We start from the raw sequence: 115,343 nt of genomic DNA, 5'->3' as shown, positions 1-115,343 counted from the left end.
AATCGCATCTCCCCAAGCGTTGTTTCCCTGAGCTTTCCAGTAGGCGGAAGAGCGATCCAGAATGCCTATGCTTTTGCCGTCGATCAGCACCGGCGTCGCATTCTTGATCACCGCCCACGGCGCTTCGACAAAAACAGCCATCAACAGATTGAAGCTGTAACCCAGGCTGTAACCGACCTTGACGATATCCTTGCCGCTGAAGTCGCCATCGCGGGTCAGGTCTTCATAGAGGAATGCGGTGTTGATGAAGTTGAGCAGGATGACGCCCCAGGTGATCCCGGCTCCGAAACCACCTAAACGCTCGCTCCAGGCTTTGGCGCGGGTATGCCAGTCCTTGGCGACGTCCAGGCCGGACTTGAAGAAGGCGCGGATTTCGTCCTGCAGCAGTTGGGCGTACTGGTTGTTCTGAAAGTCCAGCAGGCCCGGGATTTTCAGTTCGTGCAGGCGCAACGCTTCCAGTTGTGATTGCAGCAGGCGGACCAGGTTTCGGCGTTCGCGAGGATGGTGCGGGTAGAGCCAGTTAAAGCGGGTGTCGTCGATCTGTTTGGTGAGCAGCCACCATTCGCGTTTCCACTGCTTGAGTCGGGAGGCGATTTGTTCGTTGATGCGGATCATTTCCGGCGTATTGGCCAGAATCTGGCCAATCATGAAGTTGCGGATCAAGGCCGCGAGGTTCTGGCCCTTGCCCAGCGCCAGACGGCTGTCGACCGGCACCCAGGCCAGCAGCATGTTTTCGGATATCGTTTTGCCTGCCCCGCTCGCCAGTTCGCGCAGGGCCTTGAAGGTGTCCTGCACCGGCTGTTTCAGCTTTTTCATCCAGGCCGCGTCGGCGAAACCCTGATGGTTGAGCGCGGCGTTGAGTTCGCCAGCGCGGGTGGCCAGGTTGGTGAAGTCGCCAATGCCGTTGAGCAGGGCGTTGGCTTCCTGATGCAGGGCTTCCTTGAGGGCGGGAGAGAATCCATAACGCATGGTCCCGAACAGGCTACCGCCTCTGGCTTCCTGCTTGGCCAGCCAGGCACTGGCCTGTTGATCCTGGCCATAGACCATCAGCAAGTCGGTCATGACGGTTTGCAGGTACAGCAGGGTTTTCGGGTTGGCTGTGTCGATGAACAGCCTGAGCGAGAGCTGACGCAAGGTGTAGCTGCGGGTCTTGAGTCGTGGCAGTGGGCTCCACTAGCCACGGGCGGGCAAGGGCTTGAGCTGTGCGGGTTCGACATCGTAGCGCGAACGGTCCAGGGCATAACGCACCGGGACAATCGCGATGTCCGCCGTCTTGAGCGAACAGGCACAGGTGGCAGAAGACGGAGACTTGTCGAAGCGCGCCCCACGCCGTTCTTGCAGGGTGCCGTGTTTCTTAGTCATGGGACGCACCGTTGCGTGCGTCTTCAGCGGATACCTGGAGGTGAAGAGTGATGAAGCGAGGAGCCTGGTAAACGAGCATGAACATCCCTTGTTCCCTGATGGTTGCCGAGCGACTTCGCTCGGACGTGGGAACGGTCTGTATCAAGAGTCATGCCTGTTAATTTTTCTAAATATAAATCAATAGTTTAAATTTAAAACCCATAAAAACTGGTTATTTTTCATACAAAACTCCCGAAAAAGTGCGCAAGCCCGTGCGCACCTGCGCAATATCTTGCGCAGCTGGTCGAAAAGCCCTGTTCATAAGGCTTGGCGGCGGTTACAGGGGTGTTTTATCAAGGATGGGGTGCGCAGATATTTGCGCATCAAGGCTTAATGCCTGCGCTCATCAAAAAGCTCGATGCCTGGAGCATCGAGCTTTTTGAGCGTGCGTTAGAAAACCAGCTTGAACAGCGCAATGACCACGATCAAACCAATCAGGAAAATGATGCCGACGGTGCCACCCAAAAACTTGAGCATTTGGTATCTCCATAAATGAATGCCTCAAATTAGGGACCTCGGTGTTCGGCAGTCGTTTCTTATATTTTTTACATATCAGGCCAACGGCGGGTTATCCAAAATCCGATAAAACTTTCTCCGCATTCATTACTCACACCTATTGATGATCTCGCCGAGCCCTTCACCAAGAGCGGGACGCATACCTGATGAACCATGGAGATAAATCATGATTTCTGCACCCCAGCTATCCGATGTCAGCAGCCTGCGTGAACGTGCCCGCCACAACGTTGAGAACGGTGCCGTCACCGAAGGGTATAGCGCGGACCGGGAAACCATCCTGCGTTTGCTCAATGAGTCGCTAGCGACCGAGCTGGTCTGCGTACTGCGCTACAAACGTCACTACTTCATGGCGAACGGGCTGAAGGCGAGCCTGGCGGCAGACGAGTTTCTGGAGCATGCGCAGCAGGAAGCCGAGCACGCCGACAAACTGGCTGAGCGTATTGTGCAGCTGGGCGGCGAGCCGGAGTTCAACCCGGACACCCTGTCGAAGAACTCTCATGCCCAATACGTTGCAGGCAAGACCCTCAAGGAAATGGTCTATGAGGATCTGGTTGCCGAGCGCATTGCCATCGACAGCTACCGTGAAATCATTCAATACATCGGCGAATCGGACCCGACTACCCGTCGCATCTTCGAAGACATCCTGGCCCAGGAAGAAGAGCATGCGGATGACATGGCCGATATCCTGAACGACCTGTAAATCTTCAAAACACCGTCGCGAGCAAGTTCCCTCCCACGATCTGTGGGAGGGAGCTTGCTCGCGACAGGTCAGGTGAAGTATCAGTTTCACTTCACGGTCTTGGGTGCCTTGCCCGCCCTCATCTGCTCCAGCAATGGCCCGCACTGATTCGGTGTGCTGTCGCCAGTGGCGACCAGTGCCAGCAGCCCCGCCGCAGGACCGACCGTAGCGCCCAGCAACACCATGCCCGCTCCGCGCAACAGCAATGGGCCTGATTGCACGCCGGCATTGGGGCTGGCGAACGGGCCATTCACATAGAGTGGCGAACGCAGCGAGAACACCCTGAAGCCCTTGGACTCGGGGTTGATCTTCAGGTCCAGTTGTTCGGTCTTGAAGTTTGCGGTGCCGTCGATGTAGATGATTGCGTTCTCGGTATCGAACACGAACAGGCGGCTGGTGGCCAGACCGTCCTTGATGCCGAAGTCTGACGCGGCGCAGTTGATCTTCACGTCCTTGTCGCCGAACAGTTTGCCGACCACGTAGTTACCTACATTGAGCCCCGCGATTTCCATCAGGCCCTGGCTGATGGCTCCGTCGTTGACCAACATCTTCAAGTCGCCATTGGCCGTGCCCAACAGAGCCGCAACCGAGTTGCCACGGCCGCTGATATCGGCATCACCATTGAGCTCGCCGAAGCTGGTTTTCATGGGCTCGAAAGTCGGAAACAACTGCTTGAGCTTGAAGTTACGCGCCGACAGCCTGGCCCGGCCCTGCAACGGCTGGGTGCGGCCATCAAGACGGATTTCGGCATCCAGCTTGCCACCCGCCACACCAAAGCGCAGCGGCTGAAGGCTCAACTGGCCGTCATTGAGTAACAGATGCGTATACAGGTCTGTAAAGGGCAAGTCCGGGCTCTGTACGATGCGCTTGCCGGTGAACTCCACATCGGCATCCATCGCCCGCCAGCGGTCGGTCTGAAACTCTTCCACGGGCAGGACCTTGCCCTTGGGCTGTTTGCTCTCGCCACCGCGTTTTTTCTGCGCGGCATTGGAGTCAGCGCCAATCAGAGGCGCAAGGTCGCTGAACAGCAACTGGTTGGAAACCAATACCCCACTGAGCCTGGGCCGTGGCTGACTGGCCACAAAACTCAGGTCGCCATGAATATCGCTGCTGCCGATCTTGCCGTTGAAGCCTTCGTAGCGGAAATTCGCTCCGGCAGCGTCGTGCAGTTTGGCGATCAAACGGCCATCCGTGGAATAGGGTGGAGAGTCCGGCAAGGCAACACCGGTCAATGGATAGAGGTGGCTCAGGCTTGTGCCGGACAGTTTCAGACGCAGGTCAAGCGCGCCAAGATTCTGTGGATCGGTCAGGGTGCCGGCAATTGCAATCTGCGTATCGCCGATCTTCAAGTCAGCCTGCACCGGGAAAGGTTGCGTGGCGTCCTTCAAGGCCAGCAAACCGCCGACCTTGCCCGTACCGCTCAACTTCTGCTCGTGATACTGCCCCTTGACCGACAGACCAAAGGCATAATCCTGCGGGACAGCACCCTTCTCCTGAGCCTTCTTCACCTCTTTGCTGCCGACGATGTCACCGAAAGGGATCGGCTTGCCCAGCATGTCGATCACCAGATCCAGCTGGGTCTTCAAGGTCTGGTCATTGAAGCTGACCAGCCCTTTGTCGAACTTGATCGCGCCGATATCCAGTACCCAGCTGGAGGGCTCAGCATCGGGGTCGGACTTGGGCAGATCGAATACCCAGTTGGCGCGACCATCGGCCAGACGCTCAAGCTTCGCTTCGGGACCGGTCAGGTCGATACGCGGAATCACAACCTCCTGCACCAGCAAAGGCAGCAGGGCAAGACGAAACTCGACTTGCTTGAGCGTGACCATGTGCGGGGTTTTCGACCACTCGGGGTTGCCCAGGCTCAAGTCCTGAGCCACGAAATGCGGCCATGGAATCCAGGCGCGCCAGCCACCGGACTCCGGCTCTCGCTGCCAGAGGACAGCAAGATCCCCGTTGATGGCGAACGGTCGATGCAGCGCTTCGCTGACTTTTTCGTTGAGTGTTGGCTTGATGCGGTTCCAATCGAAGGTGGCGATCACAATGACCAGTACGGCAAGCACCAATAACAACGTGGCACCTGTCCAGGCGAAAATCTTGCGGCTGCGCGTCATTGCACGACACTCCAAAAACCAGCGCCCCGGCCATGGTGCGCTGAATACGACATGTTCCTTCGACTGACAAAAGCGCCGAGGGTTTGCTCTGATAGGTAAATGGCCCAACAGGTTCCATTAAAGAAAAAGGTAGCTGCCTCGTACCATCCCATCAAAAGCCTTTCGACGCATGCAAAGCTCATTTGCTAGAGTGCAGCACAGTCTAACCGCAGAAATGTTTACCTCATGCTGCCCCGCGCCGAACAGAAACAACTGACCCGAAGAGCCTTGCTGGACGCCGCACACCAGTTGATGGAAAGCGGGCGCGGTTTCGCCAGTCTGAGCCTGCGGGAAGTCGCGCGCACGGCAGGCATCGTGCCGACCGGTTTCTATCGTCATTTCGAAGACATGGACCAGTTGGGGTTGGCGCTGGTCAGTGAAGTGGGCCAGACCTTTCGTGAAACCATTCGCTTGGTGCGCCATAACGAACTGGTCATGGGCGGTCTGATTCATGCGTCGGTGCAGATCTTTCTCGATCAGGTGGCGGCCAACCGTTCACAGTTCCTGTTTCTGGCCCGCGAGCAATATGGCGGCTCCCTCAAGGTGCGTCAGGCTCTGGGTGCCTTGCGCGAAGGCATCAGCGCCGACCTGACGACCGATCTGGCAAAAATGCCCAAGTGGAAGCACCTCGATGTCAAAGCTCTATCGGTGATCGCCGACCTGGTTGTCAAAAGCGTATTCGCCATGCTGCCAGAGCTGATCGACCCGCCTTCGGCCACGCTCGCGGCCCACCTCACGCCCCAGGCCAAGATTACCCAGCAACTGCGATTCATCTTCATGGGCGCCAAGCACTGGAAAGGCCTTGGCAGCCATGACTGATGTTTCCGTCAGAAAAATCGCACCAGCGTGATACACAAACAAACCGCCGCACCATAATTGCGCACTTAATTGACGCTTTTCTGGTCAGCCCTCCAATAGCTCCCGTCTTTTTTCGATTTCTGCACTGTTGGCAAGCCCCTTGCTCTGATTTGAAGCATCGCAATTAGCTGGAAGCTTTCTGATGCTGGTGATTCATAAACGAATCGAGCCCCAACCCGAATGGGCCGCAGAACTGCATTTGAATTTCGAGGCACGTAGCAAAAGTCGCCTGCGCTGCTTCAGTGCCGAGAACGAAGACGTAGGATTATTCTTGCAACGCGGACAGCCGCCTCTTCATGACGGCGAATTCCTGCAAGCCGAAGATGGTCGCATCGTGCGTGTCTGCGCACGCCCGGAGCAGTTGTTGCACGTCACCTGCAACAGCACCTTTGAACTGACCCGCGCGGCCTATCACCTGGGCAACCGCCACGTTGCTCTGCAAGTGGGCGACGGCTGGCTGCGCCTGCTCGACGACTACGTGCTCAAGGCCATGCTCGACCAGCTCGGAGCAACGACAGAAACCATCGAGGCGCCCTTCCAGCCGGAGCACGGAGCTTATGGAGGCGGTCATCACCATTCACGCGCCGGTGAAGAAGACTTCAATTACGCGCCGCGCCTGCACCAGTTCGGCGTGCGCAAGTGAACCGCGCCTGGGCGCTTTTGCGTCTGGCCAGCCCTCAGCTTCCGATTGGCGGCTACAGCTATTCGCAAGGGCTGGAAATGGCCGTGGAGCAATCCATCGTGGTCGATCCGCAAACCGCTGCCCGCTGGATCGGCGATCAGTTGCTGTTCAACCTCGCCCGCTTCGAGGCTCCCTTGATGCTCGCCCACTGTACGGCGGCCGCCGAGGAAGATTGGGGCCAGTTGCTGCAACTGAGCGAACAGCATCGCGCCAGCCGGGAAACCCGTGAGCTGCATCTGGAAAGCCGTCAGATGGGCTACTCCCTGCAACAGTTGCTCAACGGGCTGCCGGAGCTGGATCGCCCTGCCCGCCGTTTTCTGGAACAGACCGGCGAACCGCATCTGGCCCTCGGCTGGGCGCTCGCGGCACGGGCCTGGCAGATCAACCCACAGGACGCGCTGGCAGCCTGGCTGTGGAGCTGGCTGGAAAACCAGCTGGCGGTACTGATGAAAACCTTGCCACTGGGCCAGCAAGCCGCACAACGCCTGACCAGTGAACTGCTGCCCTTGTTGCAGCAGGCCCAACAAAACGCCACGGCTCAAGACATCCAGCACATCGGCAGCGCCGCCTTCGGCCTGTCACTGGCGAGCATGGCCCATGAACGTCAATACAGCCGGTTGTTCCGGTCCTAGCATCCATGGAGAACTCAATGAACAGCCAACCTCTGCGTGTCGGTATCGGTGGCCCGGTCGGTTCCGGCAAGACCGCACTGACTCTGGCTCTGTGCCTTGCCTTGCGTGAGCGCTACAACCTGGCAGTCGTGACCAACGACATCTATACCCGTGAAGATGCCGACTTTCTGGTGCGTAACGAAGCTCTGGCCCCGGAACGCATCATTGGCGTGGAAACCGGCGGCTGCCCGCACACGGCGATTCGCGAAGACGCCTCCATCAACCTGGAAGCCGTTGACCAGCTCAACCGCCGCTTCGAGGGGCTGGACCTGATCATTGTCGAGTCCGGTGGCGACAACCTGTCGGCGACCTTCAGCCCGGAGCTGTCGGACCTGACGATTTATGTGATCGACGTTTCGGCTGGCGACAAGCTGCCGCGCAAGGGTGGCCCCGGCATCTGCAAATCCGACCTGCTGGTGATCAACAAGATCGACCTGGCACCACTGGTGGGTGCCTCGCTGGAAATGATGGATCGCGATACCAGGAAGATGCGTGGCGATAAGCCTTTCGTGTTCAGCAATCAGAAAACCGGCCAGGGTCTGGAAGAGATCATTGCCATTATCGAGCGCCAGGGTCTGCTGACGATCAACGCCTGAATTCAAACCTCCAAGGAAACCTGTTCATGAACTACAAAAAAGCCCTCGGTGCCCTCGCCTTGCTGCTAACCCCGACCCTCGCTCTGGCGCACCCAGGCCATGGCGATAACGGCCTGATCGCGGGCCTCGGCCATCCGGTCGGTGGCCTGGATCACCTGCTGGCCATGCTGGCGGTCGGTTTGTGGGCCGCGCAACAACAAGGCGCCGCCCGCTGGGCACTGCCTTGCACCTTCGTGGGCACCATGCTGATCGGTGGCCTGCTGGGCTTCGCTGGCCTGGAACTGCCTGCGCTGGAAAGCGGCATCTCGGCTTCAGTACTGGCGCTGGGCCTGGCCGTAGCGCTGGCTGTACGTCCGCCGCTGGCCCTGGCCGTTGTGGCCACGGCAGTGTTTGCGATGTTCCATGGCGTGGCCCATGGTCTTGAGCTGCCGGACATGTCTAGCCCATGGGCTTATGCGGCCGGTTTCGTGGTAGCAACGGCTGCATTGCATGCGGCTGGCTATGCAGTGGTGCGCGTACTGCCTCGGGCTGCTGCGCCGCTGGTAAGGATTGCAGGTGCGGCTTCGGCGGCAACCGGTGTCTGGTTGCTGGCAGGCTGACAGGGGTTCTGTGGGAGCGAATTCATTCGCGAAAGGACAATTCGCGAATAAATTCGCTCCTACATCAATGCACCGTTAGCATGACGACTTGTTTTCTGTGGAAACGGTCATGCCTGATATCCAGCGACTTGTGCTGCCCAATGGCTTGAACGTGGTGCTGTGTCATGCGCCACGGCTCAAGCGTTGTGCGGCGTCGCTTCGGGTTGCGGCCGGTAGCCATGATGTTCCCCAGGCGTGGCCTGGGCTGGCGCACTTTCTGGAGCATCTGTTTTTTCTGGGCACCGAGCGATTCGCTGCCGATCAGAACCTCATGGCATTCGTGCAGCGCCATGGCGGGCAGATCAATGCCAGCACTCGCGAACGCACCACTGACTTCTTCTTTGAACTGCCCCCAACAGCATTCGCCCAAGGTCTGGAACGTCTTTGCGATATGCTCGCTCACCCGCGTATGGCCATGCCCGATCAGTTGCGCGAGCGTGAGGTGCTGCATGCCGAGTTCATCGCCTGGGTTCAGGATGCCAAGGCCCGTCAGCAGATCCACCTGCTGGAGCCCATCAACCCGCAGCACCCGCTGCGTGGTTTTCATGCAGGCAATCGTTACAGCCTTTCAGTGCCCAACCCGGCCTTTCAGCAGGCGCTTCAGGGGTTTTATCAGTGTTTCTATCAAGCCGGGCAGATGACCTTATGCCTGAGCGGCCCTCAATCGCTGGCTGAACTGACGGCACTGGCAACAGAGCACGGCGCAAGCTTTCGGGCAGGTCGCAAAGTCATGCAGCAAAAGCCGCCGCCCTTGATCGACAAACAACCTGATTGTCAGGCGCCAAGCGTGCATCTGCTGTTTGCCTGCGAAGGCTTACCCGAACATGCAGAAGAGGCTGTCGCATTTTTCTGCCACTGGCTGATGGCGCCACAAACTGGCGGGCTGGTTGCCGAGCTGGCCGGGCAAGGACTTATCGAGTCGCTCAAGGCTGCGCCTCTTTATCAGTTCGCGGGGCAATTGCTGCTCGATATCGACTGCACGGGAGCAGATCCTCATTCGTCCAGCACGATAGCCACGCTGTTTTTCGACTGGCTTGCCTTCTTCAAGGTCCACGGGCCTGCCTTGGCTGATGAATACCGCAACCTGCAACAACGGCGTCTGCAAACCTGTGGTGCGCTGGATCTGGCGCATCATTTCTGCCGCAATGCGCCCGGGCAAGACCTCCTGGCACTGAACGCCGTGCTCGATCAGTTAACGCCGGAAACCCTACTCACTGCGCGACCTGTGGATAACCAGCCCTGTGGACAAGTCGAGTGGTGCCTGCCTTCAAGCAACCCTTTCCTGCTGCCCGTAAGCACTGGCAGCGGTGAAGCGGCATTTTTTCTGCGATGGCAATTGCAGACAGCTCAGCCCCAATTGTGGCGAATACTCAATGGCGGCCTGCAGAACCTGATCGAACAAGCCAGGCAAGCCGGTGTGGCACTGTCTTTCAGCGCTTACGGCAATTACTGGGAACTCAAACTGACCGGTATTCATGAACCGATGGCGGCCATCGTCGAGCACGCCCGGCAGTTATTGCAGCACACGGCCCCACGCCATGTTCAGGCGACTAGTGAGCCCGCGCTGATTCCGATTCGTCAGCTACTCAAAGTGCTTCCCGATCATTTCCTGAATAAGGCTCGGGGGCAAATCAGCGATGATATTCAAGCGGTCTGGGCCAGTTCACGCTGGATCAGCTTTGCCAGCGGCCTGCCAGCACACAGCCAGTCGCTTTTAAATGCGGCCTTGCTGAATATGCCCGGCACCGCGGATGAGCCATTGCCTGACGCGCCGTCGGCCACACCCGGCAAGCGCTGGCAAACGCAATCATCTGGCTCATCGGAAGACGCGGTACTGGTGTTCTGCACCGCACCCGGCTTATCCACCGAAGATGACGCCGTGTGGCGCATGCTCGCACACTTGATACAGGCACCTTTCTATCAACGCCTGCGGGTCGACCTGCAACTGGGTTATGCGGTCTTCAGCGGGCTACGCCAGATTGCGGGGCGCAGCGGACTGCTGTTCGGGGTTCAATCACCGACATGCAGCGCCGGGCAACTTGTTCAGCACATCGAGACACTCATCAATGCGCTGCCAAGCCTGATCCAGAACGCCGATATTCCAGCGCTGCGTCAGACTCTGGCCGAGCAGTTCGATATGACGGCAATGCCTCATGAACAAACAGCAGAGTTGCTCTGGCAGGCCCGCCTTGCCGGACGTGATGGCGACTGCCTTGAAGCCTTGCGGAAAACGCTGTTACATCTGGAAAAACACTCGTTACTCACTGCCGCCGATCAGTTGAAGGATGCCCGCGCAGGGTGGCTCATCCTGTCCAACCGCCCGGTTCCTGAGGCCTGGCCGGGTAACAGCACTTCATGACAGGCATCTTTCATGTAATTCCCGCCCTGCCAAATGGCTAAATTGAGTAAGATAGCTTCCTAAGCATCTGAACGTATGCACATGCGAACGCACTAAGATGTAGTCACCAACCGCTGCAATCATTCTGAAGGAGCTCTCCCATGTGGACCAAACCTGCTTACACTGATCTGCGTATCGGCTTTGAAGTCACCATGTACTTCGCAAGCCGTTGATAGTCATGCGGTGCAAAGCCTCGGTTCGCCGGGGCTTTTTTTATTGGCCGGGCCATTTTTATTTCAGCGTTTCAGGTCACGCGGTATGGAGCTGATATGTACATCCAGATTCTAGGTTCAGCTGCTGGCGGTGGTTTCCCCCAGTGGAACTGCAATTGCGTCAATTGCGCAGGTTTTCGTGATGGCAGCCTTAACGCCAAGGCGCGCACCCAATCTTCCATCGCGGTCTCCGACGATGGCGTCAACTGGGTCCTGTGCAACGCATCGCCGGACATTCGGGCACAACTTCAAGGTTTCGCGCCGATGCAACCGGGCCGGGCACTGCGCGATACCGGCATCAGCGCCATCGTGTTGATGGACAGCCAGATCGATCACACGACCGGCCTGCTCAGCCTGCGCGAAGGTTGTCCGCATCAGGTCTGGTGTACCGATATGGTCCATGAAGACCTGAGCACCGGCTTCCCGCTATTTGAAATGCTCAAGCACTGGAATGGCGGCCTGACCTGGAACCGTATCGAGTTGCAAGGCAGCTTCGTCATTCCGGCCTGCCCGAACCTGCGTTTCACGCCGTTCCCGCTGCGCAGCGCTGCACCGCCGTACTCGCCGCACCGCTTCGACCCGCATCCTGGCGACAACATCGGCCTGATCGTCGAAGACCTGAGGACCAGCGGCAAACTGTTCTACGCACCCGGTCTGGGCAAGGTCGATGAGTCGCTGCTGGAAAAGATGCACGCGGCCGATTGCCTGCTGGTAGACGGTACATTGTGGGACGACGATGAAATGCAGCGCCGCGGCGTCGGCACCCGTACCGGCCGGGAAATGGGCCATCTGGCCCAGAACGGTCCCGGCGGCATGCTGGAAGTACTTGAAGGTTTTCCCGGCCAGCGAAAGGTGCTTATCCACATCAACAACACCAACCCAATCCTCGACGAAGACTCACCGGAACGCGCCGAACTGGTTCGCCGCAATGTCGAAGTAGCCTATGACGGCATGAGTATCGAACTTTAGGAGCCAAGATGAGCGAAGCTGCGCTGTCCCGTGCCGAATTTGAACAAGCCCTGCGCGCCAAAGGCGCCTACTACCATATTCATCACCCGTTCCACGTGGCGATGTATGAAGGCCGGGCGACTCGCGAACAGATTCAGGGCTGGGTCGCCAACCGCTTCTACTATCAGGTGAATATCCCGCTCAAGGATGCCGCGATTCTGGCCAACTGCCCGGACCGCGAGATCCGCCGCGAGTGGATTCAGCGCCTGCTCGACCACGACGGCGCGCCCGGTGAAGATGGCGGTATCGAAGCCTGGCTGCGTCTGGGCGAGGCCGTGGGGCTGGACCCGGACCAGTTGCGCTCGCAGGAGCTGGTGCTGCCGGGGGTTCGCTTCGCGGTGGATGCCTACGTGAACTTCGCCCGCCGCGCCAATTGGCAGGAAGCGGCCAGCAGTTCATTGACCGAACTTTTCGCGCCGCAGATCCACCAGTCGCGCCTGGACACCTGGCCGCAGCATTATCCGTGGATCGATCCGGCAGGCTATGAGTACTTTCGCACTCGCCTCGGTCAGGCACGTCGCGATGTGGAACATGGATTGGCGATTACACTTGAGTACTACACCACCCATGAAGGCCAGCAACGCATGCTGGAAATTCTACAGTTCAAACTCGACATTTTGTGGAGCATGCTGGACGCCATGAGCATGGCGTACGAGTTGCACCGCCCGCCTTATCACAGCGTCACCAACAAGAACGTATGGCATAAGGGAATCAGCCTATGAGATTCGATCGAGAATTAGTCCCCACCTGGCGTCAGGGTTATCGCTTCCAGTACGAAGAGGCGCAGAAGTGCCATGTGCTGCTGTATCCCGAAGGCATGATCCAGTTGAATGAAAGTGCGGGCTTGATAGGCGCTTTGGTGGACGGGCAGCGCAATGTGGCGCAGATCATCGCATCGCTGCAGGAACGCTTCCCGAACATTCCAGAGCTGGGCACCGATGTCGAAGACTTCATGAGCGTCGCTCATAAAGAAAGTTGGATCGACCTTGGCTGAGACAGAACAGAGCGTGATCATTCCGCCAACGCCACCTGTCGGGCTACCGCTGTGGCTGCTGGCGGAGTTGACCTATCGCTGCCCGTTGCAATGCCCGTATTGCTCCAACCCGCTGGATTTTGCCAAACAAGGCCAGGAGTTGAGCACCGAGCAGTGGTTCACGGTGATGCAACAGGCACGACAGATGGGCGCGGCACAGATCGGCTTTTCCGGCGGAGAGCCGCTGGTGCGCCAGGATCTGGCCGTGCTTATCGCCGAAGCCCGACGGTTGGGCTATTACACCAACCTGATTACCTCGGGGATCGGCCTCACCGAACAGAAGATCATCGATTTCAAGAAAGCGGGCCTGGACCATATCCAGATCAGCTTCCAGGCCAGCGACGAGCAGGTGAACAACATGCTCGCCGGCTCGAAAAAGGCCTTCGCACAAAAACTGGAAATGGCCCGTGCGGTGAAAAAACACGGCTACCCCATGGTGCTGAACTTCGTCACCCACCGGCACAATATCGACCGGATCGACAAGATCATCGAGCTTTGCCTGGCGCTGGAAGCCGACTTCGTGGAGCTGGCGACCTGTCAGTTCTATGGCTGGGCGCACCTGAACCGCGTAGGCCTGCTGCCGACCAAGGATCAACTGGTTCGCGCAGAAGCCATCACCAACCAGTACCGGGAAAAGCTGGCAGCCGAAAAACATCCGTGCAAGCTCATCTTCGTCACGCCTGACTACTACGAAGAACGCCCCAAGGCCTGCATGAACGGTTGGGGCAAGCTGTTCCTGACCGTGACCCCGGACGGCACCGCACTGCCCTGCCATGGCGCGCGTCAATTGCCGGTCCAGTTTCCCAACGTGCGCGACCACAGCATGCAACACATCTGGTACGACTCGTTCGGCTTCAATCGCTTTCGCGGTTACGAGTGGATGCCCGAGCCTTGCCGGTCCTGCGACGAGAAGGAAAAGGACTTCGGCGGCTGCCGTTGCCAGGCTTTCATGCTGACGGGCGATGCAGCCAATGCCGATCCGGTATGCAGTAAATCCCCGCATCACAAGCTGATTACCCAGGCTCGCGACGAAGCTGAAACAGCGACAAAAACCATCGAGCAGTTGGCCTTTCGCAATGAACGAAACTCACGCCTCATCGCAAAATCCTGATCTGTTCAGCGCCTCCCAGGCCGTTGCTGCAGGTGTCGACTTCGCCGAACTGGCCGCAAGCGCGGCCGGCCTGTTCTGGAGCGAATTTCGCCCACAGGATGCGGCCAGTCGTATCTGGCACTGGTCCGAAGGCCATGCCCGCTGCCTGACGCCCGACGGTTTCAGCGTCCGCAGTCGGGTGTACGAATACGGTGGAGGGGCATTCTGTATTGCCGACGATGCCGTCGTATTCGTCAATGAACGCGACCAACAGCTCTACCGGCAAGCACTGGACGCCAGCGCGCCCTTGCAGTTGACCCATGGCGACAAACGCTATGGAGCGGTGCGTTTCGCTGCCGGACAGATTCTTGCGGTCGAGGAAGATCATGCGATCCATCGTCTGGTGGCGATTGATCTGGCTGACGGAAAGCGCCATCTGCTGGCCGAAGGTGCGGACTTCTACTCATCACCCACTCTCGGCCCGGACGGGCAGCGACTGGCCTGGATTGAATGGCAACGCCCACATCAGCCCTGGACCAGTACGATGTTGATGTGTGCCGAACGGTTGAGCGATGGCTCCTGGTCGGCGGCGCGCTGCGTGGCAGGCGATAGTCCTGAGCAGGAATCGCTGCAACAACCTCAGTTCGATGCCCTGGGGCGTTTGTGCTGTCTGACGGATCGTGATGGTTTCTGGCAACCATGGGGCGAAACGCCTTCAGGCTTTGCGCCTTTTCCGGCCGCTGCTGCCGACCACTCACCAGCCCCCTGGCAACTGGGCGGTTGTACCTGGCTGCCAGTAGACAGCGGCTACCTTGCCAGTTGGTCCCAAGACGGCTTTGGCGTACTGGGCCTGCGTCACCCGAACGGTTCGGTCGAAGACTTCAGCGGTAATTACACCCGGTTTCGCAGCCTGGCCATTGATGAGCAATTCATCTATTGCATCGCGGCATCGGCAATCAGCCCCTCAGCGATACTGGCCATTTCGCGCCAGGACCGCAGCATGAAGGTGCTGGCAGGCGGTGTATCGCCATTGCCGCCCGAACACATCAGCTTGCCGCAATCCTTGTGCTACGCCAGTGGCGGGGCCGAAGCGTATGGCTACTTCTATCCGGCCATGGACGACACCGAAAAGCCGCCACTGGTGGTATTTATCCATGGCGGCCCCACCTCGGCCTGCTATCCGGTGCTGGACCCGCGCATACAGTACTGGACCCAACGCGGTTTCGCCGTCGCCGACCTCAACTATCGAGGCAGCACGGGCTATGGCCGCGACTATCGACAAAGCCTGCATTTGAACTGGGGTGTCGCGGATGTGGAGGACGCCTGCGCAGTCGTTGCGCATCTGGCGCAGCGAGGCTTGATCGACAAGGATCGGGCATTCATTCGTGGAGGAAGTTCGGGCGGCTATACGACGCTCTGCGCGCTGGCCTTCCACAAGGTCTTCCGTGCCGGGGCAAGCCTTTATGGCGTAAGCGACCCTATCGCCCTGGGCAAGGCGACTCACAAGTTCGAGGGTGATTATCTGGACTGGCTGATTGGCGACCCGGTCGAGGATATCGAACGCTATCAGGCCAGAACCCCTGTTCTACATGCCCAGCGCATCAGTGTGCCGGTCATTTTCTTTCAGGGAGAACTGGATGCGGTCGTGGTGCCTGAACAGACCCGCTCCATGCTCAAGGCCTTGCTGGACAATGGCATCCCGGCCAAGGCGCATTTCTACCCCGACGAACGCCATGGCTTTCGCAAAGCCGAGAACCTGGCTGATGCGCTGGAGGCTGAATGGCTGTTCTATCGGGATGTACTCCGCGAATGAATCCACTGCTATGGGAGCGAATTCATTCGCGAAGGCTCGTACACCTGAAGAAAATCTATCGCCTTGGATGACGCCTCGCGAATGAATTCGCTCCTACGAAAACTCCATTTAACGAATGGAAATCACTTACGAGTGGCGATGATGTACACCGCATGCACGATGCCCGGAATATAACCCAGCAGCGTCAACAGGATGTTCAGCCAGAAGGCACCACCGAAACCGACTTGCAGGAACACGCCCAGTGGTGGCAGCAGAATAGCGAAGATGATGCGAATGATGTCCATGGGCAAGCTCCTGATTAGATGACCTTTTACAGGCCTGGTAGCTAATCGACCCTGGGCATCGACAAGGGTTCCACGGGATCTGGCACACAGCCATTATAAAAATCGCAGGAACAAAGAAAACCCCGCCTAAGCGGGGCTTTCCAGACTGTTTCCCTGATATCCCTTTCGCCCCGCCATCCTGGCAGGAATCCCTTCGTGTCCCTGTTATGTCTTGTTGCGCATCCTGCGCTACGTCCATGGATTTAGAGTAACTTTGGATCCATTCTTATGGAAGAGGCAAAAAGCCAACACAACACGTAAGCAAATGCTTACAGACTACGACTTCAAAATTGTGACGCATCCATCAGGAACAATGATTCGCTGCCTGCGCGCACGCTGGCATTGAGGGAGTGGATACGCGGCAGCAAGCGAGCGAAGTAGAAACGTGCGGTGCCTAGCTTGCTGGCGTAGAAGTCTTCCTGCCCTTCCTTGCCCAGAGCAGCCTTGGCCATTCTGGCCCACATGTAGGCATAGGCGGTGTAACCGAACAGGTGCAGATACTCCACCGAAGCTGCGCCGATCTCGTTGGGGTTGGCTCGCGAGCGGTCAAGCACCCAGCGAGTGAGTTCATTCAGCATATCCAGCGCAGCACCCAGAGGCTTGGTGAATTCAGCCAGCGAGCTATCGGCTTCGTTGATGAACGCCTGCACTTCGTCGGCGAACAACTGATAGAACGCGCCGTTCGACCCGACAATCTTGCGGCCCACCAGATCCAGAGCCTGAATGCCATTGGTGCCTTCGTAGATCTGTGTGATGCGCACATCACGCACCAACTGCTCCTGGCCCCATTCACGGATGTAACCATGGCCACCGAATACTTGCTGGCCGTGAACCGTGGTTTCCAGGCCGATATCGGTCAGGAAGGCCTTGGCGACCGGAGTAAGCAGCGCGACCAGATCATCGGCGCGCTGACGAGCGGTATCGTCTTCGCTGAACTTGGCGATATCCAGTTGCAGGGCGACATAGCTGGAGAAAGCCCGGCCACCTTCGTTGAAGGCTTTCATCGTCAGCAGCATGCGGCGCACGTCCGGGTGAACAATGATCGGGTCAGCCACCTTGTCCTTGTTCTGCGCACCGGTGGGCGCACGGCTTTGCAGACGATCACGGGCATATTCCACAGCGTTCTGATAAGAACGTACGCCGGAAGCAAGCCCCTGAATACCGACACCCAGACGCTCGTAGTTCATCATGGTGAACATGGCCGCCAGGCCTTTATTGGGCTCGCCGATCAGATAGCCGACGGCATCATCGAAGTTCATCACGCAGGTGGCCGAAGCCTGGATACCCATCTTGTGCTCGATGGAGCCGCAACTGACCGTATTGCGCTCACCCAGGCTGCCATCCTCGTTGACCATGAACTTGGGCACCAGGAACAGCGAAATACCTTTAGGGCCTGCTGGCGCATCGGGCAGCTTGGCGAGGACCAGATGGATGATGTTCTCGGTCAGGTCGTGCTCGCCACCGGTGATGAACACTTTGCTGCCGGTAATCTTGTAGGAATTGTCTGCTTGAGGAACGGCCTTGGTGCGGATGATGCCAAGGTCGGTACCGGCATGGGCTTCGGTCAGGCACATCGAGCCGCACCAGATACCTGCATACATGTTCGGCAGGTAAATCGCCTTGAGCTCTTCGGTCGCGTGGGTATTGATCGATACACAGGCGCCTGTGGTCAGCATCGGGTACAGGCCGAACGCCAGGCTGCCGGAGTTGAGCATTTCCTCGACCTGCGCCGACACCACCTTGGGCATGCCCATGCCGCCAAAATCCGGGTTACCGCCAACGCCCACCCAACCGCCTTCGGCGTAGGTCCGATAGGCTTCAGGGAAACCTGCAGGCGTGGTGACGACAGTGTCCTTCCAGTGGCAGCCCTCTTCGTCGCCATTACGGCTGAGCGGGGCGATAGTTTTGCTGCAGACCTTGCTCGCTTCTTCGAGGATCGCATCGACCGTCTCGACATCGACAGTTTCTGCAAGCGCCGGCAATTGAGCCCAGAGTCTGGAAACCTCGAACACTTCATTGAGGACGAAACGCATATCGCGCAACGGCGCTTTGTAGTCAGCCATGGCAAACCTCACAAGCAGGGAGCAAGAAAACCTGAAAGAAGATCCAGACACGCTACGTGCCCGAATCAGGTGGCAATGTCCAAGAGTCTAACCGAACAACGTTTCAGAGACATAGGGTCATGGTGTGACCAAAATACAAATTAAAGTCACAAACATATTCGACAGACGAAACGACACGGCGCTGCATGACAGGCAGCGCCGTTCAATGACAGCAATTCCACTTTAGCTGACAGCTTCAGCGGTACGCACCGCTCCGCGCCTGTTCTGCTGACCATGGGCAATGACACAGTTGCGCCCTGCCCCTTTGGCGGCATACAGCGCCTGGTCAGCAGCCTTGAGGACTTCTTCGGGGGTCCGATGCTCCGGCTGGCGTTCGGCAACACCAATACTCACCGTCACCGAGACACTGTTCGACGCTGTAGCACCCCGTTTTTGCCGGCCTTGCTGGTCGTCCTTCGGGCGACTGTCCTTGTTGCGCAACAGGATTTCGTAATTGGCGATGCTCTCGCGGATGGCTTCCAGATGAGGCAGGCACTCTTCAAGCGTCTTGCCAGCAAAGACGATGGCAAACTCTTCACCGCCATAACGATAGGCCCTGCCACCGCCGTTGGTGATTTTCGACAGCTTGCTGGCCACCAGACGCAGCACCTGGTCGCCGACATCGTGGCCATGGGTGTCGTTGAATTTCTTGAAGTGATCGACGTCACTCATCGCCAGCACGTAATTGCGCCCCAGCCGCTGCATGCGCTCATTGAGTGCCCGACGCCCCGGCAACCCGGTGAGCTCGTCGCGGAACGCCATTTGATAGGCTTCATGGGCAACCGCTGCGGCAATCATCAGCATCACCTGGCTGCACATGATATTCAGGGTGAACGGCAGGATGAAGGTCTTGGGCAATGCCCAGAAAAGCCCCAGCAACCCGACGATCTGTGCCGCATGCAAGGGCCGTGGCTTTTCCAGGTATTGCCAGATCAACAGGCCGAACGAGCCCAGAAACATCGCATACGACAGCTGTATCAGGCTCATCCAGGAGCCATGCAATGCAGGCCAGCGGATATCCGCCAGCCAGGTCTGCACTTCGGCGGGATAGCTTTGCTCAAGCCCGAACGCAACGCTGCCCACGGCGACCAGTACCGCAATACGTGCCACCAGGTCCTGGAACAGATGGGTACGCTCTTCCCATGCCGCATACAGCCCGAACAATACCGGCAGTAGCAGGCACACAAGATGGAAAACCACGGCAGCATCCTCGCGGACCTTGCCATGATCGCGGTAGTAATCGGTCTGAGTATCGAGCAGGAAGTAGGCGATATAGACGGTGATCATCAGAAACAGCTCACGCTGACGTCGATAAACACCGCAATAGGCACCGCCCAGCAACAGGACCAACGTCGGCAGCACGTTGAACAGGGAGGTGAAGAATACGTTCAGGTCCTTGACGTAAGCAGCCGCAAGTCCTGCAAACAACAACGCTGCAGAAGGAAGAAAATGACTCAATCGTGCAGCAGATGGACGCAACAAGGGAAATGTCTCCTACTCGGCATCGGAGTGAATATCTGGAGTAATGGCATTGTGCCTTTATCCAGTGAGCAATGCATACAGCAGGATTGATAGCTGGCTACTTTTCTGTAACGGCAGGAGATCGAAAAGGTTTATTGATTGCCTGGGCAAAGAAAGCGGTTTCTCGATCTTTTCATTTATCCAAGAAAAAGCCGCCTGACCCGCAGGGCCAGACGGCTTTGAGAAACGAGCAGGCTTATCAGTAAGCCAGACCGAAATCCTCTTCCTTCATATCCATCAGGTTGCCAGCACCGGAAAGGATAGCGGCGACATGAGTACGGGTACGCGGCAGGATGCGCTGGAAGTAGAAACGCGCAGTCTGCAATTTGGCGGTGTAGAACGCTTGCTCGGATGTACCGGCTGCCAGCTTCTCGGCCGCCAGACGCGCCATGTCCGCCCAGAAGTAAGCCAGGCAGGCATAGCCGGAATACATCAGGTAATCCACCGAAGCAGCACCGACTTCTTCACGGTCCTTCATGGCCGCCATACCCACTTTCATGGTCAGCTCGCCCCATTCCTTGTTCAGCGCAGCCAATGGCGTCACGAACTCCTGAACACTTTCGCTGCCTTCGTTGGCCTGGCAGAACTTGTGGACGATCTTGGTGAAGCCCTTGAGCGCTTCGCCCTGTGTCATCAAGACCTTGCGGCCCAGCAGGTCCAGCGCCTGGATACCGGTGGTGCCTTCGTACAGCATCGAGATACGGCTGTCGCGAACGTTCTGCTCCATGCCCCACTCGGCGATGAAACCGTGACCGCCATAGATCTGCACGCCATGGTTAGCGGCCTCGAAGCCCACTTCTGTCATGAAAGCCTTGGCAATCGGCGTCATGAACGCCAGCAGTGCGTCGGCGGCTTTCTTCTGGTCTTCGTCTTCGCTGTATTTGACGATATCGACCTGCTTGGCCGTGAAGTACACCATGGCCCGCGTGCCTTCGGCGAAAGCCTTCATGGTCAGCAGCATGCGGCGTACGTCAGGGTGAACGATGATCGGGTCAGCGGCCTTGTCCGGTGCTTTCGGGCCGGTCAGCGAGCGCATCTGCAGACGATCGCGAGCGTATTTCAAGCCACCCTGGAACGCGACTTCGGCGTGGGCCAGACCTTGCAGTGCAGTCCCCAGGCGAGCGGTGTTCATGAAGGTGAACATGCAGTTCAGGCCTTTGTTCGGCGGCCCGATCAGGAAACCCTTGGCAGAATCGAAGTTCATCACGCAGGTAGCGTTGCCGTGGATACCCATCTTGTGTTCGATCGAACCACAGGTCACCGCGTTGCGCTCACCGATGCTGCCGTCGGCGGCAGGCAGGAACTTGGGCACGATGAACAGCGAAATACCTTTGGTGCCTGCCGGAGCATCCGGCAGACGCGCCAGCACGATATGAACGATGTTATCGGCCATGTCGTGTTCGCCAGCGGAAATGAAAATCTTGGTGCCGGTGACGTTATAGGAACCATCGGCCTGAGGCTCGGCCTTGGTGCGCAGCATGCCAAGGTCAGTACCACAATGAGGTTCGGTCAGACACATGGTTCCGGTCCATTCGCCGGACACCAGCTTGGTCATGTAGGCCTCTTGCTGCTCAGGCGTACCGTGTTCGGAAATGGTGTTCATCGCGCCATGAGACAAGCCTGGGTACATGCCCCATGACCAGTTGGCCTCGCCAACCATTTCGCTGACGGCCAGACCAAGCGACTCGGGCAGACCCTGACCGCCGTGCTCGACGTCATGGGCCAGGCTTGGCCAGCCACCTTCGACGAATTGCTTGTATGCCTGTTTGAAGCCGGTCGGGGTTTTCACGCCCGATTCACTCCAGGTGCAGCCTTCGGTATCGCCGACCCGATTCAGGGGAGCCAGTACCTGCTCGCAGAACTTGGCACCTTCCTCAAGAATGGCATCGACCATGTCTGGCGTTGCGTCCTGGCATGCCGGCAGACTTTGGTAGTGCGCTTCATAACCGAGCAGCTCATCACGAACGAAACGAATATCACGCAAGGGGGCCTTGTATTCAGGCATAGCGATAAACCTCTGCTGATGAATCCTGGAACGAATGACCGGGCGGTCGCCGGGAGCATACTCCCAGGCACCAGACAATCTCGTATGCCTTACGGTCAAACAGGTGTTTGAAACATACGTTTACGCCTAAACCTTGTCAATAGCACTTCACACACCGTTTATCATCGATGCGCTACAGACCGCGCACGCGAAGGCATGCAGCGTTGATGAAACGATGCCGTGAGTCTAGTTGAGGGAAGGAAGGTTGCGGGGGTGATACAGGCAAGTGATAGCGTGAAATTCAGAGAATGACGCCGTGCGCAGAAGGCACGGCGTAGACGGGGATCAAGCGTAAGTATCGATCAGCGTACCCAGCGCTTCGTCGCTGGCTTTCTGCGCAGCCAGACCCGCCTGGATCTGCTCTTTTCCGGCAGCCAGTTCAACGATGTTGGCAGGCAGATCGGAACGCTGGCTACGGTCGACCGAGCGCAGGTTCTCTAGCTGGAAATCCGAAGACTGGCTTCTTCCGGAGACTTCGATGCCGGTGCTGGCGATCTGGGTGGCTGCCTGATCGACACGCTCCTGCCCAACCTGAATCGCGCTCAGGCCTGGATAGAGTGTATTGTTCATGGTGATTTGCATAAGCCGGTCCTCAGTTCAAATAGCGAACAGGTGCTATTGAACCAGTAAATGCAGCGGAATACTCGACAAAAAGACTAATGGCACATGGCCGGACAATAGGTTCTGCCTTGAACCGGACAAAAGCGCCTTGTGTATCAGCAACATAGTGAATGTGTTTCAAAATCCGTCGAGCAGTTCCAGATGCAGGTGTTCCGCCACAGCATCGGCACTCGCTTTCTTCAGACGCGGCAAACGCCCGATACAAGGCGCAGGCAGACGCTCGGAGAGGGTCGCAAGGTTTTCTTCCAGCCGAGAGGTCTTGGGTTCGATGATGTTGGCGACCCAGCCAGCCAGTTGCAGCCCGTCCCGAGCGATGGCTTCAGCCGTCAGCAATGCATGATTGATACAGCCCAGACGCACGCCCACCACCAGAATGACCGGCAATCCCAAACCCATGGCCAGATCGGACAGATTGCTCTGATCCGCCAGAGGAACACGCCAGCCGCCCGCCCCCTCGATCAGAGTGAAATCGGCGTTTCTGTCCAGCAGGCGGCGCATGGGTTGCAGCAACGAATTGACCGTCAGTGACACACCGGCTTCGCGGGCGGCCAGGTGCGGCGCGATGGCCGGCTCGAAGGCAAAGGGGTTGACGTCGTCATAGCCAACATCCAGCGAGCACTCGGCCAGCAAGGCCAGGGCATCGGAATTACGCAGCCCTTGCGATGTGATGACACTGCCGGAGGCGACAGGCTTGCCCGCTGCCGTGCTCAGCCCGGCCAGTCGAGCCGCATGCAGCAGGCCCGCTGCGACAGTGGTCTTGCCTGCGTCCGTATCGGTTCCCGTGATGAAATACGCAACACTCATCTTGGCGGCCTTCCCTTGTCTCGCAAGCCCATCAGTTTTTTTCAAGCACCGCATAGACCACTTGATAGGTGGCGGGTAGCCCAGCGTTCTGGCGAAACGTCTCGTAGGCCTCAACCAGGCCACGAATCCGCTCCCTTCCCGTCAAGCCACCTGGGCGTCCGGGATTGAGATTATGCGCACCCAATGCTTTCAGTTCATGGGTCAGGCTGCGCACATCCGGGTAATACAGCACATGCGGCCGGACCTCAAGGCTACGCACGCGCAAACCACTGGCAGCACACAACTGGCGATAGTCATCCAGCTCGCGAAAACGATTGACGTGTACCAGACCATCGACTGTCTGCCAACTGTCCCGCAGTTCCTGCAAAGTCCCGACACACAAACTGGAAAACGCAAATACACCACCGGGCTGCAAAACCCGGCTGGCCTCACTGAGCACTGCGGCAAAGTCCGCACACCACTGCACCGCGAGGCTGGAGAAAACCAGCTCGCAACTTTGCGCCTGTAGCGGCATACGCTCGGCATCGCCCGCCACAAAGTAACGGGCACCGCCCAATGGCCGGGCATGACGCAACATGCCCTGAGCGATATCCAGTGCAACGCCTTCGCTGTCCTTGAAAGCCTGCCCCAGCAGCCGGCTGAAATAGCCGGTGCCGCACCCCAGATCCAGCCAGCGCGACGGGCTCAACTCTTCGGGCAAACGTGTAAACAGCTCATGGCCGACAGCCCGCTGCAAATCCGCCACGCTGTCGTAGCTGCCAGCGGCGCGGGAAAATGACTCGGCGACCTGACGCTTGTCAGGCAAGCCTCCGGGTAATTTGACGTGGGAAAGATCAGTCATCGCCCGACTCATGCAAAAAGGCCTGGATCGCCGCTGCCACTCCATGAGGGTTTTCCAGGATGAACGCATGGCTGGCCTGTTCAATCAGACCAACTTCAATATCCGGCAGCAGTGCCAGGAGATCACCTGCGGCCTCGGCGGGCACGAAAGCATCGTGCCCCGCGAACAGATGCAATTGCGGGCCGCGATAGGTCTGCAAGGCACTGCGGGTATCGAGCTGCCCCAGTACTTTCAGGCCATCGACCAGCGTGTTCGTCGACGTCTGGGGCGCCCCGGCCTTGAGCAGACGCGACAGACCGCGAGGGTCTTCAGCGCCCTGGGTACACAGCAGGCTGAAGCGCTTCAAAGTGGCATCGGAATCCGCCGAGCAACCGGCCAGAAAAGCCGAGAACTCGCCTTCCGCCATTGCATTGGGCCACGCGCCACGGGTCACGAAACTGGCATTGCTCGCCAGAGTCAGCAACCCGCAGCAATCGTCGCCGCGTCGCGCTGCCAGTTCCGCAGCCAGCATGCCGCCCAGCGACCAGCCGCCCAGCCAGGCACCGGCCGGGATGTTGGCGTCCAGCTCATCGAGCCAATCCTGAACGTCGCTGCTGTCGAGTACCGGTAACGGCTCGATCTCGACCCGCAAATGCTCATCCAGCCCGCGCAATGCAGCGGCCAGCGGCTCAAGTGGCGAGACACCAAGGCCCCAGCCGGGTAGCAGGATCAAGCGATCACGCATGCTCGGACTCCATCGATTCACTTGCACCCAGCAGCGGGTAACACTGCTCCAGTGCATTCAACAATAGCTGCACTTGGTCGGCACTGTGCGCCGCAGACAACGTCACCCGCAAACGGGCGCTGCCAGCGGGCACGGTCGGTGGACGAATCGCCGTCACCAGCAAGCCTCGCTCACGCAACATCTGCGACAAGCGCAAGGCACGGCCGGCATCGCCGATCATGATCGGCTGGATTGGCGTGAAGCTGTCCATCAGTTGCAGACCGATCTGCTCGGCGCCACTGCGAAACTGCTGAATCAAACGTGCCAGATGTTCGCGACGCCAATGCTCGGTGCGCAGCAGCTCCAGGCTCTTGAGCGTGGCGCAGGCCAGTGCGGGCGGCTGGCTGGTCGTATAAATGTAGGGCCGGGCGAACTGGATCAGGGTTTCGATCAACTCCTCGCTGCCCGTCACAAAAGCACCCGACGTACCGAATGACTTGCCCAGCGTGCCGACCAGCACCGGCACATCTTCCATGCTCAGCCCAAAGTGCTCGACGATACCGGCACCGTTAGCCCCCAGCGGGCCGAAGCCATGGGCATCGTCCACCATCAGCCAGGCACCCTTGGCTTTTGCAGCTTGCGCCAGCGCGGGCAGGTCGGCGATATCGCCATCCATGCTGAACACGCCATCGGTGACCACCAGCGTATCGCCGACGGCTTTTTCCAGCCGGGCATTCAGGCTGGCCACGTCGTTGTGCAGGTAACGGGAAAAGCGCGCGCCGCTGAGCAGACCGGCATCCAGCAGCGAAGCATGATTGAGCCGGTCTTCCAGCACCGTATCGCCCTGCCCCACCAGCGCCGTCACGGCACCGAGGTTGGCCATATAGCCATTGGAGAACAACAACGCTCGCGGGCGGCCGGTGAGTTCGGCCAAGGCTTCTTCAAGCTCGTGATGCGGACCGCTGTGACCGATCACCAGATGTGAAGCGCCACCACCCACGCCCCAACGCTCTGCGCCCGCCTGCCAGGCGGCGATCACTTCAGGATGGTTGGCCAGGCCCATGTAATCGTTGTTGCAGAACGCCACAAGCGGCTGGCCATCGACCGTCACCTGCGGGCCTTGCGGGCTTTGCAGCAGTGGACGCTGGCGATAGAGATGTTCGGCACGCCGCGCTTCAAGGCGCGTGCGGAGATCGAAAGACATGCAGGCCCCGGTCTTCAGAAAAGATGATTCAAACCGGGCCGCTCGCAAGCGGCCCGGTCACGAGGATCAGGCAGACGCCGCGTCGTAGAACATGGCGCTGCTCTTCTGCTCGACCAGCGCCTGTTCGATGGCGGCCTGGTGAACTTCATCGGCGTGCTCTTCGCGGGCTTCGGGCTTGATCCCCAGACGCGAGAACAACAGCATGTCCTTGTCGGCCTGCGGGTTGGCGGTAGTCAGCAATTTCTCGCCGTAGAAAATCGAATTGGCACCGGCGAAGAACGCCAGAGCCTGCATCTGCTCGTTCATCGCCTCGCGACCGGCCGACAGGCGGACATGGGACTGCGGCATCAGAATACGAGCCACGGCCAGCATGCGGATGAAGTCGAATGGATCGACTTCCTCAGCGTTCTCCAGCGGCGTGCCTGCGACTTTCACCAGCATGTTGATCGGCACCGACTCCGGGTGCTCAGGCAGGTTCGCCAACTGAATCAACAGCCCGGCGCGGTCGTCCAGCGACTCGCCCATGCCCAGAATGCCACCGGAGCAGATCTTCATTCCCGCATCGCGCACATACGCCAGGGTCTGCAAACGCTCGCTGTATGTGCGGGTGGTAATGATGTTGCCGTAGAACTCCGGCGAGGTGTCCAGGTTGTGGTTGTAGTAATCCAGACCCGCCTGGGCAAGCGCTTCAGTCTGGTCCTGATCCAGACGACCCAGGGTCATGCAGGTTTCCAGGCCCATGGCTTTGACACCTTTGACCATTTCCAGCACGTAGGGCATGTCTTTGGCCGATGGATGTTTCCAGGCCGCACCCATGCAGAAACGGGTCGAACCGATGGCCTTCGCGCGAGCGGCTTCTTCCAGAACCTTCTGCACTTCCAGCAGCTTTTCTTTCTCAAGACCGGTGTTGTAGTGACCGGATTGCGGACAGTACTTGCAGTCTTCAGGGCAGGCGCCGGTCTTGATCGACAGCAGGGTCGAAACCTGGACGCGGTTGGCGTCGAAGTGAGCGCGGTGCACAGTCTGCGCCTGAAACAGCAGGTCATTGAATGGCTGTACGAACAACGCCTTGACCTCGGCTAAAGTCCAGTCGTGACGCAGAGTGGCGGTGGTGCTGGCGCTCATTGGGCGGCTCCTTGGTTTTTTCAGGCAATGCGCCAAGGCGAAGAAAGCCCACAAGCGCTACACGGATGTTCGGCATATTTAAGGAAGAGCCATGCGCTGTCAACCCGATTACACACACAAGGTTTACATCTGGTTAAAAAACAAACAAATCTGTTTATTATGCGATGAACTCAGCGATGCACCTTTTCCTGTCTGCGTGGCCTGTGAAACCGATTTGCCCTGGCTTGGCGACCAATGCCTGAATTGCGCCCTGCCGCTGCCGGTCTGCGGTCTGACTTGCGGACAATGCCTCAAAAAGCCACCGGCGTTCACGGAGGTCATCGCTCCCTGGCTGTACGATTTTCCGGTCGACAGCCTGATCACTCGCTTTAAACACCAGAGCCGGTGGCCCATGGGGCAATTGCTGGCCGAACTGGCCGGGCAATTCCTGCAACACCGCTTCGACGAGGGCCTTGCCCGCCCCGATTGTCTGCTGCCCGTTCCCTTGGCCAACAAACGTCTGCGCCAGCGCGGCTACAACCAGGCGGGCATGCTGGCCGACTGGCTCGGCAAAACTCTGAGCCTGCCAGTGGATGAACGCCAGTTGCTTCGCATCCGCGAGACAACGGCCCAGCAAGGGCTGGACGCAAAAACCCGCAAACGTAACCTGAACGGCGCCTTCAAGGTGGTCGATGCGGCCTGGATACAAGGCAAGCATCTGGCCTTGGTAGACGATGTGCTGACCACAGGTTCTACAGCCGATGTGATTGCCCGTGCCCTGCTCAGGAACGGAGCGCTGCGGGTGGATGTTTACTGCCTGGCCAGAACACCCAAGCCCGAGGGTTGATCGTTTCGCTCGCCGACTTGCCTTACACTTCGCTCTTCCCATCAGCCACACAATCCGTCGCCATGCCCTTACCGACTCTGCTGACGCAACATATGATCCGTCGCCCACAGCGCATCGAGTTGCTGCAACACATCGCTGAGCAAGGCTCCATCACCCGGGCGGCCAAAAGTGCGGGGTTGAGTTACAAGGCAACCTGGGACGCCATCGATGAACTGAACAATCTGGCGCAAAAGCCCTTGGTCGAGCGCAGTGTCGGCGGACGAGGTGGCGGTGGCGCAAAACTGTCCGCCGAAGGTGAGCGCGTGCTGCGTCTCTATCAACGACTGCAGGCATTACAGGCCCAGGTGCTGGAAGCCACCGAAGAAAGCGCGGACCTGGACCTGCTCAGTCGCCTGACCCTGCGCACCAGCGCCCGCAACCAGTTGCTGGGCCGTATCGTGAGCATCATGCGACATGGGCACAACGACCATATTCGCCTGAAAATGGCGGACGAGGTGTTCATTGAGGCGCAGATCACCCATGACAGCACCCTGCGTCTGGATCTGGGCCTCGATACCGATGTCGTCGCTCTCATCAAGGCAGGCTGGCTTGAGTTGTTTCCCCACGACCACGAAGAAACAAATGGAAACAATTGCCTGCTCGGGCTGATCGATACCATTCTCGAAGCCGAAGACGGCCCTTGCGAAGTACGCATCAGCCTGCCTGGAGGCCAGACGCTGTGCGCCTTGACGCCTTCTGAACAGCTTCAGGCCCTGCAACTGGAAACGGGCAGTCGGGTGCAGGTTCAGTTCGCGCCGTCTCTGGTCTTGCTGGGCACATCTTTGTAAGCGCCTGTGTCGTCATCCCCTCGACACAATTTCGTCATATGCGGCAATTATCGTGGCTGCCACCTCTGTGGGAGCCGTGATGATGAAACTATTAGAAGAAAATCAATCAACCGACCTCGAAAAGATGGTCGGCCTCACTCGTCGTGGATTCATTGGCGCAGGCGCACTGTGCGGTGCTGCGATGTTTCTGGGCGGCAACCTGCTGACCCGCAGCGCACTGGCCACCAGTGTCAGCTCCGCATCGGGCAAGCTGCTGGGCTTTGACAGCATTCCAGCCGCCACGGCAGATACCATCAGCCTGCCGCCAGGCTATAAATCCTCGGTTCTCATCAGTTGGGGCCAGCCCTTGCAGGCAGGCGGTCCGGCTTTCGACCCGAGCGGTAAAGGCACCGCCAAGGCGCAGGAAGTGCAGTTCGGCGACAACAACGACGGCATGAGCCTGTTCCCGATGCCCGGCCATAAAGACCGGGCGCTGATGGCGATCAACAACGAATACACCAACTACCGCTACCTCTTCGATCACGGCAAGGAGCCGCAATCGGCTGAAGAAGTGCAGAAGGCACTGGCCGCCGAGGGCGTATCGGTCATCGAAGTCCAGCAGAAGAACGGCCAGTGGCAGTTCGTGCAGGACTCAAAGTACAACCGTCGCATTCATGGCAACACGCCCATCGACCTCAGCGGCCCGGCTGCCGGTCATGAATGGCTCAAGACCGATGCCGACAAGGCGGGCAAGCATGCCTTGGGCACGTTCCAGAACTGCGCCAACGGCAAGACGCCATGGGGCACTTACCTGACCTGCGAAGAGAACTTCACCGACTGTTTCGGCAGCAGCAATCCAGAGCAGAAGTTCGATGCGGGCCTCAAGCGTTACGGCGTCGTGGCCGCCAGCAAGGACATCAACTGGCATCAACACGATCCACGCTTCGACGTCGCCAAGAACCCCAACGAGGTCAATCGTCACGGCTGGGTGGTCGAGATCGATCCATTCGACCCGAAATCCACACCTCTCAAACGTACCGCGCTGGGCCGCTTCAAGCATGAAAACGCCGCACTGACCGAAACCAAGGGCGGTCGCGTCGTGGTGTACATGGGCGACGACGAGCGTGGCGAGTTCATCTACAAGTTCATCAGCCGCGACAAGATCGACCACCAGGACCCCAAGGCCAACCGCAACCTGCTGGATCACGGCACGCTGTATGTGGCGCAGTTCGACGGCGGCGACAACAACCCGGATCGTCCGAAAGGCAAAGGCCAGTGGATCGAACTGACACACGGCAAGAACGGCCTGGATGCCGCTGCCGGCTTCAACAGCCAGGCCGAAGTGCTGATTCATGCACGTCTGGCCGCCAGCGTGGTGAAAGCCACACGCATGGACCGCCCGGAATGGATCGTGGTCAGCCCCAAGGATGGCCAGGTCTATTGCACCCTGACCAACAACGCCAAGCGCGGCGATGACGGCCAGCCTGTTGGCGGACCTAACCCGAGAGCCAAGAACCAGTACGGACAGATCCTGCGTTGGAGGGAAGCCGAAGATAATGCATCGGCCATGGAGTTCGAGTGGGATCTGTTCGTGGTCGCGGGCAACCCGGTCGTACATGCCGGCAAGCCACAAGGCGGGTCGAGCAACGTCAATGCCCAGAACATGTTCAACAGCCCGGACGGCCTGAGCTTCGACGAAGCGGGTCGCCTGTGGATACAGACCGACGGCGATTCCAGCAACAAGGGTGACTTCGCGGGCATGGGCAATAACCAGATGCTCTGCGCCGACCCGCACAGCGGTGAAATCCGCCGCTTCCTGGTCGGGCCGATCGGTTGCGAAGTGACCGGCATCAGCTTCGCGCCGGACTACAAGACGATGTTCGTGGGGATTCAGCACCCTGGCGAAAACGGCGGATCCACCTTCCCCGAGCACCTGCCCGACGGCAAACCACGGTCCTCGGTGATGGTGATTACCCGCGAAGATGGCGGCATCATCGGCGCCTGATCCAATCGCCTCCACACGGGTATTTATCCCGTAGGAGCGAATTCATTCGCGAATGAATTCGCTCCTACGCCTGTCGGGATATCAGTCAATCAACCCGTTGGCATCATAAAAAGGGTACGGCCCTTCGTAATCGCCAAACACTGCGTTGTGAGTCACCAGCCCGTCTTGTGGATGCCAGCGATGCAACAGGTAGCCCGCGGGTTCCAGATTGAAATGCGCCGGTGCCGCCTCTTCAAGGTCGAGCACGATCTGATGTGAAGTACCGGGGCAAACACACGCCATGCTGCCGCCAAACCGACGCTGCATCGGTCGGTGCAGATGCCCGCACAGCAAACGCTCGACTTGAGGGTGCAAGGCAATCAACTGCTCCAGGGCCGCCGCATTGCCAAAAGGCTGAAGGTCCATATGGCCGATGCCGCTGATAAACGGCGGATGGTGCAGGATCAACACTGTCGGAACATCGGGTCGTCGGGATAACTGGGTGTGCAGCCAATCGAGCTGGCAGTAATCCAGCCGCCCGCCATGCTCACCTGGAATGGTCGAATCCATGCCGATCAAACGCACGGGATACTGCTCGACCACCCAGTCCAGCGGCGCGCTTGCCGATAGCGGCAAATACATGTGATCGGCAAAAGCGGCCAGCAGATGCTCACGGTCATCATGATTGCCGGGCACCAGATAGAACGGCATATGCAAACGCTCCAGCTCCGGCTTGAGCACGGCATATTCGTCAGCGCGACCGAAATCCACCAGGTCCCCGCTGACAACCACGATATCGGGGCGCGGTGTACTGGCGTTGATGTGTTCAACCGCACGACGCAAAGCACCCAGAGTATCCACGACACCATAGGTCAGACGCCCACCGGCTTTGAGGTGCAGGTCGCTGATTTGAGCGATGAGAAAGGGACGATTCAAAATGATCTCTCGGTTAGAACGGCGTCACGAAGACAGGGTAAACAGCGCTTGAGGCTCGACGCTCAAGGCAATAGAGGCACCGGCGGCATGGATGACATTGTCTGAACTGTCCACCAACAGCGGCTGCGCACCACCAACATCCACCAGCAAGCGGCTTTGCGCGCCCTGGAAAAACTGCCCTACCAATCGACCTTGCAGATGCCCACTGGCGGACGTCACGCGCAGGTGCTCCGGGCGGCAATAGACGATGGTCGGTGCCTGAGCAGCATTCCAGGGCAACTCGCCGCCACTGACTTTCAAACCAAGTGGCGTACGCTCAAGCACGCTGAAAGCGTTGAGGTTGCCGACGAAACCGGCCACGAAGGCATTGGCAGGTTGTTGATAGATTTCCCGCGGGCTGGCCAGTTGTGCGACGCGGCCTTTTTCCATGACCAGAATGCGATCACCCAGCGCCATGGCTTCGCCCTGATCGTGGGTGACAAACACGGATGTGATCCCCAGGCCACGCAGCAGTTGATCAAGTTCACTGCGCAAACGCTCACGCAACTGGGCATCCAGCGCAGCAAGCGGCTCATCCAGCAACAGCACGCGAGGACGAGGCGCCAGGGCGCGAGCCAATGCCACGCGCTGACGCTGCCCGCCGGACAGTTCGTGAATGCTGCGCTTGCCATGATCGTGCAGGCCCACCAGCTCCAGCAGTTCGGTGCAGCGCTTGTTGCGCTCGGCGGGCGACATGCCGCGAATCTTCAGGCCATAAACGATATTGCCCGCCACATCGAGATTGGGAAACAGCGCATAGTTCTGGAACACCATCCCCACATCGCGCCGCTCGATAGGCAAGCGCGTGACATCCTGATCGTCGAACAGCACTTGCCCGACATCCGGGCGCTCAAGCCCGGCAATCAAGCGCAAGGTGGTGGTCTTGCCGCACCCGGAAGGCCCGAGAATGGCCAGGGTTTCGCCCGGTTCTATGGTCAGGTGCAAATCATGTACAGCGACCGTGCCGTCAGGAAACGCCTTGCGGCAACCCTGCAGGCGTATGGTGGTTCCGCTCATCGGCTCTCTCCACGGGCAAGACGGGCACTGATGGCCTGCAATGCAATAAGCAGCGGCACGATCAGCAACAGAAATAGAAGGGTGTAGGCGCTGGCAACTTCCAGGCGCGCCGAGGCATAGCTGTCGGCCAGCCCGACAGGCAGGGTTTTGGTCATGGGGGTGTGGAGCATCCAGGTCAGGTTGAACTCGCCCAGCGACAAGGTCACGACCATCAACACGCCCGCAAGAATCCCGGCCCGGCAGTTGGGCACTACCACGCTGAAAAAACGCTTGAGCGGCCCTGCCCCCAGGCTGGCAGCGGCCTCTTCGAGAACCGGCAGTTGCTGACGCTGCATCACGGCCATGACCGGACGAACCAGAAACGGCAAGGTGAACAGCACATGGCCCACCAGAATGAACAACCAACTGCCGCGAAAATCACCGAACTGCCCATAAGTCAGCAGCAACGCCAAGGCGCTGGCCAGGCCCGGCATGGCAACGGGCAAGACCATCAGCTCCTCGAAAGCGCGACTGAAACGGTTATTCATCCGCACCAGCGCATACGCCGCAGGCACACCGATCAGACACACACAAAAGGCACAGGCCAACGCCAGTTGCAGCGACAGCCAGACCGTCGGCGAATAGGCCTGCCAGACTTGCAACAGCCAATCGAAGGTCAGGCCACTGGACAGGCCCTGAAAGTAATTGCGCGTCAGGCCGGCCAGCAGTGACAACACCACCGGGACCAACATGAACGCGCAGACCAACAGGGTAAAAAGCAGTTGTGCAGCAAACAGTGCAGGACGTTTCACAGAGCGGCTCCTGAAGTCTTGGCCAGACGACGAGCCACCAGCAGGACCGCCCAGGTCACCGCACCGAGAATCACGGACAATGCCGCAGCCACGATGAAGTTGGCGTAGTTGGTGAACACGTTATAGATCGCGACCGGCGTGACGTTCAGTCGGGTCCCGAGTGTGAACGCCGTACCGAAAGCGCCCATGGAAGTCGCGAAACAGATTGCGCCACAAGACACCAGAGCCGGGGCCAGGCCGGGCACGATCACGTCACAGACCACCCGCCAGTGACCGGCACCCAATGAATGCGCGGCCTCCTCCTGGCTGCGGTCCAGACTTTCGCAGGCCGCCATCACCGTGAGGATCACCCGCGGGATCGAGAAATACAGATAGCCAATGAACAAGCCTGTCAGCGAATAGGCGAAAACCCAGCGCTCACCCGCCAGCTCAAGCCCGAGCGCGGCAAAGATGCCCTGACGCCCGGCCAGCAGGATCACCAGAAAGCCCACGACCACGCCGGGAAACGCCAGCGGAAAAGTCAGCAAGGCCACCAGTGCCGAGCGGCCGAAAAAGCGCTGCCGCGCAAGAAACACACCGCTGATACCGCCCACCAGCAAAGCGGCGAGCGTAACCACGACGGCCAGCAGACAGGTCTGTGCAAGACTGCCCAGATATTGAGCACTGCTCAGCACCTGCCAATAACCACTGTCGCTGCCTTCAGGGCTCTGCCCGCCCAGGACAATCAAGTGCGCAAGCGGCAGCAACCAGAAAGCCAGCAACACCGCCATTGCCGGGGCAAGCGCCACGGCAGCGGTCGGGCGCAGGCACAGCCTGGGGAATCTGCCCGGCCGCACAGTGCCCGCATGCTCCAGCGAGGCTGACATTACTTCACCTCACGCAGATAGCGGGCGGCGAAGGCTTCCTGCACTGTGGCCATTTGCTGGTAATCCACAACGCCAGCACGGGCGTAATCGCTGTCCGGCAGGAACTGAGCCGCCACCTCGGCCGGGACTTTCGAGCGAACAGGGCGCAGATACGCCTTGGCCCAGAGCGCCTGACCTTCATCGGACAGCACAAAATCCAGCACCTTCTCGGCGTTGGCGCGATGCGGCGCCTTGTTGATCATGCTCATGACATACGGCACGCCGATGGTGCCTTCCTGAGGGATCACGAAAGCGACGTTGGCCTTGTCCTTGTAACGAGCGCGATAAGCGTTGAAGTCGTAGTCGATCAGGATCGGCAACTCACCGGACAACACCCGTGCATAAGCAGTCTGCTTGGGCACGATGGGTGAGTTTTTCGCCAGCTTCTGGAAGTAATCGATGGCCGGAGCGAAGTTATCCAGCGTGCCGCCCATGGCCTGGTTGATGGCAACTGCCGACACATAACCGACGAACGCACTGGACGGATCGAGGTAGCCAACCATGCCCTTGTACTCGGGCTTGAGCAGATCCGCCCAGCTCTGAGGCACCGGCAGACCGCCCAGAGCATCGACGTTGACCATGATGCCGAGGGTGCCGGAATGAATCGCAAACCAGTGGCCAGCCGGGTCTTTCAGGCCCGCCGGAATATCATCCCAGTGCCTGGGCTTGTAGGTATCGACGACACCGGCTTTCTGCGCCTGCAAGCCGAAGGTCACGCCGTAATACACCACGTCGGCCACGGGAGCCGCCTGTTCGGCAACGATCTGCGCCAGCGCCTGACCGGAGTTCTTGTTGTCCAGCGGGACCTGTACGCCGGTCTTGTCGGCAATGGCCTTGAGCTGCGTCCCCCAATCAGCCCACTCAGGCGGGCAGTTGTAACAGATGGCGGTTTCAGCGGCCTGAGCCAGACTGGCCACACCACAGAGCAGCAAAGCCGACAGGGTTTTACTGAGACTGAACATGAAGCATCTCCTCATGGGGCTGGGTACTTTCACCGTGCCGGATATGGCACGGCAGGCAATGAGAAACCGGTGCAGCGCCGCAGATCTGGGCCAGCAACTGATCGATAACGATCTGTGCCAGCGCCGCAATCGGCTGAACAACGCTGCACAGCGTCGGATGCATCTGGGTGCCGAGGGCGATGCCGTCGAAACCGATGACTGAAAAGCGCTCAGGCACGCCGAGACCGTTACGGCGCAACTCGGCAATCAGGCTGATCGCCAGCAAATCGTTGGAGCAGACCAGTGCCGTAGGCGCTTGCGGGCCATGCAGCAAAGGCATCAGAGCGGCAAAGTCGGCGCGGGTGTGGGCGGGCATTTCAATGACCGGCAACACATCAAGGCCGCGTTCGGTCATGGCATCGCAATAGCCGGCATAACGCAGCCGCGCACGGTCGGACTGCATGGCAGGGCCTGCAACCATGCCGACACGCCGATGCCCGGCATCCAGCAAATAGCGGGTCGCCAGCGCCATGCCCGCTCGGTTATCCACAGACACAGCGCTGTAGTCGGGGTTATCGGTCTGGTGATAGGCCAGTACGAAAGGCGTGTCTTCACTGGCAAGGCTTTGCAACACGAGATTGCGCTCGGCATCGGTCACGGTCAGCACCAACCCGTCCACCCGCTGGCGCAGCAGCTCTTCCACCACTTCGCTTTCGCGCTCGCTGGCGTAATCGGTGGTCGCCAGCAGCAGGTTGTAACCTCGGGAGCGGGCCACACGCTCCATCGCCTGAAACTGCTCGGCAAACACTGGATTGAGCAGGTTAGGCACCACCACTCCAATCAGGTTGGTGGTTTGCAGACGCAACTGGCGACCAAGGCGGTTGGGGCGAAAACCCAACTCACGGGCAGCCGCAAATACCTGGTCACGAGTGGCCGGACGCACGACATCGGGGGTAGCGAAGGCTCGCGCAGCCGTGGCTCGCGATACACCAGCCAGGCGTGCAACTTCTTTCAGGTCAGTCATTGTCACTCGCTTGAGATCGATCTCATTGGCGGCGACACTAATCGACGAACATGGCTATCCGACGAACAAACCATGACCGTTTCGTGACGTTGGCGAAAACCTGAAATTAGATTCAAGTGGTTTGGCTGATGGGCACCACTCTGCGTTAACATCACTGGCCCAACGCGGCGACCTGCTGCGCGCAGGAGTCAGCATGACCCACCCATTCGCAACACTCACTCCCGACCTCGTGCTTGATGCAGTAGAAAGCATCGGCTTTCTCAGCGACGCCCGAGTCCTGGCCCTCAACAGCTATGAAAACCGGGTCTATCAAGTCGGCATCGAAGACGAGCAGCCCCTGATCGCCAAGTTCTATCGTCCACAGCGCTGGAGCAACGAGGCGATTCTCGAAGAGCACAGCTTCACCTTCGAGCTGGCGGAGGTCGAAGTGCCAGTAGTCGCGCCTCTGGTGCATGACGGGAAAACCCTTTTCGAGCATGGCGACTTTCGCTTCACGCTGTTCCCGCGTCGTGGCGGACGAGCCCCCGAGCCGGGCAACCTCGATCAGCTCTATCGTCTGGGCCAGTTGCTGGGGCGCATCCATGCCGTGGGCGCGACCCGGCCGTTCGAGCATCGCGAAGCCCTGGCCGTGAAAAACTTCGGCCATGATTCCCTCGACTACCTGCTGACCAACGACTGCATTCCGCGCAGTCTGCTCCCGGCTTACGAGTCCGTCGCCCGCGACCTGCTCAAGCGGGTCGAGGATGTCTACGCCGCAACGCCACACAGCAATATCCGCATCCATGGCGACTGTCATCCCGGCAACATGATGTGCCGCGATGAGATGTTCCACATTGTCGATCTGGACGACTGCCGTATGGGACCCGCCGTACAGGACATCTGGATGATGCTGGCAGGCGATCGTCAGGAATGTCTGGGACAATTGTCGGAACTGATGGACGGCTACAACGAGTTTCACGACTTCGATCCCGCCGAACTGGCACTCATAGAGCCGTTGCGCGCCCTGCGCCTGATGCATTACAGCGCATGGCTGGCAAAGCGCTGGGACGACCCGGCCTTCCCGCGCAGCTTTCCGTGGTTCGGCACCGAGCGTTATTGGGGCGACCACATCCTTGCCTTGCGCGAGCAGTTGTCAGCTCTGAACGAAGAGCCCCTGAAACTGTTCTGACCCCCGCCTTGTGCGTCGCAAGCCCACAACCTGCGACGCATGCGCTGCCACGATAAAAACCAGAAACCTGCTGTTGAGAACAAGGACACCACATGCAAGCTGCCAACCCACGCCGTGGATACATTCTTGGCCTGAGTGCTTACATCATCTGGGGCCTGTTCCCGATGTACTTCAAACTCCTGGCCGCTGTTCCCGCCCTTGAGATCATCATTCACCGGGCGATCTGGTCAGCGTTGTTCGGCTCCCTGCTGCTTCTGGTCTGGAAACATCCCGGCTGGTGGCGCGAGCTGCGCGAGAATCCCGGACGACTGGCAGTACTGGCGCTCAGCGGCAGCCTGATCGCCTGCAACTGGATGGTGTATGTCTGGGCCGTGAACAACGGACGTATGGTCGAGGCCAGCCTGGGGTATTACATCAACCCGCTGGTCAACGTACTGCTTGGGATGTTGCTGCTGGGTGAACGCCTGCGGCGGCTGCAATGGCTGGCGGTGCTGCTGGCAGCGGCCGGTGTTGCCCAGCAGGTCTGGCATGTAGGCAATCTGCCGTGGGTGTCGCTGTTATTACCGCTGACATTCGGCTTCTACGGCCTGATCCGCAAGAAAGCCCCGGTAGCGGCCCTGCCCGGCCTGGTCGTGGAAACCTGGATGCTGGTCCCGCTGGCCCTCGCCTGGCTGCTGCTCACCCCAATGGCACAAACCGCACAGCCTGAGTTCTGGACCACCAGCCAGGCGATATGGCTGGCAGCGGCCGGTCCAGTGACGCTGATCCCGCTGGTATGCTTCAACGCCGCCGCCCGCCACTTGCCCTACACCACCCTGGGCTTCCTGCAATACATCGCGCCGACACTGGTGCTGGCACTTGCGGTCCTGCTGTACGGCGAACACCTGAACACCAGCACCATCATCACTTTCGTCTGCATCTGGATAGGCCTGGCGATCTACAGCATCGATGCCTGGCTGAATCTGCGCCGTCGCGCCTGATCAAAAAACATACAATCCTTTGCAAGCCACGTTCTACGTGGCCTGCAAAGGGTTCTCCAACGGTTATCCACAGGCAGGTTCACCTTATTTGTGTACAAGCCATTGAAACTGTTGAATTTTTGATCAATTCCCGCAAAGCCTTGCCCGTCATGGCGCACAAGGCAATCTCCCCAGGTTATCCACAGGCGGATGCACGATTAACTTGGATAACCTGCGAACAGTGCGATAGCAGCCACTCAAATATCCGTCTTCAACACCAATTCCACCATCAGATCATCCGCGAGGGTTTCGAGCCGGGCCTGCAGATCGTCCAGTGAAAGCGTGAGAGGCACGCCCAGTACCGCGTCGGCGTGGAACAGCAGTTCGCTGCTCATGGGTGCCGGGGTGATGTCGGTGATCAGGCTTTCGACGTTGACGCCCTGCCCGGTCAGCAAGCGGGTGATATCACGAACGATGCCGGGGCGGTCATTGCCGACAAGCTGCATGCTGATGGTTTTCCAGGAGCCGAGGGTTTCGGCTGTGCTTTCGGCAAGTTGCACATGAATGCCATGAACCGTCAGCACCCGCAGGGCCTGGATCAGTTCATCCTGGCTTTCAGGCGAGACGCCAACCCGCAGGATACCGGCGAATTGCCCGGCCATGCGCGACATGCGGCTCTCCAGCCAGTTGCCGCCATGATCGGCGATGCATTGGGCGATACGCTCGACCTGCCCGGGCTTGTCGGGTGCAACCACAGTGACTACGAGATGATTCACAGGTGACTACCTCTGCTTTCAAAAAGACTCCGCCAGACCTCGGCGGGTGTCGCGAAAGTATAGGCAAGGTTCACACAAGCACGGCAAAGCGAAGAACGTGTACCGTTTTGATAATTATCTGGAACAATCGTCGTCATTTTTGAGAACATCCGGGTCGGCAGCGTGACTGGTCGTGAAACTTCAGTCGTTTGATGACATATTCATTCCCCATCGCTGCTCCTCATGTAGTATTCCGCGGCGCGCACTACATAACACCGAAACCAATAACAGAGCGCTCCTTGAGTGAGCTCGACCTGCTGAGCAGAGTGAGGCAAGTGCAATGACTGAGTACGTTCAAGTCGGTGACCTGCAGGTCGCCAAAGTCCTGTTCGACTTCGTGCAGAACGAAGCCACCCCGGGAACCGGCGTCGATGCCGCAGCGTTCTGGGCCGGGGCGGACAAACTGATCCATGAGCTTGCGCCCAAGAACAGAGCCCTGCTCGCCAAACGTGATGACTTGCAGGCAAGAATCGATGCCTGGCACCAGTCCAACGCCGCACAGGCCCACGACGCCTCGGCTTACAAAGCTTTCCTTCAGGAAATCGGTTATCTGCTGCCAGAAGCGGCAGATTTCCGGATCACGACACAAAACGTCGATGAAGAAATTGCCACCATGGCCGGCCCGCAACTGGTCGTGCCGGTGATGAATGCCCGCTTCGCCCTCAATGCCTCCAATGCACGCTGGGGCTCGCTGTACGACGCGCTCTATGGCACCGATGCCATCAGCGAAGAAGGCGGGGCCGAAAAGGGCAAGGGCTACAACAAGGTTCGCGGTGACAAGGTGATTGCCTTCGCCCGCGCCTTCCTCGACGAGGCCGCCCCTCTGGCGGCTGGCTCACACGTGGATTCAACCGCTTATAAACTGATCGATGGCAAACTGGTCATCAGCCTCAAGGGCGGCAGCAATACCGGCCTCAAGGACGACGCGCAACTGATCGGTTTCCAGGGCGATCCTTCTGCACCGCTGGCCATTCTGCTCAAGCACAACGGCCTGCACTTCGAGATCCAGATCGATGCTTCCAGCCCGGTCGGCCTGACAGACCCGGCAGGTGTGAAAGACATCCTGATGGAAGCCGCGCTGACCACCATCATGGACTGCGAAGACTCCATCGCCGCAGTCGATGCCGACGACAAGGTCGTGGTGTATCGCAACTGGCTGGGCCTGATGAAAGGTGACCTGGCCGAAGAAGTGGCCAAGGGCGGTGAAACCTTTACCCGCACCATGAACCCCGACCGTGTCTACACCACGCCCGAAGGCAACGAAGTCACGCTGCATGGCCGCTCGTTACTGTTCATCCGCAACGTGGGTCACCTGATGACCATCGATGCGATTCTGGACAAGCAAGGCAACGAAGTGCCCGAAGGCATTCTCGACGGCCTGCTGACCAGCCTCGCTGCGATCCATAACCTCAATGGCAATACGTCGCGCAGCAATAGCCGCAGCGGCTCCGTGTACATCGTCAAACCCAAGATGCATGGCCCGGAAGAAGCCGCATTCACCAATGAGCTGTTCGGCCGCATCGAACAAGTCCTGGGCTTGCCGCGCAACACGCTGAAAGTCGGCATCATGGACGAAGAACGCCGCACCACGGTCAACCTCAAGGCCTGTATCCAGGCGGCGAGCGAGCGCGTGGTGTTCATCAACACCGGTTTCCTGGACCGCACGGGCGACGAAATCCACACCTCCATGGAAGCAGGCCCGGTCGTTCGCAAGGCGCAGATGAAGGCCGAGAAATGGATCGGTGCCTACGAGAACTCCAACGTCGATATCGGCCTGAAGTGCGGCCTGCAAGGCCGGGCACAGATCGGCAAGGGCATGTGGGCCATGCCGGACCTGATGGCGGCGATGCTGGAACAGAAAATCGCGCACCCTCTGGCTGGCGCAAACACCGCCTGGGTGCCTTCGCCTACAGCGGCAGCCCTGCACGCCTTGCACTATCACAAGGTCGACGTGTTCGCCCGTCAGGCCGAGCTGGCGCAACGAGTGCCCGCTTCGGTGGATGACATCCTCACCATTCCGCTGGCGCCACAGGTCAACTGGACACCGGAAGAGATTCAGAACGAACTGGACAACAATGCCCAGGGCATTCTTGGCTATGTCGTACGCTGGATCGATCAGGGTGTGGGTTGCTCGAAAGTGCCGGATATCAATGACATCGGCCTGATGGAAGACCGCGCAACGCTGCGCATCTCCAGCCAGCACATGGCCAACTGGCTGCGTCATGGCGTGGTCAACGAAGCCCAGGTACTGGAAAGCCTCAAGCGCATGGCGCCGGTGGTGGATCGGCAGAACGCCAACGACCCTCTATATCGCCCGCTGGCTCCGGACTTCGATAGCAATATCGCGTTCCAGGCCGCCGTCGAACTGGTGGTAGAAGGCACTAAACAGCCTAACGGTTACACCGAGCCGGTGCTGCATCGCCGTCGTCGGGAGTTCAAGGCTCAAAACCGGTAGCGGTTTTCGCGACTGAAGTCGCGAAAGCTCTAAGCCTCAAGCTACAAGCGGCAAGTTAAGAGCACAGCGCGTACACCACCCGCTTTTTCTTGCAGCTTGAAGCTTAGAGCTTGCAGCTCAATCTCTCCTACGCGCAGGGAGCGACTTCAGGCTCAGGTCATCCCCAGCTCACGCTTCACCAACCGCACAAGCTGCTTGGTATTGAGCGGCTTGAGCAGGAAGTCCACCACGCTCAAGTGCATGGCATCGATGGCATCGCGCACGTTGGCATCGCCTGAAACGATGATGATCGGCAAGGCGGCGCGTTCGGAATCGCGGACCTGGCGGATCAGGTCAAGCCCGTCGCAAGGCGCCATGCGCAGATCGGTGATCAACAGGCCTATGGACTGCTTGGTTTCAAGCAGCTCCATGGCGCTATTGCCACCACCGGCCGTCATGCAACTGATGTCATTGAGACTAAGAATCTCGGCCAGCAACTCGCGAGCATCGCTGTCGTCGTCGACGATCAGCACACGCTGCGGCAAATCACGATTGGGCTGGAGCATGACCTCTGTAAGGGCATCACGCTCTTCATCGCTCAAGATGTCGTGGTCACTCATTACCGTCTCATCATTCCCTGGACTAATTCTGACAGCAGATCAGGTTAAACCTGCGGCGCACTTCAAAGGCTTCCCAGCCGGATATTCGAGCGCGATCCCATGCGTTCGTCAAAACTGTTCTACAAGAACCCCGGCACCGGAGCACTACCCACAGCGTAAGACTTACGTCCAATGGGCACTGCGACGGAAGCGGCCGACCATGACCACCAATAACAAAAACGCGGTAGACGGTCATGAGCAAAGCCGACGCTTTCACCCAGGCAGGCAAGACAGCGGTGTTGCAGAACATTCACGGCACCATGCAGTTCCTGCAAAAATTCCCGCCGTTCAATCAGATGGAAAACGCCCATCTTGCGTACCTGGTTGAACAGTGTCAGCTACGTTTTTACGCCAGCGACGAGAGCATCATCAAGCCAGCCGATGGTCCAGTAGAGCACTTTTATATCGTTAAGCAAGGGCGAGTGGTAGGGGAACGACCACATTCGGCCAAAGGCGGCACCGAAACCACCTTTGAAATCACCACCGGAGAATGCTTCCCGCTGGCGGCTCTGTTGGGCGAACGGGCAACACGTACCGAACATCTGGCAGCCGAAGATACTTTTTGCCTGCAACTGAACAAACAGGCATTCATCAAGCTGTTTGCACTGTCCACCACCTTCCGGGACTTCGCCTTGCGCGGGGTCAGCAGCCTGCTGGATCAGGTCAACCATCAAGTCCAGCAACGCGCCGTGGAAACCCTGGGCACTCAATATTCCCTGAATACCCGCCTTGGCGAATTGGCCATGCGCCATCCGGTGATGTGCAGCCCAGAAACACCGATGCGCGAAGCTGTGAAAATGATGCACGAGCAGCAAGTGGGCAGCATCGTGATAGTCGATGAGCAGCAGGCACCACTGGGCATCTTCACGCTACGCGATTTGCGCGAAGCCGTGGCCGACGTCAATGTCGACTTCAGCCAGGCGATCAAGCACACCATGAGCCCGGCGCCGTTTCACCTGAGCCCCGACGCCAGCGCCTTCGATGCCGCCATCGCCATGACCGGCCGCCACATAGCCCATGTCTGCCTGGTCAAGAGTGGACGCTTGTGCGGCGTAGTGTCAGAGCGCGATCTGTTTTCCCTGCAACGTGTGGACCTGGTGCATCTGGCGCGTACCATCCGTAATGCACCACGGATCGAGGCTCTGACCAATCTGCGCGGCGATATTGTGCAACTGGTCGACCGGATGCTGGCTCACGGCGCCTCTTCAACCCAGATCACCCAGATCATTACCCTGCTCAACGACCACACCGTATGCCGGGTCATCGAACTGACCCTGGAAGAGAAAGGCGATCCCGGCGTGCCTTTCAGTTGGCTGTGCTTCGGCAGCGAAGGACGGCGTGAACAGACGCTGCACACCGATCAGGACAACGGAATCCTGTTTGAAGCCAGTGATGCCGCGCAGGCAGCGGAAATACGCGCGCTGTTGCTGCCCATCGCCGAGCGTATCAACCAGAGCCTTGCCCAGTGCGGCTTCAGCCTGTGTAAAGGCAATATCATGGCCAGTAATCCCGAGCTGTGCCTGTCACGCAGCGAATGGTCCAGACGCTTCTCGGCCTTCATTCGCGAAGCCACACCGGAAAACCTGCTGGCATCGAGCATCTACTTCGATCTGCGGGTGGTCTGGGGCGACGAAGCCGGGTGTGAACAATTGCGTCGCGGCATCCTCGATCAGGTTGCGGACAACCGCCTGTTCCAGCGCATGATGGCCGACAATGCCCTGCGACAGCGCCCGCCGGTCGGGCGTTTCAAGGACTTCGTGCTGGCACGCAAGGGCAGCGACAAGGACACTCTGGACCTCAAGACTGAAGGCCTGACGCCGTTTGTCGATGGTGCCAGACTGCTCGCGCTGGCCAATGGCATCGGTGCCAACAACACGCTGGAGCGACTGCGCCAACTGGTGGAACGCGAGGTCATCGACCCGCTGGACGGTGCCGCCTATGAAGAGGCTTACCACTTCATTCAACAGACCCGCATGCTGCAACATCAACTGCAAAGCCGCCAGAATCTGCCGTACTCCAACCGCATCGACCCTGACACCCTGAACCATCTGGACCGTCGCATTCTGCGCGAGTCATTCCGACAGGCTCAACGCCTGCAAACCAGCCTGACCATGCGTTATCAACTATGAATCTGTTTGAGTGGTTACGACCGCGCCCGAAAAAGACACCTCTGGACAGCCATCAATTGCAGCGTCTGGCAGAACTGCCCGCCTTCGCTAAGCTCAGTGATCAACCGTTGCGCAAACAGCGCTGGGTTGTGCTTGATCTGGAAACCAGCGGCCTGAACATGAACCGCGATCAGGTTCTGTCCATCGGCGCTGTGGTGATCGAGGATGGCGCCATCGACCTTGGCCAGCAGTTCGAGCGCACGATTCTGCGCGTCGATCACAAAGTCAGCCCGGCTGTGCTTATTCATGGCCTGGCGCCCAGTACCATTGCGGCCGGTAGCGAGCCGGTCGAGGCTTTTCTGGACTTTCTGGAGTTCGCGGGCTCAAGCCCGGTGCTGGCTTTCCACGCACCGTTCGACCAGCACATGCTGTCCCGCGCCCTGAGAGACAGCCTGGACTATCGCTTACAGCACCCGTTCTTCGATGTCGCAGATATCGCCCCGATGCTCTGCCCGGACGCAAACCTGCGTCAGGCCGGGCTGGACGACTGGACGAACTTTTTCGGACTGCACGCCGAAGAGCGCCACCATGCCAGCGCCGACGCACTGGTCACGGCTGAACTGGCCTTGATCCTGTTCAGCCATGCACGCCGCCAGGGCATCGACAGCCCCGCCCGCCTGGAGGAATCCCTGGGTCAATGGCGCAGGCGCAAGCAGAACCATTCGTTTTAATTCCTCGCATCACCCCTTCCTTCAGCACCTGAAATTCTGTCGTCGCGGGCAAGCCCCCTCCCACACATCATCATTCCAATGTGGGGGGAGGGCTTGCCCGCGACGCTTTTTCGATGTGAACTTTTGTTAAAAACAAAAAATACTTCACATTATTCACTCACTGATCCACTATCAGATTCACAGATCAGAACAATATCGTCCGTTTGCTGGCTCAACAGGCATCGGCACAGACTTGAGGATTGCTTCATGACTACGAAGAATGTTGGCGTTATCGGCCTGGGTGCCATGGGTCTGGGCATTGCCCGCTCGCTGCTGCGCAATGGCTTCAATGTGCATGCCTGCGATGTGCGCACCAGCGTGACCGAAGCGTTCGCCCAGGAAGGTGGTGTTGCCTGCGACTCGCCTGCCAGCATGGCTGCCGCCTGCGATGTGATCATCACTGTCGTGGTCAACGCCGAACAGACTGAAACAGTCCTCTTTGGCGAGAACGGCGCCATCGGCGCACTGCGCCCCGGCAGCCTGGTCATCGGCTGTGCCACCGTTGCTCCAACCTTCGCCGTCGAACTGGGCCAGCGTCTGGTCGATCAAGGCCTACTGTACCTCGATGCTCCGATCTCCGGCGGCGCAGCCAAGGCGGCTGCCGGCCAGATGACCATGATGACCTCAGGCCCGGCAGAGTCCTACGCCAAGGCAGAAGCCGTGCTCAACGGCATGGCGGGCAAGGTCTACCGTCTGGGCGACGTGCATGGCCTGGGCTCGAAAGTCAAAATCATCAACCAGTTGCTGGCTGGCGTACACATCGCGGCAAGTGCCGAAGCCATGGCCCTGGGCCTGCGCGAAGGTGTCGATGCAGACGCCCTGTACGAAGTGATCACCAACAGCGCCGGTAACTCGTGGATGTTCGAGAACCGTGTGCCACACATCCTCAAGGCGGATTACACACCGCTCTCGGCGGTGGACATTTTCGTCAAGGATCTGGGCCTGGTCCTGGATACCGCACGCACCAGCAAATTCCCGCTGCCACTGTCGGCCACTGCTCATCAAATGTTCATGCAGGCTTCCAGCGCCGGTTTCGGTCGCGAGGATGACTCGGCAGTGATCAAGATCTTCCCGGGCATCGAACTGCCAAAAGCCAAACCAGAACAAGCCTGAGGAGCGCCCCATGACTCTGACCTCCTCCCGCCCGTTGCTGGGCTGCATCGCCGATGACTTCACCGGCGCCACGGACCTGGCCAACATGCTGGTCCGCGGCGGTATGCGCACTGTGCAAAGCATCGGTATCCCGAGCGCTGAAATGGCTGCCGGTCTTGATGCCGACGCCATCGTGATTGCCCTCAAATCACGTACCACGCCAACAGCCGAAGCCGTGGAAGAATCCCTGGCCGCTCTGGAGTGGCTGCGCGAGCGCGGCTGCGAACAAATTTTCTTCAAGTACTGCTCGACCTTCGACTCGACTGCCGCTGGCAATATCGGCCAGGTCAGCGAAGCTCTGCTGGCAAAGCTCAACAGCGATTTCACCCTGGCCTGCCCGGCCTTCCCGGAAAACGGTCGCACCATCTTCCGTGGCCATCTGTTCGTGCAGGATCAACTGCTCAACGAATCGGGCATGCAGAACCACCCGCTGACCCCAATGACCGACGCCAATCTGGTGCGTGTCCTGCAAGAGCAGACCAGCAAGAAAGTCGGCCTGTTGCGCTACGACACCGTCGCCAAGGGCGTGGACGCCGTACGCAGCAAGATCGCCGAACTGCGCGCCGACGGCGTGGGCATGGCAATTGCCGATGCCGTCTCCGATGCCGATCTGTATGTGCTGGGCGAAGCCTGTGCCGACCTGCCGTTGCTGACCGGTGGCTCAGGCCTGGCGCTGGGCCTGCCGGGCAACTTCCGCAAGGCAGGCAAGCTGCGCGATATCGATGCTGCAAAACAGGCCGCAGTCAGCGGTGGCGAAGTCGTCCTGGCAGGCAGCGCTTCGGTGGCCACCAATGGTCAGGTCGCGGCCTGGCTGGAAGGCAACCGTCCTGCCCTGCGCATCAATCCGCTGGACCTCGCGGCTGGCAAGCCGGTGGTCGAGCAGGCACTGGCGTTCGCCCGTAATGCCGGGCAAACCGTTCTGATCTACGCCACCAGCACGCCGGACGAAGTCAAGGCCGTGCAAAAGGAACTGGGCGTCGAGCGCTCCGGTGCCATGGTCGAGGAGGCGCTGGGCCAGATCGCCAAAGGCTTGCTGGAGTCGGGTGTACGTCGCTTTGTCGTCGCCGGTGGCGAAACCTCCGGCGCAGTCGTCCAGGCACTGGGCGTGCAATTGTTGCAGATCGGCGCACAGATCGATCCGGGCGTTCCGGCGACAGTCAGCAACGGCGCACAACCGCTGGCGCTGGCACTCAAGTCCGGCAACTTCGGTGCCCGTGACTTCTTCGCCAAAGCCCTCAAGCAACTGGCAGGAGAAGCTTGATGAGCAGCGAAAAAGCCCTGCGCGAAGAAATCTGCGATGTCGGCAGGCTGCTTTATGGCCGTGGCTACACGGTCGGCAGCGCCGGCAACATCAGCGCCCGCCTTGATGACGGTTGGCTGATCACCCCGACCGACGCCTGCCTGGGCCGTCTGGACCCGGCGGATATCGCCAAGGTCAATCTGGCGGGTGAATGGGTGTCCGGCAACAAGCCGTCCAAGACCCTGGCCCTGCATCGCGAGGTCTATGACCGCAACCCTGAAGTGGGCGGCGTGGTGCATACCCACTCGACGCATCTGGTCGCTCTGACACTGGCTGGCGTCTGGAAAGAAGACGACATCCTGCCGCCATTGACGCCGTATCAGGTGATGAAAGTCGGGCATATCCCGCTGATTGGCTACGAACGTCCAGGCTCCCCGAAAGTCGCCGAGCGCGTCGCGCAACTGGCCAACAGTGTGCGCGGCGTGATGCTGGAACGACTGGGCCCGGTGGTCTGGGAAAGCTCGGTCGCAAAGGCCTGCTATGCCCTGGAAGAACTCGAAGAAACCGCTCGCCTGTGGCTGATGACCAACCCCAAGCCTGCGCCACTGGAACCCGCCGCCCTTGAAGAGCTGCGTCAGGTTTTCGGCGCGAAGTGGTAATTCGCAAGCATTGATCGGGAGTCGTTCCTCGACTCTCGATCGACTACGGCACCACCAAAGACAATAACAACAGGACTCAAGAGCATGAATCACCCCTATCTCGCTTTTGTCAGCTATTGCTCAGCGTTTGTCTCGCTCACTCCTTGCGGGAGTACACGGGCATGACTCCCTTCATGTTGATGGCCATCGCGGGCGCAGGTATCGCGCTGCTGCTGTTCCTGGTTCTCAAATACAAATTCCAGCCTTTCGTTGCCCTGATGCTGGTCAGCATCATCGTGGCGCTGGTCGCCGGGGTTAAACCGGCCGATCTGGTCGCGACCATCGAAGGCGGCATGGGCAAGACCCTTGGTCATATCGCGATCATCATTGCCCTGGGCGCGATGATCGGGCGCATCATCGAACTGTCGGGAGGTGCCGAAGCACTGGCCAAGACGCTGATCGAGCGCTTCGGTAACAAGCGCACACCACTGGCGCTGACGGTTGCCGGTTTCATGGTCGGCATTCCAGTGTTCTTCGAGGTTGGCGTGATCATCCTTATGCCACTGGCCTACGGCGTGGCACGGGCCGCACGTAAGCCGTTGCTGATCTTCGCCTTGCCGATGTGCGCCGCATTGCTGGCCGTGCATGCATTCCTGCCACCACATCCGGGTGCCGTCGCCGCTGCCAGCCAGTTGGGCGCAGACCTGGGTCGTGTACTGATGCTGGGCATTCCGATGGTCGCGGTGCTGTGCATCATCGGCTACTTCGTCGCCGGGCGCATGACCCGCAAGACCTACCCGATGACCGACGATATCCGCAGCGAAGTCTACGGCCCGCACGTCACCAACGAAGACCTCGAAGCCTGGGCGCGCAACGACTATTCCACCGTTCGCGAAGCGACTCAGGCCAGGACACTGGGTGGCGAAGAAAGCGCCAGCAGCCTTGCAAGCAAACTGCCGCCAGCGCCTGCACCGGGTTTCGGCCTGATCATTGCCCTGATTCTGCTGCCTATCATCCTGATCCTGCTGGGTACGCTGGCCACCACCATGTTGCCTGTGACCTCAACCCTGCGCAGCGTGCTGACCGTATTGGGCGCGCCTCTGGTTGCCCTGTTGATCGATACCCTGCTGTGCGCCTGGCTGCTGGGTTCGCGTCGTGGCTGGAGCCGTTCCCAGGTATCGGATGTGATCGGTTCGGCATTGCCGGGCGTAGCCATGGTGATCCTGATCGCCGGTGCCGGTGGTGTGTTCGGTAAAGTGCTGGTCGATACCGGGATTGGCGCGGTGGTTTCCGAAGCCCTGCGCAATACCGGCCTGCCGGTTCTGGCTCTGGGCTTTCTGCTGACCTTGCTGTTGCGTGCCGTTCAAGGCTCCACCACTGTGGCGCTGGTGACTACTGCCGGTATTCTCAGCCCGCTGATCGCTACGCTCGACCTGAGCGCCAACCACCTGGCCCTGCTTTGCCTGGCCATGGGCGGTGGCGGTCTTGCCATGTCGCACATCAACGATGCGGGCTACTGGATGTTCACCAAGCTGGCGGGCCTGAACGTTGCCGACGGCTTGCGCACCTGGACCGTACTGGTCACGCTGCTGGGTACATTGGGCTTCGTCCTGACCCTGCTGCTTTGGCCATTCGTCTGACCTTTAAAGACTGGAGTTAACATGCCTCGTTTTGCCGCCAACCTCAGCATGCTGTACCCACAGCATGACTTCCTTGAGCGCTTCGCCGCAGCCGCTGCCGATGGTTTCGGCGCGGTCGAGTATCTGTTCCCCTACGACTACAGTCCGCAGGAGCTCAAGCAACGCCTGAGCGACAACGGTCTGGTGCAGGCGCTGTTCAATGCTCCACCCGGAGACTGGGCTGCCGGTGAACGAGGCATCGCCACCTTGCCGGGCCGTGAAGCGGAGTTTCGCAGCGGCATCGAACGTGCGCTGGAATATGCCCAGGTCCTGGGCAATGACCGGATTCACGTCATGGCAGGCCTGCTGCCAGACGAGAACCTGCGTCAACGCCATCAGGCGGTGTATCTGGAGAACCTGGCATTCGCGGCTGAACAGGCCAGAACTGCCGGAGTGACCGTGCTGATCGAGCCGATCAACACCCGCGACATGCCTGGCTTCTTCCTCAACCGCCAGGATCAGGCGCAGGAGATTTGCCGCCAGGTGGGCGCCGACAATCTCAAGGTTCAGTTCGACTGCTACCACTGCCAGATCGTCGAAGGTGATCTGACAGCCAAGCTGCGCCGCGATTTTGCAGGGATTGGCCACATCCAGATCGCAGGTGTGCCGGATCGTCATGAACCGGACCTTGGCGAGCTGAACTACGCGCACCTGTTCGAGGTGATCGACCAGTTGGGCTATAAAGGCTGGATCGGTTGCGAATATCGTCCGAAGGGCGATACCAGCGAAGGCCTGGCGTGGCTACGCCAATTGCAGGGCTGATCGCTTGCCGTCCTGCCTCAGCGTTTGAGGCAGGACGCTTCCTTATTACTCTTCTGCTATGTCGAACTGGTCCTTGATATAGCGGATTTCAGTACGGCCATGGGGCGCAGGCAATCCATCGTCGCCCAGATTGACGAACACCATCTTCTCTACCGTCAGAATGCTCTTGCGGGTGATCTTGTTACGGACTTCACAGGTCAGGGTAATCGACGTCCGCCCGAACTCGGTGGCGGTAATCCCCAATTCAATGATGTCGCCCTGGCGCGAAGCGCTGACAAAGTTGATTTCAGAAATGTACTTGGTCACTACACGCTGATTGCCCAACTGGACGATGGCATAGATTGCAGCCTCTTCATCGATCCAGCGCAACAGGCTACCGCCGAATAACGTACCGTTGGGGTTGAGGTCTTCGGGCTTGACCCACTTGCGGGTGTGGAAATTCATATTCACTCCTGAGCGACTGCCAATGGATGCCTTCATGGCAGCATACCTAAAAACCCGAAGCCTGGGATTTCACTGATAGAAAACCTTGGGAAGAATCGCCAGCACAGCTATACTGCCACCCGTTTCAAAACGGTCATCTTCGCTTGATACCGTTCCCGCCACCTGTCCGAGGGGCGCTGCAGCAGGTTTTCCCTGTCAGGCTCGGATGGGGCGTTGTTTGACCGGTCCACTGGTCAAGCCTTAAACGCACAACGGCGCCCATTCGCATTTTTATGGAATGGAGACTCTCAATGAGTGCTGTAATCACGCCTGCAGAATTCAACGATTTCAAGGTAGCCGATATTTCCCTGGCAGCCTGGGGCCGTCGCGAAACCATCATCGCCGAATCCGAAATGCCTGCCCTGATGGGTCTGCGCCGCAAGTACGCCGGTGAGCAACCGCTCAAGGGCGCGAAGATCCTCGGCTGCATCCACATGACCATCCAGACTGCCGTGCTGATCGAAACACTGGTCGCACTGGGCGCTGAAGTTCGCTGGTCGTCGTGCAACATTTTCTCCACCCAGGATCAGGCCGCTGCCGCAATCGCCGCTGCCGGCATTCCTGTGTTCGCCTGGAAAGGCGAAACCGAAGAAGAATACGAGTGGTGCATCGAGCAGACCATCCTGAAAGATGGCCAGCCATGGGACGCCAACATGATCCTCGACGACGGCGGCGACCTGACCGAGATCCTGCACAAGAAATACCCACAGATGCTGGATCGCATCCATGGCGTGACCGAAGAAACCACCACTGGCGTACACCGCCTGCTGGACATGCTGGCCAAGGGCGAACTGAAAATCCCGGCCATCAACGTCAACGACTCGGTCACCAAGAGCAAGAACGACAACAAGTACGGCTGCCGTCACAGCCTGAACGACGCCATCAAGCGCGGCACTGACCACCTGCTGTCCGGCAAGCAGGCGCTGGTCATCGGTTACGGTGACGTGGGCAAGGGCTCGGCTCAGTCCCTGCGTCAGGAAGGCATGATCGTCAAGGTCACCGAAGTCGATCCGATCTGCGCCATGCAAGCCTGCATGGACGGTTTCGAAGTGGTTTCCCCGTTCATCGACGGCGAAAACGACGGCACCGAAGCCAGCATCGACAAGGCCCTGCTGGGCAAGATCGACCTGATCGTGACCACCACCGGCAACGTCAACGTCTGCGACGCGAACATGCTCAAGGCGCTGAAAAAGCGCGCTGTGGTCTGCAACATCGGTCACTTCGACAACGAAATCGACACTGCTTTCATGCGCAAGAACTGGGCATGGGAAGAAGTGAAGCCACAGGTTCACAAGATCCACCGCACCGGCGCTGGCACTTTCGATCCACAGAACGATGACTACCTGATCCTGCTGGCCGAAGGCCGTCTGGTTAACCTGGGCAACGCCACAGGTCACCCAAGCCGCATCATGGACGGCTCGTTCGCCAACCAGGTTCTGGCACAGATCTTCCTGTTCGGCCAGAAGTACGCCGACCTGTCGCCTGCCCAGAAAGCAGAGCGCCTGACCGTTGAAGTACTGCCGAAGAAACTCGACGAAGAAGTGGCCCTGGAAATGGTCCGCGGCTTCGGCGGCGTCGTGACCAAACTGACCAGGACACAGGCCGACTACATCGGCGTGACCGTCGAAGGTCCGTTCAAGCCACACGCATATCGTTACTAAGTAGCGGCAAGCTGCAAGCCACAGGCAGCAAGTAAAAGCATTCCGTTTGCTTGCTGCCCGGGCCTGAAGCCTGCTCCTTTTATCGCTATTCATGCAGCCGTGAGCTGTAAGCTCCAGACTCTTGAGACAGGCGCACAGCCCTCTTGCAGCTTGGAGCTTGAAGCTTGCCGCTGGAGGCTCCCTCCACCATGTCCCAAGACCGCCGTTTCAGCTTCGAGTTCTTCCCGACCAAGACCGACGCTGGGCATGAAAAGCTGCTGACCGTTGCGCGTCAGCTGGCCAGCTACAACCCGGATTTTTTCTCCTGCACCTATGGTGCCGGTGGCTCCACCCGTGACCGCACGATCAACACCGTGCTGCAACTGGAAAACGAAGTCAGAATCCCTGCGGCACCGCACCTGTCGTGCGTTGGCGACAGCAAAGCCCAATTGCGCGAGCTGCTGACCCAGTACAAGAATGCCGGGATCAAGCGTATCGTCGCCCTGCGCGGTGACCTGCCATCCGGTATGGGCATGGCCAGCGGTGAACTTCGTTACGCCAGTGACCTGGTGTCCTTCATTCGTGAAGAAACCGGCGGTCACTTCCATATCGAAGTGGCGGCGTACCCGGAGATGCATCCCCAGGCCCACAACTTCGACGACGACGTGAAAAACTTCGTCCACAAGGCCAAGGCCGGTGCCGACAGCGCGATCACCCAGTACTTCTTCAACGCCGACAGCTACTTCCACTTTCTGGAGCGCGTACAGAAGAAGGGTGTGAACCTGCCGATCGTGCCGGGCATCATGCCTATCACCAACTACAGCAAACTGGCCCGTTTCTCGGATGCCTGCGGTGCGGAAATTCCGCGCTGGGTCCGCAAACAGCTGGAAGCCTATGGTGACGATATCCAGAGCATCCAGGCCTTCGGTGAGCAAGTCATCACCGAAATGTGCGAGCGCCTGCTCGAAGGCGGCGCACCGGGTCTGCACTTCTACACGCTCAACCAGGCAGAACCAAGCCTGGCCATCTGGAACAACCTGAAGCTGCCACGCTGACAGGGTATTCTCCAGGCAGGGTCTTTCGGCAATCGATGTCCGAAAGATCCTGCAGCAAAAACCGTTGGGCAGCATGAAAGCAGCGCAGCGCGTTTGCTCTGTTATACTCCAGCCTTCCCGCCAGGCTTACGCCCGGACGCTCGGTCTTGCAGAAGCCATCTCGATCACGAAAACAGCGCATTTCCAACCCGCGCCGATGACACGAGATGAATCAAAGACCCTGCAGGACCGGACGGGATCGCGTCTTCTCAGTCTCTGTACACAAGGCCGGCAATCAAGCGATTGGCCGCTTCTACAAGACCTGAACGTCATTCGCGCCAGGCAGACTATCCCTTGAGCTCAAGCTCCAACAGAACAGGATTACTCATGTCCTTTGCTTCCCTCGGTCTCTCCGAGGCTTTAGTCCGCGCTATCGAGGCAGCGGGCTATACCCAGCCTACTCCGGTGCAACAGCGGGCCATCCCCGCCGTGTTGCAAGGTCGCGACCTCATGGTTGCGGCACAGACAGGTACTGGTAAAACCGGTGGCTTCGCCCTCCCGATTCTGGAGCGGTTGTTCCCCAACGGTCATCCGGACAAATCCCAGCGTCACGGCCCGCGCCAACCCCGCGTTCTGGTCCTGACCCCAACCCGCGAGCTGGCTGCCCAGGTCCACGACAGCTTCAAGATCTATGCCCGCGATCTGAAGTTCGTCAGCGCCTGCATCTTCGGCGGCGTCGGCATGAACCCGCAGGTCCAGGCCATGGCCCGTGGCGTGGACGTGCTGGTGGCCTGCCCTGGCCGCCTGCTCGACCTGGCCGGCCAAGGCAGCGTCGACCTGTCCCACGTTGAAATCCTGGTGCTCGATGAAGCAGACCGGATGCTCGACATGGGTTTCGTCCATGACGTGAAAAAGGTACTTGCCCGCCTGCCTGCCAAGCGCCAGAACCTGCTGTTCTCGGCGACGTTCTCCAACGACATTACCGCCCTGGCTGGCAAGTTGCTGCACAACCCGGAGCGCATCGAAGTCACGCCACCGAACACCACGGTCGAGCGTATCGAGCAACGGGTTTTCCGTCTGCCAGCCAACCACAAGCGCTCGCTGCTGGCGCACCTGATCACTCAGGGCGCGTGGGAGCAGGTGCTGGTTTTCACCCGCACCAAGCACGGCGCCAACCGTCTGGCCGAGTACCTGGACAAGCACGGCCTCAGCGCTGTCGCGATCCACGGCAACAAGAGCCAGAATGCCCGTACCAAAGCCCTGGCCGACTTCAAGGCAGGCGAAGTGCGGATCATGGTCGCCACCGATATCGCCGCCCGCGGCCTGGATATCGACCAGTTGCCACACGTGGTCAACTTCGAGCTGCCTAACGTCGATGAAGACTACGTTCACCGTATCGGTCGTACCGGCCGTGCGGGCCGTACCGGCGAGGCGATCTCGCTGGTCGCGCCGGACGAAGAGAAGCTGCTCAAAAGCATCGAGCGCATGACCCGTCAGAAAATCCCTGACGGCGATCTGATGGGCTTCGATATCAATGCCGTCGAGGCCGAAAAGCCTGAAGTTCGCGAGCGTCCGGATGTTCGTAATCCGCGTGCGCCTCGTGCTCCACGCGGTGAAGGCGAAAAGAGCAGCAACAACGGCGGCCGTCGCGACAAGGGCAAGGACAAAGGCAAGGAAAAACCTGCGGCCGCAGCTTCCGGCGAACGTCCGGCACGCCAGCCGCGGGAAAGAAAACCTCGCGAAGGCACGCCACGCGAACAGCGTCAGTCGCAACCGCCACGTCCATCGTCCGATCGCGCACCTGACGAGTTCCTGGATGACGAAGTGGATAACTTCGGTAACCGCGCTGACTATGTAAGCCCTTATCAAGGCAAGAATCAGGGTCGCGGCCGCCGTCCTGGAGCGCCTGCCGCTCCGGGCGCAACACCCGCTGGCGCCGGACGTCCGCAAGGCTCAGGCCGCCCGGGCAACCCACGCAGCTCAGGCAGCGGAGCCGGCACCGGCGGCGCACCCGCCAAACGCACTGGCTCGGGTTCCGGCCCGCGCAGTGGTGGTGCCCGTGACGGCCAACCGCGTAATCGCCGCCCGGCACGTGACGATCAGCCTCGTCAGGAACCGGCAGTTCGCAGCCAGCGTGAAGGCCAGCAGCCGCAGCCGAAAATCGTGCACAAGGAATCGAAAATCGACCGGTTCCCTTCTGCCGAGCAGCTCGATCAGTTGCCAAGCCGCCCACGCGGTGAAAAACCGGCCCTGCTGACTCGCAACCGCGATAGCTGACGGCACGGCTGAAACAGAAACGCCCCGACTGGTTCGGGGCGTTTTTGTATGTGGCTAAAACAGGAACGCCGACACAAGGTCGGCGTTCCGTCGATCAGACAGCGCTTACTTCTTCTGGACACCTTCGAGGGTGATGTCCAGGTCCAGCGTCTGAGAAGTCGGACCTGGGCCTTTGATGCCGAAGTCGTTCAGGTTCAGAGTGCTGGTACCGTTGAAGCCGGCACGGTAGCCGCCCCATGGATCCTTGCCTTCGCCGTTGAAGGTAGCCTTGATCACGATTGGCTTGGTGACGCCGTGCAGGGTCAGGTCGCCAGTGACGTCAGCGGTTTTCGCGCCGGTGGATTTGACGCTGGTGGAAACGAACTTGGCTTCAGGGTATTTGCCAGCGTCCAGGAAGTCCTTGCTGAGGATGTGCTTGTCGCGCTCGGCATGGTTGGTGAACAGGCTGGCGGTTTTCAGTTCGACAGCGATCTTGCTGGCTTCAGGCTTGGCAGCGTCGAAGCTGAAAGTACCGTCCCAGTCCTTGAACGTGCCGTGGATGAAGCTGTAGCCCAGGTGGCTGATCTTGAAGTCGATGAAAGCGTGCTGGCCTTCCTTGTCGATCACGTAATCAGCAGCCATCGCCTGACCGGCAGACAACAGAGCGGTACCCAGAGCCAGAGCGGCGAGAGACTTCTTCAACATGCTTTTATTCCCGTTTTGGTTGAACAATCAGTTACGACCCAGCATACGCTTGAGGGTCACATCGCGATCGATGAAGTGGTGTTTCAGTGCAGCCAGGCCATGGAACCCCGCAAAAACCACGATGAGCCATGCCAGATAAAGATGAATCCAGCCCGCCGTTTCCGCCTGTTCGGGAAGGCCACTGACCAGCGCTGGCACCTCGAACAAACCGAAAACCGGAATCCCCACGCCGTCGGCGGTGGAAATCAGGTAACCGGCGAACATCACAGCAAACAGAACGACATACAGAAACAAGTGACCAAATGCAGCACCAATGCGCGTCAGCTTACTGTAGCTGGCCAATGGTGGAGGCGGCGGGCTGAGCAGGCGCCAGACCACACGGAACAGCATCACTGCAAACAGTGTGATACCGATGCTCTTGTGCAGATCGGGCCCGGCCTTGCGCCAGGTATCGTAATAATCCAGTCCCACCATCCATAGCCCAAGCGCAAACAACCCGAAGACTACAACCGCTACACCCCAATGCAGCACCATGCCGACCAGACCGTAGCGAGAGGATGAATTACGTAACTGCATCGCAAATACCCTGTAATAAGTGTTACCAGACTAGCTTTTTATCTATCGAATGAAAGCGCAAAATTTCGCTCTGAACTATCGAAAAATACGATGAATATTTTTCTACCCTCTACCTTTCGATTTTCCACCTGGGTCCTTTTCGACGACCGCAGGCTGTTCCGCTGACGCAGCATCTCGATAAATCACACTCAGTAACACTGTGCCATGACCGTCGGCATTTCGATGGCGATGAACGGCACTATTACGAAAGTTCCTCTGCACAGGCTGATAAAGAACGAATTCACCGCACATAAAAAAAGGGCGCGGTGTTTATCCGCGCCCTTCCTGTCAGCGATGGCTGGGTCAGTTCTTGACGTCAGCCGGTGCTGCTTCGGTTTTAGCCGGTGCTTTCGGAGCCGTGGCCGGTTTGGCAGGTGCCTTTTCCTTCACAGCCTCTTTCTTGGCGGCCTCTTTTTTCACAGCTTCCTTGGCAGGTGCTTTCCTGGCTGGTTCAGCCTTGGCCGGAGCCTTCTTGGCAGGCTCGACTTTCGCAGGGGCCTTGGCAGGTTCGGCCACCGGCGCAACCACCGGAGCGACAGGCACAGGCGCCGGAAGCGGAGCTGGAGCTGGCTCGGGGGCTTTCTCGACCGCCTTCTCGGCAGGTTTTTCAGCAGCCTTGTCGGAAGAATCGCCAAAACCGAACAGATTGCTGAAGAAGCCACCTTCCGACTTCTTCACAGCCGGGGCAGGTGCCACTGGCGGAACCACCTTGACCGGCTCGAACGACTTGCCCGCCGCCAGATCCTGTACCTGACTGGCTGCACGCTGACCGCTGCGCAGAGCGCCTTCCAGCGTGCCGGGATACAGAGCGTCAGTGTGTTCACCCGCAAAAGCTACACGCTGCACGGGCTTTTCCCACAGACGCCAGTACTTGCTGATCTGACCGGGGCCAAAGGCCAGGTAAGAACCGCCTGTTGAAGGATCGACGCTGTAACGACGGATTTCATAGCCGGTGTAGGCACCACGCGCCTGTGGATAAAACGTGTGCAAGCGGATCAGTACCTGATCGACCAGTTGCTTGTCGCCAAACGCCTGCATGATCCGGGCATTGTCGCCAGACAGGTTGATCACCACATTGGCGCCGCCCTTGAGTGCTGGCTCGATCCACAGCATGCCCAGGCCGGTATTGCTGAAGATCTCGCCCGACATGCGCGCCTTGCTGTCCCAGACCGGCGTCTTGAACTTGAGCATGATCTGGTCGCGCCAGCCATAGTTGGTGCCCTTGAGGGCGCCCATGTGCTGGGCATCCAGCGCAGGCGTCATCTGAATATTGCTCAGCGAGCGCAAAGGCACGGCCAGCACCACGTAGTCGGCGCTGTAACCGACTGCGCCGACCTTGACCGTTACGCCGTCCTTGTCCTGCACGATGGCCGATACCGGAGAGCTGGTCTTGATGGTCTTGAGCTGTTTGACGAAAGCCTGGGCCAGCACCACGCTGCCACCCGGCAGACGTGCAGCGCGCTGATCGCGCTCATCCACTGCGCGGTAAACCCGCGACTGCTGGGCAAAATACAGCAGCGACAGACGCGAAGGCTCGTCATAGCGAGTACGGATCTGCTGATTGATCAACTGCCGCGCCGTCGCGGGCAGGTTCAGACGATCCAGCCAGTTGGACACGTTGATCTGATCCAGAGCGAACAGCGTGCTGTTGGCGGCCGGGTTTTCAGGGTTCTCGATGGAGCGTGCCAGGTTGTCCAGCGTCTCCTCGTAGCGCTTGATGGCCTCGGCGGTTGCCGGTTGCTTGAGCGCCAGATCGGCCTGGGTGAAATGCACACCGTCGATCAGATAACCGGGCGTCCGCACAAACTCAGGAGCTGGCACGCTCTGGATCTTGAAGCTGTCCAGATAACGGTTCAGAACCGGCTGCGCCTTGGCATTGCCGATCCACTCGCTGGTGGCAAGCCCCGAACGGCCGCCAATATTGGCCCTGGCCTCCAGCAGCGTCACCTGCCAGCCTTTGTTCTGCAACTCATAAGCCGCCGTCAGGCCTGCCAGCCCGCCTCCGACGACAATGGCTGTACGTTGTTTTTCATTCGCAAGCGTCGAAACGCTGACCAGCCCTATCACTACCAGCGCACACGCGCGCAGCCACCCAGAAAGCATTCCGTGAACTCCGAAAAACGTGGGGAAATTGCTAAAAACAACGAAGAGGCGCGCAGCATACGCCAGCCATAAAATGCCCGCCAGCGATGTTCTATACGATACAAATGGTTGTCCCACGGCCAGGCATTGCATAGGCTTGCGCGATTGTTCGCCCTCGCGTCATGCGAGCCGCTACCCGGAGATTGCAAATGGGCCTGAATGACCAGTGGATGCAACGCGACCTCAAGGTCCTGTGGCACCCCTGCACGCAGATGAAAGATCACGAAAACCTGCCACTGATTCCGATCAAACGCGGCGAAGGCGTCTGGCTGGAAGACTTTGAAGGCAAGCGTTATCTGGATGCCGTCAGTTCCTGGTGGGTCAACGTGTTCGGCCACGCCAACCCCCGCATCAACCAGCGGATCAAGGATCAGGTCGACCAACTGGAGCATGTGATTCTCGCAGGCTTCAGCCATCAACCGGTGATCGAGCTGTCCGAGCGGCTGGTCAAGCTTACTCCCGAAGGCCTTACACGCTGCTTCTACGCCGATAATGGCTCGTCCTGTATCGAAGTCGCGCTGAAAATGAGCTTTCACTACTGGCTCAATCGCGGCCAGCCGGACAAGAAACGCTTCGTGACCCTGACCAACAGCTATCACGGCGAAACCATGGCCGCGATGTCGGTAGGCGACGTGCCATTGTTCACCGAAACCTATAAAGCGCTGCTGATGGACACCATCAAAGTGCCGAGCCCGGACTGCTACCACCGGCCACAAGGCATGAGCTGGGAAGAACACTCGCGCAACATGTTCGCGGCCATGGAACAGACCCTGGCCGAGCATCACGACAGCGTTGCAGCGGTCATCGTCGAGCCGTTGATTCAGGGCGCGGGCGGCATGCGCATGTATCACCCGATCTATCTCAAGCTGCTGCGCGAGGCCTGTGATCGTTATGGCGTGCATCTGATTCACGATGAAATCGCCGTGGGCTTCGGCCGTACCGGCAGCATGTTTGCCTGTGAACAGGCCGGCATCCGCCCGGACTTCCTGTGCCTGTCCAAGGCCCTGACCGGCGGTTATCTGCCACTGGCCGCCTGCCTGACCACAGACGAAGTGTACGACGCCTTCTACGACGACTACCCGACGCTTCGCGCCTTCCTGCACTCCCACAGCTACACCGGCAACCCGCTGGCGTGTGCGGCAGCATTGGCGACCCTCGATATCTTCGAGCAGGACAATGTCATCGAGAACAACAAGGCGCTGGCACAACGCATGGCCACGGCCACCGCGCATCTGGTGGATCACCCGCATGTAGCCGAAGTGCGCCAGACCGGCATGGCACTGGCCATCGAAATGGTCCAGGACAAAGCGACCAAAACCGCTTACCCGTGGCAGGAGCGCCGAGGCCTGCAGGTTTTCCAGCACGCTCTGGAGCGCGGTGCGCTGTTGAGGCCGCTGGGCAGCGTGGTGTACTTCCTGCCGCCGTACGTGATCACACCCGAGCAGATCGACTTCCTGGCCGAAGTCGCCAGCGAAGGCATCGACATCGCTACCCGCAGCAGTATCAGCGTGGCCGTGCGCGAGAATTTCCATCCGGATTTTCGTGACCCCGGTTAAAACCCGTTAAACGGTAGGAGCGAATTTATTCGCGAGACGTCATTCAAGGCAGTGAATTTGTATGGGATGTACCGGCCCTTCGCGAATGAATTCGCTCCTACGGAAATTCCTGTTTTGTTTGATGACGGGGGGATTCATCCCCGAAAGCCACACACTGCACTTGTTAAAAAACAATCACCCAGAGAACCACCATGAGACTGTCCCGCTTCTTCATCGACGCCACCTTGAGCCTCGGCGAACACGAATTGCCCGAGGCCCAGGCACACTACATCAGTCGCGTACTGCGCATGGTCGAGGGCGATGCGCTGCAACTGTTCGATGGCTCGGGCACGGAGTTTCTCGGCACGCTGGTGGAAGTCGGCAAGAAGCGCGTGCGCGTCCAGCTCACTGAAAGCCTCGCCGGGCAGATCGAATCGCCGCTGCGTATTCATCTGGGCCAGGGCCTGTCTCGTGGCGAACGTATGGACTGGGCGATCCAGAAAGCCACAGAGCTGGGCGTCACGGAAATCACCCCCATCGTCAGCGAGCGCTGCGAAGTGCGCCTCAAGGACGAACGCGCTGAAAAGCGCCAGGCGCACTGGCAACAGATTGCAATCAGTGCCTGTGAACAATGCGGCCGCTCCGTGGTGCCAGTGATTCATCCACCGATGCCTCTGGCCGACTGGCTCAAACGCACCGAAGCAGACCTCAAGCTGGTCCTGCATCCGGTCGCCGAAGCCCTGACCAGCCACGAAAAGCCGACGACCCTGGCCTTCCTGATCGGCCCTGAAGGCGGCTTGAACGACGCCGAAGTCGAACAGGCCAGGGAAGCAGGCTTCCACGCCGCACGCCTGGGCCCGCGCGTGCTACGCACCGAGACAGCGCCGGTGGTTGCGCTGAGCGTAGCGCAGCAGCTGTGGGGGGATTTTTAAATCCGGTAGGGGCGAATTTATTCGCGACCTTTCGCGAATGAATTCGCTCCTACAGCACGTAGAACCAGATGGCGACGAAGTGCATCAGGCTTCCGGCAATCACGAACAGGTGCCAGATCCCGTGCCAGTGGCGAATATGGTCAAACACGAAAAAGATGATGCCGACGGTGTACAGCACTCCGCCACCGGCAAGCCATATAAAGCCCGCCAGCCCCAGCGCAGCCAGCAATGGCTTGACCGCCACCAGCACGATCCAGCCCATCACGGCATAGATCACGATGGACATGATCCGGGCTTCTGAACGTGGTTTGATTTCCTGCAGGATGCCGATCAACGCCAGCCCCCAGACGACTCCGAACAGACTCCAGCCCCACGGACCTCGCAATGTAACCAGGCAGAACGGCGTGTAGCTGCCCGCAATCATCAGATAGATCGAAAAATGATCGACCTTCTGCATAATGGCCTTAGCCCGCCCGCGAACGCTGTGATACACCGTCGAGACGCTGTACAGAATCACCAGGCACACCCCGTAGATCGCCATGCTGACAACCTTCCAGATATCGCCGTGCAGACTCGCCATCACCAGTAACCAGATGGCGCCGGCCGCCGCCAATATCGCGCCTACCAGATGTGACCAAGCGTTGAATTTTTCTCCGTAGTACATCCGCACGTTACCTCTGACTACACGAAACAGCTGTTGTAGAGGCTCCCGGTTATTGATGTAAAGCGCAATGCAGATATTTGCAGCAGTCATCGTCTTCAGGGTCAGGCACAATCAACGCACACCAACAACAAGCGCCACGACATGCAGATCGATGACGAGCTAACCCTGAAAAAACTGGAAATCTTCCTGGCCTTCATGCGCACAGGCAATCTGGCGCGGGCTGCGGCGGAATTGCAGACCAGCAATGTCAGCGTGCATCGCGCCATTCATTCGCTGGAAAGCGCCCTGCGCTGCCCGCTGTTCAAACATGAAGGCCGTAACCTGACGCCACTGGAAAGCGCCTACGTGCTGGAAGAGCGCGCACAGAAGCTGATTCAGGACGTGCTGACCACCGTCGAAATGACCCGCCAGGCGGCCGGTTTCTCAGCCGCACGTTTCAAGCTTGGCGCGCTGTACTCCCTGACGGTCAAGACCATTCCGCAGCTAATCATGGGCCTGAAGATCCGCCGCAGCGAACTGAATATCGACCTGATTCTGGGCTCGAACATCGACCTGTTCTACAAGCTCAAGAACATGGAAGTCGATGCGATGCTGGTCTCGCTGGATGAAAGCCTCAATGACCCGGACTGCGAGCATCTGCCGCTGTTTTCCGACGATATCTTCCTCGCCGTACCTGCCGACTCGCCCTTCTCCCAGCATCAGGAAGTGGACCTGAGCGACCTGTACGAATCGACCTTCATTACCCTGACCCAAGGCTTCGCCACCCACCGCGACGGTGTGCGGGTATTTCAACAGGCGGGGTTCGAGCCCAAGGTGGCGATGCAGGTGAACGACATCTTCACACTGCTGAGCATGGTCAGCTCAGGCGTGGGTTACGCCCTGCTGCCGGGCCGCATCGCAGCCGTGTATGAAAACCGCGTGCGACTGATCCCGCTGCAGGAACGCTATCGCATGCAACAGCACATCGGCCTGGTGTTTCTCAAATCCAGAGAGCGGGACCCGAACCTGCTGGCACTGATTGCCGAATGCCGGATGTATACAAACCGCCTGACCAATATCGCGTAGGAGCGAATTTATTCGCGGAGGCGGAGCTGCAAGCTGCAAGCTGCAAGCTGCAAGCTTTTGACTTGAAGCTTAAAGCTTGCAGCTTGCCGCTCCAACGCCCTATCCCACAATGGCCCGCACGATGAAGTACAGCAATGACGGCCCGAGCAGGCAGCCCAGCCCGGTGTGGAAGGTAGCGGTCAAGGCGCCATAAGGCACCAGACGCCGGTCGGTCGCAGCAAGGCCGGCGGTCACGCCGCTGACGGTTCCGGCCAGGCCGCCGAAGACCATTGCCGAGCGCGGGTTGTCCAGGCCCATCCAGCGTGCGGCCATCGGTGTTCCGACCATCACCAGAATCGCCTTGATCAAACCGGTGGCGATGGACAAGGCCATGACATCCGAGGACGCCCCAAGCGCAGCGCCTGTCACCGGGCCGACGATGTAGGTGACCGCGCCCGCGCCGATGGTGGTCATGCTGATTGCGTCGCGATAACCAAATACCCAGGCAATGCTCGCCCCGACAATGAACGGCAGGATGGTGCCCAGAAACAGCGCAACCGCGCCGATCATGCCGGCCTTGCGCGCCTCGGTGGCCTGCACCTCGAACGCCGTGGCAACGATGGCGAAGTCGCGCAGCATCGCACCACCCATCAGGCCGATCCCGGAGAACAGCGCCATATCAGCCAGGCCCTTTTGCCCGCCGGTCAACGTGCCGCCAACCCAGGCCAGGATCAGGCCGATGACAATCGCAATGGCCGAGCCATGCACTCGTCCAAAGGTCAGCCGTTTGGACAGAATGACCGAAATCCACATGATCACGCCAACGAAAGCGAAGGCTGTAATCAGACCGTTGTGTTCAAGACCTTTCTCGATGAGATCCCACATATCAGCGACCTCCCACAGGCGTTGCAGTCGGGATCACGTCCGGCTCTTCCTTGGGCAGCGGCTCACCCCGATTGGTACGGCTGATCAACGCAATGGTGCAGGCACACAGCACCACCGAACCGATGGCTGCCAGCACGGCGACAGGTCCGCCCTTGAGTGCAGTCACCACGTTTTGTTGAGCGGCCATGGCCACCACCACTGGAATGTACATCGCGCCCCAGAAGCCGACGCCCATTTCGCAGTCCTTGCTCATGCCGCCGTTTTTCTGCATCCACAGGCGGGCGCAGATCAACAGGATCATGGCGATACCGACACCGCCCACATTGGATTTGACGCCCAGCAGAACGCCGAGCATGTCACCGAGAATCACCCCCGAAAGAGTGCAAATAGCCAGCAGAGCTACACCGTAGATAATCATTGTTGTTATTCCTCAATTGCGTTGCCGAAGTTGTTGTTTTTGTCCTTCGCAGCAGCATTGCACTCAGCATTTCTATGGATTGCGGGTTCCCTCCTCTCGCGACAACGCGACCAGACTGTCCAGGCGAGCGCCTTGAAAGGCGACTGCCGTTCCTTGTTCGAACACCTTGCGCGCCAGCCCCGTCAGCACGGTGCCAGGCGGTAATTCGATCTGTAGCCGCACGCCGCGCTCGTAGGAGGTCTGCACGGTGCTGCGCCAGTCGATGACACGGCACATGTTGAAAGTCAGGTCATCACGCAGCTTTTCAGCATTCACGATGGGGCGCGCCGTACTGCCGCTGAGGTAACGCACTTTGGGCACCTCAAGCCGGACGCTGGCGAATGCCTTGGCCAACACCTGCGCAGGCTCTTCCAGCAGAGCGCAATGGGACGGCACGCTCACGGCCAGCCGTTTGACGGCGGCTGCACCGGCCTCTTTTGCCAGACGACCGACCCGTTCCATCGCCTGGCTGCTGCCTGCAATGACGCATTGGTTCTCGGCGTTGATATTGGCCAGAAACACCGGCGAATCCTGGCTGTGAACCTGAGCAATCGATGCCTCGATGCAGGCCTGATCCAGCCCGATAATGGCAGTCATGCCATAGCCTTCGGGGTAGGCGTTCTGCATCAACTCACCCCGCAAGGCCACCAGCCGAAGCGCATCCTCGAAAGCCAACGCATTGGCGACTACGGCTGCCGGATAAGCGCCAATCGACAAGCCTGCGACGTAATCCGGCTGACAACCGAGTTGTTGCAACACTCGGGCATAAGCCACTCCGGCGATCAACAGACAAAGCTGAACAGCACGGGTCGATTGCAGCGCGTCGGCGTGGTCAAGCCGCAGTACATCCTCATCCAGCACCTCGGCAGCTTCGCGCAGGCAATCACGCACCACGGGCGAGTCCGGCAACTGGTGCAACATGCCCGCCTGTTGCGCGCCCTGACCGGGAAACACCCAGAAGCTGCTCATGCGCACATCCTTGGCGGCTGCCATGGATCGCTGACCAGTCGGGCCTCTGTCGAGCTTTTGAGCAGAACCTGACGGGAAGCCCCGGCCCACTCACGCAACGCCACCGCCCCATCAGCCAGTTGCAGTTGGACATCGACCCGGCAGGTCGCTGTTTCCAGCGCCTCCACCAGTTCGGCCGCCCAGCCGCGACTCACAAACTGCGGCGTGCGCAGAATCAGATCCAGATCGCTGCCCTGATGCAGTGCCGAAAAACCACTGGCCAGTTCAAAGCCCGCACTGCCGCTGACACCCCAACTCAACCCCAATACATCCATCACCGGACGAACCTGACGCAAGGCATCCAGCGCAGGCCAATTGCAAGGATTTCCAGTGGCAAGATGAGTCAGTTGCTCAGGGCGCACATGACGCTCGATAGCTGAGCACGGCATGGTCGTGGCATAGCGCTGTTCGCGAAGCGATCCGCGAATACCCACCGCCACCTGCCCCGCTGCTACCGACGCACGGCGCACCACCACGGGCTGACCCTTGCTGACCACTTCAAACACCCAGTCGGGTGCATCCGCAGGCAAGTCGGACAGAGGCATACCCCACAACAAGTCATGGGGCAGCACCGTCAGCGGGGTATTCATTACCACTGAGCCCGCAACAGTTGGCGCACGGTCGACGAGGCTGCACGATTGCTGGCCCCCAGACGACCGCTCAGGTCAGTGCCGCTACGCTGCACATCCTCGATGGCACTGCTCAGGACGTTCTGCACCTTGGCCAGATCATCCGCACCGGGCTGTTCGATCTGGCTGACCGGCAAGGTTTCCCAGAGCAAGCCCAGACTCGCATAGTTGTCGATGTCGTACGCCATTGGCGGGATGCTGGCGGCGAGTTTTTCCAGTTCCTCGACACTGCGCAGCGTCACACGGGCGGCGGATGCCTTGCCCATGGCATGCACCATCACCCCCGGATCACGCAGGGCAATCAGCCGATTGGCCTGATAACCATGGGCCAGGAATGCACCGGACATGGCCTTACCCACCAGCAGGCCAATCACTGGATGCCCGGCCAGACGGGCACGAGCGTAACTGTCCACGGCACCCGCCAGTGCCTGGTGAATCCCCAAGGCTTCCTCGCGGCGGCCATAGGCCTGGCTCGGCACATCGATAATCGCGATCAACGCACGTTTGTGATCAGCCTGACGATCCAGTTCGATGGCATCGTCCACTGCCTTGGCCAGCCCCCACCCTTCCAGCAAACCGACTTCCCCATTGCGCGCACGGGGAAAACGGTTGTCGGCATCGGCGATTACGGCCAGAAAACGTACCGGCCGATTACCGAGGCTGCCGTCCGCGGCCTTCACCGATGCGGGCAAGCCCACCACTTCTCTGGCCTGCGCGCTCAAGGCGTTGAACCAGTTCAAACCACGTGGGGAATCACTCATGACTTGGCTCCTTGATAGAGGGTGCGCACCGCCTGCGGGTCAATCTGCGGCGTGGTGTCCAGGCGCGAAAGACGCTGCAGGAACAGGTCGTACTGGCTGCTGCGATGCTCGGCAGGAACGCCCTGCTTGAGCCAGCCGCTGACCTGCTGCCGGATATCCGCCACATCGTCAGCAGCAAAACCATCCACCAGTTCGCTGGCGAAACGTTGATCACCACCGGTCAGGCTCCAGATAAACGGCCGGTCGCGAGAGTCGTATTCTTCGATGCCCGCCTCCTGCTCGATCACCTGCGGGCCATTCAAACCCAGACGAGCCTCCTGAGTGACCAGCAAATAGCTGCACAAGCCTGCCGCGATGGACATGCCGCCAAAGCACCCGACACTGCCCGCCACCACACCGATCACAGGCTGGTACTGGCGCAGATCGACAATCGCCGCATGAATCTCGGCAATCGCTGCCAGTCCCAGATTGGCTTCCTGCAAACGCACGCCGCCGGTTTCCAGCAACAGAATCGCAGCGGTCGGAATGCCCTTGCGGTTGTCTTCGGCAGCCAGCTCCAGTGCTCCGGCCATTTTTGCGCCGCCCACTTCGCCCATGCTGCCGCCCTGAAACGCACCCTCGATGGCCGCAATCACTACAGGCCGACCATCAACCGTGCCCTTGGCGACCACAACACCATCATCGGCCTGAGGCACGACACCCTGGCGCTCCAGCCAGGGCGACATGACGCGAGCGAAAGGATCAAGCAGCTCACGAAAGCTGCCAGCATCCAGCAAGGCACGGGCACGCTGACGGGCACCCAGTTCGATAAAGCTGTGCTGGCTCAGCAAACGAGCGGTATCAGTCATGGCCGATCTCCTCGAAACCTTGTTCCAGACGCAGACGCACCACGCCCGGTGTCGCACCGAAATCATGGATATCGATGCTCAGGGCTGGCGGTGTCTGGCCATCGAACATGCGCTCGAACAGATGTTGCCAACGCGCAGATGCACCATTGACCGAGGTCACCACCTGGATCGACAGCTTGCCCGGCAAGCCCGGCTCCAGCAGCACTTCCAGGTCACCCGACCCCACACAGCCCACCAATGCACGGCCTGTGGGCGGCTGCCCGGCAGGAAATTCAAAAGACAGGGTTTCCATGATCAAAGACTCCTCGATGAATGGCCGAGCGCAGGCTCAAGGCTATCGATAAACAGGCAGGCGGCGAGCAGATCGGCTGCGCCTCCAGGAGAGGCATTCAGGCTCAGCAGTTGCTGATCCAGCTCTTGCAGATAGCGACGCCCTGCCAGGCTGGCACTGCCGCCAGCATCCAGAACCCGCTGTGCGCCGCGCTGCATGGCTTCCAGCCCGGTCATTCCGGAACGGTGCAGCACGCAGGTGTCCGCCAGAGTGGTCATGATCGACAGCAAGGCATCCAGCCGGGAATTCTGCTCGCCACAGCCCGCCGCACGGCTGTGTTGCAGTTGTGGCAGGCCAAAGCGGGTGATCGCCGGGAAGCCAAGCTGCGCCTGCTCCCGAGCCCCCATCGCGCCGTAACGTCGTGCGACTTCGCGGCCATTGCTGGGCTGAGCGACGGCATAACGATCCTCGATCAGTGCCAACTGCGCAGCCCGCAAACAGATAGCCGCTGGCTTACAGTTTTCCGGTTCCAGCGCAGCAGCCGCCACCAGCAGGCCCAATGCCCATATCGCGCCGCGATGAGTGTTCACACCAGCAGTGGCGCGCAGCATGTCGCTTTCACCTTCGCGCCCGAGCCTGCCCAAGGCCTCACGCAACGGTTGGCCTACTTCACCGAACTCCAGAGCGGCATCGGCCATTTGCTTGAAGGTTGGCCACAGCGACAAGGCCGACGCATGCATCAGGCCCAAGTGCAGATCGGTGTGCGCCCCGCTGCCGCGCCGGTCCACCAATGCAGGCTTGGGTGACAGGTCGGCTTCGTCTATCAGCGCTTCCACAGCCATATCGGCCAGGTGCTCGCCAAGGGTAACGGGTGGCGAATCCAGTTTGAGTGCGCGCATCACCAGCTCCTGAATTTCGCAGGCGGGTTGTACAAGCCGCCAGACCACTGGACCAGCTCGGCAATGCTCTTGGCAGCAAGCAATTCACGGCTGGCATCGGTGCGACGAATCCCCAGGTCCTCCGGCAAGGCAATCAGGCCTTCACGGCGCATGCGCGCAGTGTCCTTGGGGTTGTGGCGCATGCCGATCACCGTCACGCCTGCCACGGCGGCAATCATCGCCTGACGCTCTTCAAGGCTGCGTGCCTTGTACAGATAGGCGATGCCCTCTTCGGTGAGCAGGTGGGTGACGTCATCGCCATAGATCATGATCGGTGCCAGTGGCATGCCGCTCTTCTTGGCCACTTCAACTGCATCGAGAGTTTCGACAAAGGTGGGTTTGCCGCCTTCCTGGAAAGTCTCGACCATCTGCACCACCAGCTTCTTGCCACGCTCCAGATAAGCCTCGGGAGCATCGCCACTCTGCTGGCGCATATCGAGCCAGGCCGGAGTTGCATGGCGACGGCCGCGAGGGTCATGACCCATGTTGGGCGCACCACCGAAGCCTGCCAGCCGACCGCGAGTAACGGTCGAGGAATGCCCGTCGCCATCGACCTGCAAGGTCGCGCCGATAAACAGATCCACCGCGTACTGCCCGGCCAGTTGGCACAACTGGCGGTTGGAGCGCAGCGAGCCGTCACGCCCGGTAAAGAACACATCGGGCCGGGCGGCGATGTAGTTTTCCATGCCCAGCTCGGTGCCGAAGCAATGCACACTTTCGACCCAGCCACTTTCAATGGCGGGGATCAGCGTCGGGTGCGGATTGAGTGTCCAGTTGCGGCAGATCTTGCCTTTGAGGCCCAGAGATTCGCCGTAGGTCGGCAGGATCAGCTCAATGGCGGCGGTGTTGAAACCAATGCCGTGGTTGAGCGACTGAACGTTGTGTTTTTCATAGATGCCGCGAATCGCCATCATCGCCATCAGCACATGCACCGGCTTGATGTGGCGAGGATCGCGGGTGAACAGCGGCTCGATATAGAACGGCTTGTCAGCCACCACCACGAAATCGACCCAGGAGGCCGGGATGTCGACACGTGGCAGTTCGCTGACGTCATCCACCAACTGGTTGACCTGGACGATGACAATGCCGTCGCTGAAGGCTGCGGGCTCGATCAGAGCCGGAGTGTCTTCGGTGCTCGGGCCGGTGTAGATATTGCCTGCCCGGTCGGCCATGAAACCAGCGGCCAGCACCACGTTGGGGATCAGGTCCACCACCAGCCGCGAATAGAGTTCGATGTAAGTGTGGATGGCGCCGACTTCCAGCAACCCGTCTTCAAGCAACTGGCTGATGCGCAGGCTTTGCGTTCCGGCGAAAGAGAAATCCAGCTTGCGGGCGATGCCCTGCTCGAAAAGATCCAGATGCTCGGCCCGACCGACACTGGGCATGATCATGTGCAGATCGTGAACCTTGGCCGGATCGACCTTGGCCAGTGCCCGGGAAAGAAAGTCTGCCTGCTTCTGGTTGTTGCCTTCCAACACCACACGGTCCCCGGAAACCAGCAAGGCCTCCAGCGCCGCGACAATCCGGTCGGTCGGCAACACCACACCATCGGCGAGGGCTCGCACCTGTTCGAGCCGCCGCTGTTTCTCACTGCGACGACGCGACCAGCGTGCGTCGGGGTTCATTATTGTTGTCATGATCACTCCACGAATTCGCTGTCGTGGGTCACCTTAGGAGCGAAGGGTGTGGAGCATCAATCAAGCAGGGAGCGGAATCGTTACGGTTGGAGTAATGAATCGGGATTCGGGCTGCTTTTCGCGAATGAGTTCGCTCCTGAATGGCCCATGAGTATTGCCAAACGATATACCTGCATGCGCCCATTCAATGATGGGCAAACTAAACTACATCCAATAAAGGAAGCACTATAAAAAGGAGCCAGACAATGAACACGCCTTGTTACCAAGCGAGGTTATATAACGCCACTCGCTTATACCTTCACTCAATCGCCATCCTGTTAACATTAGTTACGGGTATCACCGCCCATGCCGAAGACGACGCTATCTATGATGACAAAGAAACATTGGTACCTTCGGAATCCCTCGATAGAAAAAACGATATTTCTCAAGCCTCCACACAAGGTGTAATTGGCGAAGTATTGCTGTGGCAATTACGGATAAATGAAATATATGGAGGCGATGAAGATACGTATAATATTCCCGTTCTCGAAGAACAAGAGAATGAAATGAGGCGCGCGGGGGGATGGCAGCGTAGAAATATCTATATACCCACTCATGTTTATCTGGCGGTCGGCGATGAGATAACTCTGGACGTCAAAGACTATCCCAGCCTGCTTACACGCTGTTCCGCTCACACATTCGCCAACTTCGACAAGCCTTACGGGGCCTCGGCCACGAACAGCATGACCTTGAAGAAAAACTCGACTCAGGTCTACAAAGCAACCATTCCCGGCATGCTGATGCTTGCCTGTGTGGACGCCGGAAAGAACATGAATAACTGGAGCAGTTGGGGCCAATTTGTCAATATAAGCACCTCCCCGCCCCATGAAAACACGTCGCTCTATCTCTTCGGAGTAACACCAACGAGCGACTGGCCAGCGATCGCCAAAAAGCCTGATCCCTCAGGCCAGGTCTACCTGTTCAACGGCAGAACCGTGATGGACTTCCCTGCATCCGTCGCCTTGCAGCATGCCGATAAAGATATAGATGCCATGATGAGGGAGCACCTGATCGTTACAACCCGCTATGATCAATTCAATGGCTTTACATGGCAGACCGATACGCCACTTGATACTTTAGCCTTATCAATGTATCAGGCAAGCTTCAATATTTGCTGTATGTCTCATTATTACAACGGACTGGTCGGAATAGATTTTGGTGGAAACCGGGTGACCAGCCAGTGGGGCGACTGGCATGAATATGGTCACCAGAATCAACTGGCATGGAAATGGAACCACCTCACAGAAATCAGCAACAACTTGTTCTCGCTGGAAGCTTGCCGAATGTTGACAGGCAATAAAGTAGCCAACTTCCAGCGGTGCCACCCACGATTCGGAGCCTATATAATCTCGGACCCGGAAGCTGTAGGGCGATTCCTGGCAATGGAGGGGTTACCTGAAGTTCCCGACAACCCTGGAGATAAAACGTTAATGATGCTCGGGCAACTTTATATCTCCTTCCCGGACTGGCATGCACAGTTCGCCAAGGATTTCCGGATTGCCTATGCGCGAGGTGAGAATGCCGATGATTTCTCGACAGATCAGAAAAAGATCGACTGGTTTGCGGTTAATAGCAGCAGAATTGTCGGTAGGAATTTAAGTGGTTTCTTTGATAAGTGGGAGTTTCCTTACAGCGCAGAGGCGCGCAAAACCATCGTAGATCTCAACCTGCCAGACCCCATCAAACCCAGCGTGCAGTATTCGTCGGAATGGAACGTTTCTGCAAATCCAACGATTCAGGGAACAATAGCCATACCGGACTTCAAGTCTTTCATTGGCCTTGTTGCTTATGGCAAGGAGGAAGGTCCGACAGCGCTTCAAGTGATTGAGGGAGAGCACTATACAAAACTGAAAACGCTGGTGGTGGGCACACATAGAGAGCCTCACTACGTCGTCCTGCGCGGCACCCTCAGACATGGAGATTGTCCCGAGGAATATCCCATGCATGCGGTCAGGTCATGCTTGAGCAATGACCATAGCGTCTATTGGAAACTGAGCTATCACCTCTCGGACAATTTATTGCCTCTGCCCGACGATAATTACGAAGGTGTACTGAGATTGGCTATAAGGGCTGCCTCCGATTACAACTGGGGAGGAACGCTGACTGTTCCAATCAAGTTGAACGTCTCGAAGAGTCAATGACACAGGCTTCGCGAATGAATTCGTACCCGCGCAGGAGCGAGTTCATTCGCGAAAAACCCGTCTACCGCAACGACCGCTCCAGCAGCGTATTGGCCATCTCGATCAGATGAACCACAGAAAATGCCAGATCACGCTACGAGCCACTGAGGCCGTCGCCGCATTCGTATGCAGTGGCCATGGCGCAACGCAGCAGATCGGAAGCGCGGATAAGTGCTTCTTCGTAGCTCAATGCTTCGTTGGCGATGAAGTGGGCGGTGGGGATAACGGGTGGGTCGGGGGTGACTTTGAGCATCAGATACAACTCCAATAAACCAAAAGGAGCCGTCATCCATCGCTACCAACGATTGGGTGGCGGCCGCACGCAAGTTGGTAGAACCGGTTATTGGCACCCGGCGCGTCCAAGGACGCCATGCGCACGGCCACCAAAACACAGGCCGTAAAAAAGCGCCTCGCAAAAGGTGGCGCCTTGCGCCAATAAACTTTAGGTCTACCAAACCTGATCGCTGATTTTGCAGCGACGGCAGGAGGTTAGAGACCCGAATCACAGGGCGCAAGCGGTCGGGATTTTCTCGGAAATTTCACTCAAGGGAAAGGGAGGCGTCTTGCTATCTGTGGCTGAGCGAGGTGGATAACGTGCTCTTCGTCGGCAGGCCCTGTCGGCGCTTGCCTGATACACGTAGATAAGCCATTGCATATACAAACGTCATTACATTGAGAATTACAACCATGGCATCAATCAACGTTCGTATCGATGATGACCTCAAAGCCCGTGCTTACAGAGAGCTGGAAAAGCCAGGTGTAACGCCGTCGGAGCTGATGCGCCAAGCGCTGCAGTACGTAGCTGAGCGCGGGCAACTCCCATTCAAGACCGCTCTGATGACAGACGAGGATGAGGCACTCCTCGCAACCGTTCGCGAGCGTTTGGCAAATCCCCAGCGAGTGAAGGTTTCGCTGGATGATCTATAGCCAGTTCGATGCGCGAGCCTTAAAAGAGTGGCACAAGCTGGGGGACACCGTTCGACAGCAGCTCAAGAAAAAGCATGGGAAGGTTCTCTGGATGTGAGCCGATTGTTTTGCTTATTCGGCTCACCATATGAGCCGAATAAGTAAAATATTCGGCTCAACTGCCCCGCAACACCTCCAGCGCCTCATAAGGCACTCGGGTCCAGTACTCGATCCGCTCCCTGAGCAGGTCGGAAGCCTCACGATTCTTATCCCGGCTGTCAGCAACAAACACCTGGCCCGGTTGTTTGGCGTGCTGGGCCGTCGCCAGCAGCGCCTTGCTGCGTTGCGCAGCATCAAGCCCGAAGAAATCAGCCAAGTGCCCGTCCATCGCGCCTGGCAATTCCCGGTAGTTCACCGGCAGGCCGCCAAAGGCGCGGCAATATTCAAGGCCGAAGTCGAGGATCCGGCCCAGCCGTTGCGCGATATAGTCTTCTCGCGAATCGGCCTGGCGCTCGCCATCCAATAAGCTGGGACCAATGATTCCCGGCACCATATGCATACCCGCGCGGCGGATATGGGAGACGGCGATTTCCAGAGGCTCGCGGTATACGAACATCCACGGCACGTCAGGAAAACATTCGTGCAACAAAGGCAATTCACCGATGTTCCACGCATCCAGTTTGATCACCAGTTTCTGCTCGGTGCCGCGTCGTTTCTGGCCATAAGCGGCGAGCAAACCGCGCAGGGCGGCACGCCGGACAACGGGATCAAGCGCGCCCCGCAGCAGCGCATCGAGCGGCGGAGGTTCGGAGATCACGATTGCTTCATCGAGCCGGGCCAGCATCTGGCCGATCAGGGTCGAGCCGCAACGCGAGGCGTGGTGGACGAACGCCGTGGGTTGAATCGCAGGCAGTTGCCATTCACAGAGCACGGCAAGCGGTGTCTCGCGTCGGAACGCCTGGTTGAAAGGCAGGCGCAGCGCTTCGTCCACCGCATCGCGAAAGAAGGGTTGATCGAGCTTGCGGTCACCAAACCAGCACCAGTCCACCCGCCACTCTTCAGCTTCCTGCCAGATGCGGATCGGCAGCCAGTCTTTCAGGCTGTCCATTGTCGGTTCCATTGATTGCGCCCCAGACGCATCGCGGCGCGTATGTCTTCACGACCGAAATGCAGACCGCGCTCGGCACCCAGCGCCAGGGTACGGGTGATGAAAGCCTCGCTGTCCGGTTCGTCCTGCAAGATGCGACACAACCGGGAATCGCACTCCAGCAAGGCCCTGAACTGTGCAAAGGCTTCGGCTGCCCGGCCTTGGCCAGCGGGTGGGGTTGTGGATAAACCGGCTTCGATCTGCTGTTCAAGCCAGGCATTGGGGCGGCAGTCGAGCACCAGATGAACACGCTCTTGCTGCCCCCAGTTATCGACGCTGTGGGGCCGGGCCAGATCCAGAAACCAGCACTCGCCCGCACTCATCGGGATGCGCTGGCGGTCCAGCATGAAATCCACGTCCGGCGAACTGAGCAAGGGAATGTGCAAACGACGATCAGCCTGCGGTCCGCCGAGGTCGTAATCGCGGTGTTCGTGGATTCGGCTACCCGGCCCAAGTCGCAGCAAGCGGGCGCTGCGAATATCCAGCGGCAGGTCGTGCAAGGCAGCAGCCCAGCGGTCGTCGGCTTGCCAGGGATCTCGGGGGATAGGTTCGCCTGCACCTGACGATAACTCCGTCAGGGCGTCGGCAGCGGAAACCAGCGCGACACCGGACCACTGCCCTTCGTAGTAACCGGCATTGAAATGCGCGGTCCAGGCCGTATCGGCAATACGCGAGAGCGCCTGTAACAGCAGAGGCAAGTCCACTGTTACAGGCAGGCGGGAAAAGGCCGGAAGCACGGATCCGCTTACTTGGCCTGTACTTCAGCCGCTTTCACGGGCTGGGCGATGTTGCCGGCAGACCATTGGTTTTCACGCGACGCCAAGGCACCCGCGATCACTTGAACATCGGTCGAAGGCAGTTGCTCCGGCAATGGATCAAGCCCGGCGCTGGCGAAGATCTGGCCATAGGCATTGCGCAGGTCGGCGTAGGCCAGGTCACGGCGCAGGTCGGCTTGCAGGGTATTGAGTTCGCCCTGGATCAGGTCCAGTTCACCAATACCTGCCGCCTTGTAACGGTTGCGCAGTTGACCAACGATTTCGCCGTCGATGCTCGACAGTTGCTGGCTGGTCTTGAACTGGCGCAAGGCTTCACGGTAGTTGGCGTTGGCCACGTAAAGCTGAGCCAGTACGGCAATGGACATGGCCTGACGACGCGCCGCAGCGACTTCTTCACCGGCCTTGGCCACATCGATGGCCGCAGGAGCGGAGATCACGTTGAACAGGTTCCAGGTGACCTTGACGCCCATGTCGGCCCATTTGTCATTGACCAGGAAGGAGTTGCTGTCGTAATGACCACCCGCGGAGAACTCCAGGCCCGGCAGCAGACGCAGCATGGCCTTGCGGGTTTCGGCAGAGCTGATGCGGGTCTGGTAATCCTGCTCACGCAGTTCCGGACGGCTGGCCAGGGCTTCGTGTTCAAGCACGCCCATGTCGACCTTGAGTTCCGGGATCGAGTAATCGTCCGGGGTCGCCAGGGTCAGTTCGCTGCCCAGTGGCAGGTTGATCAGGGTCGACAGTTCGGTCTTGGCCAGAGACAGCGCCTTGCGCTGCTCTTCAAGCTGACGGGTCGCCTGGATCAATGAACGCTGGTAGCTCAGCGCCTGAACCGGGTCGCCGACGCGCTGTGCGCTCATCTTCTGGCTGTTGCTCTGAGCTTGTTCGACGCGGGCCATCAGGCTGTCGATCTGCTTGAGCAGACGCTCGGCCGCCACCGCACGCCAATAGGCCGAGCGCACGTCCTGAACGATGGTGTTGACGACTTTGCGACGACGCTCCTGAACGATCAGGCGCTGGTCACCCTGCTGCTTGGCGCTGATGTAGCTGACGCCGAAGTCGAGCACGTTCCAGACCATGGTGAGGTCGGCGACACGACGGCTGCGATCCTGGGAAGTCGAGGGTTCCAGAGACTGGGTGCCAGTCTCGACGCTTTCGCTGCTGGAGGCGCTGACGTTGCTGCGTCCGGCATAACCTGCGGACAGCGCCATGCGTGGCAACATGTCGAAGCTGGCAAGGTCCAACTGACGCTTGGCCAAGGCTTCTTCCATGATCTTCAGACGCGCTTCAAGGTTGTACTTGACTGCACGAGCCATGGCCTGGTGCAGGGTCAGAGGGCCATTCAGTGGCTCCTGATCCTTGTACATCAGTTGCAGATCGCTTTGCGCACGTTGCTCACTGACACTACGGTCGATAGGTTGACTGGTGACAGCACAACCACTGACTATCAGCGCCAGCAGGCTGACACTGAATAACTTCTTACTTCTTTTCATCCGTTCGACCGCCCCTGACTACCCATTCTTTTTTATAAGCGCCGGGATTTGCCGGCGCCTGACTCAAACCTTGTCTCAGGCCTGCACTTCACTGATACCGGCTTTCCCCAAAGCCCATGCTAGTTCATGCAGCTGTTTCTGCTCGCCATCCTTGAGCAATTGCAACTGTTGCTCCAGTGTCAACGCGCCAAAGCTGCCACGAATACCTTGTGAGGAATCGCTCAGGCCACGGCTGCTACCGCTGTCAAAAGTACTTTGCGCCGAGGTGTCCGTGGAGGACTCGCGACTGAACAGCGTCGACAAGGTGCTGTTGCCGAACACGCCACCTTCCCCGCTGCTGAAACCAAGGAAACCGCCAGTGGCCCCCGTGCTGCCGCCAATCTCACTCGAGCTGAAGACCTGTGCAATGAAGCTTGGAGCCAACGCGCCATTGCTGATGAAGATGTTACCCAGAGGCGGCAGACCGTCGCCTGTGGTGCGCACCTCAAACAACGGCGCGAAACTCAGCGGCGAACCGAGATTGCCGGTCGGCGGGCCAAAGAGCGTCGGCTGCAATGGCAGGTTTGGCTGGCTGATCAGAGGGACCGAATCGCTAATGCGGAACTGTGGATCGCCACCTTGAGAAAGGGTAGTGACTGCGTAGCTGCTGGAGTTGGTGATACCGATACCGGTATTGCCTGCCAGGTCCGTCACATTACTGCTGTCGAGCGTGATGAAGTTGCTCGGGGCCTGAGTATTCGCTGTCGGGGTCAGGGTCGCCGTCCAGGTCAGGCCACCATCGTTGCTGGCCAGATTGGACAGGGTGCCGTTGGCTACGCTGAGGTCCGAAAGATCGAAGTTGCTGACACGTTCACTGAAAGTAAAGGTCACCTGAGTGGTCTGGCCCGTGGTCAGGTTCGGGTTGGCAACCACAATGCTCGAAATGCTGGGTGCCTGACCGTCAACAATGTAATTGGCAGAGTTGATAACACCGCTACCGGCGTTGCCCGCCAGGTCCGTAACGTTGCTGGTATCCATGACGACGAAGTTGGTCGCATCACTGATATTCGCCGTGGGTGTCAGGGTTGCGGTCCAGGTAATGCCGCCATCGCTGCTGACCAGGTTCGACAGAGTACCGCTGGCTACGCTGAGGTCTGACAGGTCGAAGTTAGTGACCGCTTCACTGAACGTGATGGTCACTGGCGAGGTTTGACCGATCCCCAGTGTGCTGTTGGCTACCACAATGGTCGCAGTCGGGCGTGACGTATCAATCGCATAGTTGTTGGAGTCGGTCGTGCCGCTGCCGATGTTGCCGGAAGCATTGGCGACGCCCGTGTTATCCAGCGTAATCAGGTTGGTGGTGTCGGTCACGTTCGCGGCTGGCGTCAGGGTCGCCGTCCAGGTGATACCGCCATCGCTGCTGCTGACGGCGCTCAAGGTGCCGTTGGCTATGGTCAGGTCGGCGTTGGTGAAACCGCTCACAGCTTCGCTGAAGGTAATGGTCACCAACGAAGTTTCACCGACTTGCAGCGCGTTATCCGCTACCACGATGGTTGCAGTCGGGCGCGCAGTGTCGATGGCGTAGTTGTTGGAGTTGGTCGTGCCGGTCCCGGTGTTGCCAGCCAGATCTGTCACGCCGGTGTTATCCAGGGTGATCAGGTTGGTAGTATCGACAATGTTGTTGGCCGGCGTGAAAGTCGCTGTCCAGGTGATACCGCCATCGCTACTGCTGACGGTACTCAAGGTACCGTTGGCCACGCTCAGGTCGCCATTGGTGAAACCACTCACCGCTTCGCTGAAGGTGATGGTCACCAGTGAGGTTTCGCCAGCGATCAGCGTGCTGTCCGCCACGACGATAGTCGCGGTCGGACGCGCAGAGTCGATGGCATAGTTGCCCGATGTCGTGATGCCAGAGCCCGTATTGCCTGCCTGATCGCTCACACCTGTGTTATCCAGAGTGATGACATTGGTGGAACTGGTGATGTTGGCGGCTGGCGTCAGGGTTGCGGTCCAGGTAATACCGCCGTCGCTGCTGCTGACAGCGCCAAGGGTGCCATTGGACACGGTCAGGTCGGCGTTGGTGAAACCGGTCACAGCCTCGCTGAAGGTGATGGTCACCAACGAGGTTTCACCAATGGCCAGGGCGTTGTCGGCAACCACGATGGTTGAGGTCGGGCGCTGGGTGTCGATGGCGTAGTTGTTGGAGTCGGTCGTGCCGCTGCCGATGTTGCCGGAAGCATTGGCGACGCCCGTGTTATCCAGCGTGATCAGGTTCGTGGTGTCGGTCACGCTGGCGGTCGGCGTCAGAGTTGCCGTCCAGGTGATACCGCCATCGCTGCTGCTGACGGAGCTCAAGGTGGCGTTGGCTATGGTCAGGTCGGCGTTGGTGAAACCGCTCACCGCTTCGCTGAAAGTAATGGTCACCAACGAAGTTTCACCGACTCGCAGCGCGTTGTCCGCTACCACGATGGTTGCAGTCGGGCGCGCAGTGTCGATGGTGTAGTTGTTGGAGTTGGTCGTGCCGGTCCCGGTGTTGCCAGCCAGATCTGTCACGCCAGTGTTATCCAGGGTGATCAGGTTGGTGGTATCGACAATGTTGTTGGCCGGCGTGAAAGTCGCTGTCCAGGTGATACCGCCATCGCTACTGCTGACGGTACTCAAGGTACCGTTGGCCACGCTCAGGTCGCCATTGGTAAAACCACTCACCGCTTCGCTGAAGGTGATGGTCACCAGTGAGGTTTCGCCAGCGATCAGCGTGCTGTCCGCCACGACGATACTCGCGGTCGGGCGCGCAGAGTCGATGGCATAGTTGCCTGAGGTCGTGATGCCAGAGCCCGTATTGCCTGCCTGATCGCTCACACCGGTGTTATCCAGAGTGATGACGTTGGTGGAACTGGTGATGTTGGCGGCAGGCGTCAGGGTTGCGGTCCAGGTAATACCGCCGTCGCTGCTGCTGACAGCGCCAAGGGTGCCATTGGACACGGTCAGGTCGGCGTTGGTAAAGCCGGTCACCGCTTCGCTGAAGGTGATGGTCACCAGCGAGGTTTCACCAATGGCCAGAGCGGTGTCGGCAACCACGATGGTTGAGGTCGGACGCTGGGTGTCGATGGCGTAATTGTTCGAGATTGTGATGCCGGAACCCGAGTTACCGGATACGTTGGTGAACCCGGTGTTATCCAGCGTGATGAGGTTGGTGGCATCGCTCAGGCCCTGGTTCGGCGTAAAGGTCGCCGTCCAGGTAATACCGCCATCACTGCTGCTGACGGTGCTCAAGGTGCCATTGGTCACCGTCAGATCAGCGTTGGTAAAACCGCTCACCGCTTCGCTGAAGGTAATGGTGACCAGTGAAGTTTCGCCAACTCTCAACGAACTGTCCGCTACCACGATGGTTGCAGTGGGCTGCATGGTATCGATGGTGAAGTTGGGCGAGTTGGTCATACCGGTTCCGGCGTTGCCGGCCAGGTCTGTCACGCCTGAGTTATCCAGGATGATCAGGTTGGTGGTGTCAGCGATATTGATATTCGGTGTGAAGGTCGCGGTCCAGGTAATGCCGCCATCGCTGCTAGTGATGGTGCCCAAGGTGCCGTTAGGTACGATCAGGTCGCCATTGGTGAAGCCGGTCACCGCTTCACTGAAGGTGAAGGTTACCAACGAGGTTTCACCGACCGAAAGGGCGCTGTCAGCCATTGTGATGGTTGCAGTCGGACGCACAGTGTCGATCGCGTAGTTGCTTGAATTGGTGGTACCAACGCCCACGTTGCCAGCAAGATCGGCCACACCGGTATTGGTCAGAGTGATGATGTTACTGGCATTGGTGACGCCTGCTACCGGAGTCAGTGTTCCGGTCCAGGTGATACCGCCATCGCTGCTGCTGACCGAACTCAGCGTACCGTTGCTCACGGTCAGGTCAGCGTTGGTGAAGCCGCTCACCGCTTCACTGAAAGTAATGGTGACCAACGAGGTTTCGCCAATGGACAGATTGTTATTGGCAACCACAATAGTCGCGGTCGGGCGTACGGTATCGATGGCGTAATTGTTCGAGGTGAGGGTTCCCAGACCCGCGTTGCCAGAAGCATTCGCGACACCGGACATATCCAGAGTGATCACGTTGGTGAGATCGGTCACGTTCGCGGATGGCGTCAGGGTCGCGGTCCAGGTGATACCGCCATCACTGCTACTGACCGGGCTCAATGTACCATTTGCCACAGTCAGGTCGGCATTGCTGAAACCAACCACCGCTTCACTGAAGGTGATGGTGACCGTTGGGGTCTCGCCGATCGACAAAGAACTGTCGGAGACAATGATCGTCCCGTTCGGGCGCACGGTGTTGATGGTGAAATTGCCTGAGTTGGTGCTACCGCTCCCGGAGTTGCCAGCCAGGTCTGTCACGCCGGAGTTATCCAGGCTGATCAGGTTGGTGGTGTCGGATATGTTGTTGGTCGGCGTAAAGGTCGCGGTCCAGGTGATACCGCCATCGCTGCTGCTGACGGTACTCAAGGTACCGTTGGGCACGGTCAGGTCGGCATTGGTAAAACCGGTCACCGCTTCGCTGAAGGTGATGGTCACCAGCGAGGTTTCACCTGCGGTAATGTTGGCGTCGGCAACCAGAATGCTGGAGGTCGGACGAACAGTATCGACGGCGTAGTTATTGGAAATGGTCGTGGCAAGCCCGGTATTACCTGCGGCATCCGTGACACCGGTATTGTCCAGGGTGATCACGTTGGTGGTATCAGAGATGTTGTTGGCCGGCGTGAAGAGGGCCGTCCAGACAATGTTGTTGCTGGTGGTCACTGTAGTCAGGCTACCGTTGACGACAGTCAGGTCAGCGTTGCTAAAACCGCTTACCGCTTCACTGAAGGTAATCGTCACCGTCGAAGTTTCACCGATAGTCAGTGTACTGTCCGCAACCACGATAGTGGCGGTCGGGCGCGACGTGTCGATTGCATAATTGTTCGATGAAACCGTGCCAGTGCCTGCGTTGGCCGACAAGTCCTGCACGCCGGTCATGTTCAGACTGATCAGGTTGGTAGCACTGGTCAGGTTATTGAGCGGCGTCAGGGTTGCGGTCCAGGTAATGCCACCGTCACTGCTGCTTACTGCGGTCAGGGTACCGTTGGCAACCGACAGATCCGCATTGTTGAAACCCGTTACCGCTTCGCTGAATGTGATGGTGACCAGCGAAGTTTCGCCCGCGATCAAGGATGTGTCCGACACAACGATGGTTGCGGTCGGAGCGACGGTGTCACTGACCACATAGTTGTTGGACGTCCCGGTACCGGTACCGATATTGCCCGCCGAGTCCTGCACGGCCGAACCGGCCAGGGTAATGGCGTTGGTCGAGTCCGCGACATTGTTGGATGCCGTCAGCGTCGCAGTCCATGTAATGTTGTTGGTGGTCGTGAGGTTGGTCAGGGTGCCGTTGGGAACGACAATCTCGGAAATATCCAGACCGAACACCGGCTCACTGAAGGTGAACGTCACGGCAGACGAACCACCCGACCCCAGAGACGGGTTGGCAATCACGATGCTGGAGATTGTGGGTGCCGTAACGTCAGCACTGTAGGTGATACTCAACCCTCCACCATCGTTGAAAATGTTATTGACCCCCGTTGGCGAGGTACCGTTTGTACCACCGCTGGTTGCCTGACCACCCGACCCGCTGACACCTACGTTGCCGCTCATGGCCGAGTTGTTGCTTGCCGTGATATTGAGCGTACCCCTGTTCCAGATGGCACCGATACCCCGGCCGCCGTTCCCGCCGATCGTACCGCCACCACCACCGCCACCGCCCGCACCGATGTTGCTGCTGATGGTCGAGGTGCCGATGATCGCCAGGGTGCCAGTAGAGCCGTTATAGATACCGCCCACCGCCGCGCCGCCTCTGCCGCCAGTGGCATCAAAGCCCGAACCGCCACCACCACCGCCGATGGTCCGTCCGCCAGAAGTCGCCGTACCGCCTGCGCCACCGTTGGTGTAGCCAGAAGAGCCAATGCTACCGGCACCACCGCCGCTCGCATTACCGCCACGCCCGCCCATATAAACAGTGTTGAAACCAGCACCGTTGCCGCCTGTGTTGGCTGAGGGCGCTGTAGGGAAATAGGTCCCGGCAACACCACCGGTAGCACCATTCTGACCACCAATACCGCCACCGCCACCACCGCCACCACCGACGGTCGGAGAGAGCACGCCACCGCCGCCACCACCGCCTGCAGCCGAGTTGGCTGTCACGGTGACGTTACGCAGCGTGAGGTTACCGGCGTTATTGATACCACCACCCACAGCGTCAGCCGCTGAAACCGCTGAACCACTATTGGCACCCGAAGTGCTGGCAACGCCTCGTGTAATGATCAGGCCGTCAAAGGTTGCAGTCGTGCCGGAGGTAACCCGGATCACACTGGTCCTGTTCTGGCCGTCCAGCGTAACATCCGCTACACCGTCGTTATTCAGGTCGCCATCAATGGTGATGTTTCTGTTGACCACCAACTGGGCGTCAAGCGCGACTGTCATGCTGCTGGAGAAGGTCACGATATCGCCGTTCTGGGCACTGGCCAGCGCTGCGCGCAAGGTTCCTGCGCCAGTACTGCTGTTGGAGGTTACCGTTATGGTCGCAAGCCCCCACTGGTAAGAATCCATTGCCTGCTGGGACAGCGCACCGATGCTTTCGATGCTGCCGGTCGCGATTTCCAGTGTCCAGTCGCCGCCCACACCGGTGCGGTTGGTCGATGCAGCGATATCGCGCCCGGTGAGTTGTGCAAGCGAATCGACGAAGCTCAGGCCCAACTCGCCTTCAGCGGTGTTACAGGCGTAAATCAGGATATCGCCGCCCGCGACCATGTCATTGCCGATCTCGGCCAGCAAGGCGCTGCGTTGAGCGATGTTGTCGGCCGACAGATAGCTGTTGCCCAGCCACAGATCACCCGAGTTGCCGTGAGCGATGATCTGCACCGAACTCACGCCCTGATGGGATTCCAGGTAGTCGGCGATCTGTTGCAGGCCGTCTTTGGTGGCATCGAGCATGACGACCTGGGCACCGGGCGCAACGCCTGTGAGCAGGCTGTCGGCGTCCTTGACCCGCGAGTCGACGAAGACCACGGTGCTGCCTGTTACGGTCGTTGAGGTGGTCGTGATATCTGCCGTGGCAGCCGATTGCGCATGGCTATCGCTACTGCTGTCTTTGGCACTGGCCTGATCGGTAGTCTTGGCAGCCTCGGCAGTCGCCTGGCTGTCCGACTGCGCAGCATCGGCAACGGTGGCAGCAACGGCGCCATCGAACAGCATTCGCGGCTCAAGGAACATGATCATGGGGGAAGCGGGGGATTTAGCATCCACGGAGGCCCGCTGTACAGTCGGCGACTTTTTCTTATTCCACCACATGTTGCTCACCAGAGATCGAACGTTGTAACACTGATATGGAAAACCGCGATCAATTGGTCGCGGCGTCGGATTTCATGCGGATCACGTTGGCAGCACTTGCCGAACCGTCATTCCAGAACGACAGCTTCGAATACTGTTCAAACAGATCAGGCGGCAGGATCGTGTGCCTGCTTTCAAAGGCAACCCTGGGTTTTACCTTGTGCAGGCCGGAGACGCCCAAGGCGTCGTCGAACTGCGGTGCGTCATAGGAGAGGTTGTTGAAGTCGTGCTCGAACCACGGCTCGCCGATGAATTCATACACCAGACGCATGACCCGCTCTGGGGCCTGGGCAAGCAGGTCGTAGTCGATCAGCAGCAGGGAATCGGCATTTTCGCCGTAATAGGCTTCCTTGAGCGAAGCCCAGGCAAACCCCACCAGACGGTTGCGTTGCGCAAGGGTCTCGACCCGGCTGTAGACGGTGTTGCGCTCGCTATCATCGACAAACAGTTTGGTGTTCTCGAAAGGATTGTTGCGATATACGCGCTCGATGCTGTCCATGATCCAGGCCACATTGCGCACACAGGCAATGACCTTGGACTTGGGGAACAGATCCATCAGGGCCGGCAGGCGAGAAGACCAGCCACGGTTTGTATCGAAAACGATGGATTTGTCGGTCTTGTCGGCGTAATAGGACTCGAAAATCCCGCGCAACAGGCGCCGGCGTGCGTTGATATCGATCATCGAAGCGAATTCGCTGCCCGCGCTGCATTGACCAAGAACGTTGGAAAACAACGAGGCAACCGGGCTGCTCATACCCGCATGAAAGCGGGGATTTTGCAGAAGAATGGCTGACAGCAGGGTAGATCCCGAGCGTGGCAGACCCGATATAAAGTGGAAGTCGTGCATCCGTTCCTCTGCCTGAGCCCTGTCCGTCTGAAAACCAATGTCAGCCTAACGTAACAATATGTACGCGCATAGTAGTACTTCGACATCAGTTCCCCGAACTTGAGCCAACACAGTCACAAAATGCGAACTTTTTTGGGTAAGCCTTTGTACTCAAAAGCTTTCCACATTCAATAGATGACAACTATCAGATGAATGGTCGGAAATCGGCCTGAATACCTGCCAGTTTTTTCCCAAAATCAGGAAGGAACGATTGAATAAACGTCATCTGCCAACCTGATTGTTTCAATCACGACATAGCTATGTAAAAGCGCAGCAATTCGCCAAACAGTGTCTACGCTTTCACATTGCCACTACCGAAGGCAGGTGCCTGAGTGGATCACGTGTCACCCCATAACATATGAAGGATGAGGGTTTATGGAAGTTTTTATGGGCTCGATCATGACGTTCGGCTTCCCCTTTGCACCCAATGGCTGGGCGCAATGCAACGGCCAGACGATGAACATCAGCCAGTACAACGCCTTGTATGCGTTGCTGGGCGTCATTTATGGAGGAAACGCGACACAGAATTTCATGCTGCCCAACCTGCAAGGCCGTGTGCCGGTCAACCAAGGCACAGGGGTCAACCTGACCAACCGGGTGATCGGCACGGTTTCAGGCGTTGAAAAGGTTACGGTCGCCATCGCCAACATGCCGGCTCACGTACACCAGATGAGCACGCTGACCGCAACGACCACCATCAACCTGGGTGCGCAGCCGAGCGCCACCGGCTCTATCGTGCCAACGGCCACCAACTGCTATGTCGGAGGCACAACAGCCGGCCCGACTTCCGCCAACATGTTTGCACCGGACCTGGGAACCGGAGCGCCTATCGTGCAGAAAGGCGTCTCAACAGCCATCACTGGCACCATGCAACCCGTCGGAGGCAGCTTGCCTATCGACAGCATGAACCCCTTCCTGGTCGTAAACTTCAGCATTGCCTTGCAGGGTCTTTTCCCTACTCGCAACTGACTTTCCGAGCCCAGGGAAGGGCTCTCCCACTCTTGCTGGAGTCGCTCCATGCTGCAAAACGTTACTGTCGAACATTTTCGTGCACTGCTGGGCAGCCCATGCTCGCTGCAACTGGACGACGGCAGTCAGTTGCCGATTACCATCTCGTCCATCGACGAAAAACCTCTGGCACGCCTCTCCGACAATGAGCGCCTGCCCTTCAGCGTCAGCCTCAATTCATTGGAGCCCAGCACCTTCGTCGATGGCCTGTGCGCCATTGAACTGCCGGAACTGGGCAAGCTTGAAGAAGTATTCGTCTCCCGCGTTCCCCCAATGGGGCGTGATGCGAACCTGGCCTATTACTGCATCAGCTTCAACTGATCAGTTGGCTTTGGACTGACCCGGATACCAGACCAGCCGCTCCGCAGCCACATCCCGCTCTTCGACCTGAAACCCAAGCGCCAGATAATGCTGGCGCGCATGAGGGTTATTGGCCCAGACCACCGTAGCAACAGGACAACAGACCTTTTCGGCAGCCTGTTGCACGCCTTGCAATACCGTCCGCCCGTAGCCCTTGCCCCGCGCCGCCGGAATGAACGCCAGATACAGCACACGAATTTCATTGGGGCCAAAGTCCACCACCAATGCGCCGATCAAGGTGCCAAGCTTCTCGATCACATAATGCATCGCATTGGGAAACCCGTTGCCCACGCCGGATTCCTGAACGCGAAACTGCTGAGCGATGACCTCCTCCACCAGATCGCGCTCGCCATCGATCAACTGCAAATCAGGTCGAGCCGAATGATAGAGCGACTGTATGAAAGGACTGTCCGAGTCACGTGAGGGCCGTACTTCCAGCCCGTCTGCATTGTTCAACATCAGTGTCGTCCTCTTTCCCTGGAAACCACTTTTCAAAAACCACTTTCACGAACGCCCAGTGCCGCCAGCCTTCGCCAGGTCGAGCCCAGTAGCGACTCACTGCGACCTTGCAATACCGCTACACCTCGCAACGGTTGAACCGGCGCTTCAATCTCGTCCATCACTTTCAAACGTACACCGTATTGCGCCTGTACCGGCTCGGCACGGTGGTTTTCGTCGCGGCGCACGGCAATCGGCCCGTGGTGATCGGACGCCAGCGCTTCCTGATCCAGATAGGAAACCCCGTTAGCGTCCACATCCAGCAGCTCGACCTGTAGCGACGGGCGCATGGGGTCGTCAGCGATAAAACGTCCCTTGTCTCCTGGCGCGATACGCCACAAGGCATCTTCAGCCAGATAACCACGGATGCGCGTACCGCCCTCGACGATCCGGGCCAGAGGCGTCTGGGTCGAAACCCAACGGCCAGGGCTCAATTGCGGCATGAGATCACGCACCTGACCGGCCTGAGGAGCACGCACCAGCAAGCGTTCGCGCTGGGCTGCCAGACCGCGATACTCGGCCACGGCGCTGGCCAGACGCTGTTCGATAATGCCAACGTCCGCAACCGTCTCACTGCGTCCTGCCTGACGGCGCATCTGCAATTGCAGGATCTCGATTTCCCGACGCACGATGGCCTGGCGCGAATCGACGTCTGGCGACTCCAGCTCTACCAACACAGCCCCCTGCTCCACCGCCTGGCCGTCCTGCACGTTCACCTGCTTGACCCTCGCGGCCACAGGCGCATGCAGGGCCGTCACCCTCCCGGCTTCCAGCATGACCGGCAGCTCGACACTGCTGCGCCAAGGCACCACCAGCAGCAATACCAGCGCCAACAAGCCTGCGCCGCTGAGCAAGACCCTGGGCGTATGAGCCTGTTCGCGGTTGGCCCACCAGTGGCGCGTTTCCTTGAAGATCGGCAGAAAGATGAACCAGCCCAGCTCCACCAGCATCAGGAAAATCCCCAGCAACTTGAAAAACAGGTGATAGACCGCCAGCGCAATCCCGAAAAACAGCACCGCACGCCACAGCCAGGACAGATAACCCCACCACAACAGGCGGCGCTGCATGGCCGGCGTCCAGGGTTCAGGCGCAGGCAGGCCGTAACCGAACAAGGCCTCGCGCAACCGCCACCGACACAAGGCAAAGGCCCGGCCTTGAAGGTTGTCCACTTCCCACAGGTCACTGATCAGAAAGTAACCATCGAAACGCATGAACGGGTTGAGATTGACCACCACCGTGGTCAGCCAGGTCGCACTGGCAAGCATGAACGCTGCCGTACGTGCAGGCCCGTCGGGCAGCAGCGACCAGGCCAGCAAAGCGATACAGGCCAACAGCATTTCGGCAAGGACACCACCTGCGCCGATCAGCAAACGGGCGCGCCGGTCATTCACTCGCCAGGCATCGCTGACATCGGTGTAGAACAACGGCAGCAGCACCATGAATGCAACGCCCATGCTCTGCACACGACACCCGGCACGCTTGGCCATGAAGGCATGGCCGAACTCATGACAGAGCTTGGCGAAAAACAGCGCCGCACCAAACGCCAACGCGCCACCTAGGCTGAACAGATGAGGGAAGGTTCCAATGAATCGCTGCCAGTCACGTGCGACCAGAAACACCCCGAGCCCCAACGTGACAGGCAGGCCATAGCGCAGAAGTGAGGGGCCAAAGCGTTTCAGCCAGGGCCAGGCCCGATTGAGAAAAGCATCCGGGCGCCACAGGGGAATGCGGAAGAACAGGTATTGATGCAACAACATCTGCCACAAGCCGTGACGCGAAGCAGCCGCCTTGTAGGCATAGCTTGCACGCTGGTCCGGGTCGGTCGAAGCGATCAGGTCATGGCTGCGAAGAAAGATCAGCAGCTCTTCCACTTCGTTATCGCCCAACGGCAGACCGGGCTCAAGGTTCGCGGCCTGCAACACCTGCGTGGCGTCACCCAGCGACCAATGGCGCAACAGGCGGATAGCCTGAGCGCCAAGCTTGAAATAGCGGCCTCGCACCGGATCGGCCAGGGTCCAGCGTGGTGACCCGTCGAGTGCAGGTGCGGCAGAAGAAAGCTGCAGATCCGCCCGCAGGCTGGGCAGCGCCATTTACAGGCCTACGCTCTGACGCAAACCAGCCAAAGGCCTGCGCAAGAGATACAACGCCAAAGGTGCTCGCTCGCCAAAGACCTTCGCAGTGCCGCGCAACCCGATACGCGGCGGCGCATCAAGGAAGCTCGCATCCAGGCGATAGGCCAGTTGACCACCTGGAGTCGGCTGCGCCTCATAAGCTGCACGCTCCAGACGAGCGGAATGGCGGTGCAGAGGGTCGCTGTCGAGGAACAGAGCGATTTCAGCGTCCGGCTCCAGAGCGATGGCATCGCCGACCGCCAATTCAATGCGCAGTTCGGCCTGGGACGGATCAGCGATTTCCAGCAGGCGCTCACCGGTCTGGACCGGCTTCCCCGTCCAGCGCTGGGCATCGGCAAAGACCGCGATACCGTCACGCTCGGCACGAACCTCGCTGCGCTTGAGCAATTCGCGGGCGTAATCGCGTTCTGCACGCTTTTGCTCGACGCGAGCCGCCAGCAGGTCGACCTTCGAGCTTGATTCGGCATCGGCAAAGGCGCGTTGCGAGTTGGCTTTCAGTTCGGCTTCGGCGACACCCAGCGTGCGCTCGGCCACATCGGCCTGAGCCTTGAGGGTGGTGTTTTCAAAACGCACCAGCAGGTCACCGGTCTTGACCGACTGGTTGGGCTTGATCAGAAATTCGGCAATCACGCCGTCCAGTGGCGCAGCCACCACGCGACCGGCCAACGGCACGACTTCGGCAGGAGCCAGAACCGACTGGCGAACCGGGATCAGCAGGCTCAGCAGTGCAACAGCCACCAACCCCACCTGACGCTTGCGACTCAAGCGCAGGCGCCAGGGTTTGCGCGGCTGCAACGCCAGCCATGCATGGCTGTAGGTATCGCCCAGTTGCGAAAGCAGAACCTGCTCGGGCGCAGCCCAGGGTTTGTCACGGGCCAGCCACAAGCCGCCGAACACTTCGCCTTTATGATCCAGCAACGGCAGCCAGAACACATGGGTGGCCGACAGGCTCTGCCAGTCTTCGCGAACCGAAGCGGTGAGCGCATCCATCGCAACGACACTGGCGGGCTTGGCTTTCTCCAGCTTGAACAACTGAGCGACCGCATGCTCGACGAACGCGACAAAGGGCGCATTGGGATCAATCACGCTGACGCCGGTCACTGCCCGCACCTTGCCGGCAATCACCAGCGCAGCATGGCGAAAGCCAAACAGCGGCTGGCCGTCATTCACAAGGCTGTAAGCCAGTTGATCGGTCGTGCGGGCAGCGCGGGTCAGACGTTCAAGATCGAGGAACTGGGCAAAGACCCGTTCCACCACTCCAGGTACAGAAGCGTTCACTTAAGCTCCGGGAAACGTGCAGTTCCGCTCATGCCCGCCAACAGGCCCTCGGACTTTGGCAGACCGGCCACCAGCAGCAAGGTCTGGCTGCCTTCATCGATCCGCGCACCAAAGCGCTTGATAGTGGCGGTCAGTGGCTTGCCGGTTTCGTCAGGCACAAAACTGAACGTCTGACCGGCCTTGAGCTTGCCCATCCAGCGGGACGGCACCAGAAGGTGGATTTCCAGAGTACGGTTATCGACGATCTCCAGCAGCGGCGTGCCAGCGGAAACGCTTTCATAACGCTGGACCTTGCGATCCACGACCTGACCGTCATACGGCGCAATCACGCTGCAACGTTTGACTTGAACCTGAAAGACGCTTGATTGCGCCTGAGTTTCAGCGACCTTGGCCTCGGCCCGAGCCACCTCGAATCGACCGACGGAGTTGAGCGCAGCCAGTTGCCGGTTGTGCGCCAGTTCTTCACTGGCACCACGACTCGCCGCCTGGGAAGCGTTGAGCTGGGCCTGATAGGCCGAGCAATCGAAACGCGCCAGCGTATCGCCCTTGTTGAAGGTTTCACCTTCGCGCAGCGGAAGATCGACTATACGCCCGGCCAGTTCACTGGCGAGCACCGCCTGATCCTGTGCGCGCAAGACACCACGCGCCTCACTGGAGGCCGCAGCCTGAGCACCTGTGGAAGCATTATCCAATAACGGATCAACCTCGGCCGGAGTCTGCGCCTGAGCGACACACACCACACCGAACAACCCGAAAAACAAACCGTGCAAACACCGCATACCGGAGACTCCTTGTCGGATGAAACCAGTCTACGGCAGCCGTGATAAGCGTCAAGCCAATAGCCAGTATCTTTGCTGGGTGCCGGCTTCGGTGTCTGGAATATTTCTGCTCACCCAGGCAGGAGCGAATTCATTCGCGAGAGGCCCGCATAGCCGAAGAGAATCTATCGTCTCCAATGACGTCTCGCGGATAAATCCGCTCCTACTGAATCGCCTCAGACCAGCCCTGCATCCACCACCCACTGCTCAAGCGCCACAAGGTCCGGAATGCGGGCCACGCTTTCTCCGGCCTGGACAGCAGCCAGCTCCAGTTCGGCCAGAGGCACATCCACGTAGCTCAACTGGCTGTCGACCTTGAATGAGCGCGGGATACCCTGGGTCAGCAAGGCGATGAACCTGACGTCGTGGCGCCCGCCCAAGGCGTTGAGGACGACGATACGCGCCCGCCCTCCTACGCGGGGACGACCGCCGCAGGCGGCTTCAAAACTGATCAAAGGCAATTTCAGTTCGCGCCAGCTGATCGGCCCCAGATACCACTCGGGCGTGTCAGGTTCGGCCGTGCAGTCCTGGTAATCGATCAACTCCGCGACCGCGACATTGGGCAACAGCAAGGAGCGGTCGCTCAACGGCAGGACCAGCCCTGTCAGCATGGTGAGGCGGTTGGTTTGAAACGCTCTTTCAGACATCAACCTGACTCCAGTGGGCAATGCTCTCCAGCAGAACCGACTCCTGATACGGCTTGCTCAGGTAATCGTTGACGCCGATGGCCATGGCCCGGTCGCGGTGTTTCTGGCCAGAGCGGGAAGTGATCATGATGATAGGCAGGTCCTTGAGCTGTTCGTCGTGGCGAATCTGGCTGGCGACTTCAAAGCCGTCCATGCGCGGCATCTCGATATCCAGCAACATGACATCCGGTGTGTGCTCCTGCAGCAGGCTCATGGCGTCGATTCCGTCCTTGGCGGTCAGCACACGCATGCCGTGGCGTTCCAGCAGACGGCTGGTGACTTTACGTACGGTCACCGAATCATCGACCACCATGACCAGCAGAGGCCGGGTGTGCTCGATTTCACTGAAGGCCGGCGCTGTCAGCCCTTGGGCCTGCTGCGTCTGCGAACGGCTTTGCAGGGCGCGGATCTGTGCCAGCAGGTCAAGAATGAAAATCACCCGGCCATCGCCCAGAATCGTCGCCCCGGATATTCCCTGCACCCTGGCAAATTGCGGGCCCAGGCTCTTGACCACGATTTCCCGGGAACCCGCCAGCGCATCGACCTGCACAGCCAGCCATTGCTCCTGCAAATGCACCAGCAGCACCGGCAATGGCTGCAACTGGCCGGCAAACCTGGGCTGGCCGCCATTGAGCAACTCACCCAGATAACGCAGTTCATAACTGCGCCCGCCATAGTGATAGCGCGGCGGGCTGCTCTGGTAACAGGTTTCCAGATCGTTGGGCATGACCTGCACGATGCCGTCGATGGTATTGAGCGGCACCGCATACTGCTCCTCGCCACACTGCACCATCAGGGCACGGTTCACCGAAACCGAGTAAGGCAGGCGAATCCGGAAACGTGTGCCTTGCCCCGGCACCGAGTCGATGACAATCGAACCGCCCAGTTGCTTGACCTCGGCATGCACGACATCCATCCCGACACCGCGCCCGGAAATCTGGGTGATGATCTCGGTGGTGGAAAACCCGGCCTGGAGGATAAAGGGCAAGACCTCGTCATCGGATAGCTGCGCATCCTCCTGAATCATGCCGCGCTTGATTGCCTTGCGCCGCACGGCCGCAATATCCACACCGGAACCGTCATCGCTCAGCTCGATGACGATATCCCCGCCTTCATGCATCAGGTTCAGTTGGATATGGCCCTGCTCCGGCTTGCCTGCGGCAAGACGCCTTTCGGTGCTTTCCAGACCATGATCCACCGCATTGCGCAGCATGTGCTCAAGCGGCGCGACCATACGCTCCAGGATCGTACGGTCCATTTCACCGTCGGCATTGCCCACGTCGAACACGACGTTCTTGTGCAACTGCGAAGCAACCTGACGCACCACTCGGCGCAAACGGGGTACAAGCCTATCGAAAGGCACCATGCGGGTTCGCATAAGGCCTTCCTGCAAATCCGTGTTGACCTTGGCCTGCTGCTGCAACAGCGTTTTCGCATCACGGGCGCGGCTGCCCAGGGTTTCCTTGAGGTCCAGCAGGTCGGAAGCGGACTCGAACAAGGCTCGCGACAGTTGCTGAAGCTGCGAATGCCGGTCCATTTCCAGCGGGTCGAATTCCTCATAGCCCAGGCGCTCGGCTTGTACCTGATTGCGACTGAGGATACGGCCCTGAGTCTCCATATCCAGGCGCCGCAACTGATCACGCATACGCTCGATGGTGGTTTCCATCTCCACCAGCGTGACTTGCGTATCAATGATCTGCTGCTCTATACGGCCACGAAAAATAGAGGTTTCACCCGCCAGATTGACCAGCGTCTCCAGCTGTTCGGCCGCAACCTTGACCATTTCCGGGCCACTGCGCTCGCCCTCCGGTTCGGCATTGCCCGGCACAGAAGGAGGCGCAACCATGGGCGCAGGCTCAGGCGCCTCAATGATCGGGGTGTGAACGACAGGGTCGAGGCTGGCCAGCTTCTGGATGTTCTCGATCAGCAAGGCGGCGCTGGGCAAAGGCTTGTCCGCCCGTACCGCGTCGAGCATGTCGACCAGAACGTCATGGCCGCTTTGCAGCAGGCTCAACATCAACGGGCTCGGCTGCATCTCTCCTCTGGAAAGGCCTTCATAGAGCGATTCAAGCTCATGGGCCAGATCGCCGATCGGGGCGATTTCGACCATACGCGCACCACCTTTGAGGGTGTGCAGGTCACGCAGCAGGTTTTCAACTTCCAGCAGGTTCTGCGGATCAGCCTGCCAACGCGCCAGAGCTGCGCCCGAACTTTCGCTGAGGTCGAAACCTTCTTCGAGGAATATCTCCAGCAACTCCGGGTCGCGCTCCGCGGCATCCTCAGCCTGCGGTTCGAGCGGCCCGGAGGCCATACCGGCATCGCTGCCTGCGGTGACAAAAGTCCCCTGGCGAAAGCTGACAATGGCTTCGATCAGTGGCGCAGGATCTGTCAGCCGGTGATGGTTTTGCAGTTGCTCCAGCATGCGGGCCAGATGATTGTGGCTGGCGCGCAGCAGCCCGGCCAGTTCCGGCGAATAACTGTAACGACGGTCAATCAGGCCTTCATACAAGACTTCCAGCTCATGGCCCAGCGCCGCAACCGGCACAATATCGGCCATCCGGGCACCGCCCTTGAGGGTGTGCAGATCGCGCTGCAATGAAGGCAATGGCAGGGAGCTTTCCGGATCATCCAGCCAGCGCGTCAAGGCATGCCCGGCGCTATCGAGGATATCGACGGCTTCTTCAAGGAAGATTTCGACGATTTCATCGTCCAGGCCCGGCGGTTCGGCACTCGGGGGTTCGTTCGCCAACTGTGCAGTGGCTGCATTGAACTCTGTGATGCTGGGTGCCCGCGCCCCGTCGCTCTTGATAAGCCCCATGGCGGAAGGGTCCAGCGCCTCGTCGAGCAGTTCGTGCAAGGCGCGGATGCATTCGGGGCGAGGGTCGACATCCTGCCCGGCCGCCACCTGATCCAGCATGTTGATCAAGGCTTCGTGGGCATTTTCGGCCTCACTGAAGAATCGCTCGCTGACCGCAAGACTGCTTTCTTCCACCGCGCCATAAAGATCAAGCAAGGCCTCGCACAGCTCATCGACCTGAGGCAGGTCCGCCAGATGGGCGCCATGGCCAAGCGTAGTCAACTCATCGAGGAGCGCACTCAGCTCCTGCCGTTCTCCGGGGTGCTCACGCCAACGCTGCAACAGGTTCTCGGCATCCAGAACGATGTCCATGCCTTCGGCCAGGAAAGTGGCGATCAGCTTGGGGTTGTGTTTGATTCGCAAGCCGCTGTCCGACTCACGCAATGCAATCGTCAACCGCTCATTGAGCAGCGTATGGGCCGCCTCGATCAACTTGGCCGCGCCCGGAATCTCGGCCAGCGGTTTGCTCTCCAATTGCTCAAGCCCCTTGCGCAACAAGGGCTCGGCATTGCGCAGCAACTTGAGTTCGGGCGCGCCGATGGCGATCAGGTTGGCCTTGTACTCACGGACCAGTTGATCCAGCGGGCTCGCCAGTTCGGCAATCGGCAAGACGCCGGCCATGTGCGCACTGCCTTTGAGAGTATGCAGCGAGCGTAACAAGGCATCGCTGATCGAAGGCGAAGCACTTTGCGCTGCATGGTCGAGGAAGCGATTGAGCGCACCGAGGTGCCCGTACGCTTCCTGGCGGAAAATTTCCAGCAATTGCGGGTCGAGCTCTTCTGCGCCCTGACCGGCCGTTTTCCTGACCTGTGGCGTTTCAAGGCCGTTGGACAGTGCATGAGCGCGGGCAGCCAGAATGTCGACATCGTTGCGCTGACGCTGTGCATCACCTGCAAAATCGCTGATGACCGAGGGCAGCAAGGCAAGCACTTGCGTCAGCAACTGCTGCACTTCCAGGCCCGGTATGACATCGCCTTCCAGCACCCGGTTGAGCAGGTTTTCCACCGACCAGGCCAGTTCGCTCAGCACCAGGGCGCGAACCATCCGCCCGCTACCCTTCAAGGTATGGAAAGCCCGGCGCACTTCGGTCAATGCAGGGCTATCGTCGTTACCCGGATTGCCAAGCGAAGCAAACCATCGAGGCAGGTATTCACGCAGCGCATCCAGCACTTCCTCGGTTTCTTCAAGAAAGACCTCGCGCAGTTCTTCGTCCACGGCCTCCTCATCCGCAGGCGGCGGCAACAGGCTGGCGGGCATGTTGCGGGCTGGCGGGTTGACGGCGGAAACCGGGCTGGCGAGGACCTGAGCGATGGTCTGCGTCGGGCTGACGAGCACTTGCCGATCATCCAGCTCCAGCAGTTCTTCCTGCGTAATGACTTCATCGAGCAGCGGCACGTCCAGCGTATCCGGTGCAGGCGAATAACCCAGCCGGGCGAGGCTTTGCTGGGCCAGATCCAGAATCTGGTTACCCGGCGCCTCGTGATCCTCACCCATGCGCTCCAGGTAATACTCAACGCCCGTCAGGGTATCGGCCAGGCAATCGAGCTGAGTCCAGGTGGGCCGGGTTTCGTCCACCAGCAATTGCTCGACGATGTATTCATTGCAAGCTGCCAGCAGGCTGGCCGCCCTGGCCAGAGGAATCATCGCCAGCGCGCCGCGCACCTGCGTCAGCAAGGCACACAGCGGTTCAAGTCGCTGGCGATCCCATTCGCCATCGATGTAATCGAGAATCACGTCTTTGGCCTGCTGCAAGACCGTCCGCGCTTCGCGAATCACCAGTTGGTGAATCTGCATCAGATCGGTGGTGGGCAGGCGGCTGTCTTCCTGGCTGGTCTGCTCGGCAGTACCGATCATCCCGGCCAGTGTCGACTCGACGTACAGCAACGCACCGGCCACATCCATCAATGCAGCGTCACTGGGCTCACGCTGCCCTTGAGCCAGGCCCTGAACCACCGACAACTGATCGATGATGACCTTGCGCGGCTGACCAAAACCAAGCACCGCCAAAGTATCGGCAATCTGACGCAACGGTGGCAGCAACGGATTGAGTTCGCTGACGTGCTGACGGTCGCCGCGCACGAAGACGTCCAGCCGCTCCTTGACCCGTACCAGCCCTTCGCACAGAGCAACGATCACCGAACGCATGGCATCGCGGTCCGGCCCGGCCATGCGGGCGCGCTCTTCATTGACCACGTCGTTGCCGGGCAAAGCCTCGGCCAACGCATATTGGTCCTTGAGGTCCTGCATCTTCGGTGCCTGGCTGTCGGACTTGGCAATGTAGAACAGCAGGCTTTTCAGCAACTCTTCAGGCGCGGGCTGGTTGATGCCGTCGATCCCCTGCTCCAGCAGGCGCTTGAGCTCCTTGTCAGCGTCCTTCAGCAGGCTGCGCAGCGCAGGGCTGTTGGTAAAGTTGCCACTGACCATGGTTTCGACCAGAGCCGACGTGATTCGCCACAACGCACCAAGGGGTGCGTCTTCACACAACAGCTCAAGACGGGCAAACACCTTGGCCATGAAACCCAACTGGGTCTGTACATCCTGCTCACGCATCAACCCCACCAGTGCTGTTTGCAGGGTTTGACGCAGCTTGCGCAGCAGTTCAGGCAATTCCGGGGTATTACGCTGGGCCAGTATCTCGGCATCGAGCGGCGGGACGCTGACCAGTTGCGGGGCGAACAGGCTGGTTTCAGACAGCAGACTTTCGCCACGGGCGCTGCGCAAGTCGTTGAGCAGCGGCAAGACCACCAGCGGCAGATCCCGTCGTGCGGAATGAACGCGCTCCAGATAGGCCGGCAATTGCGTCATGGCCTGATCCAGCAACTGCATGGACTCGGCCTGCTGCGTGACACGATTTTGTTGAAGGGCCAGAACCAGTTGTTCGATTTCCTCGGCGAGCAAGGCCGCGCCATAGAATTCGATCATCTGCAGGCTGCCGTGGACCTGATGCACAAGGTTCAGGCATTCATCCAGGGCAACCGTGTTCGCTGGCTCGCTGGCGAATTCGTCCAACGCCTGTCGGGCCTGCCTGAGTGTTTCGGCTATTTCGCCCTTGAGCCATTCCAGAGCGACATAATCGCGGCGATCAGCCATGAATCATCCTGCCTCTCATCAAACAAAACACAACATCATGAATTAAATGAAATTTCCGTTGGTTTCGAGACAGCGCGGGGTCAGGGACACAGCGCAATTTCTTACCAATCAAGCCTGTTCATTTCTGGATGGCGGCAAGGTAAAACCTGATACCGAGCGGCGCATTTCACTGGCCATTTTCGCCAGATTGCCAATGCTCTCTGCGGTCGCGGCAGTACCCGAGGTCGTTTGTGTCGTGGTTTGCTGAATCACGGTCATGGTCTGCGATATCTGCCCGGCAGACGACGCCTGCTGGCGAGCGGCATCGGTGATACTTTCGATCAGTTCGGCCAGGACTCTGGAAACGCCCTCGATCTCTTCCAGCGCCACACCGGCATCTTGCGCCAGCCGGGCGCCGCGCACCACTTCACTGGTGGTCTGCTCCATGGAGATGACCGCTTCATTGGTGTCGTTCTGAATGGCCCGCACCAGCGTCTCGATCTGCTTGGTGGCGGACGATGAGCGTTCGGCCAGGCGCTGAACCTCATCGGCCACCACCGCAAAACCGCGCCCGGCATCACCGGCCATGGACGCCTGAATGGCGGCGTTGAGAGCCAGAATGTTGGTCTGGTCGGCAATGTCATCGATCAGGCTGACGATATCGCCAATTTCCTGGGATGACTCGCCCAGGCGCTTGATGCGCTTTGAGGTGTCCTGAATCTGCTCGCGGATGTTGTCCATGCCATGGATGGTGTTATGCACCACCTCATTGCCCTTGTTGGCGATGGTTACCGAGCGCTCTGCTACCGCAGAGGACTCCGAGGCATTGGCTGAAACCTGATCGATGGAAACCGCAATATCGGTGATCGCTGCCGAGGCGGCACTGATCTGCAACGCCTGATGCTCGGACGCTGCCGCCAGTTGCATCGCCGTGGTCTGGGTATCCTGAACCGCTGCCGCAACCTGCTCGGCAGTGAGGTTGATGGTGACCACCAGTTCGCGCAACTGATCGATGGAATAGTTGATGGAGTCGGCAATCGCCCCCGTGAAATCCTCGGTCACCGAAGCGGCCACGGTCAGGTCGCCATCGGCCAGGTTCTCGATTTCGTCGAGCAGCCGCATGATCGCGGTCTGGTTGCGCTCGTTCTTCTGGGCGGTTTCACGCAACTGGCGATTGGTTTCACGCACCATCACCAGACCGATGAGGATGATCGACATCAATGCCAGCAAGCCGAGCACATACTCGCCGATGGAGTTGGCCGAACGGGTAGTCGCCAGGTTTTCCAGACCGTTGGCCAGCACCGATGCTTCATCCAGCAGCGTCTGCGAAGTGTTGAAGATATTGCCGGACGCTTCACGCACCTGGAACAGCTCGGGAGAGGTTTCGAGAATCTCGTCGACGGAGCCGGAAACGAACTCGAAAAGCTCGGAGATTTCCGCAAGGCGCGCACGGGCATCGCGGTCCTCGACCTGGGCGATGCGCATCGTTGGATTGCCTTCAAGCATACCGTTGAGCACCCGCCCGAACTGGCTGGCATCACGTCCGAAAGCATCGGCGGCCTGCACGGCGGTCTCATCGCCGGACAACACGGTATTCACCGCGCCGAGAATTCTTTCCGCCAACAACGCCTGGCGTTGCGCCAAGACAACCTGACTGGCCGGAGCATGGCTCTTGAGCAGGATTTCTACGACCTTCTCGTACTCGACCTGCAATTGCGGGATGGTTTCGGACAAGGTAGCGGCTACTTGATGCAGGGACAGCACCGTCTGTTCGCTGGCCAGGATCACATCGGCATTCTTGCGCAGGTTTTCCCAGTCGTTCTGTACGGTTCGCAGTTCCTCACGTACAGCCGAAGGCGCAGCCGGCAGCCCTGTGGCAGGGTCGCCTTTCTTCAGGTAACCCCAACGCAGGTCGAAATCGTTGCGGGCATCGGTCAACAGCTTGAAGGCCTGGGCTTTGCCGGCAGCGGCCTCGGTGGCGTTCTTGGCAATGCGCTGGGACAACACGCGCAGCTCACCGGCATGCCCGATGTACTGCTTGTCGTAGTTCGACTGGGTATTGAGGTACGTGAAGTTGGCGAACAGCAAAATGATGAAAACGATAAGCGCCACGAACAACAGAATGATCTGCGCCCGGCTTTGTGCGCCTTCCAGTGACCTGCCAGTCATACTCATTAATCAGGCCCCCGCCTGGACCAACCGCGATTCGTGAAACAAAACACACCCGGCAATGCCGGGCCGACCTGCCACTTAAAATGCTACGTCCATGAAATCCGCAGATTGCGTCAGAGCCCACGGGCTGAACACCAGCCAGGCTTGCTCACGCAGGAATTGTCCACGAAGGAAAGGTGCAACCGCCATGTCAGGCACGCCAAACACTTCGGGCATCAGGCTCAATTGACTGAAATGCTGCATCCCGAAGACTTCATCCACCACCAGGCCTGCGAACACTTCCTGATACTCCACGACCAGCACACGCCGCTGCTTGCGCACTGGCGAAAGCTCGTAACCGAAGAAACCGCAAAGGTCCATGAGCGGCAACAGACGCCCGCGCAGATTGGCCATCCCGACCACCCAGGGCTTTACGCCGGGCAACACCGCATAACGTGGTTCATGCAGAATTTCGGCGATTTCGCCCATGGGCGCGACAAAACGCTGCTCCCCCATGCGAAAGCCGATACCGCTCCAGTCCTGCTGGTGAGTTTCCTGCAAAGGGAGGCCGGCCGCCATGGAGCGGCACCGCTGGTCGATATCGAGCAGCAGTTCAAAGGCAGTACGTGACTCGACCATGAAAAGCCCGGCTATCAGCCGGCCAGCACCGCGTTCAGGGTTTTCATCAGGGTTTCTTCATCCACCGGCTTTGTCAGGTAATCCCTGGCGCCCTGGCGCTTGCCCCAGACCTTGTCGGTTTCCTGATCCTTGGTGGTAATCATGATCACCGGGATCATGTTGGTGTCGGCATCCTTGGTCAGCTGGCGCGTAGCCTGAAAACCGTTGAGCCCCGGCATGACGATATCCATCAGCACGGCATCGGGCTTTTCCTGACGGGCCAACGCTACGCCATCGGCGCCATTTTCAGCCTTCAGCACCTCATGGCCGTGTTTTTCCAGCATGCCGGTGAGTTTGTACATTTCTGTCGGCGAGTCATCGACGATCAATATTCGAGCCATGGTGTTCCCCATCAGGTTGCGAGCCCGCGATCAGACGCGAGCATCACGATATTTGTTGTTCTACCGCAACGAAGCCAGGCACGTGAGCCTTGATAGCGTTCAGTAGTTCTTCCTTGCTGAAAGGCTTGGTCAAAAACTGGTCGGAACCGACGATCCGGCCCTTCGCCTTGTCGAACAACCCGTCCTTGGAAGAAAGCATGATGACTGGAGTCGACTTGAAAGCCCTGTTGTTCTTGATCAGTGCACAGGTCTGATAGCCGTCCAGACGCGGCATCATGATATCGACGAATATGATTCGAGGATGGTTATCGGCGATCTTTGCCAAGGCATCGAAGCCATCTATTGCAGTGATGACTTCACAACCGACGTTCTTGAGCAGCGTTTCGGCGGTACGGCGAACGGTCTTCGAGTCATCGATGACCATGACCTTCAATGCTGTGGCGTACTGTTCCATATGTGTTCTTCCGTCGCCGCAGCGATTTTCTGCGTGTTCTGCGTGGCACTGGAGCCGGATCGTAGCGTTTGGCTGATCCATGGGGCAGAAGACCGGATGCCGAGCCTTTTTAGCACACTCTCCAGACTCAATCCATAAAGCGCTGCCCCTTGACCCGAAGCAATCGGAGCGCCACCCTGACGCCTATTTCAAGGCCATCATGGCCGTTATCGATCAGAGGATATTACCCATGAGCGTTCGCTTAGGGATTGTCATGGACCCCATTGAGCGCATCTCCTATAAAAAGGACAGCTCGCTGGCCATGCTGCTTGCCGCACAGGAGCGTGGCTGGTCGCTGTTCTACATGGAGCAACAGGACCTGTACCAGAACGCTGGCCAGGCGCGCGCCCGGATGAAACCGCTCAAGGTCTTCGCCGACCCGGCACACTGGTTCGAACTGCAGGACGAAATCGACACCGGCCTTGATGATCTGGACGTGATCCTGATGCGCAAGGACCCGCCATTCGACATGGAATTCGTCTACACCACTTACCTGCTGGAGCAGGCCGAGCGTGCAGGCGTGCTGATCGTCAACAAACCTCAGAGCCTGCGTGACTGTAACGAAAAGCTGTTCGCCACACTCTTCCCGCAATGCACTCCGCCAACGCTTGTCAGCCGTCGCCCGGACATTCTTCGTGAATTCGCCGCACAGCACGGCGACGTGATCCTCAAGCCGCTGGACGGCATGGGCGGCGCGTCGATCTTCCGCCATCGCGCAGGCGACCCGAACCTGTCGGTGATTCTGGAAACCCTGACCGCCCACGGCACCCAGCAAATCATGGCGCAGGGCTATTTGCCCGCCATCAAGGACGGCGACAAACGCATCCTGATGGTCGATGGCGAACCTGTGCCTTACTGCCTGGCGCGTATCCCGGCAGCAGGCGAAACCCGCGGCAACCTGGCCGCTGGCGGTCGTGGCGAAGCTCGCCCGCTGACTGAAAAGGACCGCTGGATTGCTGAGCAGATCGGCCCTACCCTGCGCGAAAAAGGCCTGATCTTCGTCGGTCTTGACGTGATTGGCGAGCATCTTACCGAAATCAACGTCACCAGCCCGACCTGTATCCGAGAAATCGACAATGCCTTCGGCACCAACATCGGCGGCTTGCTGATGGATGTGATCGAGAAGAAACTGCAAGCTCGGTAAAAGTGCATTTCGCGAATGAATTCGCTCCTGCCGCAGGAGCAAACTCATTCGCGAAGCAATAATGATGAAACGGATTTTGAACGAGACACTGAGCCGCCAATGACATCCATGGCCAGAAACGACCTCCCCCTCGAACTGTCGACAGTGGGTGTGCGTCCAGCCGATCGTCTGGGCTTCACCATAATGATCGCCGCGCTGATCCATGCCGCGGTGATTCTTGGTGTGGGTTTCACTTATGTAAAACCCGAGCAGATATCCCAGACGCTGGAAATCACTCTCGCCACCTTCAAAAGCGAGGAAAAACCCAAACAGGCGGACTTCCTGGCTCAGGACGACCAGCAAGGCAGCGGCACCCTGGACAAGGCCGAAACGCTCAAGACCACGGAAATCGCGCCTTATCAGGACACCAAGGTCAACAAGGTGACACCGCCACCGGCCAACAAGCCCGTGGAAAAACAGGAAGCACCGAAAACCGCTGTCGCCACCATCGCTCCTTCCCCGCAGCACACGACAGCCAAACGCGAAGAGGTCAAACCCGAACCTGCCGCCAAGGAAGCGCCTTCCTTCGACAGTTCGCAACTGAGCAATGAAATTGCCAGCCTTGAGGCCGAACTCTCGGCCGAGCAGCAACTGTATGCCAAGCGACCGAAGATCCATCGCCTCAATGCGGCCTCGACCATGCGCGACAAGGGCGCCTGGTACAAGGATGACTGGCGCAAGAAAGTCGAACGGGTCGGCAACCTGAACTACCCGGAAGAGGCGCGCCGCCAGCAGATCTACGGCAACCTGCGGCTATTGGTCTCTATCAATCACGACGGCTCGTTGTATGAAGTGCTGATTCTGGAATCCTCAGGCCATCCTTTGCTGGATCAGGCCGCACAACGAATTGTGCGTCTTGCAGCGCCATTTTCGCCGTTCACCGGCGATCTGGCTGACATCGATCGCCTGGAAATCATCCGCACCTGGAAGTTCGCACGGGGCGACAAGCTTTCGAGCAACTGATGGTTCCTTCACAAACTGGAAGGCTGCTATAACTGACAGTTGTCAGGCTTGCCCAGCAGCGCCACACTAAGGCTCATGAAAAACGTATCCCCAAGCTATCTCAAGCATCAGTTCCTGATTGCCATGCCGCACATGCATGATCAGAACTTCGCGCAAACCTTGACGTATATCGTCGAGCACAACGCCAATGGTGCCATGGGGCTGGTGATAAACCGCCCGCAGAGCCTGAGTCTGGCCGATGTGCTCGAACAATTGCGACCGGAGCTGCCCGCTCCTGTGCGCTGCCAGCACATTCCCATTCATTCCGGCGGCCCGGTGCAGACCGACCGCGGGTTTGTCCTGCATCCAAGCGGCCAGGTCTTTCAGGCGACTGTCGAGCTGGGTGGCGTCTCGCTGTCCACCTCGCAGGACGTACTGTTTTCCATCGCGGACGGCTATGGGCCTGATCAGAATGTGATCGCCCTGGGCTATGCCGGTTGGGACGCCGGTCAACTGGACGCCGAAATGGCCGCCAATGCCTGGCTGACCTGTCCTTTCGACCCTGCCATCCTGTTCGAGACCGACAGTGAGTTGCGGCTCGACGCAGCGGCAGCACGTCTGGGCGTCAATCTGAATCTGCTCTCGACTCAGGCAGGTCACGCCTGATGGCTGCATTGCGCCTGCTTCTGGGTTTCGATTACGGCACCAAACAGATCGGTATTGCGGTCGGCCAGGCCATTACCGGCCAGGCTCGCGAGCTTTGCACCCTCAAGGCACAGAACGGCGTCCCGGACTGGGACAAGGTTCAAGCCCTGATTACAGAGTGGAAACCCGATGCCATTGTGGTCGGCCTGCCGCTGAATATGGACGGTACGCCCAGCGAAATGAGCGCCCGCGCCGAAAAGTTCTCGCGCAAGCTCAATGGCCGCTTCAATATCCCGGTCTACACCCACGATGAACGCCTGACCACCTTTGAAGCCAAAGGCGAGCGCATGGCGCGTGGCGGTCAGCGGGGCAGTTATCGCGACAACCCTGTGGATGCCATCGCCGCCGCGCTCTTGCTGCAAGGCTGGCTCGATGCCAATCCCGAATTGCTGAATGCGTGACTTTTCAAGCCAGAACAGCTTCGAGATACCCGGATTTCAAGTTTCCGCCTGAGCAGCGCGCCCGATGGGCTGTGCTCGGGCCTTTAAAGGAGCAATCATGAGCTTGCCCAATCCCTCCGATCTGATTCGTCAGATGGCCACCGATCTGAGCACTCACCTGAGCAAACGTGGCATCAGCGACCCTCGTTTCATTGGCATCCGCACAGGCGGTGTATGGGTCGCACAGGCACTGCTCAAGGCCCTGGAGAACAGTTCGCCGCTCGGGACGCTGGATGTGTCGTTCTATCGCGATGACTTCAGCCAGAACGGCCTTCATCCCCAGGTTCGTCCATCCGAGCTGCCTTTCGAGATCGAAGGCCAGCATCTGGTCCTGATCGATGATGTGCTCATGAGCGGCCGTACCATTCGTGCAGCCCTCAACGAGCTGTTCGACTACGGACGTCCGGCCAGCGTAACGCTGGTCTGCCTGCTGGATCTGGACGCCGGAGAGCTGCCGATTCGCCCTAACGTGGTGGGCGCGTCGCTTTCACTGGCACCCGACGAGCGCGTCAAGCTGACCGGCCCCGAGCCGCTGGCGCTCGAGCTTCAAGACCTTTCCACCGCTTCAGCCCTTTAAGAGTCCCTTGCGATGACGCCTCTCGACGCCAAGCGCCCGCTGCAACTCAATCATCAGGGTCAGCTGCGCCATTTTCTGTCTCTGGACGGCTTGCCCCGCGAGCTGCTCACCGAAATCCTCGACACGGCTGACTCCTTCCTTGAAGTCGGCGCCCGTGCGGTGAAGAAAGTCCCGCTGTTGCGTGGCAAGACTGTCTGCAACGTGTTCTTCGAGAACTCGACCCGCACACGGACCACCTTCGAGCTTGCAGCCCAGCGGCTGTCGGCCGATGTCATTACCCTCAACGTCTCGACTTCTTCGACCAGCAAGGGCGAGACGCTGTTCGACACCCTCCGCAATCTGGAAGCAATGGCTGCCGACATGTTTGTCGTGCGTCATGCCGACTCCGGCGCAGCGCACTTCATTGCCGAGCACGTGTGCCCGGAAGTGGCGATCATCAACGGCGGCGACGGCCGTCACGCGCACCCGACCCAAGGCATGCTCGACATGCTGACGATCCGACGCCACAAGGGCAGTTTCGAGAATCTGTCGGTAGCCATCGTCGGCGACATCCTGCACTCGCGAGTGGCACGCTCCAACATGCTGGCCCTCAAGGCACTGGGTTGCCCGGACATCCGCGTCATCGGACCAAAAACCCTGTTGCCCGTGGGCATCGAGCAATACGGCGTCAAGGTCTATACCGATCTGGCTGAAGGCCTGAAGGATGTAGACGTGGTCATCATGCTGCGCCTGCAACGCGAGCGCATGACTGGCGGCCTGCTGCCCAGCGAAGGCGAGTTCTATCGCCTGTTCGGCCTGACCACTGCACGTCTGGCGGGAGCCAAGCCTGATGCCATCGTCATGCACCCTGGCCCGATCAACCGGGGCGTGGAAATCGAATCGGCAGTCGCCGACGGCGCGCACTCAGTCATTCTCAATCAAGTGACCTACGGGATCGCCGTGCGCATGGCCGTGCTCTCCATGGCCATGAGCGGACAAACCGCACAACGACAATTCGAGCAGGAGAACGCCCTGTGAAGCTCAGCATTCTCGGCGCTCGCGTCATCGACCCGCTCAGCGGGCTGGATAAAGTCACGGACCTGCACCTTGAAGCGGGCAAGATCCTCGCCATCGGCGCTGCACCCGCAGGCTTCGAGCCCAGCCAGACCATCGATGCCAACGGCCTTGTCGCCGCACCCGGCCTCGTTGACCTCAATGTTTCCCTGCGCGAACCGGGTTACAGCCGCAAAGGCACCATCGCCAGCGAAACACGCGCCGCAACGGCAGGCGGCGTCACCAGCCTGTGCTGCCCGCCACGCACCAAGCCGGTACTCGACACCTCGGCGGTCGCCGAACTGATCCTGGACCGCGCCCGCGAGGCCGGATACAGCAAGGTCTTCCCTATCGGCGCCTTGAGCAAAGGGCTGGAAGGCGAGCAACTGGCAGAACTGATTGCCCTGCGCGACGCCGGTTGTGTGGCGTTCGGCAATGGCTTGAGCAGCTTCAGCAATACCCGCACCCTTTGCCGGGCGCTGGAATATGCAGCCACTTTCGACCTGACGGTCATCTTCAACTCACAGGATCGCGACCTGGCTGAAGGCGGCCTGGCCCATGAAGGCCCGACCGCCAGCTTCCTTGGCCTGGCCGGTATCCCGGAAACAGCGGAAACCGTAGCGTTGGCCCGCGACCTGCTGCTGGTGGAGCAAAGCGGCGTACGCGCTCACTTCAGCCAGTTGACCAGTGCCCGCGGCGCAGCCCTGATTGCTCAGGCGCAAGCCCGTGGCCTGCCGGTCACTGCCGACGTGGCCTTGTATCAACTGATTCTGACTGACGAAGCGCTGATCGACTTCTCCAGCCTCTATCACGTCCAGCCGCCACTGCGCACCCGCGCCGACCGCGACGGCCTGCGTGAGGCCGTGAAATCGGGTGTGATTCAAGCCATTTCCAGCCATCACCAACCGCACGAACGCGACGCCAAGCTGGCACCGTTTGGCGCGACCGAGCCGGGCATCAGCAGCGTCGAACTGCTGCTGCCGCTGGCAATGACCCTGGTTGAGGATGGCTTGCTCGACCTGCCAACACTGATCGCCCGCCTGAGCTCAGGCCCGGCAGCAGCCTTGCGCCTGCCAGCCGGCCAACTGAGCGCTGGCTCGGCGGCGGATCTGGTGCTGTTCGACCCGGCCGCTTCGACGGTTGCCGGCGAGAAATGGCTGTCCAAAGGCGATAACTGCCCGTTCCTCGGCCATTGCCTGCCGGGAGCGGTGCGTTACACGCTGGTGGATGGGCGGATCAGTTATAGCGCCTGACCCAGGTTCGCGAATGAATTCGCTCCTACACGGTAGGAGCGGATTTATCCGCGAAGAACCTCAGCCGCGTTGCGCATTCCTGATGGATATCTGGTTATTCATTGTCCAGAAGTCATACAGCACGCCCAGCAGAAACACTCCGCCTGTCAGCAGGTAGATCAACCCGGTAATCCACTTCCCCTGATACATGCGGTGTACGCCGAAAATCCCCAGGAAGGTCAGCAGCAGCCAGGCCACGTTGTAGTCGGTCGAGCCCTGATTGAAGCGCAGGTCGGCCTCGCGATCCATGGACGGGATCAGGAACAGGTCGATCAACCAGCCAATCCCCAGCAGGCCAAAGGTGAAGAACCAGATGGTGCCGGTCACCGGCTTGCCGTAGTAAAAACGGTGAGCACCCAGAAAGCCGACAATCCACAGCAGATACCCCAAAAGCTTGCTGTGAGTATCAGGACGATAGCTGTTCATTTCTTACCTCTTCGATCCGATAGAAAAAAATATGTGTGAATTTTGTGACTTCATTGAAGCGTTCCGACGTATGGCATCACGGCGTTGATTGATGAGCCAACCCCTTGCCAGCAAAGGGATTGAGCGGAAAACCGAAAGAGTGTGTCGCATAAAACGTAAGGATGCGACTGTGATCGAGTCGACAAATGGGGTCGGGTTTTGTCAAAAAGCTGTTATAAAGTTGCGCGCTGACCACTATGAGCCTTGCCGAATGCGTCCTTTTTTCAAGACATGGCTAACCATTTGCCTCTTTATGCCTCTGGCCGCCCACGCCACCAACCGTGAGCAACAACTTCCTGCGAGTTTCACCGGCTATACCGCGAAGAACCACTTTTCCCCAGTCATCACTCCTCGCAGTATCCCTCTGGAAGTCTCTATTCCTCTCAAGCTTCAAAGTGCCACCGACACTCAGATTCCGGCACCTCGAAAGAATTCAGCCAGGCCCGTCAAAGCAGCCAAGGCCACCAAGGCCGTGCCGACCGTCAATGCCAGGCAGGGTAATGCTGTCGTGAAACGGGCCTTGCAGGCAGTCGGCACGCCTTATCGCTGGGGTGGAACCACTCCGGGCAAGGGTCTGGATTGCAGCGGGCTGGTGAAATACGCCTTCAACGATGTGCAGGAAGTCGATCTGCCGCGCACCTCCAATGCCATGGCCGAAGGTCACGGTCAGAAGGTTGATCGCAAGGATCTGAAGCCGGGTGATCTGCTGTTCTTCAACATCAAGAGCCGCAATATCAATCATGTAGCCATCTACCTGGGCAATGACCGCTTCGTCCACGCCCCGCGTCGTGGCAAGGCCGTGACTGTCGATACGCTGAAAAAGCCGTACTGGAGCAGTCACTACAAGATCGCCAAGCGCGTGCTGCCTAAACAGACCACGCCCCTGCACGTCGCCCAGCGATGAGGCAAAGGCCTGCCTCACCGGCAGGCCGGCTTCCCTAGAAGTTGTCGGGCACCTTGGCCCGCTCGCGCGCACTCTCGCGGGTGATCACCCCCTTCTTCAGCAGATCAGCCAGACACATGTCCAGCGTCTGCATGCCCACCGAGCCGCTGGTCTGGATGGCCGAGTACATCTGCGCCACCTTGTCTTCGCGGATCAGGTTACGGATCGCAGGGGTCCCCATCATGATTTCATGAGCCGCCACACGGCCGCCGCCGACCTTCTTGAGCAATGACTGCGACACCACGGCATGCAGTGATTCGGAAAGCATGGAGCGGATCATGGACTTTTCCTGCGCGGGGAATACGTCGACGATCCGGTCGATGGTCTTGGCGGCCGAAGTCGTGTGCAAAGTGCCAAATACCAGGTGACCGGTTTCAGCCGCAGTCAGTGCCAGGCGAATGGTTTCAAGGTCACGCAGCTCACCCACCAGAATCACGTCAGGGTCTTCACGCAGGGCCGAGCGCAGGGCCTCGGAGAAGCCCAGCGTATCGCGATGCACTTCACGCTGGTTGACCAGACACTTCTTGGACTCGTGGACGAATTCAATGGGGTCTTCGATGGTCAGGATATGGTGGTGCTTGTTGCAGTTCAGGTAGTCGATCATTGCAGCCAGGGTCGTCGACTTGCCCGAACCGGTCGGTCCGGTCACCAGGATCAGGCCACGAGGCACATCGGTAATCTTGCGAAACACTTCCCCCATCCCAAGATCTTCCATGCTCAGGATCTTCGAGGGAATGGTCCGGAATACCGCGCCTGGGCCACGGTTCTGGTTGAAGGCGTTGACCCGAAAGCGTGCAATCCCCGGCACCTCGAACGAAAAGTCGGTTTCCAGAGACTCCTCGAAAACCTGACGCTGCTTGTCGTTCATGATGTCGTAGATCAGCGCCTTGACCTCCTTGGCATCCAGCGGCGGCAGATTGATCCGCCGCACATCGCCGTCAACACGGATCATCGGCGGCAGGCCCGCAGAGAGGTGTAAGTCCGACGCGCCCTGTTTGGCACTGAAAGCCAGCAGCTCGGTAATATCCATACAGCTCCTCAATCACATAGAATGCCGCAGACTTTAGCCCTGCTGGCGCAAATCAATGTCCACGATAGCAGCGAACATTTCAACGCTCGAAGAACGAATTCGCGCAGCGGCACACGCGGCGCAACGCAACCCGTCCTCCATCGGCCTGCTGGCGGTCAGCAAGACCAAGCCTGCCAGCGACCTGCGCGAAGCCTTTGCCGCCGGCCTGCGCGATTTTGGCGAAAATTATCTGCAGGAAGCACTGGGCAAACAGCTGGAATTGGCTGACCTGCCCTTGTGTTGGCATTTCATCGGCCCCATTCAGTCGAACAAGACGCGCGCTATCGCCGAGAACTTCGCCTGGGTACATTCCGTGGATCGCCTGAAAATCGCTCAACGCCTGTCCGAACAACGACCTGACAACCTTGAACCGCTCAATATCTGCATTCAGGTCAATGTCAGCGGCGAGGCGAGCAAGTCTGGCTGTACGCCCCAGGATCTGCCAGCGCTGGCGGCCGCCATCAGCGCATTGCCGCGCCTGAAGCTGCGCGGCTTGATGGCGATTCCCGAACCAACAGAAGACAGCGCCGAACAGAACGCTGCATTCGCTGCCGTACGTACACTGCAAGAACAACTGAACCTGCCACTGGACACACTTTCCATGGGCATGAGCCACGATCTGGAAGCCGCCATTGCACAAGGCGCGACCTGGGTGCGGATCGGCACTGCCCTTTTTGGCGCCCGTGACTACGGCCAGCCATAACTCACGCACAAGGACCTTTTTCATGAGCAAGACTCGTATTGCCTTTGTCGGCGCCGGAAACATGGCTGCCAGCCTGATCGGCGGCTTGCGCGCCCAAGGCGTGGAAGCGGCGCTGATCCGCGCCAGTGATCCGGGCGCCGAAACCCGCGAGCGCATCGCAACCGAGCACGGCATCACCGTGGTCGCCGACAACGCAGAAGCCATCGAAGGCGCAGATGTCGTGCTGCTGGCAGTAAAGCCGCAAATGATGAAAGCCGTCTGCGAAGCGCTGCGCCCAAGCCTGAAGCCCCATCAACTGATCGTCTCGATTGCGGCCGGTATCACCTGCGCCAGCATGACCCAGTGGCTGGGCGAGTCGCCTATCGTGCGCTGCATGCCCAACACTCCGGCCTTGCTGCGCCAGGGCGTCAGCGGTCTGTATGCCACCGACAAGGTAAGCGCCGCCCAGCGCGAACAGGCCGAACAATTGCTGTCGGCCGTGGGTATCGCGGTCTGGCTGGATGAAGAGAAACAACTGGATGCCGTGACTGCTGTTTCAGGCAGCGGCCCGGCGTATTTCTTCCTGATGATCGAGGCGATGACTGCGGCGGGCGTAAAGCTGGGCCTGCCCGAAGACGTCGCCAAAAAGCTCACTCTGCAAACCGCTCTGGGCGCCGCACTGATGGCAACCGGCAGCGATGTGGATGCCGCGGAATTGCGTCGCCGTGTGACATCGCCTGCCGGCACCACGGAAGCCGCCATCAAGGCATTCCAGGCAGGCGGTTTTGAAGCGCTGGTAGAAACGGCCCTCAGTGCCGCCGATAATCGTTCGGCAGAGCTGGCCGAACTACTGGGCAAATAATTTTCTAGGCCTTTCTGGAGCAGATCGATGATTGGATTGAACACCGCTGCAATTTACGTCTTGCAAACCATTGGCAGTCTTTATCTGTTGATCATCCTCTTGCGCTTCGTGCTGCAACTGGTGCGGGCGAACTTCTATAACCCGCTGAGCCAGTTCACTGTAAAAGCCACGCAGCCATTGCTCAAACCTCTGCGCCGGGTCATTCCGAGCGTGTTCGGCCTGGACATGTCGTCGCTGGTACTGGCAATCCTCGTGCAACTGATCCTCATGGCCCTGACGCTGCTGCTGAGCTATGGCACCACCGGTGATCCACTGCACCTGCTGATCTGGGCAATCATTGGCGTGACGGCGCTGTTCCTGAAGATATTCTTCTTTGCCCTGATCATCAGCGTGATCCTGTCCTGGGTCGCACCGGGCAGCCACAACCCTGGTGCAGAACTGGTCAACCAGATCTGTGAGCCGGCACTGGCACCGTTCCGCAAGTTCCTGCCCAATCTCGGCGGCCTGGACCTTTCGCCGATCTTTGCCTTCCTCGCCCTCAAGCTGCTGGACATGCTGGTCATCAACAACCTGGCAGCCATGAGCATGATGCCGCAGGTTCTGCGCATGCTGATCTGACGTTTCTTTCGCGAATGAATTCGCTCCCACGGGATGTGCATGGGGGGGCGGATTCATCCGCGAAAAGCTTTCCTCTGTTGCCGCTACCCCCCGCGATCTTTAGACTTACGCCTCATTCAAGCGAGAGCAGGGTCGATGCCCACGGTATTCCCCCACGATTCTGTCGGTCTGGTCACACCGCAACTGGCACATTTCAGCGAGCCCCTGGCCTTGGCCTGTGGCCGTTCGCTGCCAGCCTACGACCTCATTTATGAAACCTACGGCCAGCTCAATGCTGCGCGCAGCAACGCCGTACTGATCTGTCACGCGCTGTCGGGGCATCATCACGCTGCGGGTTACCACAGCCCTGAAGATCGCAAACCGGGCTGGTGGGACAGTTGCATCGGCCCAGGCAAGCCAATCGATACCAACAAGTTCTTCGTGGTCAGCCTGAACAACCTCGGCGGCTGCAACGGCTCCACAGGCCCCAGCAGCATCGACCCGGAGACCGGCAAACCCTTCGGCGCCAACTTTCCGGTCGTGACCGTGGAAGACTGGGTCAACAGCCAGGCACGTCTGGCGGACCTGTTGGGTATCGAGCAATGGGCAGCGATTGTCGGCGGCAGCCTGGGCGGCATGCAGGCGCTGCAATGGACCATCAGCTACCCGGATCGCGTGCGCCACTGCCTGGCAATCGCTTCGGCACCCAAGCTGTCGGCACAGAACATCGCGTTCAACGAGGTGGCCCGTCAGGCGATTCTCACCGACCCCGAGTTCCATGGCGGCTCCTTCCAGGAAGTCGGCGTGATCCCCAAGCGCGGCCTGATGCTGGCACGCATGGTCGGGCACATCACGTACCTGTCCGACGACTCCATGGGCGAGAAATTCGGCCGTGGCCTCAAGAGTGAAAAGCTCAACTACGACTTCCATAGCGTTGAGTTCCAGGTCGAAAGCTACCTGCGCTATCAGGGCGAAGAGTTTTCCGGTCGTTTCGATGCAAACACTTACCTGTTGATGACCAAGGCACTGGACTACTTCGACCCTGCGGCCAACTTCAACGACAATCTGGCGAAGACTTTCGCCAGCGCCAAGGCGAAGTTCTGCGTGATGTCCTTTACCACCGACTGGCGCTTCTCGCCTGCCCGTTCGCGAGAGCTGGTGGACGCACTGATGGCTGCCCGCAAGGACGTCTGCTACCTGGAGATCGACGCGCCTCAAGGGCACGACGCCTTCCTGATCCCGATCCCGCGCTACCTGCAGGCTTTCGGTAACTACATGAACCGAATTTCGTTGTGAGGACGCCATGAGAGCCGACCTTGAGATCATCCAGGAATGGATCCCCGCAGGCAGCCGCGTGCTCGACCTGGGTTGTGGCGATGGCGAGTTGCTGACCTGGCTTCGCGACAACAAGCAAGTCACCGGCTACGGCCTTGAAAACGACCCGGACAATATTGCCGAGTGCGTGGCCAAGGGCATCAACGTGATCGAACAGGACCTGGACAAGGGCCTGGGCAACTTTGCCAGCAACAGCTTCGATATCGTGGTCATGACCCAGGCCCTGCAAGCCGTGCATTACCCGGACAGAATCCTCGACGAAATGCTGCGTGTCGGTCGCCAGTGCATCATTACGTTCCCGAACTTCGGCCACTGGCGCTGCCGCTGGTATCTGGCGAGCAAGGGCCGCATGCCGGTGTCCGAGTTCCTGCCTTATACCTGGTACAACACGCCGAACATTCACTTCTGCACCTTTGAAGACTTCGAAGAGCTGTGCCGCGAACGCGAGGCACAAGTGATCGACAGGCTTGCCGTCGATCAACAGCATCGTCACGGGTGGGCCAGCAAGCTATGGCCTAATCTGTTGGGTGAAATCGGCATTTACCGGGTCAGCAGCCCCGGCCTGCTCGACCATCAGATCGCTGTCTGATTCATGGAATGTGAAGGAGAACGAACATGAGCCGCCTGGCTATTTTCCTGCTGACTGCCTGTCTGGGCCTGCCTGCACTGGCAGCCGATGCCATCAAGGGTGAGCGACAGGAAAAGTTTGGCGACATCACCGTTCACTACTCCACCTTCAACTCGACCTTCCTGCAGCCGGAGATCGCCAAAGGCACCGAGCTGATCCGCAGCAAGAATCAG

103 protein-coding genes, 2 pseudogenes and 1 riboswitch (2 of these 106 running past the window's edge) are annotated in these 115,343 nt (G+C 59.2%); of the genes and pseudogenes, 51 read left to right on the top strand and 54 right to left on the bottom strand.

Annotation, left to right across the window (positions count from 1 at the left end; all coding sequences use genetic code 11):
• The 3 genes and pseudogenes from Q6A51_RS10585 to Q6A51_RS27720 form a co-directional block, all read right to left on the bottom strand.
• Positions 1-897, bottom strand: a pseudogene (locus tag Q6A51_RS10585) (hypothetical protein) (its annotated part extends 549 nt beyond the left edge of the window); the annotation flags it as partial.
• Between the two features lie 276 nt (positions 898-1,173).
• Positions 1,174-1,362 carry a hypothetical protein gene (locus tag Q6A51_RS10580; RefSeq protein WP_304574758.1) on the bottom strand — a complete coding sequence of 63 codons (189 nt, stop codon included), beginning with the start codon at positions 1,360-1,362 and terminating at the stop codon, positions 1,174-1,176.
• Positions 1,363-1,791: 429 nt separating this feature from the next.
• Positions 1,792-1,878 (bottom strand): small membrane protein YohP, encoded by an 87-nt coding sequence (locus Q6A51_RS27720; RefSeq protein ID WP_442963079.1) that lies wholly within the window; start codon positions 1,876-1,878, stop codon positions 1,792-1,794.
• A gap of 205 nt (positions 1,879-2,083) precedes the next feature.
• Between Q6A51_RS27720 and Q6A51_RS10570 the strand changes: the two genes are divergently transcribed.
• Positions 2,084-2,617 carry a ferritin-like domain-containing protein gene (locus Q6A51_RS10570; RefSeq protein WP_374005033.1) on the top strand — a complete coding sequence of 178 codons (534 nt, stop codon included), beginning with the start codon at positions 2,084-2,086 and terminating at the stop codon, positions 2,615-2,617.
• Between the two features lie 86 nt (positions 2,618-2,703).
• On the opposite strand, the gene Q6A51_RS10565 is transcribed toward Q6A51_RS10570, so the two are convergent.
• The gene (locus Q6A51_RS10565; protein ID WP_304574757.1) at positions 2,704-4,770 is read right to left on the bottom strand and encodes an AsmA family protein; all 2,067 of its coding nucleotides are present in this window, start codon (positions 4,768-4,770) and stop codon (positions 2,704-2,706) included.
• Between the two features lie 225 nt (positions 4,771-4,995).
• Between Q6A51_RS10565 and Q6A51_RS10560 the strand changes: the two genes are divergently transcribed.
• From Q6A51_RS10560 to Q6A51_RS10505, 12 genes are all read left to right on the top strand, one after another.
• Entirely contained in the window at positions 4,996-5,628 is a 633-nt protein-coding gene (locus Q6A51_RS10560; RefSeq protein ID WP_201018816.1) for a TetR family transcriptional regulator, read from the top strand.
• A gap of 181 nt (positions 5,629-5,809) precedes the next feature.
• Complete coding sequence (gene ureE, locus Q6A51_RS10555) at positions 5,810-6,310, top strand: urease accessory protein UreE (protein ID WP_201005086.1); 501 nt, start codon at positions 5,810-5,812, stop codon at positions 6,308-6,310.
• On the top strand, positions 6,307-6,981 hold the full coding sequence (locus Q6A51_RS10550) for an urease accessory protein UreF (protein WP_201018817.1): 675 nt from the start codon (positions 6,307-6,309) through the stop codon (positions 6,979-6,981). Before ureE ends, Q6A51_RS10550 begins: the two co-directional genes overlap by 4 nt.
• A gap of 17 nt (positions 6,982-6,998) precedes the next feature.
• A complete protein-coding gene (gene ureG, locus Q6A51_RS10545; RefSeq protein WP_201018818.1) occupies positions 6,999-7,616 on the top strand; it encodes an urease accessory protein UreG in 618 nt (205 codons plus the stop codon).
• Positions 7,617-7,642: 26 nt separating this feature from the next.
• Positions 7,643-8,215 (top strand): HupE/UreJ family protein, encoded by a 573-nt coding sequence (locus tag Q6A51_RS10540; protein WP_201018819.1) that lies wholly within the window; start codon positions 7,643-7,645, stop codon positions 8,213-8,215.
• Between the two features lie 109 nt (positions 8,216-8,324).
• Positions 8,325-10,613, top strand: a complete 2,289-nt coding sequence (pqqF, locus tag Q6A51_RS10535) for a pyrroloquinoline quinone biosynthesis protein PqqF (protein WP_304574756.1) — start codon at positions 8,325-8,327, stop codon at positions 10,611-10,613.
• Between the two features lie 140 nt (positions 10,614-10,753).
• Positions 10,754-10,825, top strand: coding sequence for a pyrroloquinoline quinone precursor peptide PqqA (gene pqqA, locus Q6A51_RS10530; RefSeq protein WP_008365141.1), 72 nt, complete (start codon positions 10,754-10,756; stop codon positions 10,823-10,825).
• 96 nt (positions 10,826-10,921) lie between these two features.
• Entirely contained in the window at positions 10,922-11,833 is a 912-nt protein-coding gene (gene pqqB, locus Q6A51_RS10525; protein ID WP_304574755.1) for a pyrroloquinoline quinone biosynthesis protein PqqB, read from the top strand.
• A gap of 8 nt (positions 11,834-11,841) precedes the next feature.
• Positions 11,842-12,594 carry a pyrroloquinoline-quinone synthase PqqC gene (gene pqqC, locus Q6A51_RS10520; protein WP_201018822.1) on the top strand — a complete coding sequence of 251 codons (753 nt, stop codon included), beginning with the start codon at positions 11,842-11,844 and terminating at the stop codon, positions 12,592-12,594.
• Positions 12,591-12,866 carry a pyrroloquinoline quinone biosynthesis peptide chaperone PqqD gene (pqqD, locus tag Q6A51_RS10515; protein WP_201018823.1) on the top strand — a complete coding sequence of 92 codons (276 nt, stop codon included), beginning with the start codon at positions 12,591-12,593 and terminating at the stop codon, positions 12,864-12,866. The genes pqqC and pqqD overlap by 4 nt, the downstream gene beginning before the upstream one ends.
• The gene (gene pqqE, locus Q6A51_RS10510) at positions 12,859-14,016 is read left to right on the top strand and encodes a pyrroloquinoline quinone biosynthesis protein PqqE (protein WP_374063421.1); all 1,158 of its coding nucleotides are present in this window, start codon (positions 12,859-12,861) and stop codon (positions 14,014-14,016) included. The genes pqqD and pqqE overlap by 8 nt, the downstream gene beginning before the upstream one ends.
• A complete protein-coding gene (locus Q6A51_RS10505) occupies positions 13,982-15,808 on the top strand; it encodes a S9 family peptidase (protein WP_304574754.1) in 1,827 nt (608 codons plus the stop codon). Before pqqE ends, Q6A51_RS10505 begins: the two co-directional genes overlap by 35 nt.
• Before the next feature lie 122 nt (positions 15,809-15,930).
• On the opposite strand, the gene Q6A51_RS10500 is transcribed toward Q6A51_RS10505, so the two are convergent.
• The 10 genes from Q6A51_RS10500 to bioB all read right to left on the bottom strand — a co-directional run bounded on the left by Q6A51_RS10500 (position 15,931) and on the right by bioB (position 27,096).
• Positions 15,931-16,092: a YqaE/Pmp3 family membrane protein gene (locus Q6A51_RS10500; RefSeq protein ID WP_201018825.1), complete on the bottom strand. Its 162-nt coding sequence runs from the start codon at positions 16,090-16,092 to the stop codon at positions 15,931-15,933.
• 323 nt (positions 16,093-16,415) lie between these two features.
• A complete protein-coding gene (locus Q6A51_RS10495) occupies positions 16,416-18,194 on the bottom strand; it encodes an acyl-CoA dehydrogenase C-terminal domain-containing protein (RefSeq protein WP_304574753.1) in 1,779 nt (592 codons plus the stop codon).
• 222 nt (positions 18,195-18,416) lie between these two features.
• Positions 18,417-19,715 (bottom strand): GGDEF domain-containing protein, encoded by a 1,299-nt coding sequence (locus Q6A51_RS10490; RefSeq protein WP_201018827.1) that lies wholly within the window; start codon positions 19,713-19,715, stop codon positions 18,417-18,419.
• Between the two features lie 238 nt (positions 19,716-19,953).
• Positions 19,954-21,759 (bottom strand): phenylacyl-CoA dehydrogenase, encoded by a 1,806-nt coding sequence (locus Q6A51_RS10485; RefSeq protein WP_201005109.1) that lies wholly within the window; start codon positions 21,757-21,759, stop codon positions 19,954-19,956.
• Positions 21,760-22,083: 324 nt separating this feature from the next.
• Positions 22,084-22,380 (bottom strand): pyrroloquinoline quinone biosynthesis protein PqqE, encoded by a 297-nt coding sequence (locus tag Q6A51_RS10480; RefSeq protein ID WP_201018828.1) that lies wholly within the window; start codon positions 22,378-22,380, stop codon positions 22,084-22,086.
• Positions 22,381-22,536: 156 nt separating this feature from the next.
• Positions 22,537-23,223 carry a dethiobiotin synthase gene (bioD, locus tag Q6A51_RS10475; RefSeq protein WP_201018829.1) on the bottom strand — a complete coding sequence of 229 codons (687 nt, stop codon included), beginning with the start codon at positions 23,221-23,223 and terminating at the stop codon, positions 22,537-22,539.
• A 31-nt stretch (positions 23,224-23,254) separates the two neighbouring features.
• A complete protein-coding gene (gene bioC / locus Q6A51_RS10470) occupies positions 23,255-24,064 on the bottom strand; it encodes a malonyl-ACP O-methyltransferase BioC (RefSeq protein ID WP_201018830.1) in 810 nt (269 codons plus the stop codon).
• Positions 24,057-24,788 carry an alpha/beta fold hydrolase gene (locus Q6A51_RS10465; protein WP_304574752.1) on the bottom strand — a complete coding sequence of 244 codons (732 nt, stop codon included), beginning with the start codon at positions 24,786-24,788 and terminating at the stop codon, positions 24,057-24,059. Before Q6A51_RS10465 ends, bioC begins: the two co-directional genes overlap by 8 nt.
• Positions 24,781-25,971, bottom strand: coding sequence for an 8-amino-7-oxononanoate synthase (gene bioF / locus Q6A51_RS10460; protein ID WP_304574751.1), 1,191 nt, complete (start codon positions 25,969-25,971; stop codon positions 24,781-24,783). Before bioF ends, Q6A51_RS10465 begins: the two co-directional genes overlap by 8 nt.
• Before the next feature lie 66 nt (positions 25,972-26,037).
• On the bottom strand, positions 26,038-27,096 hold the full coding sequence (gene bioB / locus Q6A51_RS10455; protein ID WP_122317437.1) for a biotin synthase BioB: 1,059 nt from the start codon (positions 27,094-27,096) through the stop codon (positions 26,038-26,040).
• Between the two features lie 91 nt (positions 27,097-27,187).
• Here bioB and Q6A51_RS10450 point away from each other — a divergent pair, with 91 nt between their 5' ends.
• From Q6A51_RS10450 to Q6A51_RS10440, 3 genes are all read left to right on the top strand, one after another.
• Complete coding sequence (locus Q6A51_RS10450) at positions 27,188-27,922, top strand: ComF family protein (RefSeq protein WP_304574750.1); 735 nt, start codon at positions 27,188-27,190, stop codon at positions 27,920-27,922.
• A gap of 62 nt (positions 27,923-27,984) precedes the next feature.
• On the top strand, positions 27,985-28,749 hold the full coding sequence (locus tag Q6A51_RS10445) for a TOBE domain-containing protein (RefSeq protein ID WP_304574749.1): 765 nt from the start codon (positions 27,985-27,987) through the stop codon (positions 28,747-28,749).
• Positions 28,750-28,831: 82 nt separating this feature from the next.
• Positions 28,832-30,733 (top strand): PhoX family protein, encoded by a 1,902-nt coding sequence (locus tag Q6A51_RS10440; protein WP_304574784.1) that lies wholly within the window; start codon positions 28,832-28,834, stop codon positions 30,731-30,733.
• Between the two features lie 81 nt (positions 30,734-30,814).
• On the opposite strand, the gene Q6A51_RS10435 is transcribed toward Q6A51_RS10440, so the two are convergent.
• From Q6A51_RS10435 to Q6A51_RS10410, 6 genes are read right to left on the bottom strand one after another with little or no spacing between them, the layout of a single operon-like run.
• Positions 30,815-31,648 (bottom strand): phosphodiesterase, encoded by an 834-nt coding sequence (locus Q6A51_RS10435; RefSeq protein WP_304574748.1) that lies wholly within the window; start codon positions 31,646-31,648, stop codon positions 30,815-30,817.
• A gap of 24 nt (positions 31,649-31,672) precedes the next feature.
• On the bottom strand, positions 31,673-32,704 hold the full coding sequence (locus tag Q6A51_RS10430) for an ABC transporter ATP-binding protein (protein WP_201018836.1): 1,032 nt from the start codon (positions 32,702-32,704) through the stop codon (positions 31,673-31,675).
• Positions 32,701-33,495: an ABC transporter permease gene (locus Q6A51_RS10425; protein ID WP_201005122.1), complete on the bottom strand. Its 795-nt coding sequence runs from the start codon at positions 33,493-33,495 to the stop codon at positions 32,701-32,703. The genes Q6A51_RS10430 and Q6A51_RS10425 overlap by 4 nt, the downstream gene beginning before the upstream one ends.
• Entirely contained in the window at positions 33,492-34,361 is an 870-nt protein-coding gene (locus Q6A51_RS10420) for an ABC transporter permease (protein ID WP_304574747.1), read from the bottom strand. The genes Q6A51_RS10425 and Q6A51_RS10420 overlap by 4 nt, the downstream gene beginning before the upstream one ends.
• Positions 34,361-35,362, bottom strand: a complete 1,002-nt coding sequence (locus Q6A51_RS10415; protein ID WP_201018839.1) for an ABC transporter substrate-binding protein — start codon at positions 35,360-35,362, stop codon at positions 34,361-34,363. The genes Q6A51_RS10420 and Q6A51_RS10415 overlap by 1 nt, the downstream gene beginning before the upstream one ends.
• Positions 35,346-36,365, bottom strand: a complete 1,020-nt coding sequence (locus Q6A51_RS10410) for a substrate-binding domain-containing protein (protein WP_304574746.1) — start codon at positions 36,363-36,365, stop codon at positions 35,346-35,348. The genes Q6A51_RS10415 and Q6A51_RS10410 overlap by 17 nt, the downstream gene beginning before the upstream one ends.
• A 193-nt stretch (positions 36,366-36,558) precedes the next feature.
• Here Q6A51_RS10410 and Q6A51_RS10405 point away from each other — a divergent pair, with 193 nt between their 5' ends.
• Both Q6A51_RS10405 and rarD read left to right on the top strand, forming a co-directional pair.
• Positions 36,559-37,533: a serine/threonine protein kinase gene (locus Q6A51_RS10405; RefSeq protein ID WP_201005130.1), complete on the top strand. Its 975-nt coding sequence runs from the start codon at positions 36,559-36,561 to the stop codon at positions 37,531-37,533.
• Positions 37,534-37,625: 92 nt separating this feature from the next.
• Complete coding sequence (gene rarD / locus Q6A51_RS10400) at positions 37,626-38,513, top strand: EamA family transporter RarD (protein WP_304574745.1); 888 nt, start codon at positions 37,626-37,628, stop codon at positions 38,511-38,513.
• A 236-nt stretch (positions 38,514-38,749) separates the two neighbouring features.
• On the opposite strand, the gene Q6A51_RS10395 is transcribed toward rarD, so the two are convergent.
• A complete protein-coding gene (locus tag Q6A51_RS10395) occupies positions 38,750-39,268 on the bottom strand; it encodes a glycine cleavage system transcriptional repressor (RefSeq protein ID WP_201005134.1) in 519 nt (172 codons plus the stop codon).
• A 319-nt stretch (positions 39,269-39,587) separates the two neighbouring features.
• Between Q6A51_RS10395 and Q6A51_RS10390 the strand changes: the two genes are divergently transcribed.
• The gene (locus Q6A51_RS10390) at positions 39,588-41,762 is read left to right on the top strand and encodes a malate synthase G (RefSeq protein ID WP_304574744.1); all 2,175 of its coding nucleotides are present in this window, start codon (positions 39,588-39,590) and stop codon (positions 41,760-41,762) included.
• Positions 41,763-41,914: 152 nt separating this feature from the next.
• Here Q6A51_RS10390 and Q6A51_RS10385 read toward each other — a convergent pair whose 3' ends face one another.
• Positions 41,915-42,361, bottom strand: a complete 447-nt coding sequence (locus Q6A51_RS10385) for a response regulator (RefSeq protein ID WP_201005136.1) — start codon at positions 42,359-42,361, stop codon at positions 41,915-41,917.
• 233 nt (positions 42,362-42,594) lie between these two features.
• Here Q6A51_RS10385 and Q6A51_RS10380 point away from each other — a divergent pair, with 233 nt between their 5' ends.
• The 7 genes from Q6A51_RS10380 to otnI all read left to right on the top strand — a co-directional run bounded on the left by Q6A51_RS10380 (position 42,595) and on the right by otnI (position 50,749).
• The gene (locus Q6A51_RS10380) at positions 42,595-44,529 is read left to right on the top strand and encodes a DUF294 nucleotidyltransferase-like domain-containing protein (RefSeq protein ID WP_201018846.1); all 1,935 of its coding nucleotides are present in this window, start codon (positions 42,595-42,597) and stop codon (positions 44,527-44,529) included.
• Positions 44,526-45,239, top strand: a complete 714-nt coding sequence (locus tag Q6A51_RS10375; protein WP_304574743.1) for a 3'-5' exonuclease — start codon at positions 44,526-44,528, stop codon at positions 45,237-45,239. The genes Q6A51_RS10380 and Q6A51_RS10375 overlap by 4 nt, the downstream gene beginning before the upstream one ends.
• 246 nt (positions 45,240-45,485) lie before the next feature.
• Positions 45,486-46,391, top strand: coding sequence for an L-threonate dehydrogenase (gene ltnD, locus Q6A51_RS10370; protein WP_201005139.1), 906 nt, complete (start codon positions 45,486-45,488; stop codon positions 46,389-46,391).
• A 10-nt stretch (positions 46,392-46,401) separates the two neighbouring features.
• Complete coding sequence (gene otnK, locus Q6A51_RS10365; RefSeq protein ID WP_304574742.1) at positions 46,402-47,691, top strand: 3-oxo-tetronate kinase; 1,290 nt, start codon at positions 46,402-46,404, stop codon at positions 47,689-47,691.
• Positions 47,691-48,329 carry a 3-oxo-tetronate 4-phosphate decarboxylase gene (gene otnC / locus Q6A51_RS10360; RefSeq protein ID WP_201005141.1) on the top strand — a complete coding sequence of 213 codons (639 nt, stop codon included), beginning with the start codon at positions 47,691-47,693 and terminating at the stop codon, positions 48,327-48,329. Before otnK ends, otnC begins: the two co-directional genes overlap by 1 nt.
• Before the next feature lie 161 nt (positions 48,330-48,490).
• Positions 48,491-49,948 carry a GntT/GntP/DsdX family permease gene (locus tag Q6A51_RS10355; protein ID WP_201018849.1) on the top strand — a complete coding sequence of 486 codons (1,458 nt, stop codon included), beginning with the start codon at positions 48,491-48,493 and terminating at the stop codon, positions 49,946-49,948.
• Between the two features lie 21 nt (positions 49,949-49,969).
• Positions 49,970-50,749: a 2-oxo-tetronate isomerase gene (gene otnI / locus Q6A51_RS10350; protein WP_304574741.1), complete on the top strand. Its 780-nt coding sequence runs from the start codon at positions 49,970-49,972 to the stop codon at positions 50,747-50,749.
• A 45-nt stretch (positions 50,750-50,794) separates the two neighbouring features.
• Here the strand turns inward: otnI and Q6A51_RS10345 are convergent, their stop codons facing one another.
• Positions 50,795-51,193 carry an acyl-CoA thioesterase gene (locus Q6A51_RS10345; protein WP_201005147.1) on the bottom strand — a complete coding sequence of 133 codons (399 nt, stop codon included), beginning with the start codon at positions 51,191-51,193 and terminating at the stop codon, positions 50,795-50,797.
• 162 nt (positions 51,194-51,355) lie between these two features.
• A riboswitch (S-adenosyl-L-homocysteine riboswitch) is annotated at positions 51,356-51,460 on the top strand.
• Between the two features lie 23 nt (positions 51,461-51,483).
• Here Q6A51_RS10345 and ahcY point away from each other — a divergent pair.
• The 3 genes from ahcY (at position 51,484) to Q6A51_RS10330 (ending at position 56,183) form a co-directional block, all read left to right on the top strand.
• The gene (ahcY, locus tag Q6A51_RS10340; RefSeq protein ID WP_304574740.1) at positions 51,484-52,893 is read left to right on the top strand and encodes an adenosylhomocysteinase; all 1,410 of its coding nucleotides are present in this window, start codon (positions 51,484-51,486) and stop codon (positions 52,891-52,893) included.
• A 188-nt stretch (positions 52,894-53,081) separates the two neighbouring features.
• A complete protein-coding gene (gene metF / locus Q6A51_RS10335) occupies positions 53,082-53,927 on the top strand; it encodes a methylenetetrahydrofolate reductase [NAD(P)H] (protein ID WP_201018852.1) in 846 nt (281 codons plus the stop codon).
• Positions 53,928-54,293: 366 nt separating this feature from the next.
• Positions 54,294-56,183, top strand: coding sequence for a DEAD/DEAH box helicase (locus tag Q6A51_RS10330; RefSeq protein ID WP_304574739.1), 1,890 nt, complete (start codon positions 54,294-54,296; stop codon positions 56,181-56,183).
• 105 nt (positions 56,184-56,288) lie between these two features.
• Here the strand turns inward: Q6A51_RS10330 and Q6A51_RS10325 are convergent, their stop codons facing one another.
• The 3 genes from Q6A51_RS10325 to Q6A51_RS10315 all read right to left on the bottom strand — a co-directional run bounded on the left by Q6A51_RS10325 (position 56,289) and on the right by Q6A51_RS10315 (position 59,585).
• Positions 56,289-56,867, bottom strand: coding sequence for a YceI family protein (locus tag Q6A51_RS10325; protein ID WP_201018854.1), 579 nt, complete (start codon positions 56,865-56,867; stop codon positions 56,289-56,291).
• Positions 56,868-56,894: 27 nt separating this feature from the next.
• The gene (locus Q6A51_RS10320) at positions 56,895-57,443 is read right to left on the bottom strand and encodes a cytochrome b (protein ID WP_201018855.1); all 549 of its coding nucleotides are present in this window, start codon (positions 57,441-57,443) and stop codon (positions 56,895-56,897) included.
• Between the two features lie 342 nt (positions 57,444-57,785).
• The gene (locus tag Q6A51_RS10315) at positions 57,786-59,585 is read right to left on the bottom strand and encodes a flavin monoamine oxidase family protein (RefSeq protein ID WP_304574738.1); all 1,800 of its coding nucleotides are present in this window, start codon (positions 59,583-59,585) and stop codon (positions 57,786-57,788) included.
• A 188-nt stretch (positions 59,586-59,773) separates the two neighbouring features.
• Here Q6A51_RS10315 and Q6A51_RS10310 point away from each other — a divergent pair, with 188 nt between their 5' ends.
• Both Q6A51_RS10310 and Q6A51_RS10305 read left to right on the top strand, forming a co-directional pair.
• Positions 59,774-61,180, top strand: a complete 1,407-nt coding sequence (locus Q6A51_RS10310) for an adenosylmethionine--8-amino-7-oxononanoate transaminase (RefSeq protein ID WP_304574737.1) — start codon at positions 59,774-59,776, stop codon at positions 61,178-61,180.
• Positions 61,181-61,371: 191 nt separating this feature from the next.
• A complete protein-coding gene (locus tag Q6A51_RS10305; RefSeq protein ID WP_304574736.1) occupies positions 61,372-62,091 on the top strand; it encodes a 16S rRNA (uracil(1498)-N(3))-methyltransferase in 720 nt (239 codons plus the stop codon).
• Positions 62,092-62,140: 49 nt separating this feature from the next.
• Here Q6A51_RS10305 and trhA read toward each other — a convergent pair whose 3' ends face one another.
• Positions 62,141-62,755, bottom strand: a complete 615-nt coding sequence (gene trhA, locus Q6A51_RS10300; RefSeq protein WP_304574783.1) for a PAQR family membrane homeostasis protein TrhA — start codon at positions 62,753-62,755, stop codon at positions 62,141-62,143.
• 141 nt (positions 62,756-62,896) lie between these two features.
• Here trhA and Q6A51_RS10295 point away from each other — a divergent pair, with 141 nt between their 5' ends.
• A complete protein-coding gene (locus Q6A51_RS10295; RefSeq protein WP_201018859.1) occupies positions 62,897-63,820 on the top strand; it encodes a LysR family transcriptional regulator in 924 nt (307 codons plus the stop codon).
• A 99-nt stretch (positions 63,821-63,919) separates the two neighbouring features.
• Here Q6A51_RS10295 and madM read toward each other — a convergent pair whose 3' ends face one another.
• The 9 genes from madM to mdcA all read right to left on the bottom strand — a co-directional run bounded on the left by madM (position 63,920) and on the right by mdcA (position 71,233).
• Positions 63,920-64,684, bottom strand: coding sequence for a malonate transporter subunit MadM (gene madM, locus Q6A51_RS10290; protein ID WP_201005167.1), 765 nt, complete (start codon positions 64,682-64,684; stop codon positions 63,920-63,922).
• A 1-nt stretch (position 64,685) separates the two neighbouring features.
• Positions 64,686-65,102: a malonate transporter subunit MadL gene (gene madL / locus Q6A51_RS10285; protein WP_201005168.1), complete on the bottom strand. Its 417-nt coding sequence runs from the start codon at positions 65,100-65,102 to the stop codon at positions 64,686-64,688.
• A gap of 72 nt (positions 65,103-65,174) precedes the next feature.
• Positions 65,175-66,110, bottom strand: a complete 936-nt coding sequence (mdcH, locus tag Q6A51_RS10280) for a malonate decarboxylase subunit epsilon (RefSeq protein ID WP_304574735.1) — start codon at positions 66,108-66,110, stop codon at positions 65,175-65,177.
• On the bottom strand, positions 66,107-66,745 hold the full coding sequence (locus tag Q6A51_RS10275; protein ID WP_304574734.1) for a malonate decarboxylase holo-ACP synthase: 639 nt from the start codon (positions 66,743-66,745) through the stop codon (positions 66,107-66,109). The genes mdcH and Q6A51_RS10275 overlap by 4 nt, the downstream gene beginning before the upstream one ends.
• The gene (gene mdcE / locus Q6A51_RS10270) at positions 66,739-67,539 is read right to left on the bottom strand and encodes a biotin-independent malonate decarboxylase subunit gamma (protein WP_304574733.1); all 801 of its coding nucleotides are present in this window, start codon (positions 67,537-67,539) and stop codon (positions 66,739-66,741) included. The genes Q6A51_RS10275 and mdcE overlap by 7 nt, the downstream gene beginning before the upstream one ends.
• Positions 67,536-68,387, bottom strand: coding sequence for a biotin-independent malonate decarboxylase subunit beta (locus Q6A51_RS10265; protein WP_304574732.1), 852 nt, complete (start codon positions 68,385-68,387; stop codon positions 67,536-67,538). The genes mdcE and Q6A51_RS10265 overlap by 4 nt, the downstream gene beginning before the upstream one ends.
• On the bottom strand, positions 68,380-68,679 hold the full coding sequence (locus Q6A51_RS10260; protein WP_221601781.1) for a malonate decarboxylase subunit delta: 300 nt from the start codon (positions 68,677-68,679) through the stop codon (positions 68,380-68,382). Before Q6A51_RS10260 ends, Q6A51_RS10265 begins: the two co-directional genes overlap by 8 nt.
• A gap of 2 nt (positions 68,680-68,681) precedes the next feature.
• A complete protein-coding gene (locus Q6A51_RS10255) occupies positions 68,682-69,557 on the bottom strand; it encodes a triphosphoribosyl-dephospho-CoA synthase (RefSeq protein ID WP_201005175.1) in 876 nt (291 codons plus the stop codon).
• Positions 69,557-71,233 (bottom strand): malonate decarboxylase subunit alpha, encoded by a 1,677-nt coding sequence (gene mdcA, locus Q6A51_RS10250; RefSeq protein ID WP_304574731.1) that lies wholly within the window; start codon positions 71,231-71,233, stop codon positions 69,557-69,559. The genes Q6A51_RS10255 and mdcA overlap by 1 nt, the downstream gene beginning before the upstream one ends.
• 245 nt (positions 71,234-71,478) lie before the next feature.
• Between mdcA and Q6A51_RS10245 the strand changes: the two genes are divergently transcribed.
• Positions 71,479-73,413, top strand: coding sequence for a M60 family metallopeptidase (locus Q6A51_RS10245; RefSeq protein ID WP_304574730.1), 1,935 nt, complete (start codon positions 71,479-71,481; stop codon positions 73,411-73,413).
• A 133-nt stretch (positions 73,414-73,546) separates the two neighbouring features.
• Here the strand turns inward: Q6A51_RS10245 and Q6A51_RS10240 are convergent, their stop codons facing one another.
• Positions 73,547-73,705, bottom strand: a complete 159-nt coding sequence (locus Q6A51_RS10240) for a hypothetical protein (RefSeq protein ID WP_405046137.1) — start codon at positions 73,703-73,705, stop codon at positions 73,547-73,549.
• Between the two features lie 434 nt (positions 73,706-74,139).
• On the opposite strand from Q6A51_RS10240, the gene Q6A51_RS10235 reads away from it, so the two are divergent.
• Positions 74,140-74,379: a type II toxin-antitoxin system RelB/DinJ family antitoxin gene (locus Q6A51_RS10235; RefSeq protein ID WP_304574729.1), complete on the top strand. Its 240-nt coding sequence runs from the start codon at positions 74,140-74,142 to the stop codon at positions 74,377-74,379.
• Positions 74,369-74,467: pseudogene (locus Q6A51_RS10230) on the top strand (type II toxin-antitoxin system mRNA interferase toxin, RelE/StbE family); the annotation flags it as partial. The gene Q6A51_RS10235 and the pseudogene Q6A51_RS10230, both read left to right, overlap by 11 nt.
• Positions 74,468-74,533: 66 nt before the next feature.
• On the opposite strand, the gene Q6A51_RS10225 reads toward Q6A51_RS10230, so the two are convergent.
• From Q6A51_RS10225 to Q6A51_RS10205, 5 genes are all read right to left on the bottom strand, one after another.
• Positions 74,534-75,466: a sulfotransferase family protein gene (locus tag Q6A51_RS10225; RefSeq protein WP_304574728.1), complete on the bottom strand. Its 933-nt coding sequence runs from the start codon at positions 75,464-75,466 to the stop codon at positions 74,534-74,536.
• Complete coding sequence (locus Q6A51_RS10220) at positions 75,454-76,209, bottom strand: aspartyl/asparaginyl beta-hydroxylase domain-containing protein (RefSeq protein WP_304574782.1); 756 nt, start codon at positions 76,207-76,209, stop codon at positions 75,454-75,456. The genes Q6A51_RS10225 and Q6A51_RS10220 overlap by 13 nt, the downstream gene beginning before the upstream one ends.
• Before the next feature lie 41 nt (positions 76,210-76,250).
• A complete protein-coding gene (locus Q6A51_RS10215; protein WP_201005187.1) occupies positions 76,251-77,771 on the bottom strand; it encodes a TolC family protein in 1,521 nt (506 codons plus the stop codon).
• A 75-nt stretch (positions 77,772-77,846) separates the two neighbouring features.
• Positions 77,847-85,028 carry an Ig-like domain-containing protein gene (locus tag Q6A51_RS10210; RefSeq protein WP_304574781.1) on the bottom strand — a complete coding sequence of 2,394 codons (7,182 nt, stop codon included), beginning with the start codon at positions 85,026-85,028 and terminating at the stop codon, positions 77,847-77,849.
• 145 nt (positions 85,029-85,173) lie between these two features.
• A complete protein-coding gene (locus tag Q6A51_RS10205; protein ID WP_304574727.1) occupies positions 85,174-86,010 on the bottom strand; it encodes a sulfotransferase family protein in 837 nt (278 codons plus the stop codon).
• Between the two features lie 414 nt (positions 86,011-86,424).
• Here Q6A51_RS10205 and Q6A51_RS10200 point away from each other — a divergent pair, with 414 nt between their 5' ends.
• Both Q6A51_RS10200 and Q6A51_RS10195 read left to right on the top strand, forming a co-directional pair.
• The gene (locus Q6A51_RS10200; RefSeq protein ID WP_201018868.1) at positions 86,425-87,018 is read left to right on the top strand and encodes a phage tail protein; all 594 of its coding nucleotides are present in this window, start codon (positions 86,425-86,427) and stop codon (positions 87,016-87,018) included.
• 48 nt (positions 87,019-87,066) lie between these two features.
• On the top strand, positions 87,067-87,378 hold the full coding sequence (locus Q6A51_RS10195; protein WP_201003835.1) for a DUF6916 family protein: 312 nt from the start codon (positions 87,067-87,069) through the stop codon (positions 87,376-87,378).
• Here Q6A51_RS10195 and Q6A51_RS10190 read toward each other — a convergent pair whose 3' ends face one another.
• The 10 genes from Q6A51_RS10190 to pilG all read right to left on the bottom strand — a co-directional run bounded on the left by Q6A51_RS10190 (position 87,379) and on the right by pilG (position 102,379).
• Entirely contained in the window at positions 87,379-87,876 is a 498-nt protein-coding gene (locus tag Q6A51_RS10190) for a GNAT family N-acetyltransferase (protein ID WP_304574726.1), read from the bottom strand. It abuts the gene before it with no gap.
• A gap of 32 nt (positions 87,877-87,908) precedes the next feature.
• Positions 87,909-90,005, bottom strand: a complete 2,097-nt coding sequence (locus Q6A51_RS10185; protein ID WP_304574725.1) for an HlyD family efflux transporter periplasmic adaptor subunit — start codon at positions 90,003-90,005, stop codon at positions 87,909-87,911.
• Entirely contained in the window at positions 90,006-91,325 is a 1,320-nt protein-coding gene (locus tag Q6A51_RS10180) for an efflux RND transporter periplasmic adaptor subunit (protein WP_304574724.1), read from the bottom strand.
• Complete coding sequence (locus tag Q6A51_RS10175; protein ID WP_201003843.1) at positions 91,322-92,104, bottom strand: efflux RND transporter periplasmic adaptor subunit; 783 nt, start codon at positions 92,102-92,104, stop codon at positions 91,322-91,324. The genes Q6A51_RS10180 and Q6A51_RS10175 overlap by 4 nt, the downstream gene beginning before the upstream one ends.
• A 215-nt stretch (positions 92,105-92,319) precedes the next feature.
• A complete protein-coding gene (locus Q6A51_RS10170; protein ID WP_201003845.1) occupies positions 92,320-92,790 on the bottom strand; it encodes a chemotaxis protein CheW in 471 nt (156 codons plus the stop codon).
• Positions 92,783-98,776, bottom strand: a complete 5,994-nt coding sequence (locus Q6A51_RS10165) for an Hpt domain-containing protein (RefSeq protein ID WP_304574723.1) — start codon at positions 98,774-98,776, stop codon at positions 92,783-92,785. Before Q6A51_RS10165 ends, Q6A51_RS10170 begins: the two co-directional genes overlap by 8 nt.
• A gap of 108 nt (positions 98,777-98,884) precedes the next feature.
• Positions 98,885-100,930: a methyl-accepting chemotaxis protein gene (locus Q6A51_RS10160; RefSeq protein WP_201003849.1), complete on the bottom strand. Its 2,046-nt coding sequence runs from the start codon at positions 100,928-100,930 to the stop codon at positions 98,885-98,887.
• Between the two features lie 75 nt (positions 100,931-101,005).
• Positions 101,006-101,545, bottom strand: coding sequence for a chemotaxis protein CheW (locus tag Q6A51_RS10155; protein ID WP_201003851.1), 540 nt, complete (start codon positions 101,543-101,545; stop codon positions 101,006-101,008).
• Positions 101,546-101,559: 14 nt separating this feature from the next.
• A complete protein-coding gene (gene pilH / locus Q6A51_RS10150) occupies positions 101,560-101,925 on the bottom strand; it encodes a twitching motility response regulator PilH (RefSeq protein ID WP_002551739.1) in 366 nt (121 codons plus the stop codon).
• 43 nt (positions 101,926-101,968) lie between these two features.
• Complete coding sequence (pilG, locus tag Q6A51_RS10145) at positions 101,969-102,379, bottom strand: twitching motility response regulator PilG (RefSeq protein WP_025262261.1); 411 nt, start codon at positions 102,377-102,379, stop codon at positions 101,969-101,971.
• Between the two features lie 229 nt (positions 102,380-102,608).
• On the opposite strand from pilG, the gene gshB reads away from it, so the two are divergent.
• From gshB to Q6A51_RS10110, 7 genes are all read left to right on the top strand, one after another.
• Positions 102,609-103,562 (top strand): glutathione synthase, encoded by a 954-nt coding sequence (gshB, locus tag Q6A51_RS10140; protein ID WP_201003855.1) that lies wholly within the window; start codon positions 102,609-102,611, stop codon positions 103,560-103,562.
• A gap of 99 nt (positions 103,563-103,661) precedes the next feature.
• Complete coding sequence (locus Q6A51_RS10135; protein ID WP_201003857.1) at positions 103,662-104,564, top strand: energy transducer TonB; 903 nt, start codon at positions 103,662-103,664, stop codon at positions 104,562-104,564.
• 75 nt (positions 104,565-104,639) lie between these two features.
• Complete coding sequence (locus Q6A51_RS10130) at positions 104,640-105,209, top strand: YqgE/AlgH family protein (protein WP_201003859.1); 570 nt, start codon at positions 104,640-104,642, stop codon at positions 105,207-105,209.
• Positions 105,209-105,649 (top strand): Holliday junction resolvase RuvX, encoded by a 441-nt coding sequence (gene ruvX / locus Q6A51_RS10125; protein WP_201003860.1) that lies wholly within the window; start codon positions 105,209-105,211, stop codon positions 105,647-105,649. Before Q6A51_RS10130 ends, ruvX begins: the two co-directional genes overlap by 1 nt.
• Positions 105,650-105,746: 97 nt before the next feature.
• Complete coding sequence (gene pyrR, locus Q6A51_RS10120) at positions 105,747-106,265, top strand: bifunctional pyr operon transcriptional regulator/uracil phosphoribosyltransferase PyrR (protein ID WP_304574722.1); 519 nt, start codon at positions 105,747-105,749, stop codon at positions 106,263-106,265.
• A gap of 12 nt (positions 106,266-106,277) precedes the next feature.
• Positions 106,278-107,282: an aspartate carbamoyltransferase catalytic subunit gene (locus Q6A51_RS10115; protein WP_201018874.1), complete on the top strand. Its 1,005-nt coding sequence runs from the start codon at positions 106,278-106,280 to the stop codon at positions 107,280-107,282.
• Entirely contained in the window at positions 107,279-108,550 is a 1,272-nt protein-coding gene (locus Q6A51_RS10110; RefSeq protein WP_201003863.1) for a dihydroorotase, read from the top strand. Before Q6A51_RS10115 ends, Q6A51_RS10110 begins: the two co-directional genes overlap by 4 nt.
• Before the next feature lie 60 nt (positions 108,551-108,610).
• On the opposite strand, the gene Q6A51_RS10105 is transcribed toward Q6A51_RS10110, so the two are convergent.
• The gene (locus Q6A51_RS10105) at positions 108,611-109,015 is read right to left on the bottom strand and encodes an NINE protein (protein WP_201003864.1); all 405 of its coding nucleotides are present in this window, start codon (positions 109,013-109,015) and stop codon (positions 108,611-108,613) included.
• Between the two features lie 250 nt (positions 109,016-109,265).
• On the opposite strand from Q6A51_RS10105, the gene Q6A51_RS10100 reads away from it, so the two are divergent.
• Positions 109,266-109,958 carry a C40 family peptidase gene (locus tag Q6A51_RS10100; protein WP_201018875.1) on the top strand — a complete coding sequence of 231 codons (693 nt, stop codon included), beginning with the start codon at positions 109,266-109,268 and terminating at the stop codon, positions 109,956-109,958.
• A gap of 34 nt (positions 109,959-109,992) precedes the next feature.
• Here Q6A51_RS10100 and Q6A51_RS10095 read toward each other — a convergent pair whose 3' ends face one another.
• Entirely contained in the window at positions 109,993-111,027 is a 1,035-nt protein-coding gene (locus tag Q6A51_RS10095) for a type IV pilus twitching motility protein PilT (RefSeq protein ID WP_201018876.1), read from the bottom strand.
• A 55-nt stretch (positions 111,028-111,082) separates the two neighbouring features.
• Here Q6A51_RS10095 and Q6A51_RS10090 point away from each other — a divergent pair, with 55 nt between their 5' ends.
• The 6 genes from Q6A51_RS10090 to Q6A51_RS10065 form a co-directional block, all read left to right on the top strand.
• On the top strand, positions 111,083-111,769 hold the full coding sequence (locus Q6A51_RS10090; RefSeq protein ID WP_201018877.1) for a YggS family pyridoxal phosphate-dependent enzyme: 687 nt from the start codon (positions 111,083-111,085) through the stop codon (positions 111,767-111,769).
• A 22-nt stretch (positions 111,770-111,791) separates the two neighbouring features.
• Positions 111,792-112,610: a pyrroline-5-carboxylate reductase gene (gene proC, locus Q6A51_RS10085; RefSeq protein ID WP_201018878.1), complete on the top strand. Its 819-nt coding sequence runs from the start codon at positions 111,792-111,794 to the stop codon at positions 112,608-112,610.
• Positions 112,611-112,637: 27 nt separating this feature from the next.
• On the top strand, positions 112,638-113,228 hold the full coding sequence (locus tag Q6A51_RS10080) for a YggT family protein (RefSeq protein WP_201003869.1): 591 nt from the start codon (positions 112,638-112,640) through the stop codon (positions 113,226-113,228).
• A 135-nt stretch (positions 113,229-113,363) separates the two neighbouring features.
• A complete protein-coding gene (gene metX / locus Q6A51_RS10075; RefSeq protein WP_201003870.1) occupies positions 113,364-114,503 on the top strand; it encodes a homoserine O-succinyltransferase MetX in 1,140 nt (379 codons plus the stop codon).
• Between the two features lie 7 nt (positions 114,504-114,510).
• Positions 114,511-115,131, top strand: coding sequence for a methionine biosynthesis protein MetW (metW, locus tag Q6A51_RS10070; RefSeq protein ID WP_201003871.1), 621 nt, complete (start codon positions 114,511-114,513; stop codon positions 115,129-115,131).
• A 26-nt stretch (positions 115,132-115,157) separates the two neighbouring features.
• Positions 115,158-115,343: the beginning of a DUF4426 domain-containing protein gene (locus Q6A51_RS10065; RefSeq protein ID WP_201018879.1), read on the top strand. Its footprint extends 249 nt past the window's final position; 186 of the gene's 435 nt are visible here — the first part of the coding sequence; its start codon is at positions 115,158-115,160; the stop codon falls past the right edge of the window.

This window comes from Pseudomonas serbiensis (genome assembly GCF_030580745.1).
In the GTDB taxonomy this organism is placed as follows: Bacteria; Pseudomonadota; Gammaproteobacteria; order Pseudomonadales; family Pseudomonadaceae; genus Aquipseudomonas; species Aquipseudomonas serbiensis.
This window is presented reverse-complemented; position numbering and strand designations above follow the sequence as displayed.

What these genes read in the sequence shown, in the direction of transcription:
- Q6A51_RS10330 (WP_304574739.1), top strand. Translation starts at nt 54,294, where the DNA reads ATGTCCTTTGCTTCCCTCGGTCTCTCCGAGGCTTTAGTCCGCGCTATC.
- Q6A51_RS10415 (WP_201018839.1), bottom strand. Translation starts at nt 35,362, where the DNA reads ATGTTCAGTCTCAGTAAAACCCTGTCGGCTTTGCTGCTCTGTGGTGTG.
- bioC (WP_201018830.1), bottom strand. Translation starts at nt 24,064, where the DNA reads ATGACTGATCTTTCCCACGTCAAATTACCCGGAGGCTTGCCTGACAAG.
- Q6A51_RS10390 (WP_304574744.1), top strand. Translation starts at nt 39,588, where the DNA reads ATGACTGAGTACGTTCAAGTCGGTGACCTGCAGGTCGCCAAAGTCCTG.
- madM (WP_201005167.1), bottom strand. Translation starts at nt 64,684, where the DNA reads ATGTGGGATCTCATCGAGAAAGGTCTTGAACACAACGGTCTGATTACA.
- Q6A51_RS10540 (WP_201018819.1), top strand. Translation starts at nt 7,643, where the DNA reads ATGAACTACAAAAAAGCCCTCGGTGCCCTCGCCTTGCTGCTAACCCCG.
- trhA (WP_304574783.1), bottom strand. Translation starts at nt 62,755, where the DNA reads ATGTACTACGGAGAAAAATTCAACGCTTGGTCACATCTGGTAGGCGCG.
- Q6A51_RS10205 (WP_304574727.1), bottom strand. Translation starts at nt 86,010, where the DNA reads ATGCACGACTTCCACTTTATATCGGGTCTGCCACGCTCGGGATCTACC.
- pqqB (WP_304574755.1), top strand. Translation starts at nt 10,922, where the DNA reads ATGTACATCCAGATTCTAGGTTCAGCTGCTGGCGGTGGTTTCCCCCAG.
- Q6A51_RS10190 (WP_304574726.1), bottom strand. Translation starts at nt 87,876, where the DNA reads ATGTTGAACAATGCAGACGGGCTGGAAGTACGGCCCTCACGTGACTCG.
- Q6A51_RS10225 (WP_304574728.1), bottom strand. Translation starts at nt 75,466, where the DNA reads ATGGACAGCCTGAAAGACTGGCTGCCGATCCGCATCTGGCAGGAAGCT.
- pyrR (WP_304574722.1), top strand. Translation starts at nt 105,747, where the DNA reads ATGAGCTTGCCCAATCCCTCCGATCTGATTCGTCAGATGGCCACCGAT.
- Q6A51_RS10305 (WP_304574736.1), top strand. Translation starts at nt 61,372, where the DNA reads ATGAGACTGTCCCGCTTCTTCATCGACGCCACCTTGAGCCTCGGCGAA.
- Q6A51_RS10100 (WP_201018875.1), top strand. Translation starts at nt 109,266, where the DNA reads ATGCGTCCTTTTTTCAAGACATGGCTAACCATTTGCCTCTTTATGCCT.
- pilH (WP_002551739.1), bottom strand. Translation starts at nt 101,925, where the DNA reads ATGGCTCGAATATTGATCGTCGATGACTCGCCGACAGAAATGTACAAA.
- Q6A51_RS10480 (WP_201018828.1), bottom strand. Translation starts at nt 22,380, where the DNA reads ATGCAAATCACCATGAACAATACACTCTATCCAGGCCTGAGCGCGATT.
- metW (WP_201003871.1), top strand. Translation starts at nt 114,511, where the DNA reads ATGAGAGCCGACCTTGAGATCATCCAGGAATGGATCCCCGCAGGCAGC.
- Q6A51_RS10445 (WP_304574749.1), top strand. Translation starts at nt 27,985, where the DNA reads ATGCCCTTACCGACTCTGCTGACGCAACATATGATCCGTCGCCCACAG.
- mdcH (WP_304574735.1), bottom strand. Translation starts at nt 66,110, where the DNA reads ATGAGCAGCTTCTGGGTGTTTCCCGGTCAGGGCGCGCAACAGGCGGGC.
- Q6A51_RS10310 (WP_304574737.1), top strand. Translation starts at nt 59,774, where the DNA reads ATGGGCCTGAATGACCAGTGGATGCAACGCGACCTCAAGGTCCTGTGG.
- Q6A51_RS10185 (WP_304574725.1), bottom strand. Translation starts at nt 90,005, where the DNA reads ATGGCGCTGCCCAGCCTGCGGGCGGATCTGCAGCTTTCTTCTGCCGCA.
- Q6A51_RS10080 (WP_201003869.1), top strand. Translation starts at nt 112,638, where the DNA reads ATGATTGGATTGAACACCGCTGCAATTTACGTCTTGCAAACCATTGGC.
- Q6A51_RS10235 (WP_304574729.1), top strand. Translation starts at nt 74,140, where the DNA reads ATGGCATCAATCAACGTTCGTATCGATGATGACCTCAAAGCCCGTGCT.
- Q6A51_RS10295 (WP_201018859.1), top strand. Translation starts at nt 62,897, where the DNA reads ATGCAGATCGATGACGAGCTAACCCTGAAAAAACTGGAAATCTTCCTG.
- Q6A51_RS10375 (WP_304574743.1), top strand. Translation starts at nt 44,526, where the DNA reads ATGAATCTGTTTGAGTGGTTACGACCGCGCCCGAAAAAGACACCTCTG.
- Q6A51_RS10320 (WP_201018855.1), bottom strand. Translation starts at nt 57,443, where the DNA reads ATGCAGTTACGTAATTCATCCTCTCGCTACGGTCTGGTCGGCATGGTG.
- Q6A51_RS10165 (WP_304574723.1), bottom strand. Translation starts at nt 98,776, where the DNA reads ATGGCTGATCGCCGCGATTATGTCGCTCTGGAATGGCTCAAGGGCGAA.
- Q6A51_RS10385 (WP_201005136.1), bottom strand. Translation starts at nt 42,361, where the DNA reads ATGAGTGACCACGACATCTTGAGCGATGAAGAGCGTGATGCCCTTACA.
- Q6A51_RS10155 (WP_201003851.1), bottom strand. Translation starts at nt 101,545, where the DNA reads ATGGTCGAGTCACGTACTGCCTTTGAACTGCTGCTCGATATCGACCAG.
- Q6A51_RS10200 (WP_201018868.1), top strand. Translation starts at nt 86,425, where the DNA reads ATGGAAGTTTTTATGGGCTCGATCATGACGTTCGGCTTCCCCTTTGCA.
- Q6A51_RS10135 (WP_201003857.1), top strand. Translation starts at nt 103,662, where the DNA reads ATGACATCCATGGCCAGAAACGACCTCCCCCTCGAACTGTCGACAGTG.
- bioB (WP_122317437.1), bottom strand. Translation starts at nt 27,096, where the DNA reads ATGAGCGCCAGCACCACCGCCACTCTGCGTCACGACTGGACTTTAGCC.
- pqqF (WP_304574756.1), top strand. Translation starts at nt 8,325, where the DNA reads ATGCCTGATATCCAGCGACTTGTGCTGCCCAATGGCTTGAACGTGGTG.
- Q6A51_RS10465 (WP_304574752.1), bottom strand. Translation starts at nt 24,788, where the DNA reads ATGCGTGATCGCTTGATCCTGCTACCCGGCTGGGGCCTTGGTGTCTCG.
- Q6A51_RS10090 (WP_201018877.1), top strand. Translation starts at nt 111,083, where the DNA reads ATGTCCACGATAGCAGCGAACATTTCAACGCTCGAAGAACGAATTCGC.
- mdcE (WP_304574733.1), bottom strand. Translation starts at nt 67,539, where the DNA reads ATGAGTGATTCCCCACGTGGTTTGAACTGGTTCAACGCCTTGAGCGCG.
- Q6A51_RS10420 (WP_304574747.1), bottom strand. Translation starts at nt 34,361, where the DNA reads ATGTCAGCCTCGCTGGAGCATGCGGGCACTGTGCGGCCGGGCAGATTC.
- proC (WP_201018878.1), top strand. Translation starts at nt 111,792, where the DNA reads ATGAGCAAGACTCGTATTGCCTTTGTCGGCGCCGGAAACATGGCTGCC.
- Q6A51_RS10500 (WP_201018825.1), bottom strand. Translation starts at nt 16,092, where the DNA reads ATGGACATCATTCGCATCATCTTCGCTATTCTGCTGCCACCACTGGGC.
- Q6A51_RS10580 (WP_304574758.1), bottom strand. Translation starts at nt 1,362, where the DNA reads ATGACTAAGAAACACGGCACCCTGCAAGAACGGCGTGGGGCGCGCTTC.
- Q6A51_RS10245 (WP_304574730.1), top strand. Translation starts at nt 71,479, where the DNA reads ATGAACACGCCTTGTTACCAAGCGAGGTTATATAACGCCACTCGCTTA.
- ahcY (WP_304574740.1), top strand. Translation starts at nt 51,484, where the DNA reads ATGAGTGCTGTAATCACGCCTGCAGAATTCAACGATTTCAAGGTAGCC.
- pqqD (WP_201018823.1), top strand. Translation starts at nt 12,591, where the DNA reads ATGAGATTCGATCGAGAATTAGTCCCCACCTGGCGTCAGGGTTATCGC.
- Q6A51_RS10260 (WP_221601781.1), bottom strand. Translation starts at nt 68,679, where the DNA reads ATGGAAACCCTGTCTTTTGAATTTCCTGCCGGGCAGCCGCCCACAGGC.
- pqqC (WP_201018822.1), top strand. Translation starts at nt 11,842, where the DNA reads ATGAGCGAAGCTGCGCTGTCCCGTGCCGAATTTGAACAAGCCCTGCGC.
- Q6A51_RS10405 (WP_201005130.1), top strand. Translation starts at nt 36,559, where the DNA reads ATGACCCACCCATTCGCAACACTCACTCCCGACCTCGTGCTTGATGCA.
- Q6A51_RS10325 (WP_201018854.1), bottom strand. Translation starts at nt 56,867, where the DNA reads ATGTTGAAGAAGTCTCTCGCCGCTCTGGCTCTGGGTACCGCTCTGTTG.
- Q6A51_RS10560 (WP_201018816.1), top strand. Translation starts at nt 4,996, where the DNA reads ATGCTGCCCCGCGCCGAACAGAAACAACTGACCCGAAGAGCCTTGCTG.
- Q6A51_RS10355 (WP_201018849.1), top strand. Translation starts at nt 48,491, where the DNA reads ATGACTCCCTTCATGTTGATGGCCATCGCGGGCGCAGGTATCGCGCTG.
- otnC (WP_201005141.1), top strand. Translation starts at nt 47,691, where the DNA reads ATGAGCAGCGAAAAAGCCCTGCGCGAAGAAATCTGCGATGTCGGCAGG.
- Q6A51_RS10410 (WP_304574746.1), bottom strand. Translation starts at nt 36,365, where the DNA reads ATGACTGACCTGAAAGAAGTTGCACGCCTGGCTGGTGTATCGCGAGCC.
- rarD (WP_304574745.1), top strand. Translation starts at nt 37,626, where the DNA reads ATGCAAGCTGCCAACCCACGCCGTGGATACATTCTTGGCCTGAGTGCT.
- Q6A51_RS10345 (WP_201005147.1), bottom strand. Translation starts at nt 51,193, where the DNA reads ATGAATTTCCACACCCGCAAGTGGGTCAAGCCCGAAGACCTCAACCCC.
- Q6A51_RS10450 (WP_304574750.1), top strand. Translation starts at nt 27,188, where the DNA reads ATGCGCTGTCAACCCGATTACACACACAAGGTTTACATCTGGTTAAAA.
- metF (WP_201018852.1), top strand. Translation starts at nt 53,082, where the DNA reads ATGTCCCAAGACCGCCGTTTCAGCTTCGAGTTCTTCCCGACCAAGACC.
- Q6A51_RS10115 (WP_201018874.1), top strand. Translation starts at nt 106,278, where the DNA reads ATGACGCCTCTCGACGCCAAGCGCCCGCTGCAACTCAATCATCAGGGT.
- mdcA (WP_304574731.1), bottom strand. Translation starts at nt 71,233, where the DNA reads ATGACAACAATAATGAACCCCGACGCACGCTGGTCGCGTCGTCGCAGT.
- otnK (WP_304574742.1), top strand. Translation starts at nt 46,402, where the DNA reads ATGACTCTGACCTCCTCCCGCCCGTTGCTGGGCTGCATCGCCGATGAC.
- Q6A51_RS10505 (WP_304574754.1), top strand. Translation starts at nt 13,982, where the DNA reads ATGAACGAAACTCACGCCTCATCGCAAAATCCTGATCTGTTCAGCGCC.
- madL (WP_201005168.1), bottom strand. Translation starts at nt 65,102, where the DNA reads ATGATTATCTACGGTGTAGCTCTGCTGGCTATTTGCACTCTTTCGGGG.
- Q6A51_RS10565 (WP_304574757.1), bottom strand. Translation starts at nt 4,770, where the DNA reads ATGACGCGCAGCCGCAAGATTTTCGCCTGGACAGGTGCCACGTTGTTA.
- Q6A51_RS10265 (WP_304574732.1), bottom strand. Translation starts at nt 68,387, where the DNA reads ATGACTGATACCGCTCGTTTGCTGAGCCAGCACAGCTTTATCGAACTG.
- Q6A51_RS10255 (WP_201005175.1), bottom strand. Translation starts at nt 69,557, where the DNA reads ATGCGCGCACTCAAACTGGATTCGCCACCCGTTACCCTTGGCGAGCAC.
- Q6A51_RS10130 (WP_201003859.1), top strand. Translation starts at nt 104,640, where the DNA reads ATGAAAAACGTATCCCCAAGCTATCTCAAGCATCAGTTCCTGATTGCC.
- bioF (WP_304574751.1), bottom strand. Translation starts at nt 25,971, where the DNA reads ATGTCTTTCGATCTCCGCACGCGCCTTGAAGCGCGGCGTGCCGAACAT.
- ureG (WP_201018818.1), top strand. Translation starts at nt 6,999, where the DNA reads ATGAACAGCCAACCTCTGCGTGTCGGTATCGGTGGCCCGGTCGGTTCC.
- Q6A51_RS10495 (WP_304574753.1), bottom strand. Translation starts at nt 18,194, where the DNA reads ATGGCTGACTACAAAGCGCCGTTGCGCGATATGCGTTTCGTCCTCAAT.
- Q6A51_RS10215 (WP_201005187.1), bottom strand. Translation starts at nt 77,771, where the DNA reads ATGAAAAGAAGTAAGAAGTTATTCAGTGTCAGCCTGCTGGCGCTGATA.
- Q6A51_RS10485 (WP_201005109.1), bottom strand. Translation starts at nt 21,759, where the DNA reads ATGCCTGAATACAAGGCCCCCTTGCGTGATATTCGTTTCGTTCGTGAT.
- ruvX (WP_201003860.1), top strand. Translation starts at nt 105,209, where the DNA reads ATGGCTGCATTGCGCCTGCTTCTGGGTTTCGATTACGGCACCAAACAG.
- Q6A51_RS10105 (WP_201003864.1), bottom strand. Translation starts at nt 109,015, where the DNA reads ATGAACAGCTATCGTCCTGATACTCACAGCAAGCTTTTGGGGTATCTG.
- Q6A51_RS10170 (WP_201003845.1), bottom strand. Translation starts at nt 92,790, where the DNA reads ATGTCTGAAAGAGCGTTTCAAACCAACCGCCTCACCATGCTGACAGGG.
- Q6A51_RS10380 (WP_201018846.1), top strand. Translation starts at nt 42,595, where the DNA reads ATGAGCAAAGCCGACGCTTTCACCCAGGCAGGCAAGACAGCGGTGTTG.
- Q6A51_RS10175 (WP_201003843.1), bottom strand. Translation starts at nt 92,104, where the DNA reads ATGCGGTGTTTGCACGGTTTGTTTTTCGGGTTGTTCGGTGTGGTGTGT.
- Q6A51_RS10570 (WP_374005033.1), top strand. Translation starts at nt 2,084, where the DNA reads ATGATTTCTGCACCCCAGCTATCCGATGTCAGCAGCCTGCGTGAACGT.
- Q6A51_RS27720 (WP_442963079.1), bottom strand. Translation starts at nt 1,878, where the DNA reads ATGCTCAAGTTTTTGGGTGGCACCGTCGGCATCATTTTCCTGATTGGT.
- Q6A51_RS10195 (WP_201003835.1), top strand. Translation starts at nt 87,067, where the DNA reads ATGCTGCAAAACGTTACTGTCGAACATTTTCGTGCACTGCTGGGCAGC.
- Q6A51_RS10210 (WP_304574781.1), bottom strand. Translation starts at nt 85,028, where the DNA reads ATGCTGTTCGATGGCGCCGTTGCTGCCACCGTTGCCGATGCTGCGCAG.
- bioD (WP_201018829.1), bottom strand. Translation starts at nt 23,223, where the DNA reads ATGAGTGTTGCGTATTTCATCACGGGAACCGATACGGACGCAGGCAAG.
- Q6A51_RS10440 (WP_304574784.1), top strand. Translation starts at nt 28,832, where the DNA reads ATGAAACTATTAGAAGAAAATCAATCAACCGACCTCGAAAAGATGGTC.
- Q6A51_RS10430 (WP_201018836.1), bottom strand. Translation starts at nt 32,704, where the DNA reads ATGAGCGGAACCACCATACGCCTGCAGGGTTGCCGCAAGGCGTTTCCT.
- ureE (WP_201005086.1), top strand. Translation starts at nt 5,810, where the DNA reads ATGCTGGTGATTCATAAACGAATCGAGCCCCAACCCGAATGGGCCGCA.
- Q6A51_RS10160 (WP_201003849.1), bottom strand. Translation starts at nt 100,930, where the DNA reads ATGAGTATGACTGGCAGGTCACTGGAAGGCGCACAAAGCCGGGCGCAG.
- otnI (WP_304574741.1), top strand. Translation starts at nt 49,970, where the DNA reads ATGCCTCGTTTTGCCGCCAACCTCAGCATGCTGTACCCACAGCATGAC.
- ltnD (WP_201005139.1), top strand. Translation starts at nt 45,486, where the DNA reads ATGACTACGAAGAATGTTGGCGTTATCGGCCTGGGTGCCATGGGTCTG.
- gshB (WP_201003855.1), top strand. Translation starts at nt 102,609, where the DNA reads ATGAGCGTTCGCTTAGGGATTGTCATGGACCCCATTGAGCGCATCTCC.
- Q6A51_RS10315 (WP_304574738.1), bottom strand. Translation starts at nt 59,585, where the DNA reads ATGCTTTCTGGGTGGCTGCGCGCGTGTGCGCTGGTAGTGATAGGGCTG.
- pilG (WP_025262261.1), bottom strand. Translation starts at nt 102,379, where the DNA reads ATGGAACAGTACGCCACAGCATTGAAGGTCATGGTCATCGATGACTCG.
- Q6A51_RS10240 (WP_405046137.1), bottom strand. Translation starts at nt 73,705, where the DNA reads ATGCTCAAAGTCACCCCCGACCCACCCGTTATCCCCACCGCCCACTTC.
- metX (WP_201003870.1), top strand. Translation starts at nt 113,364, where the DNA reads ATGCCCACGGTATTCCCCCACGATTCTGTCGGTCTGGTCACACCGCAA.
- Q6A51_RS10095 (WP_201018876.1), bottom strand. Translation starts at nt 111,027, where the DNA reads ATGGATATTACCGAGCTGCTGGCTTTCAGTGCCAAACAGGGCGCGTCG.